150 protein-coding genes, 4 tRNA genes and 22 pseudogenes (2 of these 176 only partly in view) are annotated in these 108,832 nt (G+C 45.6%); 99 read left to right on the forward strand and 77 right to left on the reverse strand.

Annotated elements, in window-relative coordinates:
- Positions 1–103, reverse strand: partial view of a hypothetical protein gene (locus JCM11216_RS15460; protein WP_243674915.1) — the 5' portion only. Its footprint begins 47 nt before the window's first position; 103 of the gene's 150 nt are visible here — the first part of the coding sequence; the start codon lies at positions 101–103; the stop codon falls past the left edge of the window.
- A gap of 81 nt (positions 104–184) precedes the next feature.
- Between JCM11216_RS15460 and JCM11216_RS15465 the strand changes: the two genes are divergently transcribed.
- The gene (locus JCM11216_RS15465; RefSeq protein WP_243674916.1) at positions 185–745 is read left to right on the forward strand and encodes a hypothetical protein; all 561 of its coding nucleotides are present in this window, start codon (positions 185–187) and stop codon (positions 743–745) included.
- A complete protein-coding gene (locus tag JCM11216_RS15470) occupies positions 742–1,536 on the forward strand; it encodes a hypothetical protein (protein WP_243674917.1) in 795 nt (264 codons plus the stop codon). Before JCM11216_RS15465 ends, JCM11216_RS15470 begins: the two co-directional genes overlap by 4 nt.
- Before the next feature lie 2 nt (positions 1,537–1,538).
- Here JCM11216_RS15470 and JCM11216_RS02480 read toward each other — a convergent pair whose 3' ends face one another.
- Positions 1,539–1,829: a hypothetical protein gene (locus JCM11216_RS02480; RefSeq protein WP_054853282.1), complete on the reverse strand. Its 291-nt coding sequence runs from the start codon at positions 1,827–1,829 to the stop codon at positions 1,539–1,541.
- A gap of 124 nt (positions 1,830–1,953) precedes the next feature.
- Here JCM11216_RS02480 and JCM11216_RS02485 point away from each other — a divergent pair.
- The 7 genes and pseudogenes from JCM11216_RS02485 (at position 1,954) to JCM11216_RS15485 (ending at position 5,669) form a co-directional block, all read left to right on the forward strand.
- Positions 1,954–3,203, forward strand: a pseudogene (locus tag JCM11216_RS02485) (Nre family DNA repair protein).
- 1 nt (position 3,204) lies between these two features.
- A pseudogene (locus JCM11216_RS02490) lies at positions 3,205–4,027 on the forward strand (radical SAM protein).
- A gap of 74 nt (positions 4,028–4,101) precedes the next feature.
- Positions 4,102–4,344: a VapB-type antitoxin gene (locus JCM11216_RS02495; protein ID WP_243674918.1), complete on the forward strand. Its 243-nt coding sequence runs from the start codon at positions 4,102–4,104 to the stop codon at positions 4,342–4,344.
- The gene (locus tag JCM11216_RS02500; RefSeq protein ID WP_054853200.1) at positions 4,334–4,753 is read left to right on the forward strand and encodes a type II toxin-antitoxin system VapC family toxin; all 420 of its coding nucleotides are present in this window, start codon (positions 4,334–4,336) and stop codon (positions 4,751–4,753) included. Before JCM11216_RS02495 ends, JCM11216_RS02500 begins: the two co-directional genes overlap by 11 nt.
- 58 nt (positions 4,754–4,811) lie before the next feature.
- Complete coding sequence (locus JCM11216_RS15475) at positions 4,812–4,952, forward strand: hypothetical protein (protein ID WP_243674919.1); 141 nt, start codon at positions 4,812–4,814, stop codon at positions 4,950–4,952.
- Positions 4,921–5,331: a hypothetical protein gene (locus JCM11216_RS15480; RefSeq protein ID WP_243674920.1), complete on the forward strand. Its 411-nt coding sequence runs from the start codon at positions 4,921–4,923 to the stop codon at positions 5,329–5,331. The genes JCM11216_RS15475 and JCM11216_RS15480 overlap by 32 nt, the downstream gene beginning before the upstream one ends.
- Positions 5,307–5,669, forward strand: a complete 363-nt coding sequence (locus JCM11216_RS15485; RefSeq protein WP_243674921.1) for a hypothetical protein — start codon at positions 5,307–5,309, stop codon at positions 5,667–5,669. Before JCM11216_RS15480 ends, JCM11216_RS15485 begins: the two co-directional genes overlap by 25 nt.
- 17 nt (positions 5,670–5,686) lie before the next feature.
- Here the strand turns inward: JCM11216_RS15485 and JCM11216_RS15490 are convergent, their stop codons facing one another.
- Positions 5,687–6,010, reverse strand: coding sequence for a hypothetical protein (locus JCM11216_RS15490; protein ID WP_243675017.1), 324 nt, complete (start codon positions 6,008–6,010; stop codon positions 5,687–5,689).
- Between the two features lie 18 nt (positions 6,011–6,028).
- Positions 6,029–6,485: pseudogene (locus JCM11216_RS15495) on the reverse strand (molybdopterin-binding protein); the annotation flags it as partial.
- Between the two features lie 98 nt (positions 6,486–6,583).
- On the opposite strand from JCM11216_RS15495, the gene JCM11216_RS02515 reads away from it, so the two are divergent.
- Complete coding sequence (locus tag JCM11216_RS02515; protein ID WP_054853201.1) at positions 6,584–6,832, forward strand: hypothetical protein; 249 nt, start codon at positions 6,584–6,586, stop codon at positions 6,830–6,832.
- Between the two features lie 13 nt (positions 6,833–6,845).
- Here the strand turns inward: JCM11216_RS02515 and JCM11216_RS02520 are convergent.
- Positions 6,846–7,609, reverse strand: a pseudogene (locus JCM11216_RS02520) (recombinase family protein).
- Positions 7,610–7,736: 127 nt separating this feature from the next.
- Here JCM11216_RS02520 and JCM11216_RS15500 point away from each other — a divergent pair.
- The 3 genes from JCM11216_RS15500 (at position 7,737) to JCM11216_RS02530 (ending at position 9,116) form a co-directional block, all read left to right on the forward strand.
- Positions 7,737–8,012 carry a hypothetical protein gene (locus JCM11216_RS15500; RefSeq protein WP_243674922.1) on the forward strand — a complete coding sequence of 92 codons (276 nt, stop codon included), beginning with the start codon at positions 7,737–7,739 and terminating at the stop codon, positions 8,010–8,012.
- A gap of 48 nt (positions 8,013–8,060) precedes the next feature.
- Positions 8,061–8,672 carry an NAD(P)-dependent oxidoreductase gene (locus JCM11216_RS02525; RefSeq protein ID WP_243674923.1) on the forward strand — a complete coding sequence of 204 codons (612 nt, stop codon included), beginning with the start codon at positions 8,061–8,063 and terminating at the stop codon, positions 8,670–8,672.
- 159 nt (positions 8,673–8,831) lie between these two features.
- Complete coding sequence (locus JCM11216_RS02530; protein ID WP_054853283.1) at positions 8,832–9,116, forward strand: hypothetical protein; 285 nt, start codon at positions 8,832–8,834, stop codon at positions 9,114–9,116.
- Here JCM11216_RS02530 and JCM11216_RS02535 read toward each other — a convergent pair.
- A complete protein-coding gene (locus JCM11216_RS02535; RefSeq protein WP_054853202.1) occupies positions 9,111–9,443 on the reverse strand; it encodes a DsrE family protein in 333 nt (110 codons plus the stop codon). The two genes, JCM11216_RS02530 and JCM11216_RS02535, sit on opposite strands and share 6 nt — an antisense overlap.
- Positions 9,444–9,496: 53 nt before the next feature.
- Between JCM11216_RS02535 and JCM11216_RS02540 the strand changes: the two genes are divergently transcribed.
- Positions 9,497–10,249, forward strand: coding sequence for a substrate-binding domain-containing protein (locus JCM11216_RS02540; protein WP_243674924.1), 753 nt, complete (start codon positions 9,497–9,499; stop codon positions 10,247–10,249).
- On the opposite strand, the gene JCM11216_RS15505 is transcribed toward JCM11216_RS02540, so the two are convergent.
- The 5 genes and pseudogenes from JCM11216_RS15505 to JCM11216_RS02560 form a co-directional block, all read right to left on the reverse strand.
- Positions 10,246–10,683, reverse strand: coding sequence for a type II toxin-antitoxin system VapC family toxin (locus JCM11216_RS15505; RefSeq protein WP_243674925.1), 438 nt, complete (start codon positions 10,681–10,683; stop codon positions 10,246–10,248). The two genes, JCM11216_RS02540 and JCM11216_RS15505, sit on opposite strands and share 4 nt — an antisense overlap.
- The gene (locus tag JCM11216_RS02545; protein ID WP_054853203.1) at positions 10,667–10,906 is read right to left on the reverse strand and encodes a type II toxin-antitoxin system CcdA family antitoxin; all 240 of its coding nucleotides are present in this window, start codon (positions 10,904–10,906) and stop codon (positions 10,667–10,669) included. Before JCM11216_RS02545 ends, JCM11216_RS15505 begins: the two co-directional genes overlap by 17 nt.
- Before the next feature lie 90 nt (positions 10,907–10,996).
- Positions 10,997–11,853: pseudogene (locus tag JCM11216_RS02550) on the reverse strand (TIM barrel protein).
- 71 nt (positions 11,854–11,924) lie between these two features.
- On the reverse strand, positions 11,925–12,293 hold the full coding sequence (locus JCM11216_RS02555; protein WP_054853204.1) for a nucleotidyltransferase domain-containing protein: 369 nt from the start codon (positions 12,291–12,293) through the stop codon (positions 11,925–11,927).
- A complete protein-coding gene (locus JCM11216_RS02560) occupies positions 12,260–12,469 on the reverse strand; it encodes a HEPN domain-containing protein (protein WP_243674926.1) in 210 nt (69 codons plus the stop codon). The genes JCM11216_RS02555 and JCM11216_RS02560 overlap by 34 nt, the downstream gene beginning before the upstream one ends.
- 149 nt (positions 12,470–12,618) lie before the next feature.
- Here JCM11216_RS02560 and amrS point away from each other — a divergent pair.
- A pseudogene (gene amrS / locus JCM11216_RS02565) lies at positions 12,619–13,730 on the forward strand (AmmeMemoRadiSam system radical SAM enzyme).
- A 187-nt stretch (positions 13,731–13,917) separates the two neighbouring features.
- On the opposite strand, the gene JCM11216_RS02570 reads toward amrS, so the two are convergent.
- Positions 13,918–14,295 (reverse strand): hypothetical protein, encoded by a 378-nt coding sequence (locus tag JCM11216_RS02570; protein WP_054853206.1) that lies wholly within the window; start codon positions 14,293–14,295, stop codon positions 13,918–13,920.
- 400 nt (positions 14,296–14,695) lie between these two features.
- Between JCM11216_RS02570 and JCM11216_RS02575 the strand changes: the two genes are divergently transcribed.
- Together JCM11216_RS02575 and JCM11216_RS02580 are read left to right on the forward strand one after the other, a co-directional pair.
- Positions 14,696–15,214, forward strand: coding sequence for a hypothetical protein (locus JCM11216_RS02575; protein ID WP_054853207.1), 519 nt, complete (start codon positions 14,696–14,698; stop codon positions 15,212–15,214).
- A gap of 157 nt (positions 15,215–15,371) precedes the next feature.
- Complete coding sequence (locus JCM11216_RS02580) at positions 15,372–17,789, forward strand: thermopsin family protease (protein ID WP_054853208.1); 2,418 nt, start codon at positions 15,372–15,374, stop codon at positions 17,787–17,789.
- Between the two features lie 3 nt (positions 17,790–17,792).
- On the opposite strand, the gene JCM11216_RS02585 is transcribed toward JCM11216_RS02580, so the two are convergent.
- Both JCM11216_RS02585 and JCM11216_RS15510 read right to left on the reverse strand, forming a co-directional pair.
- Positions 17,793–18,515, reverse strand: a complete 723-nt coding sequence (locus JCM11216_RS02585; protein WP_243674927.1) for a hypothetical protein — start codon at positions 18,513–18,515, stop codon at positions 17,793–17,795.
- Positions 18,472–18,633: a hypothetical protein gene (locus JCM11216_RS15510; RefSeq protein ID WP_243674928.1), complete on the reverse strand. Its 162-nt coding sequence runs from the start codon at positions 18,631–18,633 to the stop codon at positions 18,472–18,474. Before JCM11216_RS15510 ends, JCM11216_RS02585 begins: the two co-directional genes overlap by 44 nt.
- A 95-nt stretch (positions 18,634–18,728) precedes the next feature.
- On the opposite strand from JCM11216_RS15510, the gene JCM11216_RS02590 reads away from it, so the two are divergent.
- From JCM11216_RS02590 to JCM11216_RS02605, 5 genes are all read left to right on the forward strand, one after another.
- On the forward strand, positions 18,729–19,673 hold the full coding sequence (locus JCM11216_RS02590) for a ParA family protein (protein WP_054853209.1): 945 nt from the start codon (positions 18,729–18,731) through the stop codon (positions 19,671–19,673).
- 24 nt (positions 19,674–19,697) lie between these two features.
- Positions 19,698–20,051, forward strand: a complete 354-nt coding sequence (locus JCM11216_RS02595) for a hypothetical protein (RefSeq protein WP_054853210.1) — start codon at positions 19,698–19,700, stop codon at positions 20,049–20,051.
- Between the two features lie 411 nt (positions 20,052–20,462).
- Positions 20,463–20,687: a hypothetical protein gene (locus tag JCM11216_RS15515; protein ID WP_243674929.1), complete on the forward strand. Its 225-nt coding sequence runs from the start codon at positions 20,463–20,465 to the stop codon at positions 20,685–20,687.
- Positions 20,627–20,980, forward strand: coding sequence for an alpha/beta fold hydrolase (locus JCM11216_RS02600; protein WP_243674930.1), 354 nt, complete (start codon positions 20,627–20,629; stop codon positions 20,978–20,980). Before JCM11216_RS15515 ends, JCM11216_RS02600 begins: the two co-directional genes overlap by 61 nt.
- A 59-nt stretch (positions 20,981–21,039) precedes the next feature.
- Positions 21,040–21,243: an alpha/beta hydrolase gene (locus JCM11216_RS02605; RefSeq protein ID WP_054853212.1), complete on the forward strand. Its 204-nt coding sequence runs from the start codon at positions 21,040–21,042 to the stop codon at positions 21,241–21,243.
- Between the two features lie 23 nt (positions 21,244–21,266).
- Here JCM11216_RS02605 and twy1 read toward each other — a convergent pair whose 3' ends face one another.
- Entirely contained in the window at positions 21,267–22,364 is a 1,098-nt protein-coding gene (gene twy1 / locus JCM11216_RS02610; RefSeq protein ID WP_054853284.1) for a 4-demethylwyosine synthase TYW1, read from the reverse strand.
- A gap of 61 nt (positions 22,365–22,425) precedes the next feature.
- Positions 22,426–22,932: pseudogene (gene tsaA, locus JCM11216_RS02615) on the reverse strand (tRNA (N6-threonylcarbamoyladenosine(37)-N6)-methyltransferase TrmO).
- 252 nt (positions 22,933–23,184) lie between these two features.
- Between tsaA and JCM11216_RS02620 the strand changes: the two are divergent.
- The 5 genes from JCM11216_RS02620 (at position 23,185) to JCM11216_RS02635 (ending at position 25,308) form a co-directional block, all read left to right on the forward strand.
- On the forward strand, positions 23,185–23,958 hold the full coding sequence (locus JCM11216_RS02620; protein ID WP_054853213.1) for a glucose 1-dehydrogenase: 774 nt from the start codon (positions 23,185–23,187) through the stop codon (positions 23,956–23,958).
- Positions 23,955–24,533 (forward strand): class I SAM-dependent methyltransferase, encoded by a 579-nt coding sequence (locus tag JCM11216_RS02625; protein ID WP_243674931.1) that lies wholly within the window; start codon positions 23,955–23,957, stop codon positions 24,531–24,533. The genes JCM11216_RS02620 and JCM11216_RS02625 overlap by 4 nt, the downstream gene beginning before the upstream one ends.
- A gap of 28 nt (positions 24,534–24,561) precedes the next feature.
- Complete coding sequence (locus JCM11216_RS15520) at positions 24,562–24,741, forward strand: HEPN domain-containing protein (RefSeq protein WP_243674932.1); 180 nt, start codon at positions 24,562–24,564, stop codon at positions 24,739–24,741.
- A complete protein-coding gene (locus JCM11216_RS15525) occupies positions 24,707–24,937 on the forward strand; it encodes a hypothetical protein (RefSeq protein ID WP_243674933.1) in 231 nt (76 codons plus the stop codon). Before JCM11216_RS15520 ends, JCM11216_RS15525 begins: the two co-directional genes overlap by 35 nt.
- Positions 24,938–25,005: 68 nt before the next feature.
- Positions 25,006–25,308 carry a hypothetical protein gene (locus JCM11216_RS02635; RefSeq protein ID WP_243674934.1) on the forward strand — a complete coding sequence of 101 codons (303 nt, stop codon included), beginning with the start codon at positions 25,006–25,008 and terminating at the stop codon, positions 25,306–25,308.
- Here the strand turns inward: JCM11216_RS02635 and JCM11216_RS02640 are convergent.
- Positions 25,305–25,538 carry a hypothetical protein gene (locus JCM11216_RS02640; RefSeq protein WP_054853214.1) on the reverse strand — a complete coding sequence of 78 codons (234 nt, stop codon included), beginning with the start codon at positions 25,536–25,538 and terminating at the stop codon, positions 25,305–25,307. The genes JCM11216_RS02635 and JCM11216_RS02640 overlap by 4 nt on opposite strands.
- An 87-nt stretch (positions 25,539–25,625) precedes the next feature.
- On the opposite strand from JCM11216_RS02640, the gene JCM11216_RS02645 reads away from it, so the two are divergent.
- Positions 25,626–26,972, forward strand: a complete 1,347-nt coding sequence (locus JCM11216_RS02645; RefSeq protein ID WP_054853215.1) for a TldD/PmbA family protein — start codon at positions 25,626–25,628, stop codon at positions 26,970–26,972.
- Here the strand turns inward: JCM11216_RS02645 and JCM11216_RS02650 are convergent.
- The 3 genes and pseudogenes from JCM11216_RS02650 to JCM11216_RS02655 form a co-directional block, all read right to left on the reverse strand.
- Positions 26,969–28,241 (reverse strand): annotated as a pseudogene (locus JCM11216_RS02650) (TldD/PmbA family protein). The gene JCM11216_RS02645 and the pseudogene JCM11216_RS02650 sit on opposite strands and share 4 nt — an antisense overlap.
- Positions 28,171–28,419: a DNA gyrase modulator gene (locus JCM11216_RS15530; RefSeq protein ID WP_243674935.1), complete on the reverse strand. Its 249-nt coding sequence runs from the start codon at positions 28,417–28,419 to the stop codon at positions 28,171–28,173. Before JCM11216_RS15530 ends, JCM11216_RS02650 begins: the two are co-directional and overlap by 71 nt.
- A 32-nt stretch (positions 28,420–28,451) precedes the next feature.
- Positions 28,452–28,874 (reverse strand): PH domain-containing protein, encoded by a 423-nt coding sequence (locus JCM11216_RS02655; RefSeq protein ID WP_054853216.1) that lies wholly within the window; start codon positions 28,872–28,874, stop codon positions 28,452–28,454.
- Positions 28,875–28,936: 62 nt separating this feature from the next.
- On the opposite strand from JCM11216_RS02655, the pseudogene JCM11216_RS02660 reads away from it, so the two are divergent.
- The 11 genes and pseudogenes from JCM11216_RS02660 to JCM11216_RS02685 form a co-directional block, all read left to right on the forward strand.
- Positions 28,937–29,784 (forward strand): annotated as a pseudogene (locus JCM11216_RS02660) (ABC transporter ATP-binding protein); the annotation flags it as partial.
- Entirely contained in the window at positions 29,761–29,913 is a 153-nt protein-coding gene (locus JCM11216_RS15535) for a hypothetical protein (RefSeq protein WP_243675014.1), read from the forward strand. The pseudogene JCM11216_RS02660 and the gene JCM11216_RS15535, both read left to right, overlap by 24 nt.
- Positions 29,903–30,889 (forward strand): ABC transporter ATP-binding protein, encoded by a 987-nt coding sequence (locus tag JCM11216_RS02665; RefSeq protein ID WP_054853217.1) that lies wholly within the window; start codon positions 29,903–29,905, stop codon positions 30,887–30,889. Before JCM11216_RS15535 ends, JCM11216_RS02665 begins: the two co-directional genes overlap by 11 nt.
- A gap of 125 nt (positions 30,890–31,014) precedes the next feature.
- Entirely contained in the window at positions 31,015–31,341 is a 327-nt protein-coding gene (locus tag JCM11216_RS15540) for a hypothetical protein (protein ID WP_243674936.1), read from the forward strand.
- The gene (locus JCM11216_RS02670) at positions 31,301–32,809 is read left to right on the forward strand and encodes an ABC transporter substrate-binding protein (RefSeq protein ID WP_243674937.1); all 1,509 of its coding nucleotides are present in this window, start codon (positions 31,301–31,303) and stop codon (positions 32,807–32,809) included. Before JCM11216_RS15540 ends, JCM11216_RS02670 begins: the two co-directional genes overlap by 41 nt.
- A 17-nt stretch (positions 32,810–32,826) precedes the next feature.
- Positions 32,827–33,036: a hypothetical protein gene (locus tag JCM11216_RS15545; protein WP_243674938.1), complete on the forward strand. Its 210-nt coding sequence runs from the start codon at positions 32,827–32,829 to the stop codon at positions 33,034–33,036.
- Between the two features lie 133 nt (positions 33,037–33,169).
- A pseudogene (locus JCM11216_RS02675) lies at positions 33,170–34,119 on the forward strand (ABC transporter permease).
- 15 nt (positions 34,120–34,134) lie between these two features.
- On the forward strand, positions 34,135–34,461 hold the full coding sequence (locus JCM11216_RS15550; protein WP_243674939.1) for a hypothetical protein: 327 nt from the start codon (positions 34,135–34,137) through the stop codon (positions 34,459–34,461).
- A gap of 50 nt (positions 34,462–34,511) precedes the next feature.
- Positions 34,512–34,712, forward strand: a complete 201-nt coding sequence (locus JCM11216_RS15555) for a hypothetical protein (protein WP_243674940.1) — start codon at positions 34,512–34,514, stop codon at positions 34,710–34,712.
- Positions 34,652–35,062 (forward strand): ABC transporter permease, encoded by a 411-nt coding sequence (locus JCM11216_RS15560; RefSeq protein WP_243675015.1) that lies wholly within the window; start codon positions 34,652–34,654, stop codon positions 35,060–35,062. Before JCM11216_RS15555 ends, JCM11216_RS15560 begins: the two co-directional genes overlap by 61 nt.
- A 771-nt stretch (positions 35,063–35,833) precedes the next feature.
- On the forward strand, positions 35,834–36,121 hold the full coding sequence (locus JCM11216_RS02685; protein ID WP_243674941.1) for a hypothetical protein: 288 nt from the start codon (positions 35,834–35,836) through the stop codon (positions 36,119–36,121).
- An 86-nt stretch (positions 36,122–36,207) separates the two neighbouring features.
- Here JCM11216_RS02685 and JCM11216_RS02690 read toward each other — a convergent pair whose 3' ends face one another.
- From JCM11216_RS02690 to JCM11216_RS02700, 3 genes are all read right to left on the reverse strand, one after another.
- Positions 36,208–36,582 carry a hypothetical protein gene (locus JCM11216_RS02690; protein WP_054853219.1) on the reverse strand — a complete coding sequence of 125 codons (375 nt, stop codon included), beginning with the start codon at positions 36,580–36,582 and terminating at the stop codon, positions 36,208–36,210.
- 64 nt (positions 36,583–36,646) lie between these two features.
- On the reverse strand, positions 36,647–36,910 hold the full coding sequence (locus tag JCM11216_RS02695) for a hypothetical protein (protein WP_054853220.1): 264 nt from the start codon (positions 36,908–36,910) through the stop codon (positions 36,647–36,649).
- A gap of 55 nt (positions 36,911–36,965) precedes the next feature.
- Positions 36,966–37,727, reverse strand: coding sequence for a hypothetical protein (locus JCM11216_RS02700; RefSeq protein WP_054853221.1), 762 nt, complete (start codon positions 37,725–37,727; stop codon positions 36,966–36,968).
- A gap of 217 nt (positions 37,728–37,944) precedes the next feature.
- Here JCM11216_RS02700 and JCM11216_RS02705 point away from each other — a divergent pair, with 217 nt between their 5' ends.
- Both JCM11216_RS02705 and JCM11216_RS15565 read left to right on the forward strand, forming a co-directional pair.
- Positions 37,945–38,274, forward strand: a complete 330-nt coding sequence (locus JCM11216_RS02705) for a hypothetical protein (protein WP_054853222.1) — start codon at positions 37,945–37,947, stop codon at positions 38,272–38,274.
- Positions 38,275–38,307: 33 nt separating this feature from the next.
- A complete protein-coding gene (locus JCM11216_RS15565) occupies positions 38,308–38,601 on the forward strand; it encodes a PRC-barrel domain-containing protein (RefSeq protein WP_243674942.1) in 294 nt (97 codons plus the stop codon).
- Here the strand turns inward: JCM11216_RS15565 and JCM11216_RS02710 are convergent.
- Positions 38,514–38,825 (reverse strand): hypothetical protein, encoded by a 312-nt coding sequence (locus tag JCM11216_RS02710; RefSeq protein ID WP_054853223.1) that lies wholly within the window; start codon positions 38,823–38,825, stop codon positions 38,514–38,516. The two genes, JCM11216_RS15565 and JCM11216_RS02710, sit on opposite strands and share 88 nt — an antisense overlap.
- A 319-nt stretch (positions 38,826–39,144) precedes the next feature.
- On the opposite strand from JCM11216_RS02710, the gene JCM11216_RS02715 reads away from it, so the two are divergent.
- From JCM11216_RS02715 to JCM11216_RS15580, 5 genes are all read left to right on the forward strand, one after another.
- Positions 39,145–39,462, forward strand: coding sequence for a hypothetical protein (locus JCM11216_RS02715; protein WP_054853224.1), 318 nt, complete (start codon positions 39,145–39,147; stop codon positions 39,460–39,462).
- A 32-nt stretch (positions 39,463–39,494) separates the two neighbouring features.
- Positions 39,495–39,680, forward strand: coding sequence for a hypothetical protein (locus JCM11216_RS02720; RefSeq protein WP_054853225.1), 186 nt, complete (start codon positions 39,495–39,497; stop codon positions 39,678–39,680).
- A gap of 167 nt (positions 39,681–39,847) precedes the next feature.
- A complete protein-coding gene (locus JCM11216_RS15570; protein WP_243674943.1) occupies positions 39,848–40,054 on the forward strand; it encodes a hypothetical protein in 207 nt (68 codons plus the stop codon).
- Between the two features lie 20 nt (positions 40,055–40,074).
- The gene (locus JCM11216_RS15575; RefSeq protein ID WP_243674944.1) at positions 40,075–40,218 is read left to right on the forward strand and encodes a hypothetical protein; all 144 of its coding nucleotides are present in this window, start codon (positions 40,075–40,077) and stop codon (positions 40,216–40,218) included.
- Positions 40,179–40,664, forward strand: a complete 486-nt coding sequence (locus tag JCM11216_RS15580; RefSeq protein WP_243674945.1) for a hypothetical protein — start codon at positions 40,179–40,181, stop codon at positions 40,662–40,664. Before JCM11216_RS15575 ends, JCM11216_RS15580 begins: the two co-directional genes overlap by 40 nt.
- Before the next feature lie 32 nt (positions 40,665–40,696).
- Here the strand turns inward: JCM11216_RS15580 and JCM11216_RS02730 are convergent, their stop codons facing one another.
- Positions 40,697–41,389: an endonuclease NucS gene (locus tag JCM11216_RS02730; RefSeq protein ID WP_054853226.1), complete on the reverse strand. Its 693-nt coding sequence runs from the start codon at positions 41,387–41,389 to the stop codon at positions 40,697–40,699.
- Between the two features lie 262 nt (positions 41,390–41,651).
- On the opposite strand from JCM11216_RS02730, the gene JCM11216_RS02735 reads away from it, so the two are divergent.
- The 3 genes from JCM11216_RS02735 (at position 41,652) to JCM11216_RS15585 (ending at position 43,351) form a co-directional block, all read left to right on the forward strand.
- Complete coding sequence (locus tag JCM11216_RS02735) at positions 41,652–41,939, forward strand: hypothetical protein (RefSeq protein ID WP_243674946.1); 288 nt, start codon at positions 41,652–41,654, stop codon at positions 41,937–41,939.
- Between the two features lie 45 nt (positions 41,940–41,984).
- Positions 41,985–42,908 carry a hypothetical protein gene (locus JCM11216_RS02740; protein WP_054853228.1) on the forward strand — a complete coding sequence of 308 codons (924 nt, stop codon included), beginning with the start codon at positions 41,985–41,987 and terminating at the stop codon, positions 42,906–42,908.
- Between the two features lie 296 nt (positions 42,909–43,204).
- Positions 43,205–43,351: a hypothetical protein gene (locus JCM11216_RS15585; protein ID WP_243674947.1), complete on the forward strand. Its 147-nt coding sequence runs from the start codon at positions 43,205–43,207 to the stop codon at positions 43,349–43,351.
- A gap of 154 nt (positions 43,352–43,505) precedes the next feature.
- Here the strand turns inward: JCM11216_RS15585 and JCM11216_RS02745 are convergent, their stop codons facing one another.
- Positions 43,506–43,736 (reverse strand): hypothetical protein, encoded by a 231-nt coding sequence (locus tag JCM11216_RS02745; RefSeq protein ID WP_243674948.1) that lies wholly within the window; start codon positions 43,734–43,736, stop codon positions 43,506–43,508.
- A gap of 36 nt (positions 43,737–43,772) precedes the next feature.
- Between JCM11216_RS02745 and JCM11216_RS02750 the strand changes: the two genes are divergently transcribed.
- A complete protein-coding gene (locus JCM11216_RS02750) occupies positions 43,773–44,156 on the forward strand; it encodes a hypothetical protein (RefSeq protein ID WP_054853230.1) in 384 nt (127 codons plus the stop codon).
- Here the strand turns inward: JCM11216_RS02750 and JCM11216_RS02755 are convergent.
- From JCM11216_RS02755 to JCM11216_RS02775, 5 genes are all read right to left on the reverse strand, one after another.
- Positions 44,109–44,579, reverse strand: coding sequence for a hypothetical protein (locus JCM11216_RS02755; protein WP_054853231.1), 471 nt, complete (start codon positions 44,577–44,579; stop codon positions 44,109–44,111). The two genes, JCM11216_RS02750 and JCM11216_RS02755, sit on opposite strands and share 48 nt — an antisense overlap.
- 105 nt (positions 44,580–44,684) lie before the next feature.
- Positions 44,685–44,763, reverse strand: a tRNA-Trp gene (locus JCM11216_RS02760).
- A 114-nt stretch (positions 44,764–44,877) separates the two neighbouring features.
- A complete protein-coding gene (locus JCM11216_RS02765) occupies positions 44,878–45,759 on the reverse strand; it encodes an alpha/beta hydrolase (protein ID WP_243674949.1) in 882 nt (293 codons plus the stop codon).
- A 72-nt stretch (positions 45,760–45,831) separates the two neighbouring features.
- Complete coding sequence (locus JCM11216_RS02770) at positions 45,832–46,116, reverse strand: ferrous iron transport protein A (protein WP_054853286.1); 285 nt, start codon at positions 46,114–46,116, stop codon at positions 45,832–45,834.
- Between the two features lie 5 nt (positions 46,117–46,121).
- Positions 46,122–48,119 carry a ferrous iron transporter B gene (locus JCM11216_RS02775; RefSeq protein WP_243674950.1) on the reverse strand — a complete coding sequence of 666 codons (1,998 nt, stop codon included), beginning with the start codon at positions 48,117–48,119 and terminating at the stop codon, positions 46,122–46,124.
- A gap of 111 nt (positions 48,120–48,230) precedes the next feature.
- Here JCM11216_RS02775 and JCM11216_RS02780 point away from each other — a divergent pair, with 111 nt between their 5' ends.
- From JCM11216_RS02780 to JCM11216_RS02800, 6 genes and pseudogenes are all read left to right on the forward strand, one after another.
- Positions 48,231–49,010, forward strand: a complete 780-nt coding sequence (locus tag JCM11216_RS02780; protein WP_054853232.1) for a hypothetical protein — start codon at positions 48,231–48,233, stop codon at positions 49,008–49,010.
- Positions 49,011–49,052: 42 nt separating this feature from the next.
- Positions 49,053–50,105 (forward strand): porphobilinogen synthase, encoded by a 1,053-nt coding sequence (gene hemB, locus JCM11216_RS02785; RefSeq protein ID WP_243674951.1) that lies wholly within the window; start codon positions 49,053–49,055, stop codon positions 50,103–50,105.
- Between the two features lie 94 nt (positions 50,106–50,199).
- Positions 50,200–51,416 (forward strand): annotated as a pseudogene (locus JCM11216_RS02790) (PLP-dependent aminotransferase family protein).
- A gap of 98 nt (positions 51,417–51,514) precedes the next feature.
- Positions 51,515–52,843 (forward strand): DUF87 domain-containing protein, encoded by a 1,329-nt coding sequence (locus JCM11216_RS02795; protein WP_243674952.1) that lies wholly within the window; start codon positions 51,515–51,517, stop codon positions 52,841–52,843.
- Positions 52,813–53,064 (forward strand): hypothetical protein, encoded by a 252-nt coding sequence (locus tag JCM11216_RS15590; RefSeq protein WP_243674953.1) that lies wholly within the window; start codon positions 52,813–52,815, stop codon positions 53,062–53,064. Before JCM11216_RS02795 ends, JCM11216_RS15590 begins: the two co-directional genes overlap by 31 nt.
- A gap of 33 nt (positions 53,065–53,097) precedes the next feature.
- Entirely contained in the window at positions 53,098–53,841 is a 744-nt protein-coding gene (locus tag JCM11216_RS02800) for a hypothetical protein (protein ID WP_054853233.1), read from the forward strand.
- On the opposite strand, the gene JCM11216_RS02805 is transcribed toward JCM11216_RS02800, so the two are convergent.
- From JCM11216_RS02805 to JCM11216_RS02815, 3 genes and pseudogenes are all read right to left on the reverse strand, one after another.
- Positions 53,836–54,801 carry an Mrp/NBP35 family ATP-binding protein gene (locus tag JCM11216_RS02805; RefSeq protein WP_054853234.1) on the reverse strand — a complete coding sequence of 322 codons (966 nt, stop codon included), beginning with the start codon at positions 54,799–54,801 and terminating at the stop codon, positions 53,836–53,838. The two genes, JCM11216_RS02800 and JCM11216_RS02805, sit on opposite strands and share 6 nt — an antisense overlap.
- A 55-nt stretch (positions 54,802–54,856) precedes the next feature.
- Positions 54,857–57,097, reverse strand: a pseudogene (locus tag JCM11216_RS02810) (elongation factor EF-2).
- Positions 57,098–57,280: 183 nt separating this feature from the next.
- A complete protein-coding gene (locus tag JCM11216_RS02815; RefSeq protein ID WP_243674954.1) occupies positions 57,281–57,802 on the reverse strand; it encodes a hypothetical protein in 522 nt (173 codons plus the stop codon).
- Between the two features lie 157 nt (positions 57,803–57,959).
- Here JCM11216_RS02815 and JCM11216_RS15595 point away from each other — a divergent pair, with 157 nt between their 5' ends.
- The 10 genes from JCM11216_RS15595 to JCM11216_RS15605 all read left to right on the forward strand — a co-directional run bounded on the left by JCM11216_RS15595 (position 57,960) and on the right by JCM11216_RS15605 (position 62,442).
- On the forward strand, positions 57,960–58,247 hold the full coding sequence (locus tag JCM11216_RS15595; RefSeq protein ID WP_243674955.1) for an MBL fold metallo-hydrolase: 288 nt from the start codon (positions 57,960–57,962) through the stop codon (positions 58,245–58,247).
- Positions 58,198–58,650 carry a hypothetical protein gene (locus tag JCM11216_RS02820; RefSeq protein WP_243674956.1) on the forward strand — a complete coding sequence of 151 codons (453 nt, stop codon included), beginning with the start codon at positions 58,198–58,200 and terminating at the stop codon, positions 58,648–58,650. Before JCM11216_RS15595 ends, JCM11216_RS02820 begins: the two co-directional genes overlap by 50 nt.
- A gap of 46 nt (positions 58,651–58,696) precedes the next feature.
- On the forward strand, positions 58,697–58,984 hold the full coding sequence (locus tag JCM11216_RS02825; protein ID WP_054853235.1) for a hypothetical protein: 288 nt from the start codon (positions 58,697–58,699) through the stop codon (positions 58,982–58,984).
- A 43-nt stretch (positions 58,985–59,027) separates the two neighbouring features.
- A complete protein-coding gene (locus JCM11216_RS02830) occupies positions 59,028–59,615 on the forward strand; it encodes a hypothetical protein (protein WP_054853236.1) in 588 nt (195 codons plus the stop codon).
- Between the two features lie 57 nt (positions 59,616–59,672).
- The gene (locus JCM11216_RS02835) at positions 59,673–60,149 is read left to right on the forward strand and encodes a MaoC/PaaZ C-terminal domain-containing protein (RefSeq protein ID WP_054853237.1); all 477 of its coding nucleotides are present in this window, start codon (positions 59,673–59,675) and stop codon (positions 60,147–60,149) included.
- A gap of 54 nt (positions 60,150–60,203) precedes the next feature.
- Positions 60,204–60,279, forward strand: a tRNA-Gln gene (locus JCM11216_RS02840).
- 429 nt (positions 60,280–60,708) lie between these two features.
- The gene (locus tag JCM11216_RS02845) at positions 60,709–61,215 is read left to right on the forward strand and encodes a hypothetical protein (RefSeq protein WP_243674957.1); all 507 of its coding nucleotides are present in this window, start codon (positions 60,709–60,711) and stop codon (positions 61,213–61,215) included.
- Entirely contained in the window at positions 61,212–61,799 is a 588-nt protein-coding gene (locus tag JCM11216_RS02850; protein ID WP_054853239.1) for a hypothetical protein, read from the forward strand. The genes JCM11216_RS02845 and JCM11216_RS02850 overlap by 4 nt, the downstream gene beginning before the upstream one ends.
- A 287-nt stretch (positions 61,800–62,086) precedes the next feature.
- Positions 62,087–62,245 carry a hypothetical protein gene (locus JCM11216_RS15600; protein WP_243674958.1) on the forward strand — a complete coding sequence of 53 codons (159 nt, stop codon included), beginning with the start codon at positions 62,087–62,089 and terminating at the stop codon, positions 62,243–62,245.
- A 23-nt stretch (positions 62,246–62,268) separates the two neighbouring features.
- Positions 62,269–62,442, forward strand: coding sequence for a hypothetical protein (locus tag JCM11216_RS15605; protein ID WP_243674959.1), 174 nt, complete (start codon positions 62,269–62,271; stop codon positions 62,440–62,442).
- A gap of 405 nt (positions 62,443–62,847) precedes the next feature.
- Here the strand turns inward: JCM11216_RS15605 and JCM11216_RS15610 are convergent, their stop codons facing one another.
- From JCM11216_RS15610 to JCM11216_RS02900, 13 genes are all read right to left on the reverse strand, one after another.
- Positions 62,848–63,072 carry a hypothetical protein gene (locus JCM11216_RS15610; protein WP_243674960.1) on the reverse strand — a complete coding sequence of 75 codons (225 nt, stop codon included), beginning with the start codon at positions 63,070–63,072 and terminating at the stop codon, positions 62,848–62,850.
- 970 nt (positions 63,073–64,042) lie between these two features.
- Positions 64,043–64,285, reverse strand: a complete 243-nt coding sequence (locus JCM11216_RS02855; protein WP_054853240.1) for a hypothetical protein — start codon at positions 64,283–64,285, stop codon at positions 64,043–64,045.
- 239 nt (positions 64,286–64,524) lie between these two features.
- Positions 64,525–65,664 (reverse strand): MFS transporter, encoded by a 1,140-nt coding sequence (locus JCM11216_RS02860; RefSeq protein ID WP_243674961.1) that lies wholly within the window; start codon positions 65,662–65,664, stop codon positions 64,525–64,527.
- A gap of 89 nt (positions 65,665–65,753) precedes the next feature.
- The gene (locus JCM11216_RS02865; protein WP_054853241.1) at positions 65,754–66,032 is read right to left on the reverse strand and encodes a hypothetical protein; all 279 of its coding nucleotides are present in this window, start codon (positions 66,030–66,032) and stop codon (positions 65,754–65,756) included.
- 94 nt (positions 66,033–66,126) lie between these two features.
- Positions 66,127–66,510, reverse strand: coding sequence for a hypothetical protein (locus tag JCM11216_RS02870; RefSeq protein WP_054853242.1), 384 nt, complete (start codon positions 66,508–66,510; stop codon positions 66,127–66,129).
- A 79-nt stretch (positions 66,511–66,589) separates the two neighbouring features.
- Positions 66,590–66,784 (reverse strand): hypothetical protein, encoded by a 195-nt coding sequence (locus tag JCM11216_RS02875; protein ID WP_054853243.1) that lies wholly within the window; start codon positions 66,782–66,784, stop codon positions 66,590–66,592.
- On the reverse strand, positions 66,765–66,905 hold the full coding sequence (locus tag JCM11216_RS15615; protein ID WP_243674962.1) for a hypothetical protein: 141 nt from the start codon (positions 66,903–66,905) through the stop codon (positions 66,765–66,767). Before JCM11216_RS15615 ends, JCM11216_RS02875 begins: the two co-directional genes overlap by 20 nt.
- Complete coding sequence (locus JCM11216_RS15620; RefSeq protein ID WP_243674963.1) at positions 66,884–67,096, reverse strand: helix-turn-helix domain-containing protein; 213 nt, start codon at positions 67,094–67,096, stop codon at positions 66,884–66,886. Before JCM11216_RS15620 ends, JCM11216_RS15615 begins: the two co-directional genes overlap by 22 nt.
- A gap of 240 nt (positions 67,097–67,336) precedes the next feature.
- Positions 67,337–67,819 carry a radical SAM protein gene (locus JCM11216_RS15625; RefSeq protein WP_243674964.1) on the reverse strand — a complete coding sequence of 161 codons (483 nt, stop codon included), beginning with the start codon at positions 67,817–67,819 and terminating at the stop codon, positions 67,337–67,339.
- Complete coding sequence (locus JCM11216_RS15630) at positions 67,816–68,094, reverse strand: hypothetical protein (protein ID WP_243674965.1); 279 nt, start codon at positions 68,092–68,094, stop codon at positions 67,816–67,818. The genes JCM11216_RS15625 and JCM11216_RS15630 overlap by 4 nt, the downstream gene beginning before the upstream one ends.
- Before the next feature lie 173 nt (positions 68,095–68,267).
- Entirely contained in the window at positions 68,268–69,062 is a 795-nt protein-coding gene (locus JCM11216_RS02890; protein WP_243674966.1) for a heme-binding protein, read from the reverse strand.
- Positions 69,059–70,270, reverse strand: coding sequence for an FAD-dependent oxidoreductase (locus tag JCM11216_RS02895; protein WP_243674967.1), 1,212 nt, complete (start codon positions 70,268–70,270; stop codon positions 69,059–69,061). Before JCM11216_RS02895 ends, JCM11216_RS02890 begins: the two co-directional genes overlap by 4 nt.
- A gap of 260 nt (positions 70,271–70,530) precedes the next feature.
- Positions 70,531–71,301 carry a radical SAM protein gene (locus tag JCM11216_RS02900; RefSeq protein WP_243674968.1) on the reverse strand — a complete coding sequence of 257 codons (771 nt, stop codon included), beginning with the start codon at positions 71,299–71,301 and terminating at the stop codon, positions 70,531–70,533.
- Positions 71,302–71,745: 444 nt separating this feature from the next.
- On the opposite strand from JCM11216_RS02900, the gene JCM11216_RS02905 reads away from it, so the two are divergent.
- Entirely contained in the window at positions 71,746–72,204 is a 459-nt protein-coding gene (locus JCM11216_RS02905; RefSeq protein ID WP_054853244.1) for a hypothetical protein, read from the forward strand.
- A 34-nt stretch (positions 72,205–72,238) separates the two neighbouring features.
- Here the strand turns inward: JCM11216_RS02905 and JCM11216_RS15635 are convergent, their stop codons facing one another.
- From JCM11216_RS15635 to JCM11216_RS15645, 7 genes are all read right to left on the reverse strand, one after another.
- Entirely contained in the window at positions 72,239–72,421 is a 183-nt protein-coding gene (locus JCM11216_RS15635; protein WP_243674969.1) for a hypothetical protein, read from the reverse strand.
- 225 nt (positions 72,422–72,646) lie between these two features.
- Positions 72,647–74,338 (reverse strand): ABC transporter permease subunit, encoded by a 1,692-nt coding sequence (locus tag JCM11216_RS02915; protein ID WP_054853245.1) that lies wholly within the window; start codon positions 74,336–74,338, stop codon positions 72,647–72,649.
- A 66-nt stretch (positions 74,339–74,404) separates the two neighbouring features.
- The gene (locus JCM11216_RS02920; protein WP_243674970.1) at positions 74,405–75,832 is read right to left on the reverse strand and encodes an extracellular solute-binding protein; all 1,428 of its coding nucleotides are present in this window, start codon (positions 75,830–75,832) and stop codon (positions 74,405–74,407) included.
- A gap of 110 nt (positions 75,833–75,942) precedes the next feature.
- On the reverse strand, positions 75,943–76,695 hold the full coding sequence (locus JCM11216_RS02925) for an MBL fold metallo-hydrolase (protein ID WP_054853289.1): 753 nt from the start codon (positions 76,693–76,695) through the stop codon (positions 75,943–75,945).
- A 48-nt stretch (positions 76,696–76,743) separates the two neighbouring features.
- Positions 76,744–77,064, reverse strand: a complete 321-nt coding sequence (locus JCM11216_RS02930) for a hypothetical protein (RefSeq protein ID WP_054853247.1) — start codon at positions 77,062–77,064, stop codon at positions 76,744–76,746.
- 70 nt (positions 77,065–77,134) lie between these two features.
- The gene (locus tag JCM11216_RS15640; RefSeq protein ID WP_243674971.1) at positions 77,135–77,701 is read right to left on the reverse strand and encodes an NAD-dependent epimerase/dehydratase family protein; all 567 of its coding nucleotides are present in this window, start codon (positions 77,699–77,701) and stop codon (positions 77,135–77,137) included.
- Positions 77,676–77,936 (reverse strand): hypothetical protein, encoded by a 261-nt coding sequence (locus JCM11216_RS15645; RefSeq protein ID WP_243674972.1) that lies wholly within the window; start codon positions 77,934–77,936, stop codon positions 77,676–77,678. The genes JCM11216_RS15640 and JCM11216_RS15645 overlap by 26 nt, the downstream gene beginning before the upstream one ends.
- Positions 77,937–78,171: 235 nt before the next feature.
- On the opposite strand from JCM11216_RS15645, the gene JCM11216_RS15650 reads away from it, so the two are divergent.
- From JCM11216_RS15650 to JCM11216_RS15665, 4 genes are read left to right on the forward strand one after another with little or no spacing between them, the layout of a single operon-like run.
- Entirely contained in the window at positions 78,172–78,498 is a 327-nt protein-coding gene (locus tag JCM11216_RS15650) for a hypothetical protein (protein WP_243674973.1), read from the forward strand.
- On the forward strand, positions 78,444–79,190 hold the full coding sequence (locus JCM11216_RS15655; protein ID WP_243674974.1) for an MFS transporter: 747 nt from the start codon (positions 78,444–78,446) through the stop codon (positions 79,188–79,190). Before JCM11216_RS15650 ends, JCM11216_RS15655 begins: the two co-directional genes overlap by 55 nt.
- A complete protein-coding gene (locus tag JCM11216_RS15660; RefSeq protein WP_243674975.1) occupies positions 79,172–79,846 on the forward strand; it encodes an MFS transporter in 675 nt (224 codons plus the stop codon). The genes JCM11216_RS15655 and JCM11216_RS15660 overlap by 19 nt, the downstream gene beginning before the upstream one ends.
- 39 nt (positions 79,847–79,885) lie before the next feature.
- Positions 79,886–80,275, forward strand: coding sequence for a hypothetical protein (locus tag JCM11216_RS15665; RefSeq protein ID WP_243674976.1), 390 nt, complete (start codon positions 79,886–79,888; stop codon positions 80,273–80,275).
- A gap of 64 nt (positions 80,276–80,339) precedes the next feature.
- Here the strand turns inward: JCM11216_RS15665 and JCM11216_RS15670 are convergent, their stop codons facing one another.
- Positions 80,340–80,483 (reverse strand): hypothetical protein, encoded by a 144-nt coding sequence (locus JCM11216_RS15670; protein WP_243674977.1) that lies wholly within the window; start codon positions 80,481–80,483, stop codon positions 80,340–80,342.
- A 154-nt stretch (positions 80,484–80,637) separates the two neighbouring features.
- Between JCM11216_RS15670 and fni the strand changes: the two are divergent.
- Both fni and JCM11216_RS02950 read left to right on the forward strand, forming a co-directional pair.
- Positions 80,638–81,716: pseudogene (gene fni, locus JCM11216_RS02945) on the forward strand (type 2 isopentenyl-diphosphate Delta-isomerase).
- A gap of 70 nt (positions 81,717–81,786) precedes the next feature.
- A complete protein-coding gene (locus tag JCM11216_RS02950) occupies positions 81,787–82,209 on the forward strand; it encodes a hypothetical protein (protein ID WP_054853248.1) in 423 nt (140 codons plus the stop codon).
- 2 nt (positions 82,210–82,211) lie between these two features.
- Here JCM11216_RS02950 and JCM11216_RS02955 read toward each other — a convergent pair.
- A pseudogene (locus JCM11216_RS02955) lies at positions 82,212–83,034 on the reverse strand (50S ribosomal protein L2).
- 65 nt (positions 83,035–83,099) lie between these two features.
- On the opposite strand from JCM11216_RS02955, the gene JCM11216_RS15675 reads away from it, so the two are divergent.
- The 3 genes from JCM11216_RS15675 to JCM11216_RS02965 are packed head-to-tail and all read left to right on the forward strand — an operon-like array spanning position 83,100 to position 83,951.
- A complete protein-coding gene (locus tag JCM11216_RS15675; RefSeq protein ID WP_243674978.1) occupies positions 83,100–83,444 on the forward strand; it encodes a hypothetical protein in 345 nt (114 codons plus the stop codon).
- A 12-nt stretch (positions 83,445–83,456) separates the two neighbouring features.
- Positions 83,457–83,645: a hypothetical protein gene (locus JCM11216_RS15680; RefSeq protein ID WP_243674979.1), complete on the forward strand. Its 189-nt coding sequence runs from the start codon at positions 83,457–83,459 to the stop codon at positions 83,643–83,645.
- A 3-nt stretch (positions 83,646–83,648) separates the two neighbouring features.
- Positions 83,649–83,951 carry a hypothetical protein gene (locus JCM11216_RS02965; protein WP_054853249.1) on the forward strand — a complete coding sequence of 101 codons (303 nt, stop codon included), beginning with the start codon at positions 83,649–83,651 and terminating at the stop codon, positions 83,949–83,951.
- Here the strand turns inward: JCM11216_RS02965 and JCM11216_RS02970 are convergent.
- The gene (locus tag JCM11216_RS02970; RefSeq protein WP_054853250.1) at positions 83,948–84,865 is read right to left on the reverse strand and encodes a radical SAM protein; all 918 of its coding nucleotides are present in this window, start codon (positions 84,863–84,865) and stop codon (positions 83,948–83,950) included. The genes JCM11216_RS02965 and JCM11216_RS02970 overlap by 4 nt on opposite strands.
- 167 nt (positions 84,866–85,032) lie before the next feature.
- On the opposite strand from JCM11216_RS02970, the gene JCM11216_RS02975 reads away from it, so the two are divergent.
- The 4 genes and pseudogenes from JCM11216_RS02975 to JCM11216_RS02995 all read left to right on the forward strand — a co-directional run bounded on the left by JCM11216_RS02975 (position 85,033) and on the right by JCM11216_RS02995 (position 88,854).
- Positions 85,033–85,533, forward strand: a complete 501-nt coding sequence (locus JCM11216_RS02975) for a DUF996 domain-containing protein (protein WP_243674980.1) — start codon at positions 85,033–85,035, stop codon at positions 85,531–85,533.
- A 254-nt stretch (positions 85,534–85,787) separates the two neighbouring features.
- Positions 85,788–86,176, forward strand: a pseudogene (locus JCM11216_RS02980) (rhomboid family intramembrane serine protease).
- 177 nt (positions 86,177–86,353) lie between these two features.
- Positions 86,354–88,044: pseudogene (locus JCM11216_RS02990) on the forward strand (hypothetical protein).
- A gap of 138 nt (positions 88,045–88,182) precedes the next feature.
- Complete coding sequence (locus JCM11216_RS02995; RefSeq protein WP_243674981.1) at positions 88,183–88,854, forward strand: hypothetical protein; 672 nt, start codon at positions 88,183–88,185, stop codon at positions 88,852–88,854.
- 95 nt (positions 88,855–88,949) lie between these two features.
- On the opposite strand, the gene JCM11216_RS15685 is transcribed toward JCM11216_RS02995, so the two are convergent.
- A complete protein-coding gene (locus tag JCM11216_RS15685) occupies positions 88,950–89,087 on the reverse strand; it encodes a hypothetical protein (protein WP_243674982.1) in 138 nt (45 codons plus the stop codon).
- Between the two features lie 323 nt (positions 89,088–89,410).
- Here JCM11216_RS15685 and JCM11216_RS03000 point away from each other — a divergent pair.
- Positions 89,411–90,121, forward strand: a pseudogene (locus JCM11216_RS03000) (DUF72 domain-containing protein).
- A 42-nt stretch (positions 90,122–90,163) separates the two neighbouring features.
- On the opposite strand, the gene JCM11216_RS15690 reads toward JCM11216_RS03000, so the two are convergent.
- The 6 genes from JCM11216_RS15690 to JCM11216_RS15715 all read right to left on the reverse strand — a co-directional run bounded on the left by JCM11216_RS15690 (position 90,164) and on the right by JCM11216_RS15715 (position 92,341).
- Complete coding sequence (locus JCM11216_RS15690) at positions 90,164–90,709, reverse strand: hypothetical protein (RefSeq protein ID WP_243674983.1); 546 nt, start codon at positions 90,707–90,709, stop codon at positions 90,164–90,166.
- Complete coding sequence (locus tag JCM11216_RS15695) at positions 90,688–90,912, reverse strand: hypothetical protein (protein WP_243674984.1); 225 nt, start codon at positions 90,910–90,912, stop codon at positions 90,688–90,690. Before JCM11216_RS15695 ends, JCM11216_RS15690 begins: the two co-directional genes overlap by 22 nt.
- Complete coding sequence (locus JCM11216_RS15700; RefSeq protein WP_243674985.1) at positions 90,864–91,040, reverse strand: hypothetical protein; 177 nt, start codon at positions 91,038–91,040, stop codon at positions 90,864–90,866. Before JCM11216_RS15700 ends, JCM11216_RS15695 begins: the two co-directional genes overlap by 49 nt.
- A gap of 11 nt (positions 91,041–91,051) precedes the next feature.
- A complete protein-coding gene (locus JCM11216_RS15705; RefSeq protein ID WP_243674986.1) occupies positions 91,052–91,339 on the reverse strand; it encodes an MFS transporter in 288 nt (95 codons plus the stop codon).
- A 114-nt stretch (positions 91,340–91,453) separates the two neighbouring features.
- A complete protein-coding gene (locus JCM11216_RS15710; RefSeq protein ID WP_243674987.1) occupies positions 91,454–91,900 on the reverse strand; it encodes a hypothetical protein in 447 nt (148 codons plus the stop codon).
- 72 nt (positions 91,901–91,972) lie between these two features.
- A complete protein-coding gene (locus tag JCM11216_RS15715) occupies positions 91,973–92,341 on the reverse strand; it encodes a hypothetical protein (protein ID WP_243674988.1) in 369 nt (122 codons plus the stop codon).
- Positions 92,342–92,360: 19 nt separating this feature from the next.
- On the opposite strand from JCM11216_RS15715, the gene JCM11216_RS15720 reads away from it, so the two are divergent.
- The 5 genes and pseudogenes from JCM11216_RS15720 to JCM11216_RS15735 all read left to right on the forward strand — a co-directional run bounded on the left by JCM11216_RS15720 (position 92,361) and on the right by JCM11216_RS15735 (position 94,720).
- On the forward strand, positions 92,361–92,582 hold the full coding sequence (locus JCM11216_RS15720) for a hypothetical protein (RefSeq protein WP_243674989.1): 222 nt from the start codon (positions 92,361–92,363) through the stop codon (positions 92,580–92,582).
- 10 nt (positions 92,583–92,592) lie between these two features.
- Positions 92,593–93,856: pseudogene (locus tag JCM11216_RS03015) on the forward strand (UbiD family decarboxylase).
- 67 nt (positions 93,857–93,923) lie between these two features.
- Positions 93,924–94,276: pseudogene (locus JCM11216_RS15725) on the forward strand (NAD(P)-binding domain-containing protein).
- Positions 94,264–94,470: a hypothetical protein gene (locus JCM11216_RS15730; RefSeq protein WP_243674990.1), complete on the forward strand. Its 207-nt coding sequence runs from the start codon at positions 94,264–94,266 to the stop codon at positions 94,468–94,470. The pseudogene JCM11216_RS15725 and the gene JCM11216_RS15730 overlap by 13 nt, the downstream one beginning before the upstream one ends.
- 10 nt (positions 94,471–94,480) lie before the next feature.
- The gene (locus tag JCM11216_RS15735; protein WP_243674991.1) at positions 94,481–94,720 is read left to right on the forward strand and encodes a hypothetical protein; all 240 of its coding nucleotides are present in this window, start codon (positions 94,481–94,483) and stop codon (positions 94,718–94,720) included.
- Between the two features lie 45 nt (positions 94,721–94,765).
- Here the strand turns inward: JCM11216_RS15735 and JCM11216_RS03025 are convergent, their stop codons facing one another.
- From JCM11216_RS03025 to JCM11216_RS15755, 9 genes are all read right to left on the reverse strand, one after another.
- Positions 94,766–95,488 carry a hypothetical protein gene (locus tag JCM11216_RS03025; protein WP_243674992.1) on the reverse strand — a complete coding sequence of 241 codons (723 nt, stop codon included), beginning with the start codon at positions 95,486–95,488 and terminating at the stop codon, positions 94,766–94,768.
- On the reverse strand, positions 95,385–96,332 hold the full coding sequence (locus tag JCM11216_RS03030) for a hypothetical protein (protein WP_243674993.1): 948 nt from the start codon (positions 96,330–96,332) through the stop codon (positions 95,385–95,387). The genes JCM11216_RS03025 and JCM11216_RS03030 overlap by 104 nt, the downstream gene beginning before the upstream one ends.
- 72 nt (positions 96,333–96,404) lie before the next feature.
- Positions 96,405–96,513 (reverse strand) — tRNA-Ser (locus tag JCM11216_RS03035).
- Positions 96,514–96,557: 44 nt separating this feature from the next.
- Positions 96,558–97,088, reverse strand: a complete 531-nt coding sequence (locus tag JCM11216_RS03040; protein WP_054853256.1) for a CopG family transcriptional regulator — start codon at positions 97,086–97,088, stop codon at positions 96,558–96,560.
- 93 nt (positions 97,089–97,181) lie between these two features.
- Positions 97,182–97,337, reverse strand: coding sequence for a hypothetical protein (locus JCM11216_RS15740; RefSeq protein ID WP_243674994.1), 156 nt, complete (start codon positions 97,335–97,337; stop codon positions 97,182–97,184).
- 5 nt (positions 97,338–97,342) lie between these two features.
- Complete coding sequence (locus JCM11216_RS03045) at positions 97,343–98,071, reverse strand: polyprenyl synthetase family protein (protein WP_054853257.1); 729 nt, start codon at positions 98,069–98,071, stop codon at positions 97,343–97,345.
- A gap of 52 nt (positions 98,072–98,123) precedes the next feature.
- Positions 98,124–98,579 carry an FAD-dependent monooxygenase gene (locus JCM11216_RS15745; RefSeq protein ID WP_243674995.1) on the reverse strand — a complete coding sequence of 152 codons (456 nt, stop codon included), beginning with the start codon at positions 98,577–98,579 and terminating at the stop codon, positions 98,124–98,126.
- Between the two features lie 142 nt (positions 98,580–98,721).
- Positions 98,722–99,069 carry a hypothetical protein gene (locus tag JCM11216_RS15750; RefSeq protein WP_243674996.1) on the reverse strand — a complete coding sequence of 116 codons (348 nt, stop codon included), beginning with the start codon at positions 99,067–99,069 and terminating at the stop codon, positions 98,722–98,724.
- Between the two features lie 5 nt (positions 99,070–99,074).
- Positions 99,075–99,341: an FAD-dependent monooxygenase gene (locus JCM11216_RS15755; RefSeq protein ID WP_243674997.1), complete on the reverse strand. Its 267-nt coding sequence runs from the start codon at positions 99,339–99,341 to the stop codon at positions 99,075–99,077.
- 79 nt (positions 99,342–99,420) lie between these two features.
- Here JCM11216_RS15755 and JCM11216_RS03055 point away from each other — a divergent pair, with 79 nt between their 5' ends.
- From JCM11216_RS03055 to JCM11216_RS15770, 6 genes and pseudogenes are all read left to right on the forward strand, one after another.
- Positions 99,421–99,624, forward strand: coding sequence for a 50S ribosomal protein L38e (locus JCM11216_RS03055; protein ID WP_054853258.1), 204 nt, complete (start codon positions 99,421–99,423; stop codon positions 99,622–99,624).
- Between the two features lie 118 nt (positions 99,625–99,742).
- Positions 99,743–99,901: a hypothetical protein gene (locus tag JCM11216_RS15760; RefSeq protein WP_243674998.1), complete on the forward strand. Its 159-nt coding sequence runs from the start codon at positions 99,743–99,745 to the stop codon at positions 99,899–99,901.
- A gap of 143 nt (positions 99,902–100,044) precedes the next feature.
- Positions 100,045–100,346: pseudogene (locus tag JCM11216_RS03065) on the forward strand (hypothetical protein).
- 168 nt (positions 100,347–100,514) lie between these two features.
- On the forward strand, positions 100,515–100,964 hold the full coding sequence (locus JCM11216_RS03070) for an SRPBCC family protein (protein WP_054853259.1): 450 nt from the start codon (positions 100,515–100,517) through the stop codon (positions 100,962–100,964).
- Positions 100,965–100,990: 26 nt separating this feature from the next.
- Positions 100,991–101,425 carry an MFS transporter gene (locus JCM11216_RS15765; protein WP_243674999.1) on the forward strand — a complete coding sequence of 145 codons (435 nt, stop codon included), beginning with the start codon at positions 100,991–100,993 and terminating at the stop codon, positions 101,423–101,425.
- The gene (locus JCM11216_RS15770) at positions 101,422–102,111 is read left to right on the forward strand and encodes a hypothetical protein (protein ID WP_243675000.1); all 690 of its coding nucleotides are present in this window, start codon (positions 101,422–101,424) and stop codon (positions 102,109–102,111) included. The genes JCM11216_RS15765 and JCM11216_RS15770 overlap by 4 nt, the downstream gene beginning before the upstream one ends.
- On the opposite strand, the gene JCM11216_RS03080 is transcribed toward JCM11216_RS15770, so the two are convergent.
- Entirely contained in the window at positions 102,108–102,791 is a 684-nt protein-coding gene (locus tag JCM11216_RS03080) for a DUF169 domain-containing protein (protein WP_054853260.1), read from the reverse strand. The two genes, JCM11216_RS15770 and JCM11216_RS03080, sit on opposite strands and share 4 nt — an antisense overlap.
- A 233-nt stretch (positions 102,792–103,024) precedes the next feature.
- Complete coding sequence (locus tag JCM11216_RS03085) at positions 103,025–103,246, reverse strand: hypothetical protein (RefSeq protein ID WP_243675001.1); 222 nt, start codon at positions 103,244–103,246, stop codon at positions 103,025–103,027.
- Between the two features lie 95 nt (positions 103,247–103,341).
- On the opposite strand from JCM11216_RS03085, the gene JCM11216_RS03090 reads away from it, so the two are divergent.
- From JCM11216_RS03090 to JCM11216_RS15775, 7 genes are all read left to right on the forward strand, one after another.
- Positions 103,342–103,650, forward strand: a complete 309-nt coding sequence (locus JCM11216_RS03090; protein WP_054853262.1) for a hypothetical protein — start codon at positions 103,342–103,344, stop codon at positions 103,648–103,650.
- A 34-nt stretch (positions 103,651–103,684) separates the two neighbouring features.
- Positions 103,685–104,521, forward strand: a complete 837-nt coding sequence (locus JCM11216_RS03095) for a DNA double-strand break repair nuclease NurA (protein WP_054853263.1) — start codon at positions 103,685–103,687, stop codon at positions 104,519–104,521.
- Positions 104,499–105,719, forward strand: a complete 1,221-nt coding sequence (locus JCM11216_RS03100; protein WP_054853264.1) for a DUF87 domain-containing protein — start codon at positions 104,499–104,501, stop codon at positions 105,717–105,719. The genes JCM11216_RS03095 and JCM11216_RS03100 overlap by 23 nt, the downstream gene beginning before the upstream one ends.
- Positions 105,720–105,738: 19 nt before the next feature.
- Positions 105,739–106,479 carry an ATP-binding protein gene (locus JCM11216_RS03105; protein ID WP_054853265.1) on the forward strand — a complete coding sequence of 247 codons (741 nt, stop codon included), beginning with the start codon at positions 105,739–105,741 and terminating at the stop codon, positions 106,477–106,479.
- Between the two features lie 73 nt (positions 106,480–106,552).
- Positions 106,553–106,641, forward strand: a tRNA-Arg gene (locus JCM11216_RS03110).
- A 162-nt stretch (positions 106,642–106,803) separates the two neighbouring features.
- A complete protein-coding gene (locus tag JCM11216_RS03115; protein ID WP_243675002.1) occupies positions 106,804–107,184 on the forward strand; it encodes a ribonuclease HI in 381 nt (126 codons plus the stop codon).
- Entirely contained in the window at positions 107,174–107,371 is a 198-nt protein-coding gene (locus JCM11216_RS15775; protein WP_243675003.1) for a hypothetical protein, read from the forward strand. Before JCM11216_RS03115 ends, JCM11216_RS15775 begins: the two co-directional genes overlap by 11 nt.
- A 637-nt stretch (positions 107,372–108,008) precedes the next feature.
- Here JCM11216_RS15775 and JCM11216_RS03130 read toward each other — a convergent pair.
- Together JCM11216_RS03130 and rtcA are read right to left on the reverse strand one after the other, a co-directional pair.
- A pseudogene (locus tag JCM11216_RS03130) lies at positions 108,009–108,483 on the reverse strand (8-oxo-dGTP diphosphatase).
- 63 nt (positions 108,484–108,546) lie between these two features.
- A pseudogene (rtcA, locus tag JCM11216_RS03135) lies at positions 108,547–108,832 on the reverse strand (RNA 3'-terminal phosphate cyclase) (it continues 775 nt past the right edge of the window).

The raw sequence follows: 108,832 nt of genomic DNA on the forward strand, positions 1-108,832 counted from the left end.
CGGGACTCATTAGGGAAATTGGTCCTTGGACAGCCCTACTAATGAATACTGCATTCATAGCCTTCCAATCAGGGTTTATACTGTTGGTATCCAGTATGTTCAATTTCCCAAGGGGGGGAACCCATTAATTGCCATAGCCATTAGCGCATTATTATTTCTACCACTAACGATACTACTCAATAAGGTGGGCATTACATATTACAGGACAGCCAGCGACTACATCTTCATAACGAGGAATCTACACCCATCAATAGGCTTCGCAACCATGTTCATGTTTGCAGTAGATCAGATGTTCTTCAATGCCGTATTAATAAGCCTTGGATTAATCACGGGGGGGTTAGCACCTGCAATACTGGCAATAGGCATCTCGGATAACGTACCAAGTCTCATATCCCTTGGCAACTCATTAATGAGTAGTCCATTAATGATATTCTTAATGGGCTCCGTGATATTCGCAATCCTCGTATTAATTAATATCGTTTCATCAAGGGCAGGTACATACTTAGCATCCGCAATCTCGTTATTTGGCATAGCAACATTCGTGTTGACAATAATACTGCTCAGTGTTTATGCGCCGCAAATAATTAATGCCATAAAGACCACGGCACCCAATATACTTAGCCAGGCAATTTCTGTATCAGGGGAATTACCGAGTAATGGCATGATTATGGACACGATATACTTAATACCGTACCTAGCCTACGTATTCCCCCTTCGTAAACTTCATACTATCGGTTGGTGGTGAGGTCAGGAGGGGGCAGCGCAATGCCCATAGCGATATTTGGAACCTATGCATTGAGCGTAATATTTTTGATTCTCGGTGTCTGGACTACGATAGCGTCAATAGGCATTGATAGGTTAAATGGATTATTCGCCATATACTACGGCGTCGCCAGTGGTGTTTCCTGGCCAAGTTCATTACCACCTCCATATCCACAGGCCCTGCTCATAATGGCATTGAGGAATCCATTGCTTCAGTGGTTGATAGCCATTGGATCATTCACCTGGTACATAAATGTCGTCTCAGTCCTAATAATACAGATAGCCAGGTACCTACTGGCCCTATCCTTCGATAGGGTGCTGCCTTCAATCCTCGCTTACGTAAGCCCAAGGACCCACACACCCATCACAGCCCATATAACCGACCTAGTAATAACCCTCGTGATAATGTACCTCTACAATTTCAGCATTGTTCCGTTGCTATCGGCAACCATGGACGCGAGCACCCTGGTCACAATACTCATGTACTTCATGATAATAACCATAACAGCCATAGTACTTGGTGTAAGGACAAAGTCGAAAGGAACGGCCGTGCTTGGCATTTACATGACCGCGTTATTCGCGTGGATAGCCTATGAGGAGGTAATGAATCCAATGGCGTACTTATTCGTACCGTCAATAAACACCTACATAATAGGGTTCTTTGCGGCATTATTTGTGATTGGCATTACGATTTACTACGCAGTTAGGCTTTACAGGCTTAGGAGGGAGGGCATTGACGTAAATATGCTATTTAAGGAGATACCGCCCGAATGAGCTTAATTAACCTCCATCGTTAACGCATCAATTATTTTACCACCCCTAATCCTAATGACCGTTTCAAGTGACTTATCTCTAACGATCACCGTTATTACACCATTCTCATAATCAATGAACGAAGCCCTCCAATCATAATTAAGTTCCACCAACTCGCCATCTCTCCAAACACCAACCACCCTAGGATCAACATGAACTATGGACATACCACCACCAACAATACATCTCCTCTTAATCAACTTAACGAAATAACCAAATCCACTAGCCACCAATACCTCCCTGCCACACCTCATCAACTCACCCAAGCCCTACTCATAGGTTTGACGTAAAGATCCACGAAGCGCCTTTTAAGGGTTCCCACTCACGAGTAGAATAATCGAAACACCTATATACTGCTTTAAGGCTAGATTATCTGAGGTGCGGATAAACCCAGCACTATGCATTAGATGTAGAGGAGAATACAACCTATGCGGGCTATCCTACTGTCCAGTCCTGGCGGAGCTACGTGCTAGGTACACACTTAGAAATGCCGTTAATAAGGAACGCATTGACGGATCCTCACCACCAAGCATATTCATTGGGCGTATTGGTTACCCAAGGGTTAATGTATACCCAGCGGCACCACCCATCCATGGCGATACCAGCAATCTCGAGAACCCAAAGACCTGGCTAAGCATGAGGCTTGAGGACTTCATATCAAGTAGACTATCGCTAATTAGGGGGGGATCTATCAGGGCTAGGGTTGAGGATGCTAGGAACCCTCCCAGGGCTTTACACGATATACAGGTCATGACGTTACCGAACAAGCCAGTGGATTCCGAGCTAATACTTGAGAAACCTGTGGGTGCCAGGTACGTGTTTGATGAGCATTCACCACCCTTTGGGCCGTCGGCGCCATTGCAGGAATTAAGGATCAGTTCGTTACCACCACCGCCAAGGATAGTTGATAAGGTTTACAGCGACACAGACTTGAACGCTACGGAGGCTATATGGACGTTGTATAGCCACGGCATTGATGTGCACCACATATCAAGGCTACTAAGCGTGGGTACCCTTGGTGTTGGTAAGAGGAGGAGACTCGTGCCAACTAGGTGGTCAATAACTGCCGTTGATAAACAGGTCTCCGATAAACTGCTCAGTGAGGTTCGTGACTACCCGCTCATAAGTGAGTATAGGGTATACGTGAGGAGCTTCAAGGATAATACCTTCATAGGGATCCTGGCACCACATACCTGGCTTTATGAGTGGCTGAGGCCTGGTGGCCTGGCTCCACATGGAATGTATGGGGGGGTGGTGATGTGGCTCTTGAGCTTGACTATGAGGGTTACTGGGGGGGGCGTGATGACTACCCATCAATAGGTGGTTGTTACTACGCAGCTAGGATAGCCGTACTTGAGGCATTACGTTCAATGCGTAGACAAGCGGCTGTCATACTATGGCGTGAGATTTACCCAGGCTTTAACCTGCCAATTGGTGTTTGGTGGGTTAGGGAGAACATTAGGGCGATGCTTAATGGACCGTACGAAAGGTTTTACGAACTAAACGACGCCCTGAGGTACGTGGCGGGTTTCCTAAAACTACCGATAAGTACCTGGGTATCTCGGTCTTACGTAATTAGGGTCCTCACAAGGCAATCAAGCCTAGTCAATTGGTTGGGCGGTAAGTAGGATGAACGGTATAACTAAGTTAGGCAATATAATCGTGAAGGAGATAAGGGTTAAGTCAGCACTATCCAGGTCTGGGCTACCTGAGTATGACTATGCATTAAACCCATACCTAGGCTGCCAACATGGCTGCATTTACTGCTATGCCATGGACTTCACGAGGGGCGAACCTGGCGTTAAATGGGGGGGTGAGGTGGTCTATGTCAAGGTAAATCTAGTACAGGCGTTGCTAAGGGATATCAGGAGACTTAGGCCCGGCATAGTCGGCATATCCACAATAACGGATCCGTACCAACCCGTGGAGTCCAGGTACAAACTAACCAGGAGGTCAATCGAGGTATTGTGCAATGCGGACTATCACGTTAGTATTCAAACGAAGTCGGCATTAATCATCAGGGACATAGACGTAATTAGCAAGTGCGGTAGGGCTGTGGATGTGGGCTTCACAATAACCACGATGAGGGATACGTACAGGGTGATAGAGCCCATGGCGGCACACCCCCATGGCAAGGGCATCAGCACTTAGGAAGATAGCCAGCCTAGGCATTGAGACCTGGATATTCCTAGGCCCGGTGATACCTAGCATAAACGATAGGGTGGAGGACTACGAGCCGGTAATACGCCTAGCCAAGGAAACAAATTCCCAAGTAATAATTGACAGGTTCAGGCCAAGGCCTATCATAATCAAGTTCATGAACAGGAAGTTGAACCCCATATACCCCGTGACCAGGAATTGGTGGAGTGAGACCTTGAAATCTATAATGAGGCTATGCAGGGACTATGGCGTTAACTGCATCACGGCAGAGGATGAGTGGAAAATGAGGTAAAGGGGGGGAAATAATAGGTTAATGTGGGAAGATTTAAATAAAAGAAGATTAATTAATGATATATGGGGGGGAGCGTGGTTAAAATCGATAATAGAGGTAGAATAAGACTACCAGGAAGACTTGCTAAGTATGGTTCAGTAATTATAATTGATGTCGGTGAATACTTCATAGGTATCCCAATACCTAAGGACCCATTAATGGCAACATCCGGCATTATAAGCAGCGAAAAAAGCGTTGATGAGTTAAGGAGAGAGGCTGAGGATGAGGCGGCCAGGGATGCATTGATGAGGGCTAAGAGGATGGGCCATGCTGATTGATACTGATGTATTAATTGCTCATCTAAAGGATAAGGATTGGCTTAAAGGGGTGGCTGATAAGTTACTGTCGCGAATTGTAAATGGAGATTTCGGTGTGGTATTAGTAAGTAGGGAGGTTATTCATGAGATATATTATGTACTAAGTCGAATAGGATTTAATAAACGTGAAATATTGAATAGAATTGGGGCATTAACAAATATACCAAATCTTAAATGGATACCGACCACGGTTGATACTGACTTACTGGCCTTAGCACTAATGGATCAATACGGCCTTACATCAATTTTCGACGCGTATAATGCCGCAACGTGCCTGCTTTATGATAGGGATAGAAAAATAATATCAACGGACAATGCATACGATAGGGTTGTAGGGTTATCTAGAATTGATCCTAGGAGTCTCGTTTAGTGTTGCGTACTTAGAAACCTTTATTAATTGGGTCGTTGATTCACACTCGGCGAATTTAGTGGCTCAGGTTGGGAATGAGGAACAAATAATTAAGGAGATAATGAATGCGTTATCAGGTTCTGCGCGTTATATGTCTGATGAGATTAGGAGCACGTTTTCTAAGTACGTTGATATTTACAGGGGGTATTTCGGGCTTTGAGTCGCAGCAGATTAGTCTTGGTACGGTGGAGAATAAGAGGGTTTTTCTCGTTCAATCATCAATCACCGAGCCTAATTATGACCCCCCCAATAACTACCTCGTGAACGCCTTCAAGGGATTCTTCAACATCGATGAGAATTTCTTCCCAACGTACCTAATGGGTGGTATTGAGTGCTATATGCAGTCAGCGCCGAGTGAGTCTACGGGTGTTAAGGTTAGTGGTTCTATGGTGTCCATCTACAATGGTGTTGAGAGCGTTGAGGATAAGGACCTGGGTCAAGTGGTTTGCGCGAAGAAGGCCAGTATTAAGTTCTCGGACAATGTGACTAGTGAGGTGAGCGCTAGCCTGGTGACTTGTTTAAGGCTGCCTTTGATGTGATTAATAGCGTTAGGGGTAGGTTTGGTAACCTTCGCGATGACTTCATTAATACGTATGGTTTTGAGCCTGGGGACATAACGTTGACGGGTAATGAGGTTATGCTCAGCACATTGTTTGACTTAAGTATGTCGAGTACAATGAAGGATTACATACAGAGGGTCTTCTCGAGCATTGTTCCAGGGCAGGTACCGGAGTTGATGGGCTTGGGTTTACTCTGCGGTGCACAGCCTGACCTGGTCTTCTCGTACGATGACATGGAGAGAATACTCGTGCTTGGGCATCCACATAAGGTTAGTTCTGGTGACTGCCTTAAGTACTCAATAATTAAGTACGCATGATTTTACCGCGATTAATTTCACCCAGTTAAAACTTCACCTCCCTTCTCCTTTATCGCTGATGTTAAGAAATTAAGGACCTTGTTAATCTCATCCTCGGCACTTTTAACGTCCTCGGAACTAACATACACGTGAATCTCCACCAATGGTGCCTTGATTTCATGGCCCTTGGGGGGGTGGCTCTTGATGTAGATTCTATTACTCATCTTCATACCCCTCTCTATTATCGGCGCCAGGTCAGCCTCGGGAACGCCCTTAACCGTTATTGACCTCTCAACAAAGTGCAGTTTAGGCCCTATCTCACGTAGTTTAGGTTCCACGTAGTTCTCGAAAATAGCCATCATCTCCGCTGGCACGCCGGGTAGCGCGATAATTATTGTGTTGCCCTCCTCAACCCAAATACCCGGTGCAGTACCGACAGGGTTAGGTAACGGCTTTGCCCCCCTCGGGCATTTTTGCCTGCTTAAGCCTGGGCTCGGTTAGCTCTAGACCCTTTGACTTAAATGTCTCAACCACGAGTCTCAGTGCATCGTCATTAATCACGTACTTCCTATTCAAGGCCTTGGCGAGGTACTCACTTGTCTTATCGTCGAAGGTTGGCCCTAGACCACCTGTTGAGATAACAACCCTAACGCCCCTTTTAATGGCGTCCCTAAATACCTCAACCTCATCCTCCTCATTGTCAGGCACGGTTATTATCCTCCTAACGTCATAACCAAGGAGTGTTAGCTTCCTTGCGAGCCAGGTGGCGTTTGTGTTTACGGTTTTTCCAATGAGTAGTTCATTGCCTATTGATATGATCCATGCTGTGTAACTCATCATGATTGGTGCCTAAAGGGCTTGTTTAAATTGTCTTTGTACTTGGTTAACAAGGACATGTTAATAAATGGGTTTGCAATTTATGTACTTGATTTGGTATGAGGAGATTCGCAATAGTGATCCTGGACTTGGATGATGTCCATCCTGAGGAGGATGATAAGGTTCGCCTAATCAGGATGATTGAGGAATCCCTGCAGTGGTGGCATGGTTACCTGGGGGGGCAGAGCGATAGGTTGGGTCTTGATAAGTGGAAGGTCTACTACGTTGAGTGGGGTGATGAGCTCATGGTCGCCAGGGTACTCAACGCCCTTGGCAAGTTCAGGGAGTACATAAAGGGTGAGTTATGACGTTGAGTTAAAATTACTCAATCCTAGTCTCCTCATAACCACAATTGGGGCAGTGAAGCACGTACTTAATGCCGTACCTACCATCAACCTGTATCAACGCCTTATCGGCAATAACCATCCTATGCAGGCAGCGCGGGCACGTGTAATTACCCCCCCTATAACCATGCCTACTCAATATTCTCCTCACGGCATAAAGACTAATGCCTAGTTTAGTCGATATAGCCTCTGACTCAAACCCTCACTATACAGTCTCAAGACCTCCCTAACCACGTCACTTGGCATTAAGTCGACCTTAGAAACAATCTTACCCTCAGCCCTAAGCCTCTCCATGGCTGCCTTAGTCCTCTGCCTAATGAACTCCCTCTCCATGGAGGCCACGAAGGCCAATACGGTCCTTAAGAACTGCCTATAGGCACCATCTAGGTTTTGGAGCACGGCCTCCTTCTCACTGGTGCTAACTATGAGCAGGCCAAGCCTATTCTCAACAATGTCCAACAACCTAAAGAGCTCCTGGAAATTCCTAACGAGCCTCGATGTTTCATAGACCAGGAGAACCATCGGCCTCGGACTAAATATGTTACTCTCAATATCCTCAACCAACTCCTTAAAGGCTGGCCTATCCATTATTGGCGATGCGCCGCTGATGGCCTCATCAATGTAAAACTTCAGTATCTGGAATCCCCCCCTGGACTCACTCCACCGCCTCAGGTAATCAACCTGGTTAGCTGGGTCCTGCATCTCGGTGGATACCCTGACATAGGCTATGGCTGGGATCACAACAACGGTGTTATTGCGAACACTTATTAAATGATGCGTCTGAATATTACTGGTTTCATTACGTATTCTTAATTTATAAATAATATAAATAATAATGCTTAAAAACCATAACCTATTTAGGCATTATATGGTTAGGGCGTTGATAACGGATCCGGTAGATGAGTACATAGTCAATGAATTAAGTAGGCATGGCGTTATAGTTGATTATAAACCAGGAATTAGTAAGGACGATTTATTAAGAGTTGTTGGTGATTACGAAATACTAGTGGTTAGGAGTAGAACGAAGGTCACTAGGGAGGTCATCGATGCCGCGGGTAAGTTAAAGGTCATCGCGAGGGCCGGCGTTGGCCTTGACAATATTGACGTGAATTACGCCAGGTCAAGGGGGCATCGAGGTAATTAACGCGCCGGAGGTTCAACGCAGTCAGTTGCTGAGTTAGCTATTGGTCTAATGATCACTGCGGCGAGGCTCGTGGCTCTTCAGGACAGGCTTGTTAAGGGTGGTGATTGGCCTAAGGGTAAGTTCATGGGTACTGAATTGTTTGGTAAGGTTCTTGGTATTATTGGGTTTGGTAGGATTGGGCAGAGGGTTGCTGAGTTGGCTAGGGCTATTGGCATGAAGGTTCAGGCATATGATATAGTCGACATGAGGGATAGGGCCGTTAAGCTTGGCGTTGACTTCGTGGATTTCGACACATTGATTAGGAGTAGTGATTTCATAACAATACACGTATCCCTAACACCAAATGCAAAACGCATGATTGGCGAGAGGGAGTTTCAAATGATGAAGGATGGCGTGATAATAATTAATACATCCAGGGGTGAGGTAATAGACACGAGGGCGTTGCTCAAGGCGCTCAATGACGGCAAGGTGGCTGCCGCGGCACTTGACGTGCTTGAAAACGAACCACCCAGGGAACCCTGGGAAATAGAGCTTGTTAAGCACCCAAGGGTTATAATAACGCCACACATTGGCGCAGAGACTAGGGAGGCTCAAAGAAGGATTGCGGAGATACTCGTTAATAAGGTGGTGAACTACATAACTAGTAATAACATTAAGTAGTGAGGTGAGGATTATGTTTGACAGGGGGACCTGACGACACGCATCATCGTGGGCTTTCAAGCCCTCTCAGCGGTCGCACTTAATGAATTATGGGAGGTTTATTTCCGTTTCTCCGTATCACTGTAAAAGTTTTATACCATGCTAACATATTACGTATTAATGGCTGACGTAAATAGTATTGTGAATAAGGTACTGAGTATTGCGAGGGAGTTAGGCGTTGCAGCATCGGTTGAGGAGTATGGGCGTGAGAGAGTTGTAATACTGGAGTTGGGTGAGGGCTTTGGTGTTTACGTTTCCGTGGTATGCGATGATGAGTGCGATATTGAGTATGCCGTTGGTGATGAGAATTTCACGTTTAAGCCAGGTAATGTTGAGCAATTAAGAAGGGCTGTTGAGATTATTGAGAAGTTGAATAGGGAACTCATTGGCAAACAACCATCATAACTTTAGGTACGCCCAGCCCTCCGCCTGTTTTCTAACAATCTCCGCAACGCCAGCATTGACTATTTTCACACCATCTATTAATTGGTCCTCGAATATATTTCTACTCCTCATAGAATTTCTACAGGCAACCACGATAACCCCCCCACGCTTCATTAAATCCCTTATCCTACCCTCAACACTACTACCCTTAACCACAGCGCTTATTGCCGATTGATGAAAAACAACCTCAACTACCACATCAGGTATTTCATTTATTAGGTTGTTGCATGAGGTCAGTGCCTGATCAATATTGTTAATATCCGAAACCTGCGCCACAACCCTAAGCATCAGAAGCCCATTGAGAAACCAACTTAAAGAGCTTCCTCGATTGACCGCGATTGATGAGTGGGGCCAACATAACATTGCCTGGCTTTAATGTAATCACCGATGTGAGGGGGGGTTCATTAAGTGGCGTTAAGATGAGCCTTGCCGATAATCAATGGTTTGTAGTTGATGAATTAATGATGTTTTTGAGGTCGAGAGGGTTTACCGTGTATGTCGAAACCATACCGCCAGGTCTCGTGCTAAGGAGGGCATTGGGTGAGCCGTTGATTATTGGCGATTTAACAATCGATGCTAGGCCTGACATTGTGTCGTTGCCGTCTAACATGCTTAATGAACTGAATGTAAGAGATCACTTTGAGTATGTCGAGAACGACCTAGCGATTGTTTACGTTGGTGAACCCATAAATGATTGGTGCGATTTAAGGAGTAAGAGGGTTGCAATCCCTAACCCTGTCACGGAGGGTATTGGTGCATTATTTAGGGAGATATACACTGAGTACTGCGGTGATTACTCGGAGTTTGTTGGCAGGGACTCGGTGTACCTAACGAGGATACACCATAGGGAAATACCTGAATTGCTCCGTAATGGATTAATCGATGCGGGTGTGGTTTGGAGAACTGAGGCGATTTACTGGGGGGGCTTTAGGTACACGGTACCCAGTAGGAATAGGGTTGGTAGGCTTTCCTTCGCATTAATGCCGTGGCAGGTAATGAGGCTGTTAAGGTCTTTGAGTTATTACGTAGTGATTACGTTAAAGGATTATACGAGAAGTACGGGTTTAGGTTTGGATTGCGAGGTCATAAATTAGTCCATAAAATCCTTACTGGTTTTAATCGTTACTTCCCTACCAAATATTTCGCGGATTTCTCTCCTCTTATCATTAATTCTCTTAATTAGTACTTCATCATCCGTCACCAATACTAAGCCCTTCTCTGATGCGGTGACGACGTAGGATGCATCATAATACGTCAAATTAGCCCTCACAGCTAATTTCAGTATCGCCTCTGCATTACTTGGTTTAATAACATTCATTCGATTAAGAATCTCTAATATATCCCTATACGTAATTACTGCCTCATTCTCTGTTAAAATCCTAAATAGCGTTACATCTTTCCAAAGGGCATTACCGATTTCATACATCGTTAGATCAAGCACGTAATTTCCACGTAGAATACTTAATGCACCACGCTTCATGTGTTTAATTATATTCATGATTGATGAGGCATCAAATAGGTAACTCATCTCTCATCACGCTCATCCTAACAGCCCTAACTATTTCCTCATCCGGCACCTTACTAAGTATTTGACCGGCCTCATCAAGTAACTTAGCCAACTCCTCCTCCTCAGCCTTCCTAACCTCCTCCTCAAGCGCCCTCCTTATTACATCACTAATTGGTATGTTATACCTCCTCAATTTCTCCCATAACTCCCTCCTTACTTTTGCAGAGACGGTTACGTAACCCATATCTCCGTAATACCTTAGTCATGCATTATTATAAATCTTACTTACAGTAAAGGTAATACAAGGACACGCGGTTTTCTAGCACTGCCTACTTTATTGAAGACCAACGAGCGTATTATTATACCTAAGTAGCATTTCCTTCATCTTGAGTGCGTCCTTTTCTAGGAGTGGTGATTCGTTTATTATCGTTATCTCAATATCCTCATTAGCCAACTCCTTGGCCAGTGGCTCGAATGGTGGGTTATTCGTGTCTATGGGCTCGTGCTCATCAACCCACTCACCCTTCTTATACTTAACACATGTGAAGTGGGTGTGCATTGGCTGGTCACCGAAGTACTCATGCCATGTGTTTAAAACAGCCCTATAGTCTATTGAGCCTCCATTCCTGGCAAACACGTGACCCCAATCAATGACCGCAACAACCTGTGGATGGTTTATTTCCTTAACGAGCCTAAAGGTCTCCTCTAAATTGCCAAACTGGCTCTTCCTAGCCATGACCTCGAGACCCAACTTCACGTTCTTAATGCCATTCTCCCTCATCCAATCAACAACCCTAAGAACACCATCCCTAACAGCATTGTAGCATCCCTCCGGCCCGAGCTTACCGTAATAGGCAGGGTGGAATACAACGACCGTAGCGCCCATCGCCTCACCCTATCCAGGGACTCCTCAAGCCTCGCTATGCTCGCCTCAACCTTCTCCTTCTCCTCACTACACAGGTTTATGAAGTACGGCGCATGTACTGACAACCTAACACCGAGCTCTTTAGCAACCTCACCAGCCTCCTGCGCGGCCTCCCTGGCCATCCTAACGCCCTGTACAAACTCAACCTCCATGGCATTCAGACCAACCTCCCTAACATACCTAATACCATCTATCGTACCAGCACTCCTCTTCTTCTCCTTGGCACCTATTGGAATCCCAGCAGGCCCTAGGAATACCCTAGCCATCGAGACAAAGACCTGAAAACTAACTAAAGAGTTTTGCCTCAGTGACCAATAAATAAATCATGAGTAATACATCACCCCCCCAAGCACCTCCTGGCCTTACTCACTAACTCGCTTGAGATGCCTAGTTCATCCTTAAGGACGACACCAATAGCCAGGTCTAGTGCGAGGGGGTAGCACCGGTCAACGATCCTCATTATCTCATTGACGTTGAACGCAAGAACCTCGACATTAGGTGGAACATCCAGGTCAAGAAGCCTCCTATGCGGTGGCTCATTAAAGCTGCCTATGACAACAATATCGACATCACTATCCTCAGCAAAATCACCCCTGGCGTAAGAACCAACTAGGAACACCGTACCACGAACCCTATCAGCAACCTGCCTAGCCAACTCCAACGCCCTATTCCTCAACTCCTCACGCCACTTAATAATCCTCTCCATAAATCCTCAATAAACGTTATAATCCTCTCGGCAGCCTTAATAGCCATTTCTGCATCATTACGTGTAAAGTACTCATAGGGCACATCCTCACTCCAGGCATCAACGTACCTAGTCGGTACATAGAACTTATCGAGAAACTTACCCAAATCCATAATGTCAATAGGGACCTGAACCATCCTACCTAATTCACCGAGCAAATGAGTAATAGAGCGTTCTCTTAGCCATTAAAATTCATCTACTGAACTCCTCAACATCAGCACCAACACTCATTATCCCTGAAAGACTTGACTAAGACTAAGGTTAAAAGTGTATAAAGGTCCGAACCATGAGTATTACTGAAATGCCCATCTACTCATGGCCATTGAGAATTTATGAACCATCAAGCGAATTACTCAGACTACCCAACGTTAGGGAGAGCCCATTTAGTGTAAAGCTCGAGAATAACAAGGTCAAGTGCACCCTATGCCATAGGCATTGCACATTATCAAATGGGCAGGTCGGTCTCTGCGGCATGAGATTCAACGTAAACGGCAAACTCTACACAGCCGCATACGGCCTATTGACAGCGGCTGAATCAAGGCCGATGGAGATAAAGCCCCTATTCCATTACTACCCACGCACATCAGCTGACAATAAGTACGTGGGGGGGCTGTAACTTCCCCTGTGCATGGTGCCAAAATCATCATTTAAGCAAGTTCGCCAGTTTAGACGGTGTTTACGTACCACCTGAGAGGCTCATTGAATGGGCAATTGAAAATGGGGACTCCGGAATTAACGTAAGCTTTAATGAACCAACTATGCTAACTGAGTATGCGATTGATGCTTTTAGGCTTGCAAGGGCGAGGGGGCCTGCATGCCTCGATTAACACGAATGGTTACTTAACCCCCCCTGAGGCCTTGAAGGCGTTGTTTGATGTTGGCATGGATGGTATGAACTCGGACATTAAGGGTGGTCGTGAGACGTATAGGCAGTGGTTGGCTGCTGATTTTGATAAGTTAATGAGTACTCTTGAGTATGCCGTTAAGTTGGGCATTCACCTGGAGGTTACGTACTTAGTGATACCTGGTATTAACGATGATGAGGCTGATGAGGTAATTAATGCGGTGGCTAGGTTGGGCAGGGATGTACCGCTTCACATAACGGCTTACTACCCTGCTCATAAATTACGTAATCCACCAACGCCTGTTGAGTTAATTGAGGGTATTTGGAGGAGGGCCAGGAAGGAGCTTGACTATGTCTATGTTGGTAATGTACCTGGTCACCCAGGTCAGCACACGTATTGTCCAAGGTGTGGTGCTGTGTTGATTAAGAGGTTTGAGGATAGGGTCGTCGATGTTAAGCTGGTCGGTTATAAATGCCCTAGGTGCGGTTATGAGGTAAGGATTAGGGGGGGGTTCATTGGTAGGTATGGCAATCTATACAGGAGGTTCGTATAGTCAGTTCTGGGTCTTTTTCTTGGATCATCCCCCCCAAGCTTCGCCCTGGCCTAGCCAGGGTGATCTACCTTGGGGACTCATTACCACTTCATTGTTAATCCTCTCTAGGCTTGGTACGTGTATAATGCCTAGCTTAATAAGGGAGGCCATTATTATGGGCTATCAATACCCGCGTCTTACCTAGGTATTACTTAACATACTCATAGACTAGGTTACCCTTATCGTTAAGCCTCTTCCTAATCCTACCCTTACTACTTAGGCTCTCTATGGCCCTTAGAATATCAGCAACCCTAAGACCCCCCCTGGACTTGCCCCCCCAGGCCATTAACTCATCCTTGGTAATGACACCCCCCCTACTCATTATGTGGCTTAGTACGGCATCCTCGGTACTGGAAGAATGCTGCTGAACAGTATTCTCAGGCTGTCTCGACTCCGACGCCTCAATTGGTTTGATTACGGCCTTAGTTTCAGTCTTTGGTTTTTCCTCAGTGCCATAGAGGAATGATGTTATTGATGCTGTTCCCTGTTCCTTGTTTTCCTCCTTCTTCCTAGCCCTTCTGGACACAGTATATTGTCATTCCTAAATTTAATATTACTTACTACTGCCATTCATGGTATAATACTAAATAATTCAATACGTAATGGATTCATCAGGCATAAGTTACATTGTAGAGTGCCCTCATAGGTTATGGTCTTTAATGTTGCGTTGAAACTTTGACTTTTTGTATTGGCTAGGTTATATAATTCAATTACGATACTTTAGAGATCTTTTTATTTTTGTCTTCAGGTTTTATATAACATAGTCTTTTATTTTATTAATACTTTTTATTTTATTTAAATTAAGAATTGAATATTAGAATAAAAGAATAGAAATAAACGGCCTGTTCTTAGAAAATTGAAGAAAAACTTAAATAGGGGGTAGCTTGACTTTCATTTAATGTATTACAAAATAAATAGGGGGCGCTATGGAGATTTCACATATACTCGTAATAATCACTTTGTTCACTTTGGCAATAGCTATACTGGCGCCATTCCACTTTAATGTAGGTAGGCTTGGGCAAACAATATACTCACTGATTAGCGGATCAAGTGCCTATAGTGGTAGTAACCCAAGTTACATAGAGACGAGCGCCACCATGAGCAGCTCAGATAATATAGTCACAATAGCAATAACCATAAGAAACAACGGCAACAGCTCAATAATACTGAGTGGCACCACACTAATTGGATCTGCCAAATGCAACCTGAGTCCCTTAATAATTATTCCACCACAGAGCACAGGTGAGTTAACGCTGTCCATATACACAATGGATAATACAATGTCAGATCCAGTAACCGTAAACGTCGGCGGTGATGCATACTCAACAGGTACGCCTCAAATATTTTGTTACGGAACCTACCTAAGTTTGGCGGATAATAACGGCTTCACCATAGTGTTTAGTACGGTTAATGGTGGTAATATTTACGTAAACGTTAATCAATGAACAGCATAATTTCCAGCGCATTTTATTTATCATTTCTATGAATTGAGGACCAAGACCTGCTGAGCCTTCTTTCAATTGATGATTATTGGTAGGGAGTATGAAAATTAGGTGTTCTATCCCTAAATAAAAGATAAAAAGGTCTAGCCAAGTAAATGGGATGCTGAGTATGGACGTTAATTTTTCCATAGATTATAATGTAAAGTTGGCAATAGGCATAGCATTAGCGATGATGGTAATTGCATTATTAATAATTGCGGGTCAGGCGATGGCTCAATCAATACTTGGTTATGAAGTCACTGAACCACAACCAAACATGTTCAGCTACATAAACCCAACCACCATGGGACTCACGAAATACCCAGCTCAGTCTGGGGGGGTTAATGATACGACAACTGGAATGGTCATACTACTACCTAGTTATTATTTACCATCTCAGTACAATGTATCAACTGGCCAATACATAAACATATATGTTTGGTCTAATCAGTCGGTAACGGTTTACTTAATGAACAATGAAGAGTACTCGGCCTTCTCGTCGGGTGAATCGTATAACTACATTGGTGAGGCCAGCGGAGACGTTATTGAGAAGGCGTTCTATATAGGTAATGGTGGTACTTACTATATAGTCATTGATAATAATAATAATCAAGGTACTGCGTTCGTGCTTTATGAAATAACAGAATCGCCAAACCCAGAGGGGCCTGTTTTTCCAGTGGGAATTGCCGATTATGGACTAGCCATGCTTCAGGGCAATTTAGTTGCATATGAATATTCCACGAATATGTTCGTTGGGGAGGTCACAATCTACAATGCAAGTACGATGGAGCCTAATTACTGTCCATCGCTGGAGAATGAACCAGGTAATAATTGGTTTAGTGTTCAATTAAATGTGGTGATGCTTGTTCAAACAGTCAATGGTGTTAATCAATATTATTGGTTACAGAATGTGTTGGAGTTTAATTCTCAGGGTGATCAGTTTCAGGTTCTTGATAATGTTTGGAATGATTCGGGTAGTACTAGTGTGATTAATTCGGCGTTAATTAGTGGTAATGGTGGAGTGACTTCCTCAGGTGGTAGTGTGCTTTATTATGATTGGGGGGGTGTGGAACAGCCGGAGTCGGTAACCCTGCCATTCACCATTTACCTAGTCATAAAGACAGGACTAAGTAGCAACGGCTATCCATGGGCAGCCTTCGGATACTCACTAAACGGACAAACAACCACATGGTACGACAACATAACAATAAAGATACCATCAAGTTATGTGGACATCGTTGTAACACCGCCTAATCCCCCCCTATCAAGTAAGTACGTACCATTTAATGATGCTGAGTTGGTGGTTGCAGGCCCATGGAGTAGCGAGTGTACTGTAGCCAATACCCTAGGCGTAGAGTTGGGTCTTTACTTTAAGTATGGTAGTTACCTGGTTCCAATACCGTACATGTGGAATTTCGGCATGCACACGGCTGAATCAATATTTAATGCATCATCAATATCCGTAGGCCCGGGCATGGTTTTTGTGAGGAACGGTTATGAAGAACCAGCATACTTAACGAGTTACTTCGCCTTACTTACAATTCATAATGACCTTAACGGCATATCGAATACGTCAATATTGGCCCCCCCAGGCACATTAATCAAGGTCAATGAACCAAGCATTATTATATTCAATAATGGGACTAGGTATGTATTTTACGGCTATGTGATCAATGGCTCCGAGCTTGTGAGTAATGCAAGCCTTAATGTCGTCATTAATGGATCAACAAACATAGACATCGAGTGGATTAAGCAATACCTAATCAATGTAACAAGCCCAGTACCTATATTAGTAAATGGCAGCGTGGTAAGCACATACAACGGCTGGGTAAATGCCTACTCAACCCTCGCATTAGACGCACCCGCATACTACGTACTAAGCAATAAAACAAGGCTGGCCTTCCAATACTTCTACGTCATTAATTACGAGCCATACTACACAATTAATTACCCATACAACATATCATTCACGATAAATTCACCAATGTCATTCACAGCAATATACGCGAGGCAATACCTAGTGAGCATAGTATCCACGGTGCCCATTTACATAAACAACACAGCATATACGAACTACACGGACTGGGTCAACGAGGGGGGGTCAACACTGACGGTTTCAATACCAAGGTACTACCAATTCAATAACCAAACACGCTGTTTATTCAACGGAAATACCACAACAATAATACTCACAGTAAACAGCCCTGAGGAATTAACCATAAACCAATGGACAAGGCAATACCTAGTCAACATAACAAGCCAATACCCACTGACCATAAATGGAACAACAACGATGCGATACATCAACTGGCTGAGCCAGGGAACGACAGTGACAGTAAGGCCAAGCATCACATTCATAGACGGCCTCCTACTCCAGGAACCAGGTTACACAATTACGGTTAATGAACCCATTAACATGAACATCAAATGGACAGCGAACTGGGCGCTCACAGCCATGCTCTATTCGGCCATTGTAATCGCCATAGCATTAACAGCATTATTAGTAAGGAGGTCACGAAACAAACCAAGACTTAACTAGGCCTTAAATTTTCCAAGCATCAACCATGCGCACATCCCCATCGGCCGATACGCGGTACTTATGGTACTCACCATTACCAAGTGCGCGGCAATTACCAACGAAACCCGGCCTGTAGAAGTCAATCACGGTTGATGATGCGTAAAGCACACCACCAGGAACCTCACACTGATAAAGCCTATAATACGCCTCCCTAGCCTCTCTCTTATCATCATCAAGAACCTTATAATAACTACCAACAATCAGCGTGATGTAACCATCCCCCCCAACCAACGCAATGCCAAGGTTCGCGCCTGTCCTCACGAACTTAAGCAGCCAAGCTAGGTCGTCCTTGGCTATGTCACCCTTAATACGATTTGCAAGGGCCAAATTGGCGATGTAAGTATCATTAAACCTAGCCGCGTAATCCTTGTCAATACCAACCTCCCTGGCAATATCATCCCTATAGAAGGAACCATTATGGATCATGTAAAGCTCAAGGCCGTCCCTAGTCACGGCCCTAACAGGGTGCGTAGAGAATATGTTTTTAGGCGTGCCGGTGCTCGCGGCTCTGGCGTGCATCATCATTAGCACGGCGTCATCATTATTTACATTACTTAGAAAGCCCCTAATGACATTAATGGGGGGGTTATCCATGAATATGGCCCTCACGCTCCTATGATGAACCGCAAATGAGGAAGCAACATTAACGAACAGAACCCCCCCAACCATCCTCATGCCTCTCCTCATTAAGGAATCTCTTACCGTGTGGGTCCATGGATGCCGCCTGCACAAGGCTATTGCCGATGCCAACCAGGGTATCACCCGCATTATTGAACCTACCAAGGGCAACAACAAGCCTACACATATCCGTTGGGCTATGTGATGGGAATTTAATAAATGTTTTGCGTTTTACAATTGAACATAAAACTTATTAGGAGGTACGCCCAATAAACAATTATAATGTTTACAATAGCATTCATATCAGCAAGCGGCGGTGCGGGAAAAACAACCCTGGCTGTGAATACGGCGGCGTCCCTAGCCATCGATGGACGCAAGGTGTTATTCATAGACTTTGACCCATCGGCAATGGCAACCCGAGTACTACTGGGTAGGACATTCGACGAATGCAACCTAAAGACCTTAATGAAGAGGCTCGTTGAATACCGTAGAGGTTACTTAAAAAGTATGCCCGTGATCAATGAATGTCTTCGTCAACATGTGATTCCAGGAAATAACGCGGCCTTTTACGTACTACCTGGGGGAAATTTAGATGAAATTAGCAGTGAAATAAAGAACGTACCTGACTGGGGATTACTTCTCAGGTCACTTACTGATAAGTTAATGGAGGAAATAGGGTATGATTTTGATGTAATAATTTTGGACTCACCAAATTGGGTTTATCAATTCTTCGAAATGACATTTCCACTTGCCCCCCCACTTTATGTGGCTATTACGAGGCCCGGTCTTCAGGAAATTAATAAGTTTGTGGACTTCCTTAGAAGGGTCGTGAATATGTTATATAACCAGAAAATCTTTGTTCCAAGAAATAAGAATTATGAAAGCTTAGTATCATACGTAGTTAACCAGTATAGATCTAACATGAAAGCACAAGATATCATGAAGGCTTGGCATGAGGTAAATGAAATCATAAGCAGAGAATTCCCAAATACACGTCCACTAGTAACTAATAACATGCTTGATAAGTATTATGGTGATGAGGATACCGAATTCGTAGGATTCAGGTACTTAGATGAAATGTCCTTAGACTCATATGTAGAAAGCGGCCCATTATACGTAAGGAAACGTACTACGAAGAGCACAAGACCCATTAAGCAGTTTGAAGCATATTATAAGTTACTGAAGCAGTTCATTTCAGAGATGACACCAGTGGAGGTAGATCACTAAGTAATTAAACGCAGGTGCTGAAGAGTGGCGAGGCAATGTAGGGAAAACGAGTACATGGCAATAATAGCACGCCGCCTAAATTGTAACGAACAATACTCAATAAATCTCGGCTTTATTAACGTAAAACCCGACCTGTCATGCAATGGCATTGCATACGAAGTTGAGTGCGAGGACAAGGTACATTATGGCGTTGGGCAGGCCATAGCTTATCAATACGGTGGGTTAAAGGCAGGACTCATAGTAATAACGACGGATGAGGACAACAATAAATTAAGTCAATTAATGAACTTCCTAAGGTGGGCACGTAATAAGCTGGGCATTGAAACCTATATCTTCAGGTGTATCCAGTATGACTGCGATTTATTAAAAATTGAGTAAGCAATTAAAATAATACAAACAACTAGGTTGCATAAGGCATAGTACACGAATTCCTAGGCATATGATAAATAATATAATATGGCAATACTAATATTAATAATGAACTATGAATTACCTATGGCGTGTGTGAGGTGGTTCGGGCGCGCGCATAATTTTCGTAATCATTCTATTCCTAATTAATGTTCAATTACTAATGAAGTAAACTATATAGATTTGTTGATAATGAATATAGTATTATATATTATGGATGCATTATTGCGTTATCTTTATGGATTATGTAAATTATATATAGTAAGTAATGTAAATACTTAATTGCCTTGCGGATTATTATTTCAATATGCCATACGCGATATCTGGTGATGGTACTAAGATTTACTATGAGGTAATTGGTAGGGGGGTGAGCCATTGGTTTTGGTTCAGGGCTTTAGTTGGGACTTGACTGCCTGGCACTTCCAGTGGGAGTTGGGCTATAGGTTTAGGCTTGTCCTCATTGATAATAGGGGGGGTGTGGGTCTTTCCGACAAGCCGAGGGGGGGCCGTATTCCCTGGATTCCATGGCCGATGACGTGTATGCTGTGGTTAGTGAGCTTGGGTTTAGGTCTATTCACTTGCTTGGTTTCTCTATGGGTGGTATGATTGCCCAGGACTTCGTGCTTAGACACGGTGATGTGGTTAAGTCCCTAATCCTCGTCTCCACGATGCCCCCCCACCTGGAAATAACCCCCCCAGAGCTTAGGCAGTTCACGGAAATGGCCCTTAAGCTCTATGATGACTTCAACATGTTCACTGGCGCACTGCAGGTTGCCTTTAGTGAGGGTTGGATTAGTAGGAATGAGCAGGTCTTCCAGGAATTAACGAGGATGTTCTTCAATAGGAGGATGCCTAAGGAGCCTACGTGGCCCAGTTGGAGGCGATGGGTGCTGATTTGACGCCTAGGCTTGGTGATATTAGGGTGCCGACTACCATAATCCATGGGGGAGGCCGATAGTTGATACCCATTGAGAATGGGAGGAAGCTGTTCAGTGGTATACCGAATTCCAGGTTTGTGGTATTCCCCCCCGATGCTGGGCATGCCGTGTATATTGAGAGGCCCAGTGAGTTTAATGAGCAGGTTATTCGCCACGTGGAGCTTGTGAATTCCGGTAAGTTCAATGAGTATATTAAGCGTGAGGAGAGGGTAACCTATACGTGATTTTATCCCTGCCGTTAAATCAATCACTTAATCTTTGCCTGGTCCTCGGGCCTAACGATCCACCTATCGACATACCTACTCATGTTCTGAAGAACCACTATCCTACTCGGCTCATCCTCATCCATGTACCTGAAGTTACCACCAAGCCTATTAATCTCCTCGAGCAGCTTCAAGGCCCACTCCCTAACCTCCTCATGCCTAAGCATGTCACTCCTCTTCAGCCTAAACGTGGAGTGGCCCAGGTGCATGTAGGACTTAACCTCGATGAAGTGTGGGTTGCCGATTAGCATGAGCTTTGCGAATTCAGGTATGTACTTGAAGTCGTAGTTGAGACTCCTTATCAGGGTTATCCTAATGACCGTCCTCGTATTCAACCTACTGAGCAACTCAAGGCTCCTCAACCACCTCTCCCACGCATCCTCCCTATACATCACCGGCACATTAATCCTATAGAACAACTCCCTGTTTGGCGCGTTGCAGGATAGGTATAGCTGTGTTGGTAATGCATCCTCACGCTGCAGTCTCTCGAGCATTTCTGGGTGCTCTCCATTCGTGACTATGAACACGGACTTGGTGTTCGGCAGGTTCTTGAGGTACTTAACGAGTCGTGGTAGCTTTGGATAGAGAGTTGGCTCCCCCCCAGACAGTGATATTGACCAGTGTGTTGGCACCAAGGCCTCCTTAGCCCTGTCCTTGGACTTTGGGTTTCCGAAGTAGCCAGTCAATAGCCTATACCTCTCCCTAAGTATTCCCTGTACAATTTCCTCTGGATCATCAACCAAGTCCTCACTGGGTATGAAGGAGTCAAAGGACTCGGTCGGTCTCCAGCAGTAGACACACCTATTACTGCATATCATGCCCACTGGGCTAAACTCAGCACATCTGTGGGAACCACCTGCCGGTGCACCATAGAACTTAAACTTGTAACAGCTTTGTCCCTTAACCAGGGCGCTTTTCGTCCAGTGGCACAGCTCGACGGTTGAGTGGTTGTATATGCCGTAGCTGGCCTTTATTAATTTGGCCTTTGTCTCGTCAGTGATCCGTATCCTAATCCTGCCATTAACTTCACCAATTGTATGATACTTCAGTGATTCCTTAATTACCTGTTCGATCTTCTCCATTACTATCAAGTCACTATGTCCTAAATTTAGAAATATAAACTTTTATCTAGGCACTATTCAACTAAATAACGCCACCACCAATCCTCCTCCAAAGCGTGGAATACCACTCGGGTGCTTTTAGATCACTGGCGCTAATGGATCTATCAGGTGTATAGGGCTTTATGTCCAGTATTGGCGTTCCATCAAATAGGTCAAGCCCAGAAACCCTGAGGAACCTACCATCCTACCAACAAGCCTAACAATACTAAGGCCGATGGGGGGGTTCGGCCTATGTGGCGAGTCTGTAGCAAACACACCAACCTCAGGTAACTCCTCAGGGCTAATCCCAAACTTAACGAGCCTTCTTGGCCTGACCACGAGGACCCTGCGCTGCTCCCTATTGACCTTATTGAATAACGAGATTAGTATTAGGTGGGAGAAGCCGTCAATGCCCCCTTAATCCATCGGCAAATTCCTCAAAGACCTCGATAACGCCGTCAACGCCTTCATTGGATGCCCTTATCGCATCGTCACTAAGTCCATGCCTAACAATACCTATTGGCCTTAGGAATAGACCGTTCTCGTTCATTACGAAGTACTTTGATAATTCGTAAATGGCATCTTCATCCTTAAGTAACTCCGTTATTAATGAACTCAATAGACCCCCCCCTCCTTGGCCTTTCTTATTAATTCCCCGAGACTCACATTAATGAATTTTAGATACGCCGTTTTAAGCATCGCTAACCATTACCTCATAAGCAAAGTATTGCGCAGTCCCGCGTGATTACATATTCTATAATTAGTATGTACTTAAATACAGATATATGATTTAGTTAGCGGTATGGGTAAGTTGGATGGTAGGGTTTCGATAGTGACCGGGGCAGGGAGTGGTATTGGTAGGGCCATTGCGTTATTATTCGCCAGTGAGGGTTCTAGGGTGGTCGTCGTTGATGTGAATGATAGGGGTGGTGAGGAGACGGTAGGTATGATTAGGAATAATGGTGGCGATGCCTTCTTCATACATGCCGATGTGTCTAGGGAATCGGATTGTTCAAGTGCTGTTAAGGAAACGATCAATCATTATGGGCAGTTAGACATACTTGTGAACAATGCGGGAATTGACTTGCCAAGGGCGAAACCCAGTGCTGACTTCACGATTGAGGAGTTTGACAGAGTTATTAACGTGAACCTTAAGGGTGCGTGGTTAATGAGTAAGTACGCAATACCTGAAATGCTTAGGCAGGGTAGGGGCGTGATCATTAATGTCGCGTCTGTGGCCGGGTTGAAGCCGCTGCCGTATGCAATGCCCTACTCGGTTTCGAAGGCTGGCTTGATAATGCTCACGGAGGTTATGGCTGTGGAGTATGGCAGCAGGGGCATTAGGGTTAACGCTGTGGCGCCTGGGTGGGTTAGTACGCCGATGGCCGTTAGGGCCGCGTCTGCCTATGGAACAACGTATGAAGACTTCACAAAACTATTCCTACAGAGGATTACACTTGGTAGGTTTGCCGACCCGATGGAGATAGCCAGGGTAGTGCTTTTCCTGGCGTCTGATGACTCGTCGTACATGAATGGTTCCGTAGTCGTTGTTGATGGGTCAATAACACTAACGTGAGTTTGGCAATAATGGGTGATGGCATGTACGAGGAGCTCAGGCACTTTAATGAAAAAGTGGCGAGAGCCTATAGATTGGAAGAGTTACCACTGTGTTGGGTGTACATAGTAACAGCCAGGGTACTTAGGAGTATTGTTAGGCCGCCTGCGAGGATTCTCGAGATTGGCCCGGGCACTGGCAGGTTGGCCAACATGTTGGCTGGGTATGGCTATTACGTGGTTGGCGTAGACATTAGCCTACCAATGCTCAGGCAGGCCAGGAGGTTTAACAGGCCTGACTTCATTAATGGCACTAGTTGGCAGATGCCCATTGTTAATGGCAGGTTTGATGCCGTGGTGGCCACACTCACGCTTCATCATTGGAGCAAGCGGGAGGAGTCTATTAGGATCATATATGAGTTATTAAGGCCTGGTTCTGCCTTAATCATTGTCGAGGCTGATAAGGATAGGGTTAGGTTTGTTGGTAGTCATGGATGTACCGAGAGGTGCTTTACTGAGTTGTTATCGCCATACTTTAGCATCAGTATTAGGAAGATGTTCCCGCTAATAATAGCCATTGGTAAGAAGTTAAAGTAATTAAATTACGGCATGGGCTTAGCAATGCATGAGCGGTTTGTATGTTAATAAATTAAAGAGGAGAGCCCTGAACGCACTCCGTATTGCTGAAAATACTGATGATTTTGATTTAGCTATGTTCCTCATAGATCAAGCTCTTCAACTTTACATAAAGGCTGTTTATTTCGAGTTGTTTGGGTCTAAAGTTAGGGGGGGGTCACGGCATTAGGGAATTGATTGGCATGTTAACTAAGGAACTTGAATTTCAGGGCTTTAATGAGTTAGTGCGTGAGTTAAGGGATTTTGTGGTTTCTAATAGGGATGTTCTAATAATGCTTGAGGAGGCGTACACTGAGGGAGGTATGGCGAAATTAGTTATGATATTGATGATGTATCTAAAGCATTTGATGTGGCTAAGGAATTAATAAGATTGTTAGATAAGGTTGTTAGTAATGTCAAGTTGGGTTAGGTATCACTTCGAGCATTTAAGGAGGTGGAGGGAGTATGCGGTGGCGGTTATGAGGCTGCCAAGGACTTGGTACCAAGCGTTAGGGTTTTGTCATTGGTGGGGGTTGCCGAGGGTAGGACTACGGTACTTAGTGACATAGACATACTAATAATCATACCGGGAGGAATCACTGTGAATAAGGGTAGGCTTTATAGGGACATTCTCATTAGGGCTATGGATGTCTACGGTCTTCCCTGGGACGCACCGGTAGAGTTACACATAGTCTACGATGATGAGAGTAAGTATTACCTCGAATCATCAAGTAAAGTCATTGAAATTAGGGCTTAAGCGAAGCAGCCGTTTCTTAGGTAATTCCATACGATGCCTATTGATGAACCCTCAATTATTACTACTGAGGATGCAATCGCTATGTTTATTAATGATGGTGGGTCAATAACCATTGTAAATAAGGAAAGTAGAAATGCCAGACCTAATTGCGTTGCCGCAAGTACCTTAAGCAGTCCCTTATTCATGGTGCTGCACTTAACGTTTTTCCTTGATTGAATTACCTTCTCCATAGGTACTTAGAAAAATGGTTTTGCTAGATATTTAAGTATTGATGCTGTTAAGAAATGCATTAAATACCTTAACTATTAACATTATGCGTGGCTTCATTAAACGAATTAGGACGTATCATTAGGGATGTTAGGGACTTGGTTGATGATGCCATAATTATGTATAGGAGGGTTAGGTGGTCGATGATTAGGTTTGCCAATAATGAACCCACGATAGCCAATAACTGGGTAACTCATGAAACAACGATATACATCGCCAAGTCAAGGAGGTACTTAACTGCGTCGCTCTCTACGTCAGATATAAACGCCATTAAGAATAAGATTCAGGAGTTGCTCAGGGAATTAAATAACATACCTGAGGATGAGCTTTACGTACCGTTAACTCATGGTGGGAAGCCAAGCCAATTAGTTGGTAAGTATGATAGTAGGATTGAAGGCAATGTTGATAAGCTAATTGATGGATTAAATGACGCAATCCAGGTATCGCTCAATGAGGGTTCACAGAGAAATGCGGGTGCAATGACCTTCGGCGTTGAGGAGCGTTACTACGTTGATAGTGCTGGGCTTGAGCTTGATGATAAGGCTTCCTTCGTGGCCTTCACGATTAGGGCATTCATCGATGATTTAACAGCCACGTCGGTGTCTATATCCAACACTCTCGATGGATTTAAACCAAAGGATGCAGGTGCCGAGGCAGGTCACTTGGTGAGATTAGCTAAGGATTTACCAGAGGAGAGTATGAGTAGTGGCAGGTACAATGTGGTTCTTGGTCCGTTGGTATCTGCCCATTTATACGGCGTGATGACCGCCATGTGGTTTAACGCCTACTCAGTAATAACAGAGATGTCGGGCATTTCTAAGAATGACATTGGTAATACTATAGCTAGCGAGGGATTATCAATAATGGATTTATCAAGCGACCCCCCCAGCGCCTTTGGTTCGGAGTCCTTTGACTACGAGGGCAATAAGACAATGAATATGGAGGTAATAAGGAGGGGAGTACTCACTGGGCTATTACATAATAATAGGACGGCCGCTAAATTCAATACAACCAGTACAGGTCATGCAGTTGGTAATTGGTTACGGCCGAGACCGAGACATGCGGCAATAGGCACAGGACAATTACCCAGTGATATTGAGGCAATAGCGACTGAGCTTGGGAATGGCATTATCGTAACGAATAATTGGTATACAAGGTTTCAGAATGTTAAGGAGGGCATATTCTCAACGGTCATTAGGGATGTGGCGTTTTTAGTGAAGAACGGTAAGTTAAGTGCCAGGGTTCGTGGATTGAGGATTGCGGATTCCTTCAAGACATTGCTTAGGAACTTCGTCGACTCAAGCAGGGAGGCTAGGCAGGTTTATTGGTGGGACTCGCCACTACCTGGCACGGCGCCGTACGTGTTAATTAGGGATTTAAACATATCAAAGGGTTAACGCGGTGCTTTCAAAACCCTGACGTTAGCCGCCCTAAAAGTAGGTCCACCTAAGTAGACAGGGACTCCCTGCTCCGGGTTACCCTTGCCGCAGGTTCCTGGGTAGAACCTGAGGTCATTGGCCACGGCATCCACGCTGCTCCACAACGTCTTTGTGTCGACCTCAATGAATGGTTCCCTAACCATGTACTTCAGTTCCCCATTCTCTATGTAGTAGGCCTCGAAACCCCCCCATAACGCCCAAACCAGCGTTTATCGTCAATGTTCCACTCAGTATATGAGGCGATGTACAGCCCCCCCTCCTAGTCTCCCTGATTATCTCCTCAGGTTTCCAATTACCCGGTGCTAGGTACGTGTTTGCCATTCTCGGTATCGGCTCCTTATCAAACTCACTGGCTCTAGCGGCGGCATTACTTGATAACCCAATGTATGATGCGTACTCCCTATTCATTAAGAACTCATTAATCACGCCATTCCTAACCAGGAACCTTGGCCTGGCAGTGACGCCCTCCTCATCGACTAGGTAGAAGCCGTAGCTATTGGGTATTGTTGGGTCATCAATTATCGTGACCAATCCACTACCAATCCTGTAACTACCCAGGTAGTCCGGCCTGGCGTATGACTCACCGGCCTCGGCACCCTCCCTACCCATGATCCTATCCAACTCCAGCGGGTGGCCTATACTCTCGTGAACCATTATACCCGCCAACTCGGGGGGGCTTAGCACTACATCCATTACCTCGTCATGGGGGGGAAGCGGCCTAGCCTTATCAAGCACGTCCCTAATGGCGCTGACCTCCCTATCAACCTCACCATCAACGCCACTTAAAATCTCAAAGCCACCTGAACCACCGAACTCAATATTCCTCTGGGCGCTGCCTTTCTGCGGGTCATAGGCTATTAATGAACCGAATAGATAGACCCTGGGCACCCTACTCCTAACGTGGGCCCCCCCATCACTGGTTATGATTAACTTCTCAGTAATGGTGGTGCTCAGGAATAGGTTTCTAACCCTAATCCTGGGTTCAACCCTAGCATGAACATCAAGCTCGCTTAAGTACTTAATTAAGTACTCATTTGATAAATCCTCAACCCTAACCCTCTGACTAACATCATACGTAATCCTAGCCAGCCTCTCCCTACTAATGCTCACCTTCCTCCTCCTAAGCCTAGCCACAGACCTAGCCAACGACACGGCCCTACCCACAGCATCCCCTAACCGACTCCCAATCAGTATTACTCGTAGCGGCGAAACCCCCCCACATGCCATCAACCAAGACCCTAACTGAAACACCGCCATAGGAGTAGCTGCTCAATGACTGAAGTGCACCATTCCTAACATTAACAAACCTAACAGTATCAACCTGATATCTAACCTCGGCATAGGAAGAACCACTGCCCAGGGCGAGGTCAAGAGCCTTAGTCATTACATCCTCAGGCAAGCTCATTAAGTAGGCGCCAAATAACGGCTTTATAGATATTACGTGTTTAATTCACCTATGTCCCTACATAGTGCCTCATAATAAGTACTTGGTTGCGGTATATCTTTGATGATTATCACCTTCCTGTTCCGTAGTACCAAGTATATTGAACCGCAATTGAAATGCTTAGCTAGTACTCCCTGAGATATGAAGCAGTCAATTACCTGCCCTAGGTCCACGGTCTTAATCCCCCCCATAAAACTCCTTATGGTTATTGACTTATCCTCTATGCAGTACTCATGCATTTGTTTCCATAGGGCATATGTACCTAGCATTGCGTACCATAGTGCCACAAAGATTATGTAGTTTATAATCTTTGACGGCGTTATTTCAAGAAATAATGAGAATATCGCCAGTACTATTGTGCCCTTAATAATAGTCTTTTCAATCACAGGCTTAATGCATCTATGAGTATTATTCATTTAGATGAGGTATCAAGTTAAGACTTTAAAATAATTAAAGCCATTACTTAATTAAAATAAATATGGCCCTTTTAGAGGTTAGGGAACTAAGTGTGGTTTACAGAACTCCCTTTGGTATTGTTAACGCGCTTAATGACGTGACCTTTAACATCGACAGGGGCGAGTCACTTGCTGTTGTTGGTGAGTCGGGTAGTGGAAAGTCGACATTGGCCTTAGCCGTGTCCAGATTATTACCACCCAATGCTAGGTATGTAAGTGGATCTATAATGTTTGATGGAATTAATATACTGAGGTTGAGTAGTAGTGAAATTAGGAGGATTAGGGGGGGTACGGGAATATTCATGGTGTTTCAGGAACCAGCCACAAGCCTAAACCCCGTGTTTAAGGTTAAGGATCAGTTAATGGAGGCCGTGAGGATTAGGTATGAGAGGGAGGGCAACACATTCGATGAGAGTAAGGCAATTACTGAGATAATGAGTGTACTTAGGGATGTTAGGATACCTGACCCTGAATTAATAATTGAAAGGTATCCACACCAATTATCTGGCGGCCAAATACAGAGGATTATGATAGCCATGGGCCTATTAATGAGACCTAAGTTGTACATTGCCGATGAACCCACGTCGGCACTAGACGTAACAGTACAGGCCCAGATACTTAAGCTGCTCAGGGATTTGAAGAGGGAGTACGGCATATCAATACTCTTCATAACCCATGACATAGCGGTAGCCTCAATAATCGGTGATTCAATAATGGTACTATACGCAGGCCAATTAATGGAACTAGGCCCAACAAAAAGCGTCATTTATGAACCAAGGCACCCATACACACAGGCGCTGTTGAGTAGTATACCGAAGATTAGTAAGGCTGAGGCAAGTTGCCAGCAATAGGTGGTACTGTACCGAACTTACTAAATCCGCCAACAGGTTGTAGGTTCCACCCAAGATGCCCGTATAAAATGGATATATGTGGCAAGGTTGTTCCAAGCCTTGTTAAGGTTGATAATACATATGTGAGGTGCCATCTATATGGGCAGTGATGTAATAATTAGAACCGAGCACTTGGTTAAAGTGTTCCTTGCAAAGAACTACGGTATAATAAACAAAATCCTAGGTGAGAAACCCCTCTTTGTTAGGGCTGTTGATGATGTTAACATTGAAATAATCAACGGAAAAACAACCGCCCTAGTTGGTGAGTCGGGAAGCGGAAAAACAACCCTGGGTAGATTATTAGTAACCCTTGAGCGTCCCACGTCGGGTAGGATATACTTCCATAATATCGATATAACGAATATCAAGGGGGGGAAAGACTTACGAAACATTAGGGCCAAGCTCCAAATGGTATTTCAGGATCCATACTCAAGCCTAAATCCAATGATGAGAATCAAAGACATAATAGGAGAACCACTAAGAAACAGAGGCGTTAGGGATAGGGAATTAAACGAGGCCGTGGCCAAGATAATGAGTGAGGTCGGGCTTGATTATTCATCATTAGCCACGAGAAGGCCTAATGAATTATCTGGTGGTCAGAGGCAGAGGGTTGCCATTGCGAGGGCGTTAATTACTAATCCTGAATTCATAGTTCTTGATGAACCAACCTCAGCACTGGATGCATCAACACAAGCCCAGGTACTTAACCTTCTCATTGATTTACAAAGTAGGCACAATCTAACGTATTTACTCATTACACATAACATAGCAGTTGCCAAGTATATGAGCGATCTAATGATGATAATGTACATGGGTAAAATCGTAGAAATAGGAAACACCAGCATAATTCTAAAGGAACCATTACACCCATACACCCAAGCACTTATTGAATCAGTACCTGATATTAACAAACCTGAGTTAAAACCACCAAGTGGCGAGGTCGGTAGCCTTGTTAATCCACCAAAGGGTTGTAGGTTCTACCCAAGATGCCCATTTAGAATGGATATATGCCGTGAAAAGGAGCCACCCGTTATAGAAACAAAAAATGGTATTAGGGTTGCATGTTGGCTATATGTAAAGAAATAATCTTGTAAAATACCTTGTATAATATTGATAAAAGAAACCTATATCCTGAGATATTTAATAATGATTATTTATGAAAAATTGAAAATAATAATAATACTTAAAAATTAATTACATTGTTAATATTTATGCCGGGGAAGGGATTATCAAGAAGTACGGCGATAATAATTGCCGTTATAATAGTCGTAATAGTAGTCGGTGTTATAGCCTATCTGCTATATAAACCACCAACTAAAGTATCAAAACCTACTACCCCTACGTCTAATGTTACCACGGTTACGGTAACACCGACATCAAATAACACACTCGTCGTGGCAGAAACAACACCACCAGATAGCCTAGACCCAGCAATAGCGGCATATACGCAGGACATGGAGATACTGTACTCATGCTATCAGACCCTGGTGATATTCAATGGCACCGACCATCATCCTTCCTACCAGCCTAGCATATAACTGGACAGTCTCAAATAACTACCTCAACTGGACCTTCTACATAAGGCAGGGAGCGTATTTCCAGAATGGGGGGGACCAAATAAATGCGACAACGGTCTGGTTCAGTATTTATAGGTCAATAGTCATGAATCAATTCGGCGCATTCAACTTCCTTGACCTACTATACAACGGTACAGTAGCTAGCACGACTGGTTACGCGACTCCCTGGGGGGGTGTTTGCCGTGCCATGGAGCAGATCTTTGGTCTTCAATTCCCGAACCCACAGACCAACCTGACTGGCTATGAGGAGGAGTGCGCCAACGCCCTAGCCAACGTACTAAGCAACTTCAACGTACATAATCAATCCATAGTTGAACTAATGGAATACCCAGACCAGGCAGTAGTGGTTAAGGGACCATACGAGGTTCAATTCAACTTATTGGCGCCGTATTATGACTTCCTCGGTGTAATGGCTGGTTCATGGGCCATGATCGTAGACCCCACGTTTGTGGACCAAAATGGCGGTGTACAGCCTGACCAATCCACATCCTACCTAAGTACTCACATGCTATGCAGTGGACCATACACACTGTCCCAGTACATACCCGGTGAAGAGATAGTACTAACGGCTAATCCAAACTATTGGGCTGCAAAGAACCCACCAAACTTCATGCTCGCCCCTGCCCACATACAGAACATAGTCATTAAGTACTACACAAGCTTTGACGAGGAAATACTTGCGTTCAAAACAGGCTCAGCACAGGCAATTGACCCAAGCCCGCACGAATCACCACCACCAATATATCTCTCAGCCATACTATCAATACCCAACATAGTCATGTACGGGCCAGTATGGTCAGGCGGTGATGTATTCCTCGTATTCGATACCCAGAGGTATCCGTATAACTTAACCGTGGTGAGGGAGGCCTTTGCATATGCGATAAATACCACGGAAATAATAGACACTGTACTAAAGGGGTTCGGTGCGCCATACCTAGGTCCAATACCGCCATATCCGCCTAATCCATACTATAACCCAGGTAATTTACCGCCATACCCATATGATCCAAACAAAGCAATTGAGCTATTGGCAAGTGCTGGGTTCCAGCTAACGCTACCTAACGGTACAGTAATTAATCCAAGCGGTAAACCATTAACTGTGCATTTATGGTACATAAGCACTGACCTAACATTCACGCAGGAGGCGCAGATGATACAGCAGATGCTCAGTAACATCGGTGTTAACGTAATACTTGAGGGTGTCCCCCCCGTGAGCTACCTTGTCTCTGCTATGGAGAATCCACCAACATCACCACAGTACCCAGGTTTCTTCCTACTTGACTGGTACCCAGATTGGTGGGACCCGGTGGCTCAGGAGGCTTGGTTCATACTTAATGTTGACTTTGGAGGTATTTCCGGTAATGAGGCTTGGTACAATAACTCACTAGTTAATACATTAACCACAGAGCCGTATTCACGACAAACATAACACAGAGAGTCGAATTAATGAACCAGGTATATGCCCAGGTATATAAGGATGTACCATACATATGGCTATACGAACCCGCGTTCTACGGGTTCACCTATAAGTACGTATGTGGCGTTTTAATTAATCCGCTGATAACAGGCTTCTACTACCCAACAATGTACTTCTACAACGGTACAGGCGCGTGCATAAACTATTCGCCGATATACACAACAACGGGTAGTTCATAGTTAATATTATTTATTTAAGCGAGTTAAATTTAAAAATCATTAACAATTCTTTGTAATAATGGGGGGGCTTGCCTCATTTCTAATTAGAAGAGGCATAAACATGGTAATAACGGTGCTTGGAGTGATCTTCATAATGTTCATAATAACACACGTAATAACACCAAACCCAGCGGTTGCATGGGCAGGTCCACACCCTGTACCATCAATAGTTGAGGCAATAACTAAGGAGTACCACCTAAATGACCCCCCCGTATATGTTCAATTCTACTACTTCTTAATAGCCGTATTTCAGGGCAATTGGGGTGAGGACCCAATGTATCATCAACCAATAATACAATTAATTGACGCCTATTTCCCAAGGACACTTGAATTAACAATAGCCGCCATGATAGTAATAATAATTCTGGGGATTTTAACGGGCGCCATTGCAGCAGTACGTAAGAATACTCCAACCGATTACACGATTAGGGCGTTTTACCTAGTGACTTGGTCAATGCCGCCATTTCTGGTTGCCATGCTTCTTCAATTAGCCATAGCCTATGGATTAAGGTTATTACCAGCCACAGGCCTCGCCAATCCATTATTACCCCCCCACCAAAGCCAATAACTGGAATGCCAACGATTGATGCCTTGATAGAGGGCGACTGGCCATACTTCTGGTCAAGCCTTAGGCACTTAATACTACCAGCAACCGCATTGGCGCTTGTGGCCTTTGGCATAATTTCAAGGTTGATTAGGAATAGCATGATTGATATTGCCTCAAAGCCATTCATAAGAACCGCAATAATGAAGGGGGGGCTTAGGGATAGGGATGTGGTATTTAAGCACATGCTTAGGAATGCATTAATACCCGCAATAACCGTATTGGCACTAACCTTTGCCTCGTTACTCGCCGGCGCGGTGGTTATCGAGGATGTGTTCTCATGGACGGGAATGGGATGGCTACTAACACAGGCATTATATCAACAGGATTACCCATTAGTAATGGCTGGTACCTTCATCGTTGCGGTTGGTGTCGTAATCGCGAATTTGGTGGCCGATATACTTTATGCGGTTGTAGATCCTAGAATTAAACTCGAGTAGGTGGGTGATATAGCCATGCAAATAACCGTAACAACTGAACGCAGAGTTTCATCATTAAGGCTCTTCATGACCTACATGATTCATAACCCACCAACACTCGTTGGCTTCATAATAACGGTGGCATTCTACGGCTGGGCAATAATCGAGGGTGTACTACAGCTACTGAGTATGATACTTCATAACTCGGCAATTGGATACGCATTACTACCGTACAATCCATTCGCGACAAACTATGCCGCTGCCTTTCAACCCCCCCATCAATTAAGCATGTATTTGGAACGGATAACCTGGGCAGGGACTTATTTAGTGAAATACTATATGGAACACCAACCGAGGCCCTAATTTCAATACTTGTTGTAGGATCCGCAATAATAATTGGAGGATTCATAGGCATGGTATCTGGGTACTTTGGTAAGTACGTTGATGAAGCTGGTATGAGGATCACCGACATGTTCCTGGCATTCCCAGCAATAATACTAGCGCTGGCAGTAGAGGCCATAATAGGTAGGGGCGTTATCAATGCGGCTATAGCCTGGTTGTTGTTTGGTGGCCAACATACGCAAGACTCTTTAGAGCCGAAACACTTAGGGTAAAGACGCAGTACTTCATCGACGCAGCAAAACTCTCTGGGACGAGCACGATAGGCATAATATTTAGGCACATATTCCCAAACGTATTAACACCAATTATTTCCTACGCAACCATTGATCTAGGAAACGTCGTGCTAACCTACTCAATAATAAGCTTCCTAGGCTTTGGAATACCACCACCATACCCGGAATGGGGGGGTAGGCTCGTGTCCGAGGGCTTTCAATACTTCCCAGCACCTGCCTGGTGGTACGCAATAATACCTGGCGTGGTAATAACAATAGTCGTAATCGGGCTTGCACTCCTTGGTGATGGAATATCGGAATACATAACGAGCGGAGGCATAACGGCGTAAGTATTGTATCAATGAAAACAATCAGTAAGGATGTCCCTCATCAAATCTCAGGGTCTAGGGACTCATCATAAACATGACCAATAAGTTTACACATGAATATATTGATTTCTTAACTAAACGAAAGCTAAACACTACGTATACTAGTATGGGTCAGACTTGCCAGGTGATCAGCATCGAGTCAGCCAACCCTCTCTCGTCACCGCAAACGCTCATTACCCACGCACTTAAAGCCTTTACTCCAGGGAAATAAAAATCAGCAGTGGTCTTTCACTTCACAGATCCGATACTGGGCCCTCATCACGAAATATTCATATTCACATCACAATTTATGCCCTTCTGTTTAACTCCGCAGAGCTCATCATGTTTAGTCGGAAGCGTAATCACGAACTGCCTACTGAACCTGGCAATAATCATGCCTTAATTACAAAGCCTTATTTGAGGCTCTCCAAGGAGTAAGTTTAACTCCAGCTCATCCATCAGTATGGGTACTAGTATAGGGCTTAACTAGGTTGTATAGTATGCGTAATTATTGGCTTATATGCACGATGCATTGCGCCTATATGCATGGCTCGGAGGGGGGGTTGAACAAGGATTTGGTGGGCCCGGTGGGATTTGAACCCACGACCTACGGGTTAAGAGGCCACAAAAACGAGAAGGCAACAATCAACACCTCGGGAATGGAGCCCACGATTGATAAGTAGTTGAATTTCAATTACCCAACCAATTGTAAGCCGACCACGCTCATTCCAGCCCCACGGGAAGCTAATTAACTTGCCCAGGCGTGGCTTTACAGCCATGATGAGCCAGGTGATGGAAAGGGCTAGGGAGTTAATACGCGAGGTTGGTGGCTCACTCATAATCCTTAAGCCCGTGAGGAATGGGAACCAGTACGTGGCTAAGCCCATTGATGAGACTGGCGAGGCACTACTCGAGATGGCCCGTGGCATGTACCTGAATGTGTTAATCATAACTGAGGATGGGCAAATAGGCTTCATCGCCAAGGCATCCGCATTCCATGGGAAGCCTGCGATATACCTGCCAGGAGGTTGGGTAAGTTAATCGAGAGGTACTGGCTTGAGGACAAGTCATTATTATGCGTGATAAGCATATTAAAGAGCCCCGGCTGAGCCGGGGGGGCTTGCGTATTAAAATATATGTAGTAGACTATGTCCAGCTAGCTCGTTTAGGACATCCCTTAAGGTGGCTATGTCGTATACCACAATGAGTGTATTGAGCTCATCATTATCAAGCCTATAAAGCGCGTAGCCATCCTTTACCTTATTAGGAGCCTTATTCGTGAATACCTTAAACACTTTACTCACTATATTAAACCTCCAGGAGAGGAGCGCGTCGTTCAGCTTATCGAGGAAGTCTGCCGCCGCCTTCACAGAGCCTTTATTAAGTGGTACTACCACCATGTCGAGGGTCTTCACATCATTATCCCCCCCAATTACCTCCTTAAGGTCAAGTAGGTGCTCATCAACCTCCTCAAGGGGCTTCCCCTCATTTATTAAGTCCATGAATACCTCCTCCTGTATACTCCTTACACTATAGCCGATAATCCATGACGACTCACCCTACCGGCTAATACGATACTATCAAACGGCCCGAAATACCCAAGCCCTTAGCCACGTCATCCCTCACCTCCTTAATCCTCTCCATATTAATCTCTAACCCAATGGCCCTTAACAACCCCCCCAGCACCTCATCTGTGGATATATCCTTCGCCGTCACTATGTACTCAATGATTACCTTCACGGGCTTACCACCAAGTCTCTTCACCACCCTCTCAATTTCATCCCACTCCAAAAGAACCTTCAATGCGGTCTCCACTATTACTGACTCCATACCCAAATAATTCTATTCACACTAGATTTAATATATTACTATCCTTTACAAATCGTTAAACCCTCCTCAATAAGTTACTCTTTTTGAGGTTGAGAATTATATCCTTAACTTCCCCCCCCGCGAATTGTGCTGGATTCACGTCCTGCGGCGTGTATATAACGCCCCCCCTTCCACTAATGAGGATTTGCATGTCCTTCTTAACATTCTTCAACGTTATTGCACTGATAACCCCACCGCGTTTTATCAAGTCTTTAGTGACCTCGGAACCCTCAAGCTCCTCACCCCACATAATACTACCCTTAAGCCTAACGTCTGGTAAATCCCTAATCACAATCCAATTTAACTTACCAAGCCTCTGTATTTCCTCAATAAATTCGTGTGGATTCTTGAAGCTAATTGTGACTTTAGGGAGACTTGAAACTCTAAGTCTCTTTAAAACGCCCTCGAATTTCGGTAATGCCTCTGACTTATCAGAAATCGCTAGTAGCACATCATTTAATTCTTGATTATTATAGGGATATAGGTACACCGTATATTTTTCCTTAACAGGCCATTCACCATTGATTATCGGCACGGAATTTATCGCCTCAAAATTCACGATTAGGTACTCCTGCCCCCCCTGCATCAATGCTTGAGACTTAACCTCAATATAGAGGGGGGGTACGGAAATGGGGGGGTTCCTAATCCCATCAACATCAGGAATCCTCACCATCTGTTTATGATACTCGTACTTCTCGGTAATACTCCTCAACTTATTAATAAAGTCATCCCTATCGCTTAAGTCCCTGAAGAATAGTATCCATGCAATTGTCGGCATTATTAAACAAGAAGTTCTAAGGATTATTAAAGCTATTTTTAATAATAGACCAACTCGGCAGTACCAAGACCCTACTTCCCGAAAACTCCAGCCCGCTGACTAGGCTTGGCTTAAGCCATATTATAACCGAAAGCCTCGCCCTTCAGGGCGGGGGGGAGGAGATAAGTTATTTTATCCATAGTACCTTATAACCCCCCCACAGTTAATATTAACTCCAGTGGTTCTATGCCTCATCACGACTCAGAACCCCCCCAAGGCCCAGCACCAAGTAATCCGGGGGGAGGCTGGTATTAAAGCCTCATCAGTTGGCTTAAGTGATAATACACAAGCAAATACGGCGAGGCTAATTAAAGCCCAGGCCGGGCTTGGCGTTAGCATGGAGGTGGTACTCGAGTGGATGGATATAGAGTGCCCCCCCAATGGCGTGGTTAGAGTCCTCGGGAACAGGAAGGCAAATGCCTACTTCATTGAGGAGGGCTTCATACTCGTTGTTGGGGAGAACGCATTGGAGAGGGTTAGGGAGATTGTGTGTAGGGAGCCAAGCTAATTAGCAAGCCATGCCTCAAAAGCACGAGGAATTATGAAGGTGACGGACATCAAGATCGCAAGGGTCTACACGAACAAGGCGATTAGGATTGGGAGGAGGGAGTACAGGCCAGGCGAGGAGGTCACTGTCATGATAGCCACGAAAAGTGGCTCAATTGTCAGGTTCAAAGCCAAGGTCGTCCAGTGGTCTGGCGGTCAGTACGTATACATACCACGAGCCATAATGAGAGCTTACAATATTCAGGTCGGCGACGAGGTTATAATCCTCTCGACCTCAGCGAGTAATGAGGCTACCCTACGACCCCCCCTTGGGGTTAATACCAGGTAAGTCCTAGTCCTCCCAGTCTCCTCAACCCTCCTCTCCACGACCTCCACAAGCCCGTACTTCTGAAACACTACAAGTATCCTAAACCAACCAGCCCCCCCACCGAGGTGGATACTCCTCTTTAGGTAGGTGAAGTCTGCCTCCCCCCCACCAGCCTCGTGGAGAGCCACGAGGGCTTTAACCCCCCCCGTGACGCTTAGTTCCTCCCAGAATTCCAGGAGCACCATTCACACCCACCAGTTCACACTGGGAATCCTAGTTTAATGTGTAACTGCACAAGGCACGCCCGTAGGCACGAACATACCCTTTGTGTAGTTGAACAAAAAGCTTATAAAACCCAAGTGCAAAGTGCAAACTTGAAAATTTTATGGCACTAGACCAGACCCAAGGAGTTGAGAATAAATGTCTCGATGAATTACCAAACTTCCTCAACAAATTCATCTACAACATCAGGGGGGGTACCAGTTTTATCATTTTAAACTACCCCAAGTGAGGAACCTCTAGCCCCGCTTCGCCGGGGGGGCTTTACTATGGGGGGGTGGCTCCATGGGTAGGGAGGCGTTGGTAGTGCTCCTTAGGAGCCTTGTTGTGGAGTACCTTGGGAGGAGCCCGTGGGTTGTTATTACTTCCAGGCGTATTACTAGGTTTCTTGTCAAGTATGGGTTTAGGCATGGTCGTTGGGAGTACATTATTATTGAGGGTGCCTTGAGGTGCCTTGCTGGTAGGGTTGGTGGTGTTGATTATACCCGCAGGAGTGCTGGTAGGGTAGGTTCGTTATTGCCCTGCCAGCTAGTGTTATTGGTATGGATGGCTTGTTCCTCGAGTGTGTTGATTACGCCCTCTCGAGGGTGCCCGAGGGCGTGAGGGCTAATTACCTAGGGCCCTCCTAGGGCCTTGTGGAGGGCTTGTACAGGCTTGTCAATGAGTTCGTGAGGTACGTCATTAACGAGCCTAGGTTTAGGGTTAATATTAAGCGTGGGGGGGACTCGATGATTAAGTTCAGCACTAGGGACTTCCTTGAGTGGCTTGGGTCTAGGGGGGCTTTATCATTGGTAATAATGATGTTCATAGTATTACACTGAGGTTCAGTAAGTACCTTCCCGAGTCCTCGAGGTCAATGGGTACAGGCTAGCCCATAAGAGGCGGTACTGGAATGGCCACAATTCATACACCTGGTACTACATAATGCGGGATACTAATTAACCCCCCCAAATCCCCAACCAATCGTGCCCCCTTATAATCCACTTTGATGGGGGCCTGCGAGCCCAAAAACCCAGGTGGCGTTGGGACCTACGGCTTCCTAATCCTTGACGAGAAGGGCAATACGATACATGAGGGTTATGGGATTGCCTGCGAGCCAGGCCCAGGCTGTACGAATAATATTGCCGAGTACACGGGCCTAGTCAAGGCCCTGGAGTGGCTTGTGGGTAATGGCTACAGTGCTCTAGGATTATAATACGCGGTGACTCCCAACTCGTGATTAGGCAATTACTGGGCGAGTACGGTGTTTACTCTAGCCGATTAAAGCTCCTCTACGAGAGGGCTCTTGAGCTATTAGGCAATTTCAATGCTGAACTCGAGTGGGTTCCAAGGGAGGAGAATGCGAGGCTGATGAGTTGAGTAAGAGGGCTTACATTGAGTACCTTGACAGGCACCCCCCCGAGCTCGTTAATGCCCTCAAGCCCTACCTAGCCACAGAGAGGCAGGTTAGGCTTCTTAAAAGGCTTGGGGTTGAGCCTCGTAGGTACTTGAGTAAGGCGGAGGCTAGTAGGTTGATTAGTAGGTTGTTGGGGGAGTCGTTAGGTGCCCCCCCGCCCCCCCTGGCGGGGCATTGGTTAGGTGATACTAATGTTAAAGGCATTGAGTTCCCTAAGGAGCTTGATTGCCTCACCTGCATTACCGAATTCCGTAATCACCTCGATTATCGAGCCCTTGGTAAGCACCACGAGGCCTCTCTCGGGCATGTATATGATGGATTCATCCTCATCAAGGTACACGTCATGATTGTTATTAATCAACGCCTTGAGAGGCTCAGGGCTTACTACCTCTGCCTTAATCCTCAATAGTGGCATGAATCGGCTTGGCAAGAGGCTCCTAATTAGCTCGGGGGGGGAGCCTCCTCAACAAGCTTGAAGCCGTATTTTCGAGCAAGCTCCCTGGCTCCAGAGGTAAAACAGGGAGCCACTAGCAAGCCCTTGGCCTTTAGGGCTTCTGTATACCTCTTCAATTGGCTTATAGCCTGTAGGTCAGCACACTGGCGCTTGACCTCAATAACCCACTTGGCACCATCTGGGGGGGTTGTGGCTATAATATCGGCAATCCCAAAGCCCGGCACCTCGTACTCAATGCCGATGACCCTACCACCTGGCAGGTACTTTCCAATATTATTGGCGATATAGAGCTTCAAGTCATCATGAGTACCCCTCAACTCGAACCTGCCCTCGCTTGGTAATCCCCCCCAGCAAGCCCACTCAACCTCGTAAATCCTAATCCTAACCATTTCCCTTGGCCTCCTCCTGATTGCCACGAGCTCAAGCCCCCCCTGCTGGCTTTGCAGGATTGTTACCCTGGAGCCAGGTGGTTGCCAATTGAGCGGTTGGTAGCCCTCGCTCGTGTGTATTAGTAATGAGCCATCGGGCTTGATTATTATTAATCGCCAAGCCCTATTAGCCCTTGATGATGCCCTACCATCATAGTAAACCTCACAGTCAGCGTATAGGACGATGACTGCCCTATTTAATTGGCTTTGCCAATCAGCACCACAGGGCATGCCCCCCCTGGCTGGCTCCACGCCTAATTAGGGCGTTAGCTGTGGGATTCGTCGCGACCCATTGTTCCTTTTACCCCCCCCTCTTGGGGGCTTCCATAGTGTCATGCCCCCCCGAGCTAGTTATAAGTCCTTTCATTACTAATTTCCAGTAGTACACCGTAATTATAATGCCCAGGGTCTTGATTACCGGAAGCTTGAAAGAGAGGACTGAAAGTCCATAAAAAGGAAATACATGATACATTTTTATACCCCCCCGCTTTATTATATAAAAAGAAAGATGGATATGGCTGAAACCAAGATAAAGCCCATTAAGCTTCCGAGGGGAGTTATTGCGTATACTTATGGCTCCGCGGTTGCCAGGATGTACGAATTCTTGAAGTACGCGCTCTTGAATAATAGGAGGAAAGAAGTCGAGGAATGCGTGAGGATTATCGAGTCTTGGAAGAATAGTGATAATCCAGAGGAGAGGAAGGCCTACGGATTGTTCATGTGGGGGGGTCCATATAAAGAACTCTATAAGAAAGCTAAGAAATACCTAGAGGAATCCTCTGGACTTGAGCTAAGTGTATAAAGTAGCATGGTTAAATAATTATACACATACATATAAGGTGATGTTATGGCCTCTAGGCTTGGGAGTTGCATACCCATTGTTGAACGCATTCAACGCTTTATTAGGGTTAGAACCCGTGAATTCCTTGAGGAACTCATTCTAACGTTCACATGCGATAAAGTCGCTAATTACGTATGCTTCGAGAGAGTACGTAATAATGCAGGCACTTACCTTGCTAAGTTAAACGGCGACTACGTATTGATTGAGAGGGTTATAGGTCCAAGTAATGAGATCCTAAGCGTACTACCCAGTGATTTCGTCCAGAATGTACTAGGGCTCAGCCCAGGCAGTAATTATATATGCATAGCCATGCATGTTGATGCAAATGAGTATTATACGGTTAGGTTTCATTTACGTAGACCCATTGAGCCCATACCCATGCATGCGTTTACCCAAGCATTAAGGAGGATGGTAGCTTCATTACGGCCGCATCTTGCTTACATGATTATTGATACGATAACCACGCTCAACGCACCGTCAAATGCGCAGAAGCAGTACGTGTGGGTGTTGCTTGATGAGGAACACATGGATTTTAGGAAAGAGGACATGGAGATGGAATTGAATGGAATGAAAATGTTTAGTAGTTCTGTAATAAGTAAACTTGAAATCTTGGATTTTTCGCCAAAGAGCCTTGCATTCTCATTTGAAATAAACCCTAATACTGGGCCCATAACCTATAGCTACTATATTATACTTAGTTCATTTCATAGGCCATTCTCTTGGGCTTATTACATCACCGGTATTGGCGTCACTGCATTGGCACTATTCCTAGTAATCATGGGCCTCCTAAAGCCGATGGAGGCATACATGAATTACCTAATCGCAACCGCACCAATACTAACAACGCTCATATTGCTAATACTCAGTAGTTACCTAATCCTGCCTAAGGATGTACCTTCAACACCAAGCTCATTGCGTTTCTGGTCCTAACCGACACGTTATTAATAATTGTATTGACATTACTCGTTATAGTTAAGATACTATACCCTACCATTATTAAATTGGCGTGGCATTTTATAAATATTCTTCTTGGCGCTGAGGGCAATAAATAATGTGATGCAAAGGATGGATTAAAACCGATAAAAAGCGAAACCGCTAGAATCCTGCCTAAGTCCCTAATTACCGTTTTCGTGTCTACCTTAGAATTCAATGGGTATGTATCGAAGAAGCCCCCTTAACTTCAAGGGCTTTACAGGCCTGGTGTGGTTAGGTTCCTAGCCTAATTAGTGAGGCTTGTAATGGGGGGGCTTGTGATTTGGCTCTGGTACTTTGACCCGCATCCAGAGGACTTAGAGCTAATGACTAGGTTACTTGTGTACCTACTTGGTACTGTGGATACCCTAGTCATTGCCAGGCACGGCTCCCAAGCCTAATCACCTACAGGGCTAGGGCATTCGGGGGGGACTTGGTCTTCATCCACAAAGCCCCCCAGTGGATGGGATTAGCGAATTCATTAGGGACTTGAGGAGCAAGGGCTTGAGATTCGGTAGGATTGTACTCGTGAAAGCCCCCCCGGCATTGCCGGGGCTAAACGGCTAGTGCAATTACTACAGTCATTATTAATAGTACAGTCGCTAGAGTGATGTGTCTCCCAGTCATGAGGCTTATCAACCACACGGCTAGCATTATCACTGTAAGTGTGGTTAGTATTATTGAGAAGCCCGGAGCCATTGAGGATGCAATGGCAGTTGTGATTAGTAGGGCTATGTAGGATAGTACCAAGCCCCCCCAATTCGGCACGGGCTTTTTAATCGGCAAGGCCCTAATTAGATTGGCTTAACCCCCCCCGTAATCGTGAGCATTGGAGTCAAGTACCTAGAGCCCGAGGATGGCTTCCTAGTCATAATGAGGAACACTGTAGACATCCACAATGAGGATGACGTGATTAATATGAGGATTGAACAATTAAACTGCCCCTATGGCTTGCTAAGTGATTCCGAGACAGTAGTCAATGAGCTGGTGGACATTGTGAATGCCGAGGGCATTATTATAGCCTACCGCCTCAGGAAGCCAGCCATAGACCCACTCAAGCTGGGCTTGAGCCACAGGGATTATGAAGCTCACTTCACGAGACCAGTCCTGGTCTGGGTTGGGCACGAGGGCGATAAGCCAATAAGGCTTGGCAAGCTACTAAGGGGCTTCCTGGGCTTTAGGAAGCACGCCTGTTTTCTCGCTTAAGCCCTTCAAACGCTTTGCCTTTATGAACTCGTTTATTTCCTCTTTACTGACTCCATACATGCCCTGCATTGCCATTAGGTAGTCACTCAGGTACTCCTTGACAAGGCTTAGTAGGAACTCCCTAAGTGCTGGGTCTACCCTGGCAGTGGCGACTACACGCACAACGTCATCGAATGATGCCCTCCTCTCTGGGACTATACCCTTAAGCAGTAGTGCCAGCTCCTGGTCATCGAGGAACCTAAGGGCTTGACAAAGCAAGCCATCACCAACCCTAACCTCACTCCTCCTGACCTTCCCAATGTACGAAGAATCAACGCCGAGGTCACGGGGCTTAACACTCTTATTATTAATTAGGTATAGGATTATTTCCCTTCGTTGCTTGGGATTGACCTGGTCAATGTCGGTGAGCTGACAATCAACCATTGACTAGTCAGTGAGTGGCAGGCACGTATTTAAGCCTTCCGCGAATGAATTACATGAAGATCGGGAATGATTCGGTTACGAAGTATTTAGGGTTGAACAAGGAATTGGTGGGCCCGGTGGGATTTGAACCCACGACCTACGGGTCTGGAGCCCGCCGCTCTGGGCCTTGCTGAGCTACGGGCCCGGTTAGTATATTCATTGTTTGTTTTTAAGTTTTTTGCGGTGTTTGCCCATGGGGTATGGGCTGTTTAATACTTGTTGTAGAATGCCTGTTTCAGTGTTGATCCTATTAGTCCGATTACTGCCCTGGCGTGTGGTATTGGGAATCCATAAATCCGTGGGTTACTCCGTTGAATCTCACGGTTACTGTCGGCACACCTGCCTCGGCGAGTTTCGCCGCGTATGTTTCTGCGGAGTCTCTCAGTGGGTCGTACTCAGAGGTTATTACTAGGGCTGGTGGTAGGTTGCTTAGGTTGTCCACGAGTATTGGTGAGAACCTTGGGTCGAATGCATCGGCGGGGGGGCTCCTTAGGTAGGCCCTGTTGAAGAATGCCATGGCCTCGCGCTCGAGGAATAAGCCTGCGGAGTATTCTCTAATTGTGTATGATGCCAGGTCAACCCCTACGAATGGGTTTATTAGGACTTGGTACTTTAGGGTTGGTCTTAGTCCCTGGTCCCTAGCCATTATTGCCACTACGGCGGCTAGGTTACCACCGGCACTATCGCCGCCAATCGCCACCTTCTCAGGGTCTCCATTGATTTCCCTGGCGTGCTCAAGGGCCCACTTGGTTGAGTCGAAGGCGTCAATTACGGCTGCGGGGAATTTATGCTCAGGAGCTAATCTGTAATCCACGGAAACTACTACGCAGTCACAGGCAACGGCCAACTCCCTGCATAGTGGGTCGTAGGTCTCCACGTCACCTATCACGAAGCCGCCACCATGGAAGTAAACAAGTACGCCGAAGTCGCTGCCCTCCCTAGGCACGTAGACCCTGGCGGGTATCTTCGTCTCACTACCTGGTATTGTTACGTCATAGGCCCTGTAAATGGGTCTCCTTGGTTGTGATGTGAAGAATGCCCTGAACATCTTCCTGAACTCGTCAAGTGGTATCTTCGTCATTTGCGGCATTACCTTGTTTAGTTCCTCGAGGATCTTCCTAACCGATGGGTCCAGAGGCATATTTGCTAGTTCAGGTTGAGGCTCTAAAGTATTTGCTCTATATAGATATTGAATTAGATATAAAAGCAAAAATCAAGGCCTCCAGCCTCGCCTCCACCTGTGTCTATGCCTAGCGGGTTCTGGCGCCGATATAATGGTTACAAACGTATTAGACGCTGTATCGGCATCAAGCACGATTACGGAACCATCCTCCCTCTGAACAAGAACTGGACCGCAGGGCATGCTTATTAGCACTTTAACGATTGAACCACTCATTAGGCCAAGGTCAATTAACCTATCACTGCCAGGCCTAACAATTCTCACCATTGAGTTGTTTGGTGCTTTATTTATTGGTATGCCTTCACTGCCAGCGTACATGTAAATCACCTTAACGTAATCATTAACGCAATATAGTACGTCACGTATGCTAATCCCAATGCTATTAGGAATTGAAGAATGGTATTAACCACCGTAAGTCTTAAGCCAACAACCTGCCTCTCCGTAATGAGTGTGGCAATGCATGGTGAGTAGAAGGTCGTGAAAACTATCAGGGCTATGGCTGATGGTAGCGAAATAAATGATTTTATGGCATATATCAGCCCACCCTCCTCAACACCGTAGAGTAGAGCCAACGTGCTTAACACAACCTCCTTAAATATATATCCGTAGACTAACGCTGCAGAGAATTGCCAGGGTATACCAATGGGGCTTAGTAATGGTGCCATGGCATTACCTATTACGCCAAGCCACGTCTGTTTAAGAAGTGCAGGGCTACCAAGGGCTTTGGGGCCTATTACGCCACTTGGTCCGCTTATTGATAGGAACCACATTATTACTACGAAAATCACTATTAACGTCCCAGCCCTAGATAAAAATTCATAGGTGTAATGCCAGACCTTCTTAATGAACGCTTTGTGCAATGGCAATATTAATGGAGGTAATGTGTAGGAGTACGGCACACTTCTACCTATGAATCTTAAACGTACCTTTGAGAAACTCGATATGATAATCACGCCAATCAGCGCTACGGCATAGGGTAATACCACAACGAGACCCATTAATTGCGGCATTACGGCAGCAGCTATTAATGATATTATCACAAACCTTGCCGTACATGGTATGTAGGGTATCATTAAGGCGGTGAGTACTCTATCCCTGGCGCTTGGCATTGCCTTTGTGGCGGTTATAGCCGGTACATTGCATCCAGAGCCAGCAATCAGGTAAATAAGCCTCTCGAGGGTATACCAATGCGTCTTAGCCACCTTTCTATTGGAAATGATATCCTCACAATCAACCCAGAATCCTCTATGAACGCTATTAGGAGGGCAACCCCCAAAGACGTAGGGTATAAAGTCTATTAATGTGGCAATTCCACTCCATATCCCATCTACGATTAATGATTTAATTAACTCATTAGTTACGTAACTCGCAACGATACTATCTATCGGTAATGAATCAAGGAACATTGATAGCAGGTCCACCAGAGGTTCTAGGGCTAGGAATATGGTCTCAGCCAATGCAAATAGTAATAGGATAGAGATAATAGGGCCGTATTTCGGGTTCAGGAATAATTCATCGTATTTGCTAATCAAGGGCTTTCTACCCTTTGAAACGAACTTATTAATTAAAGATCTCACAGCGTTCCATCGCATGGCCGCAACATAACTACTTACGTCTCCAACCTCTTTACGAGCATTCTCAATAATTTGCCTAACATAGTCGTTATTTAGTAGGTTACCCATTAGCTCTCTCGTAACTGGGTTATCACTAAGTGTCTCTATCGCGAATCCCCCCCGCGATACCCCCAAAGCATTGGCTAAATCCTCTATGTATTTCTCGAGCTTATCGTAATTAACCACACGTACATTACCCTGCCCTACATCGCGTATTTTGATAATCATATTCTTCAAAACATCTAATCCAGAGCCCCTGACGGCTATTGTAGGTAATACAGGTATTCCCAGGGCCTTACTTAACCCCTCAATATCATATCGAAAGCCACTCCTTGATGCTAAATCCATCATATTAAGGACAAGGATTACAGGCTTACCTAGCTCCATGACTTGAATAAGTAGGTAAAGGGTTTGCTCAGGATCAAGTGCCGACCCAACCACTACTATACCATCATAATCACCCCCCCGTAGTATCTCCCTAGCAGCCACGGCCTCATCAACCATGCCGGCCCTAAGGCTGTAGGTGCCTGGTAGGTCTATGATTGATACCTTAATACCATCAATGCTGTATTCCACTTTATTTATTGAGACCGTGGTGCCTGGGTAATTAGCCGTATTAATAGTGACACCACTAAGTTCACTAAATATGGTGGACTTACCACAATTTGGTACACCAGCAATGAGAACTTTAATGACGTCGTTTCGCATTTACTTATCGAGTACCCACAATGATAAACCACTTAAAAACTATTCTTTAGGCTGAATTAGGGTTACCCTAACAGAAAGGTTTATAGTTTCCATTAGGGCAGACCTAATGATATGCAGAGAACCATTTTCTCAAGTAAGTCATCGAAGATATGGCTTTTAGCAGGCATTATATCGGTGGCTATAATCATCGCTATAATGTCAATGCCTGAAATACTTGAACCCCCCCTTGCTAAGTACATAGTTAGGTCCATGGGGGGGCCCTACTGGCTACTTGCCGTGCTCATTGTTGGCGTGATACATGGCTTAAAGCCTGATGAGCATACCTGGCCTATCACCGTGTCTTACGGCCTAATGCAGAGGAATGTGAGGGGTGTTATCACCGCTGTTTCCGTGTTCGCCAGCGCCCTAACCCTGGTGTGGACCTTAATGAGCGCCTTGGTTGGCGAGTTAATGGGTTTACTTAATACCTCGGTTCTCGACCCGTATGTCGACATAATCGTTGGGTTAACCATGATTGGGGGGGTCGCCGCATACCTAGTGTTTGGGAAGCATGGGGGGGATCACCATGATGTTAAGACCGCGGATTACAGGCTCATATGGATCCACGGCTTAGCCGCGGCATTCGGCGGCGACTTCTTCATTGTTCTAATACTGACCATAGCCATTGTCCCCATGATTACGGCCGGGCTATCATTCCTCGTTGGCTTCATGTTTGGTTTCGGTTCCTGGCTTGCCCAGACCATCATAGTACTAGCTATTTACAAAGGCATTGTTAAGAGCGTTGGTGATTGGGGGGGCGTCGTGGCTGAGGCTGGTAGGATTGCCCTTGGCATATTGGGCTTATTCATGATCGGTCTTGGCGTTTACTCATTTTTCACTCCCAGCGGTTAGGGAAAGCACTATTTTTAAACTGGTACTTGGCGCCCCAATGCTGTGGTTGCTACTGAAAGTATTAGGTTGAGGAGTTACTTATTTAATTACCCCGTTAATAGGCCCAGGAGACTTAGGTCAAACGTCCTCATCAGGAATATGGTTGCTGAGACAATGCTTAGGCCTGATGACTTCATAATGCCCATATTCGTTAGGGAGGACATCAACGAACCAGAACCAATTAAGTCACTGCCTGGGCAGTACAGGTGGCCCCTCAATGATAAGTTAATTAACTTCGTTGATCAGTTAGTCAGTTCTGGCATTAGGTCTATTATTTTATTCGGCATACCTGAGCATAAGGACGAGTGGGGTAGTTCGGCGTACGATGAGCATGGCGTGATACAGAGGACCATTAGATTCCTTAAGGACTCCTTCGAGGATAAACTCGTCGTAATGGCCGACGTATGCCTCTGCGAGTACACGGACCATGGCCACTGCGGCATTGTTAAGAAGTTGCCAGATGGTAGGTACATAGTTGATAATGACTCAACAATAGAGCTCTACGCGAAGACCGCCGTGACATATGCGGAGTCTGGTGTCGATGTTGTTGCGCCGTCCGGCATGATGGATGGGCAGGTTAAGGCCATTAGGGAGGCCCTTGATAGGGCTGGCTTTAGTGACGTCGTCATAATGGCCTATAGCGCCAAGTACGCGAGCTCGTTCTACGGCCCATTCAGGGAGGCTGCAGCCAGTGCGCCTAAGTTCGGTGATAGGCGTAGTTACCAAATGGACCCGAGGAATGCGCATGAGGCCCTTAAGGAGGTCGCCATGGACATTAATGAGGGCGCTGACATAGTAATGGTTAAGCCAGCAACGCTTTACCTAGACGTTATTAGGCTCGTGAAGCAGAACTTCCCGGAGATACCGCTCGCCGCTTATCAGGTTAGTGGTGAGTATGCCATGCTTAAGGCAGCGATAATGAATGGTTGGCTTGATGAGAGGAAGGCCGTTCTTGAGTCATTAATCGCCATTAGGAGGGCTGGAGCAGATTTAATAATTACGTACTTTGCGAAGGACGCTGTTAATTATCTTGATGAAATTGAGAGACTCTTCTAATCAATGTCTTGGTCTAAAAATAAGTATTTATTCAATATACTTATTTTTATTCTAGAGAAAGCAATATAAATCCCTCTAACCACACCATGGCAGTATGAATATCAATGAATTTCTATCGGATAGGTCAAAGCTCATGAAGGCTTCTGAGATTAGGGAGTTACTGAAGTGGGTTACCGAGAATGTTATCTCCTTTGGTGGTGGGATGCCAGATCCATCTTCATTTCCGGCCAAGGAGATAATGGAAATCACGAAAGACGTACTCACTACAAAGGCCGAGAAGGCCCTTCAATACGGAACCACTGGCGGTGTTTTGGAATTGAAGGAGGAATTAACGAAGTTCATGGGTAAGGTGGGGATTAAGGTTAATGGCCCCCCCGAGAACATAATAATCACGGTCGGTAGTCAGGAGGCCCTTGACATAGTTGGCAGGTTATTCATTAACCCTGGTGATTACGTAATAACCGAGAGCCCCACATACCTAGCAGCCCTCCAGGCCTTTAGGATATACGGTCCAAGGATAATTGGTGTGCCAATGGATGAATACGGCATTAAGGTTGATGCCCTTGAAGGCACAATTAAGAAGGTAATTGAGGATGGCGGCAAACTTAAGTTCATATACGTGGTGCCCACGGGGGGGCAGAACCCAACGGGTATCACAATGAGTATGGAAAGGAGGAAGGCACTGCTCGAGATAGCCAGTAGGTATGACTTATTGATAATTGAGGATGACCCATACGGCTACATATACTTCGGTGATGAGGAGCCACCAGCTAGGCTTAAAGCCATGGATAGTGAGGGCAGGGTTATTTACCTATCCACATTCAGTAAGATAGCGGCACCTGGCTTAGGCTTGGTTGGGTTGCGGCTAGTGATGAGGTTATTAAGTGGTTTGAGCTTGCCAAGCAGTCCATTGACCTGCACACATCAACTCTCAACCAGTACATTGCCGCTGAGTTATTGAGGAGGGGCGTCATCGAGAGGAATATACCGAGGATTAAGGAAATCTATAGGTCAAAGAGGGACCTAATGCTTCAGGCGTTGAGTGAGTATATGCCTGAGGGCGTTACCTGGACCAAGCCATCGGCCGGCATGTTCATTTGGTTAACAACGCCCGAGAAAATAGACACGGGAGAGATGCTTGGCGCGGCTATTAAGAGGTATGGTGTTGCGTATGTACCTGGTAAGTCATTCTATCCAAATGAGGATAGGCACAACGACATGAGGCTTAACTTCACATATCCGACACCGCAGCAGATACTTGAGGGTATCAGGAGGCTGGCACTGGTCATTAGGGAGTATCTATCTCAATAGTTTCAGTTTTTCTTAGTATTTTCTTATCGGTTTCACGATAGGTCTATTGCAATTATGTTCATGAATCCTTATAAATTACTAAGTAGTTTACTAATGTAATGCAAAGAAGTGATAATAACTCAATTAATAGATCGGAAATTAATAAACTAGGCGATGTGATAGGAATCGTTGAAAAAAGCATTAATGAAAGCAATAAATTAATACTAACTGTTAGTTCAAGACTTAGTTATAACGACTTGGTTAATAAGTTCTTCATAGGTTCATACATCATAATAGTAAATCCTTCAACAAGTAACGAAATCCTCCTCAGGATTAATAAGGTTGAACCAATCATAAATCCACCACCATCAATAAGAGGCGCGAACCCGACATATATTAAGGTAATTGGTGACCCAGTAATCTCACGGATCAAGGAGGGTGGGACCTTCCGTTTTGTATCGCTGTCAGTAATACCTATTATTGGTAGCTTGGTTGTTTATCCTTACATTGATGCAATTAAGGAGTTCCTTGGATTGATGGGTAATCTATTATTTGGTAGGGCATTGATTAATGGGTATGAAGTACCAATAATGCTCAATGAGGAGGCGCTTAATAAGGGCTTATTAATAATGGGACAGCCAGGTTGTGGTAAGTCCCTCTTTATTAAGAAATTAATTAAGGAGCTGTACTCAGCAAGCCACTATGAAAATATTATAGTATTTGATAGAACAGGTGAGTACACAAAGGATCTAGTTGAGAAGGGAATTGATGCCTCAGTATTGATTCCACTGGATGTGATGAAATTGGGTAGGCCAATAGATATTGATGAGTTGAAGAATTACGTGGTTGATAAGTTACGCATGCTAGGTTTTCGTAAAAGGAGGGTTAAAATTTCAATAATCAAGTCAAGAAGTGACGGCATCATATTTAATGTTGCTTTTCAAGATGGAGGCGTTGGTAAGTTAAGTATTATACCATTATCAATTCGGTTTAGGTGGTTTATAGAAAGGGCAATTAATTATTTAGACCCGGAGGTTAGGTATGTTGTTGTAACGTTAATGATATCAAACGATAAGGCACTTAATACTGTACAGAGCTTCATTAGCGCCATTAAGGATCCTGAGCTAATTAATGCAATAGGAAGAGGCCCTATAAATAAGGCCATTGACCTTGCATACTCATTAAGGGATTCGGGATTCTTTGACGCCATTGTTAATGTTGGTAAGGAGGATGTGGAACTTTCTGTTTTTAGCCCAATGAGGGCCCTAAAGAGTAGGGTAGTGGTTATTGATCTTCACGAACTTCCCAGCTCGTTAATTGGCATATATGAAGTAATCCTCATAGAGGACATTATTAAGTGGTTCATGAGTTCAAGAGATAATAAGGTTGTCGTGGTTGTGGACAATGCCGAAGGCTTATGGGCAATAAGGACCTACTGGATGCGCTGATTAATAGTGTTAGGATTGGTAGATCCCACGGCATACACTTCATAGTGGCCACTAGGTTATTTTCACGGAAATTATATATGGAGTTTGGTAATCTCATGATAATGAGAATGAATAGCTCAATAAAACTTAGTTGTCCCGATAGCCTAAACCTCCTCAATAATGAGTTCGTTCTAGTATCTCCACTGCTGAATATTAATTGTATAAAGGGCTCAATAGCGTAATTCTTAATTAACGGTTATAGCCCTTTAAAATATATGGTAACTATAATAGCCGAGTTACCGCCATTAAGAAGAATTGACAACACAAGTAATTACTTAGGCATGATAAGTAGTGTTGCTGATTATGTAACGCATGTAGACATCCCTGATTCCACATTTGCAACCCCATCAGCGAATGCAGTACTCATAGGCGCATTGATCAGACATAGTTATGGTAATGTCGAAGTTATAGCTAACATTAGAGTAGCCGATCACAATAAGGTTGGGCTTACGGCATTAATAATGGGCGGTCTAGCGAATGGCGTTAGGAACTACCTATTGATGAGGGGCGATCTTGGGCCTGGCGTTACGGCAGTCCCTGATTTAACACCAATAAGTGCCATTAATTACCTAAGGAGTATTGAACAAGTCGGTGGTGCTAGGTTCGGCATCTCCATATCTAACTTTGATGAAAGTTACATAAGGGAAAGGTTGGGTGTAAAACCCGACTTTGCGATGTTACAGTACACATTATCAATGGATGATCTAATGAGGGCCCTTAAGGTGAGTAGGGAGTTCAATGTTGATGTTTACCCAGCATTACTAATAATAACAAGTAAATCAGCAAAGGTGATAGGCAGAATACTCAATACCGAAGTCCCGGTAAAGCCAGACCCAATAGGCGATGCCGCTAGGAGAGCCCGTGAATTACTGCAATACTTCCCTGGTGTTTATCTGTCAGCACCTGGTGATTTTGATGCAATAGTGGAAACAGCCAAGGCCCTAAGGCAGTATTTATGATTCATCCTGTTCCTCATTTTCCTCCTCGCCAGGTAACTTAAGTAATGACCTTACCTGCTTCTTAGCGGTGGTTTCGACCTTAGCCTCTAGCTTGTCCTTATACATGGCTATTATTGTATCCACGATACTCAGTATCGCCCTAGCCGTATCCGACGTGGAGTACTTCATTAGGAAGGGCTCGCCAAGGTCATTGGACTCCCCCCCAATCCTTGGGTCAAGAGGTATCATGCCGAGGTACGGCACACCGTACTTATCAGCCATCTCCTTACCAATCAGCTTCCCAAAGATGTAGTACGTCTTCCCGGACTCAGGGCAGTAGAAGCAGCACATGTTCTCAACGACGCCAGTTACTGGTATCTTAACCTTCCTCGAGAAATCAATGGCCTTCTGCACGATCCTCTTCGAAACATCGCTTGGCGCAGTCACTATTATGCTACCGGTCATCTCGTTAGCGAGGGCCTGGGCTATCGTTAATGGGGGGGCATCGCCGGTACCCGGCGGTAAATCAATGAACAAGGCATCCAACTCGCCCCAGCGCACATTACCTAGGAAGTCCTTAATCGCCCTGTCAACCAATGGGCCCCTCCAAATAACGGCCGTATCGTCAGTGGGCAGTAGGAAGTCCATGGAGACCACCTTTATGCCGAATGGGCCCTCGGCAGGTATTATCTTCTCATCCTCACTAAGGTAAAGATTAGCACCAACCAAGCCAAGCAACTTAGGTATTGTCGGGCCATACACATCAGCATCAAGTATACCAACCCTATAACCCCTCATTGCGAAGCCCAGCGCCAGGCTTGCCGTGACGAAACTCTTACCAACACCGCCCTTACCACTCATTATTGCGAATTTAGTCTTAATTGTCTTCATTGTCTGGGCTATCTCGCCTGTGTCTAATGGCCCTGCCTTCTGCACAGAGACCCTGATCTTACCCCCGCCTTGGCTACCTTGTGATGACATGCGTATTACAACTACACTTGATGTATTTAAAAATCAAACTCCTTAAGTTATTATTTTAGTACTGCGATATGAAGTCCTCAACCTTCGGAATCTCCTTAGGCAATCCCTTCCTCTCCCTTACCTTCATCACCATATCAACAAGCATGTTCTCAGGCACTGGCGACCACCTCGCGAACTGAAGGCTCCAGAACACCCTACCAGCAGTGGCGCTTCTAAGCTCGTCACTCAGGGTGAACGACTCCATAACAGGTATCTCACCCTTAATCGTCACCATGTACTCGGACTGAACCATATCAATGACCTTACCCCCCCTGTGCCTATTCAACACGCCAATCACCGAGCCAATGTTCTCCTGCGTCGTCTTAGCCTCTATCGACAGCATTGGCTCGAGCAGTGTCGGCTTGGCCGCCAGTATTCCAGCCATTATGGCATTCTTCGCGGCAGGCATTATCTGGGCCGGGCCCCCCCTGTGCGCTGGGTCCTCGTGAACCACCGCATCATGCAGTATCACCTTTATACCCCCCCTAACGCTCCTGGGCCAGTGGGCCTGCCTGTATTGACCACCTAAAGCCCTGCACTATGTAATCCCTGATCTCCCTTAGGTATTGGATACCCGTTGTCTTATCAACGAAGACGTTGATGTACTGCTCATCGACAGCCCATATGCCCTGGCCTCATCAGCATCCCAACCAGCCTTCTCCCTAAGTATCTTGGCCCTATCCCTCGGGTCCTGGTCGTCAGTGACCTCGCCAAACTGAATTAACCTAATGGTCTCCTCATCAAGCGGCTCAACACTTATGTAAAGCCTATTGTGCTTATTCGGCGACTTCCCCCCCTCGAACGTTGGTGACGCGGCCCTGACAGTCTCCCTAAACCTAACCAGCGGCTGAGATACCGTGAAGTCAAGTTTAGTCCTCTCCTTGAGTAACCACGTGGCTATCTCCAGGTGTAGCGTACCAACACCACTAAGCAGTACCTGGCCCGTCTCCTCATCAATCTTCAGGCTTAGTGTTGGGTCCTCAATAGTCAACTCCCTAAGGCCCTCAACGAGCTTCGCCAGGTCATTCGGGTTCTTGGGCTCTATGGCCACCGTGACCACGGGCTCACTTATGTACTTCATCCTCTCGAATGGAGCAGCCACGTCCTTAATCGAGGCGGCCACTATGGTCTCGCCAGCCCTCGCATCATCAACACCCAGCAAAGCAACTATGTTGCCGGCCGGCACCTCGGGTATTACGATCCTGTTCGGGCCCATGTATAGGTAAGTCTGTAGAACCCTCTTCGCTGTCTTGGCATTTATTAGGTAGACCTCGTCACCCTCCCTAATAGTGCCGCTAAACACCCTGCCGGTGGCTATTAAGCCAGCGTGTGGATCCTTGTTCATCTTACTGACGGCTATCACCGTTGGCCCATCTGGGTCAGCCTCAAGCAATGCCTTACCAAGTGGTGAGTTCAGGTCGCCCCCCCTCCAGATCTTCGGTATCCTATACTTCTGGGCTACGTTTGGTGGTGGTACGTGCTCAACAATCATGTTCAAGATAGCCCTATATAGTGGGAATTCCTGCGCCAGTTCATCGACGTAGTTCTTCTCGTAGGCATCAACGATATTACTGAACTTAAGACCCGCCTTAGCGGCCTGCGGTATCGTCACACCCCCCCACTTATGGAGCGCTGAGCCAAGCGCGACCTGCCCCCCCTTGGATGGGTCGACCTTCCACTTGTCCTTGAAGGCTGGGTCCGCGTACATGTCGATTAGGTTGTTGAAGTCCTTAACTATCTCAATGATCCTCTGCTGAATCTCATTTGGGTTAAGCCTTAGCTCCTTGATTAACCTATCAATCTTATTAATAAAGAGTACGGGCCTAACCATCTCCTCCATTGCCTGCCTGACCACAGTCTCTGTCTGCGTCATAACGCCCTCAACCGCATCAACAACGACTAACGCGCCATCCATAACCCTGAGGGACCTCGTAACATGGCCCGTGAAGTCCACGTGACCCGGCGTATCAACGAAATTAATTATGTACGGCTTACCCTCATACTCGAAGTACAGGCTTATGTTGGCGGCCTTAACAGTCATCTGCCTTAACTGCTCGATCTCGACATAGTCCATTGCCAATGCCTTACCAGCGACCTTGGGGGGGCTAAGTAAACCAGCGCCCATTAGTAGTGAGTCTGTGGTTGTTGTCTTGCCGTGATCAACATGAGCAAGAGTACCTGCGTTTCTAACCTGGGCGGGATTTCGCATCATTGATAGTATGTCCTCGATTTTCTTCTCAATGATCCTAACTGCCATCGATAATCACAACCCAGCGTTAAGTAGTCCTAATAAACCTTTCTGATGACGATATGGATAATGCCAAGTGAGGTTATTCATGATTCACCAAGTACCTACTACACGTGTTGATTAATGAATTCAATGAATCAGAACAATTGAGGTAATACTCGGCATTGATTGAGTAATTAGTAACTAACCTATTTAATTCATTAATAATAAGCTCCCTCGAAACCCCCCCGAGTATCCTCTCTTACATTCTATTCCCAATGAATAATCAATCAACAGGTAGTAAGTAGATGGTACGGCAATTTCCAGGGGCAAGGTCTCCAGTAGTAATTCCTTAGCCACACTAAGGTGAATGCTGCCATGCCTAAGGTAACGCCCACCACCAACACCGACCAAGTGGGCAATCTCGTGAGCAAGGACCTGCCAACCCCCCCAGTAGGCAGCGCAATCACCAAACTCACGCCTAATACGACTAACCCCCCCAATGTGGATGCTGACGGACCTAAACCTCCTAATATACATTACATAACCATAAACACGCCTATAACCTACATTACCATGAACATAAACACTACGTAAGTCCCCAGGAACACCAAAGTAATGAGCGTTATTAAACATGGAAATTACAAAGTCCACGATACGCTTAGCACCAGCGCCATAGGCACTGAGCAAACTAATGATGGAGTAACTAACATTATACCTAACACCATTGCTCAATACCTTAATCCACAGTGAGGAGGCAACGGCATTAATTTATAAGTAAAACCCATCAGTTCCAGGCTAATCTCCTCATTAATCGGCGGAGGTGCATATCATCATCATTAAGTAACTAATGTCTGACTATGCTTATAAAGTATTTAGCGCCATAAAGATAATGGTCAAGTGGGTTAAACTCACAGTAATTAATGACAACAAACCAAACCCACCACTACTAAATGACTGGGGATGGAGCGTACTTATCGAGACGGATAAGTGGACCCTGCTTTATGACGCAGATACGGAGTCGAGGGTTATGGAGAATAATGTAAGGGCCTTGGGCATAGACCTCAATAGGGTTGATGCCGCCTTCCTTAGTCATTACCATGCCGACCACTATGGTGGGTTTAAGTACGTTGGTGAGGTTAGGAGGGGGGTTAACGGTGTATGTTCCCGAGGTCGATAACGTATTACGCAGGTGGGGTCTTAACCCAGTTACTGTTGGGGATTCGAGGGAGGTACTTGAGGATGCCTTTACGACAGGCGTCATGAGCGGTATGGGTGTTTATGAGCATTCATTGATCATTAGGTTGAGTGGTTATGGTTCTATCGTTGTCGTTGGTTGTTCCCACCCGGGCATTGATAATATCGTGAGGAGGAGCCGTGAATTGCTCGGTGATGTTTACCTGGTAATTGGTGGTTTCCATGGACCATCTAGGCAACAGCTTGATGTTGTCGCTAAGTACTCAAGGTATGTATGCCCAGCTCATTGCTCTGGTGATGAGGCTAGGCGCTACGTGAGTGTGGCTTATAGGGATAAGTATTGTGATGTTAAGACCGGTACCGTGATTAACCTACCAATGGGTTGACTCAACTAGAATGGTTCTTAAATTAGTGTGGCACCGTTAGCTGGTAATGGCTAGTAAGGACGTGGTTTTCAATGAGGTTAGGAGGGTTAATGGGGGGGGAGTGGGGGTGATTAGGGGGGGTAGGGTTAGGAGTAGGTCTAGGCCAAGTACTTGGCACAGCGTTGAGGTTAGGATTAGGAGGTTGAGGAGTGGTGAGGTTGCCGTGGTTGGTAAGTGCGATTGTGAGGCGTTTACTAAGGGTCACATGGTTTGCTGGCATATACTTCATTTAGCCAACGTTTTCATTAGGAATAGGCGTAAATTAATTAATGGCCTTGGTGTGACAGTCAATTAGCAATAGAAAAAGCTTTAAGCAAAAAGACCACCAACTCAATGATATGCTTAGCCTACTGGCAATTGCAGTATTCATATACCTGACAGGGAATGGTTCGCAGGTCATGATAAATGTAACGACTCAGTCACCGGTAATGCTAGTGAACATAACGCTACCTGTACAACCCCTAGGCCCAATAACTGTTGCAAATAGTACCGGCCAGTTAATACCATTTTACGTAAGGGGGGGTAATCAGTTATACACCACAACGGTAGGCCCAGGCAACATAACAATAACATACACACCATACATAGATACCCTAAGCAATGGAACACTACAACTCCAGGTAAACACAGACTACGAAACCCAAATCTTCATGGCCAATAACGTACTACCAACATCAATACCAATAAACATACAGAACTTCCAAGCCACAGGCAATGGAGCAATCATAACATTGGCACCAGGAAACTACACAATAAACTTCATAATAACAGGCCAGGTAAACACCACGAAGGCATCAACCACACAGCAGCCCGTAAGGACAACCACAACGCAGCCGGTACCTTTCTCGACACTTGACTACGTAATAGTCATAGTAATAGTAGTACTGCTCCTATCAATACTACTAATCATTAGACGCAGGAGATGATTACAAGGAGAATAGAGACAAAACATTAATAATTAATAAAATCAATACTGAGTAACCATGAGCTTAAAAACACCACCATACACATTCGACGATTTCCAGGTAGGCATGAAAATGAAGTCCCAGGGATTAACCATAACGGAATCACACATCGTACAATTCGCAGAACTAACAGGCGATTACAACCCACTACACGTGGATGACGTATTCGCAAGGGAAACAATATTCGAGGGAAGGGTTGCACATGGACTACTCGTGCAGTCACTTGCCGTAGGCCTTTTCGCACCGCTTGTGGCAGGGACTACAATAGCCCTACTTGAGGTTAACTCAAGGTTCCTGAGACCCGTTAAGATTGGCGATACGATATACGTGGAGTCCGAGGTAATCGATAAGAAACCAAGCGAAAAATACAACGGCGGAATAATAACCTTCAAACACGAGGTCAAAAACCAAAGAGGAGAAACCGTAGCCACGATAGACGTAAAACTACTAATAGCAAGAGGACCAGCAACAAAGAAGAACGTACTCAAGACATAAGACCGTAAAACATGACAAGTAGCGCTTTTAAACCAGCCCTCTTCTACTATTAACAGCCGGGTCGTCTAGCGGCCAAGGATGGCGGGCTTTGGACCCGTTGACCCCGGTTCGAATCCGGGCCCGGCTACCAACACCGAGTCATTCCCGATCTTCGCATCAACTCCCCATACATTGGGAAGGTTAGGACGGATGAGGCGCACGTCAGTAACAGCTTGCTTTATGAAGCCCCCCCTAGGTTCCTCAATTATAGGAATTGACACCACCTCTCAAGGGCGTCGTGCTTGAAAGGAAGGCAACATTTAATGATAAGCCAAGGTGTTCCAGAGAGCATCGTGAATATACTCCGGGGCAGGGCTCCACCCATTGAGCACCGAGTCTTAGTCGAGTATTATTGGTCACTAAGACACGAGGAGCTAAGGCAATGGTACCTAAGGCACGTACCGTGCTACTGTGCTTGTGAAAAGTAATTGAGGTCGTGAATTAAAGTTTACAAGAACGATTCTGCGTAATCATGCAGGTTAGACTTATATACTTAGAGGGTTGTTTATTTAATAATAAGATGAGTAATAATAGATTGGCTTTGGCTAAGGACTTGGTGCTCTTCATATTGAGTAAGGCGGGCGGGCGACTTGAGGGCGCCACTAGGCTTCAGAAAATAGCCTTCCTAATAGTCATGGAGGCTGGGGTAAGGGGGGGTATAGGCTTTGAGCCGAGTGAGTATGGGCCGTACTCACGCGATATAGCGGATGCGGTTAAGGAACTCGAAGAGGAAGGCTTGATAGTAGTAAGGCGCGAGGCAGTCCCCGAGTCCGATAAGGGCTATAGGGAGGTTTACGAATTAGTAAGTAAGGACGCAGCGAAGCGCGCCGAGGAAAGCCTCTTTGGTTGGCATGTCTTAAGGAGGGGGGGTGTTGCCAGGGACGTTGTTTGGCTGTGGAAGGACGCACCATTAGTGGCGTTAATAGAGTACGTTTACCGCAGGTACCCCGAGTACGCAACAAAGAGCCTGATTAAGGATAAGGTCGAGGACATAGTTAAAGCCCTAAGCAGGAGATACTCATTATGAGTAGTGTTGAGTATCTATTTAATTGGTTAATACTATTATTTGATAAGACGCTTAGGGATACTCTAGATAATATTTACAATGTCTTTTTCCAATACCTGAATATTGGACTTCAATGGAGCAACTATATAAGTGCTAATCGACAGTCAATAATATTAGAGATTAATCAAATAGTGAATTTGTTATTACAGGCACGTAATAATGTGGAAATCCAATACCCATTAAGCATAATAAGAAAAACGATGTTCTACCGCTATGAAGCGCTTATGAGTCTCCTGCCGCGTTTCCTTGATTTAATAATTAATGCTCACACGAAAATAGGCAATATTCTGAGAAGACTTAGGTTAATTTCAATAGGTATAGTAACTATACTAATAATTATGGCATTACTTACTCCTACCGTCACTATATACGTACCACCATTTATGGAAATCCGTATGATCATGTACATCGCATATATAATGCTTATTTGCATATTAGCATTATTATTAATATACTCATTGGTTTACGTAGTACATACAGTAAATAATATCAGGAAACAGCTCAATGAATTAGTTAATGTTATGAATGAGGTTGGGCTACCGTAAACCACAAAGAGAAAATCAAAACCCATAATTACCTTATTAAAACAGAATATCTCACTTAGTGATACAAGCTATTTATCGAATTTAAAATGAAGTTCTAAATTCCGCGTGAAACTCAATATTAGGAAATTGATTCCTCGAAATGCCTATAACACTGTGAAGATTGAAGAAGCATGGGGGGGTTAAAAATAATTGGGGGGGAATTAATTGTCTCACGAACGTAACCATGAAACTGCAGAAAAGGACCCCTTTCTATAATCGTTTTCGTAATTGATTTTTTACGTTTGTGAATGTATTCCTTGATTCGTGAGGTAGTTTGGGATTACTTCATGCTGCGCATACCATTGGGTGTTGAGGAGAAATACATGTTTATTTTGAGGTTGTTTTTGCCCCCCCTATTTCATTATAATGTTGATGTTACATATATGAATGGTTCGTTACCCGCCTGAGCTTTAGGACCATTCAGGAGACATTGGCTAGCGTGGACTTGTATGAGAATTGCGTGGGTTATAGGGTGATTGGTAATGGCATGGACTTCAGGGTTAAGGTTGGCGTACCCAGGGGGGGCTTAATGCCCGAGTGCCCAATGAGGACTGTGAGACTCAAAGACTTGAGGATAGTTTTTAAATGCCCCCCCTTGTTCTAGTCATTACTATCAGCCAAGGGGTGACTTCCATGGCGGGCGGCCCTCATTTGCCGCCGCCGTGGAGTGGATGAACCCCCCATTCTCATATTTTAAATGTTTGACGCTAAGACCCTTTTGTAAATGATGAGCTGAACAAACAACGACAGTCCGCTACTTGTGGCATATTAGTAGTTGTGCAAAGTTATTAATGACCGCAATATATTGTATATTAGAGATTGAATGAGCCTCCAATTAGATGCTGGGTATCCTCGTATCATGACCACCATCACTTGGATTGAAGTTTATGAATCGCCTGTGAATAGAAACGCGTTGGCAACCAAACATGTTCACAATCTTTAGGGCCAAACTTAATGAAGCCCGTGAATCAGTTGGGGGGGTAACTGTTTCACGGGTTGTAATTCCCGCCTACGAATCGCCATAAAACAAAAGGCTCCTGGCACCAAGTGAGTATAATTGATTGAGAACTACTGGAGCCCGAGGCATGAGGAGCTTAGGGATTGGTACCTGAGGCATGCACCGTGCCTGCTTTGCCGGTGATTTTTGCGGTGGTTCTTGAGTTACCGCGTCCCCCCCCACCCTAACCCCCCCAACCACCCAACCAAACCATACAACACAAACACCACACACCACCCCCCCAATATTCTATTGAAATCTTCTCGAGAAACTTTACAATACGTTGTATTCTTACGCAATATCCTTTCAATATTCTATTGAAATCTTCGAGGTTTGGTATGGTGAGTACTGCCACTCACACATGTGTAGGGACATTCTTTCAATATTCTATTGAAATCCTCTTCGAGCAAAAACTCGTTAATGCACTTCAGAAGGGTGAGAAACTTTCAATATTCTATTGAAATCCTCAATTAGACCCATATGGTTGTGGTGAGAGGAACGGATATAATAATACTTTCAATATTCTATTGAAATCTTCTGTCAAAAACCACTGTTGGATTCCCATCCCTTACAGCCATGACCTTTCAATATTCTATTGAAATCTTCTACATATTGCAAGATGCTTATGAATTAGCAAAGAAGGCTGATAGTCTTTCAATATTCTATTGAAATCTTCCGTTTCGTTTGTTGATTTGCTTCTTTTTAAGTTTTTCCTTCTTGGTGTTTTGGTTTTCGTTGGTACATGTTTCTACTCTTAATTCTTTCGTTTCGTGCTTGTTCTCACGGTGTTCAAGCGGAATTGAATTGTTGTTCCCACGAAATTTCAACTCCTAAACACCGAGCCTGTTCCAACGATGCTTAGTGCTTTGTAAAACGTGGGGTGTGCATGAGGTCATGCAAACTCCACGGCTTTGTCTTAATGCTTCTCGGGAGGGGATTTTTCCCTGGTTGTGCATGGCATCGTGCCTGAGAAGCCTCTCACCATGCACCACATAAGTGCTTATTGATTCTTGGTTTGGGTTGTTGGGTGGGTTAGTAACGGTAACAAAGTCAGATTGTGCAAGCACCCAACCCCAACTAAGGGCCTACATGCTTAAATGAGACAAAATAGGAATGCAAGGTACTGCGGGAAGCGCCATAACCATGAATCAAATCCCCCAATTGATACTTAAAACGCGCCATGCCTTCTTTGTTGATTTTCCTCGTTTCAAGTGTTTTGTTCCCTCTTGAGTATTATTGCTGCTTCCTCGCTTATGCAGTATACCTTCCTGCCTAGGACGTATCTCGAGTTCAGTAGGCCAGACCTAACCCACCTCTCAAGCCTACTGTAAAGCCCCTTCTCAGTAATCAAGTCCCTGACGAGAGGGTAGAGCTCAGAAAACGTAGCGCATTTATTCCTAATCAAGTAGCCAATTACCGCCCTACCTACATCATCTAACGGGAGATTCATCAAGGAATCTCGACAATCAAGAAGCATTCACAATCTTTAGGGCCGAACTTAATGGAGCTCGGTTTAGAGTAACTGCATCACGCACCTGTAGTAAAGCTCTGAAGGTCCGTGAAACAATTGGTACATGGAACCGAGGGATTTGTTTCTCGTTTTTGGCTTCGTAGTCACGAGCCGTGGCCTTGTGATCTAGGCCCAATTAGGTGTATCTCTTTTTGGTAGGGTTTTAGTGGGGGGGTGTTTTACCTTGCTCTGACTTTTATGGTGCTTCTTGTCATTGGTAATACTGGGAGTAGTGCTAGTACGCCAATTAGTGCTAGGGTTGTGTTGAATAGCATTGCCCAGGTTGCACTGATGGTGTATATTAAAGCAAATACTAGGCTTCCTAGTATACCGCCGAGTGCCTTGCCTGTGTATAGTATCCCGCTATTTACCGTGGAGAATCTCGTACCGAAGACTTCACCGGCTACGTTGAAGTATAGTGTAATCATTGAGCCCCCCCCTGCAAAGCCTATTAACACCGTGGATGCCGCTACCTGGCCGACCCAGAGTAATACGGCTCCGATGGTTAGTAGAACGTTTAGGAGAAGTGTAGTTCTCAGTATACCCAACCTATCTGCGATAAATCCGAAGAACGGCCTCATGCCACCACTTAGTAGGGGGGGTAACACGGATATTAATGTAACGAGCTCCCACTGCGGCAGTTCTTTACCGACCACAGGTAATTCGGAGGATACCACGGCCAAGGGAACGACGGCCCCCACGAATGACGCATAAATCAACCAAAACCTGCTGGTTAGAATCACCTGGCCAGGCCTTTGCCCAGTTAGCTTTGTTGGGTACTCCGAAAACCACAGTAGTATGGGTAGTACGGCCACCTCAGTGAGCCCTATGGCCAACGTGACCACGCCGTAATTTGGGGCCATTGATATGAATGGGTTGGCTATTGCGGAGCCCAGGCCGAAGCCCATGGACACGATGCCCGTGGCGAACCCCCCCATCCTATCCCTAAACCACTTCATGGCCATGTTAGCGGCTATGCCATAGAGTATGCCCTCACCAACACTGCCCATGGACCAAAACACGTAGAAGTAATAAATACTGTGGGATGCGTAGGTTCCCAGGAAACCCAATGCGGATAGTACCGAGGCAACTATACCGACCTTCCTAGGCCCATCCCTATCTGCGAAATGGCCACCCACTGGTTGGAATAGTGACGAGAATATACTAAACAATGCAAAGCCTAGGGCCACCTGGACAATGCTGGCCTTAAATCCAGCCATCAAAAGCGGCTCCAGCGCGTTCCAGGAGTATTGGTAAAGCGAGTTGAAGCACATGATCACAAAACCTATGGCGAGGAACCTGCCTCTATCCACAGTCACCTCACCAACGAGGGGGGGGCAACCCAAACCCCAGGTTCTAATAAACTTTAACCACTAAGTTAATGGGAATCAGCCAAATTCCGCAATTCTTAACTTATTGAAATTGTACTCGACATAGATTGAAGAATAACGTGGGTTATGCACTTTGATTGCATAATGTATTTTGAGCCCGTGCCCTCTATTGCGCCTCCTGGGTATGTTACTGAGCTTGATATCGCGTTTATTTGTAGGCAGGTGTTGGGTGATGTGTCTATGGTTATTGATGAACCTGTCGCATTGATTCTGTAGTTTCCTGGCCCCTGTATTTTGATTATGCCTGTTGTTGCTGATATTTCCAGGGTTGCGTTGCCTATGCTTTCTAGGTCCATGTTTATAACCGAACTTGATAGGTTTAAGTCGGCATTACCTATGTTGTTGACTTGAATGTTTATGATCGATGCCGAGTCGTTGAAAAGAAGTTCCTTAACTCCTGGTGGTAGGTATACATTTGTGCTTACTATGCATGTGAATATGGGGGTAGAATTGTTCCCTTGGGCATGTGGTTGAGGATAACTGTATGTATAGTGCATTGCCTGCCTGTCTTGATGTGTAGTTTATGCTTGGTTTGGGTATTAGTGGGGTGTAGGTTATTACGTTGCTTACTTCAATTTGGGAGCCGTTGTATGTGCTTACATGTATGGAGCCGGGTATTTCTGAGTTTATTGCCACTGTAGGTTCTATACTGTAGTTCGTGTTGTACGTGACTCTGGGTAGTAATGCTGGTACTACGTATATTACTATGTACGCCACCACGGCAATCATCATTATTACAATGGCAGCCTTAATAGCGCGATCCATCCTAATCACTCCTCCATAGCCCTCTTAAGCTCATCCATCTTAGTGCTCAATTCACTGATCCTACTGCTTAACTCGGTTATCTGTCTCTCTAGGTCGCGCTGGGCCTATTTCTCTCCCTGATTACCCTTGCCCACACTGGTATGGCGATGATTAGTACCACGAAGGCGAATGGGATGCCATCAATGCCTGCATAAGCCACGATGAAGGCAATCGACACTGCTATGGCGGCCCACACAATGGCAGTCACAATTATCAACCCTCTCTCACTTAATCCGTTGCTCATCGCCACCACCCATTAACTTCACTATATAGTCTGGGTCCACGGTCAATTTGAAGTCCACCAACTGGTAATACCTCAGGGCCCTCGCCTCCCCCCCAGGTATTAACTCCACCCTTGATACCACCAAACCAGCCTCTGGAGCTTGTTTAGGTGAACCTTCGCCAATGCCCTGCTTATGCCAAGTCTCTTCGCTATGTCTGCCAGGTAAAGGGGGGGACCATTCATTTTCAGTAGGGCGATTATCCTCAGCCTTATTGGGTGGCCCAGGGCGTCCATTGCCCTTGCCAAGTCCTCCAGGGATTTTACCTCCGTCATACATATCGATCAGGTAATTAAAAAATTACTAGTTTTTAAACATTATCCAAGTATTCACAAAATAACTAACTAGATAGGGACAACGTGTGAGTCATCGATGATGGAAGCCACGCTTAATAATGTGCGTAAATCCCATTAAGGAGACGTGGGGGCTTTGCCTTGTTGTTTTAACGGTATTGTGTTAATTAGGTGAAAGGAGATAGATGCGGGGGGTTAAGCCATCTCACAATATTCTTATGGTTAAGGCCTTGGATGCAGAACAACCACCCTACTGGGTCTTCCCAATTTTTCATGGGTCATTACTTTAACATACTTGCCTGCCCTGCTCATTGCTTCATTTAATTCCTCCTGTGTTGGTCTTCTCCAGGGCGTGCCTGGTATTGGAATTAATGGGTCGATTATTAGGACTGGGTCCCTCGTAATGCCTGTCAGGTATTTCGCGATTCCCTCTATGTCCTTGGCATCGTTTAAGCCAGGTATTAACACCGTCTCAAAAACAGCCTTAATATCATTCTCTACTAATCGCTTTATATTCCTTAGGACGGGTTCGAGGGGCTTGCCCGTGTATTTAATGTGCCTGTTTGGGTCGAGGGTCTTAATCCCAATGACAACCTCGCAATCCCTGCATTGCCTTAGTTCATTAAGTAATTCATTGCTTATTTCGTAGGCATTGGTTAGTAGTCTTATTCTCAGCCTTCTATTATTCAATTCCCTAACTATCATAGGTAGGCTGGGTCAATTGTTGGTTCTTCGCCTCCGAGGACGGCCTCTTCCATGCCGTATTGATTAATGGCGTTATCAATTATTTCCAGAAACTCGTTGATGCCCAATAACCCCCCCTGGAACCTCAACCTAACTAATTCATCATTGCCTAAATGGTGGTCCCATGGTGTCAGCTTCCTTATGCACCATGGGCAGTTGAAGTTGCATCCTAGGAATTGCACATAGGCTGAGTGCAGGTCTATGTAATACGTTATGTGGCTGATTCTTGTGTTCACATGGTTGGTTAGAAATCCTATTTTTAAGCATGGTCATTATTAAAGTAAGGTTAATAATTCATTGCACAAGCCTTATTTTGATGCTGATGACTTGCCCAACTGATGAGTGATGTGGATTAGGGGCTGGGCTTAGGCAATAGGCTCTGCACCGGCGTTTTTCAGTGCTGAAATGGCTATTTCCTTATCATCCTGAGGCCTATTACCGGCAATACCCATTGCGAACATTGAGCCTGGAGCCTAAATGGTACTCCACCGGCCGTTACTGTAAGTCTCTCATTCCAGCCAACGCCGTAATTAATACCGACTTCATTAACCACGGCATCTGATGGAACCCTAAAGGCCGCCGCTGTCCAAGCCCTATCACGTGAAGCCTCAATATAGCCGTAGGGGCCCCCCCCATCCATCCTATAGATCAGTACTGGCCATCCCCCCCACTCATCAACTATTGTTATGGCTACTGGGCGTAGCTTCTTCTCAATGACGTGGCTAATCGCGGCATCGGCAATCCTCCTCAATGACCTAAGCATATCCTCGCCTGTAAAGTCAATGTGGTCCTCCCTATAGAATGCGCTCAACCCAGCCTGTGCTATTGCCTCGTCCTCCTCAGCGGAGCCGCCGCTATGCCCTATGCCGCCGATGACCTTATTACCTGAGACCACGGGTACTGAGCCAGGGATTATCGTGAGTCTACCGCCATACTTAACATTGAGTCTCCAACCCTGACCTCTAGTAATAACCTCGAGAACCCTGGCTGAGGTCTTCATAGTTGCCGCGGTCCAGGCCTTATCAATTGCTATGTCGAAGGTCGCGGGTAAGCCGTTGTCTCTACGCTCAGCCGCGATTACGTGGCCACCCTCATCAACCACGGCAAAACTGCCTGGTAATACCCTATTGTCTCTTGCATACCTAATCATTGCATCAATCATCTTCCTGGCGACGTCGAGGGTTATAGTCCTTGGCGCGCTCATGACTGCACACCCCCCCTCCTAGCCCTTGGGTCAAAGCCCCCCCTCTTAGGCTCGAGCCTGAGTCCTGACTGCATTAATAACTCAACAACCTTCTTACCAAGCATTGGCGAGGCGGATACGCCGGCTGGTCCAAGCACTATGTTGACCCAGTTTGGTACGTAGTCCGGTATGTCTACCACGAAGTCATGCCAGCCGGTGTCTGCGTTTGTGTATGCCATGAAGCCTATGAACGACTTAACAACATGCTTCTCAAAGGGTATTTCGGGGAATAACTCCTTGGCGACCTTGATATTGTGATTAACGGCCTCCTCACGGACAACCCTATCACTCCTATACGTGAGCTCGAGGTAAATGCCTGACCTGGCGAGACCGTAAATATTGGGTAGCACTGCCTTTACATGAGGCATGTCCTCTATCCTAGGCAGTACGTGAACCTCATGACTTATTAACCTACCAACCTCCTCATCAAAGTCTGTCAAGGTGCCCTTTAGCGGCACGATGGAGAAGTTTCTCGCGCCGACCATCTCGGCAATCCTATCAACCTCAATACCGGCCGCATTAACCACAAAGGTCGACTTAATGACTAAGCCCTGCCTAGTATAGATACTGTATGTTATTCCCTGCCTCTCAATCCTAACAACCTCCTGGTTGAGTAGGAACTCGACGCCATTAGCCCTGGCATTCTCGGCAAGGGCCTTGGCAACCTTAACGGGGTCGGTTATGCATAGGTTTGGGTCGTGTAAGGCTCCTAGAGCGCTTGGTGTAATGTATGGCTCCATATCCAATAATCGCTTCCTATCCACAAACTCAAGGGGGGGTTGAAAGCTACCCTCAGGTATGTAGTAAGGCGCGTTGGGCTCAAGTGATGATTTAAAGGCCCTTGAGTAAAGCCTTAGGTACCTCCTGAAGTCAGCCTTATCCCTAATCAACCAAAGACCACCAATTCTCCTCAATGGGAAACCAAGCTCATCAGCGAGCTTCGGCCAAAGCGGTATGCTCTTAACATTCAACTCGGCATGAAGAGTACCTGGCCTAAAGGTTAGGGAATCACCGCCTTGGCAGACCAGGTTGTGGTTCGTGGTCGTGCTCTCCAGGCCAACATCGTTATGCCTATCAATAACTGCAATACTAACGTTGTATTGAGATAATTCACGGGCAACAGATACCCCCAGCAATGCCACTGCCAATAATTGCGACGTCGAATACAAGTGACCCCAGCATAAATACTTATGCCTATCTTTTCTAATTTAAGCACCGCCTATATATTAATTATATATTTAACAACAATCACTCCCCCCCTGAATATACCAGGTATTTAATGCCATTAAACTCAACCTCCCTGGTCAAACTCCTTATCTTATCGAGAATCTCCATACCTAGGTTATTCCTCCTGATAACGTCCATCACCTGCTCAATAGTCATTGGCTGTATCTTGAGTATACTTAATAAGCTATTTACTGGGTCATTCCTATCTATATGAAACTCCCCCTCTCTCAATATAGTCTATTATGAAGATCCTATCACTATTCACATACCTCGAAAGCACCCTGGCAAGGTTCATTAGTACATCGGATGTTGGTGGCTTAACCCAGGGCTCAGCGGGTGGTCTTGTGGGCACCATCATGTAGACCCTATCCGGCCTGTACCTACTTAGGGCATCGCCAATACGTTCTATCTCATCCTCATTATCATTTACTCCATGAACAAGCATTACCTCAGTCCATATCTGCCCACTAAACACCTCACGGAATCTCTCAATACCCTCTATGAATTTGTCAAAGGTTATATCCCTATGGGGGGGCCTATTAATGAGCCTAAACGTTCTCTCACTTCCAGCATCAGTACTTACCTTAACTACATCCAGCTCGCTTAACCATGCCCTGACATTCTCATCGATTAGCTTGGCACCATTGGTCAGTATTGCCAAGGGCTTATCCTGATTATCCCTTGCCCACTGAATTAACTTGCCCAGGCCGGCATAAAGTGTTGGTTCTCCATCGCCGATAAATGTTAGGTAGTCATAATCCCTAGTCCTCACTGCGATCTCCAACTCCCTAATAATATCCTCGGGTGGGTAAAACATCCTTAGGTCATTTATTACGTGCTTGGTCCTGCCCAGTTGGCAGTATATGCAGTTGAAATTGCAGTACTTAAGCGGAACAACATTTACACCAAGCGACCTACCTAATCTACGTGAGGGCACTGGGCCAAAGACATTGTGAAACATAAAAATACCCAAACTGCTAGTAATAGGCTTAGGTTAAATATTTTTATTAAGTGTTGCATTTCTATCTCTAATTAATTAGCAATTGAAAGCATGAATAAAAGCAACTAAATGCATGCTCTTTCTACAGGTGTATATATGATAAAGCATTATACACTTTGGGAAATCATAATAATACATGAATAATATTCACTTATTAGAAAGTGAACCTTTTAATTAATGATTATTGCTTAAAGAGTTTTCGTAAGTTTTTATGAGGGTGCTCTATATTAACCTTGTGATAAATCAAGGAGTTGAATACTCAAGGAGGATTTACCAGGAGGCCATGTCACAATGCCTAAGGCCGTGGTACACTGATGACTGTCGTAAATGTAGGCTAGGATTCACTAGATGCTTAACCAGTTACTTATCGCTATTGAATTAAGGGAATGTTTAAAACATTGGTGTGAAAGGCATCATGTGAATTACATATTCCCAAGCAGGGAGTGGGTAAATGCCCTCTGTACAGGCCTTAACGGCGATAGGGACTTCCTTAATGCGATTAATGGTTGGAGAATAGACGTACTACTTGTCGGCAGGAACCTAAGCCCAGGCGTAATAAACCATCTACAGAGAACGTACGGCATTAATAAAATTGAAACGATAGGCGTGCTCTTTAGGTTTAATAATTCATGTAATGAAGCCTCCCTCATTATAAACCCGGACATTAACTCATACCAATACGTGGTCATTGCCGATTACGATGTATGGCTCAAGGTCCTCAGTGGATTAAGTGACCCGGTAACGACCATGCTCAGTGTATTTAGGAGGTTGGAGGTTAGGGGGGGTAGTATGGTGACGCTTGTGAGGTTGGCCGCCAATATCGTATCGCCAATGGCGAAGGTAATTATGAAAATACCAACGGAAATAATAAAGTAAAAACGTTTAATTTTTAATGAATTATGTTGTTATATTACCACCAATGCCACCAACGCCTTCCGCCATGCCACCCTCCGTAGAACCAACCCCAGCCTGGGCCCCACGGTGCGGGTGGGTATGGGTAGCTTGTGTACCAGCTCTTGAAGCTCTTGCCAAGGTCTGTCAATTCCACGTATTCCTCATTACCCTCCTTAACAACCCTTATCAAGCCAGCCATTTGCAGAGCGCTTATTGCGTAATCAAAGCTGCGCCGTATAGTGGTACCCTACTTCTTAAATCACTCATCTTTATCCTATCCGTTATTTGGTTTAGTATTATCCACGCACCCCCCCACCTCGTCATGCCGAACATTCCTTTCACCAATATCGCTTCTGATATCGGATTTAAAAACCTTTCTCATCATGTATTCATATGAATACTTAATTAAAATGAATACACTTGATTATCCCTTTATACCACCGATGTTGAAGCCCTCGAGCAACCTACCCATTATTACGTAACTAAGCACCATGACTGGTAACGCAACCACAAGGGCCGACGAAGCCAGTAATCCCCCCCAATCAACGGCCTTACTCCTTATTGCCTCTATTGCGAATATGGTTACTGTCTGTGCGCCCGTTGGTGGGAAGTTGAATAGCCATGGGGGGGTCTCCGTTAGTATTAATGGGTAGAATAGTAACTGCCAGCTTATTATGAAGGATAGTATCATTACCATGAACCAACTACTCCTGGTTATTGGGGGGGCTATGATCCTAAACAACGTATAAGTCGAGGAGGCCCCCTCAATCTCAGCCAACTCCTGATACTCATTCGGCAGGTCCCTGTATATATTGAAGAGGAGCCAGGCGGACAGTGTTACCGTGAATATGGGCTCGGCGAGTATCAATGCCCACCAGGTGTTTAGGAGTCCCGAGTTCATGAATAGGGTGTATATTGGGAATATGAAGCTTGTGGATGGTAATGAGTATAGATATATCGTGATTAGTAATAGCCAGTAAATGTTTTGCTTAGACATTATGTATGATGCTGTGCCTGCCAATATTGCGGAGATCAATGCAACGAATGCACTAACAATGAGGCTTGTGGAGATGTATGATGCAGAGTTCGTGATTGCGTTCACGAAGTAATTTATTGTAAAGGCGACTGGGTATAGTATTGGTGGTGATATGAAGTCGTAAATGTTCGGCCTAAAGGCGAGTACGACCATCCAGTAAACAGGAAATAGTAGGAATAGTAGTATTATTACTGTTAATATCCACAGTAATGAGTCATAGATCCTATCCGGAATCTTAATCGTAGGGAGCCTCACGTAAAGGCCGCCGCTACGCATGACGTATAACAGCGCCACAGCTGGTAATGTGGCTAAGGCCGCAAGTAACGCTGCAGCTGCCTCACCGCCGGAGAAGTCACCAATGAAGTATAGTAAATCGAATATGAGTAGGGGCAGTGTTGTTGATGAGTAACCAGGCCCTCCCTCGGTCAATACGTAGGGTATGTCGAAGTTACCCAATTGAAGCACGAATATCACTAGGAATGCCGTAAGCACAATCTTGAAAATATAGGGCAATGCAACACCGCTATAGTACTGTGAGAGGGAGGCACCATCTACCTGGGAGACCTCCTTAAGCTCCTTACTAATTGACTTAAGCCCACCAATGATCATTAGATAGGCAAAGGATGTGCTGCTCCATACGCCAACAATGATCACAGACCATATTGATAGACCGGGTATTGTGGTCATGTTTAGCATGGGTATATGAAATAATTTAAATAGGTAATAGAACGGCCCGTACATTGGGTCGAAGAGTGTGTACCAAATCATCGATGATGATATGAACGGTATTGTGTATGGTACAAGTATTATTAATGACATCGGTACCTGCCACTTCATGGGTAAGCTATCAACCCTGATGGCCAACACCAATGCAAGCATTGTTGATAATAATGCGGTCATTGTTGCGAAAAGCAATGTGTTATAGAGAGCCAAATTGAATGTACCTGGTGGAAAATCTACTATTAAACCCTTTATTGAAGTTGGGGGGGTAAAACCAACGAAGTAGAAGGTTAGGATTAATGGAATTAGTCCAAAGGCAAGTATGTATATTAAATACGGTATTAACCAAAACCTCCTCATATCGGCTCAATTACTCACCGTAAAAATTAATTTTTAATTTTTAACACAATTATGACTTAGGTAGTATTAGCCTGAACAGGAACCGTAGGTTTGAACAAGGGCGTTTACCCAAGACGCAGCGGCAGTATTCATTGCCTCCTGAGCACTCACTTGCCCAAGTAGATATTCGAATACCTCCTGGTTAAAGCTTGGTATTAACTCTGGGTATGTTGGTGGTATGTTTGGCGGGTTTGCCCAGGCGTACTGAGCAGCATTGTAAACGGCATTAAGTAATTCCTTATCATGCGGACTAAGCGTACTATTACTCAGTAGCATTTGGAATGCCTCCTTCGATATTGGGAACTTATGGAAGTACAGGTACTCATATACCTGGACCTGAGGCGATACCAGGAACGCAAGGAATTCAAGGGCCAACTGCTTATGCGTTGAGTACTTACTGACGGCAAGGAAGTTAGTGCCGGTCTCGGCGTAGCCACCCGGTAATGGTGCTAGGCATGTATCATTGTACACGCTTGATGGTAGGTATGATAATTGGCTAACGAACATTAACGCAGCAGGTGCGTACTCGGCATATAGCTCTGGTAGGTTATCATAAGTTACAGGCGTGACGTTTGGCGGTGGCTCATATGAAACAAGTTCCTTATAGACCTCGAGTGCCTCAATACCATCCGTGGTGTTGAAGTCGGGTAGTGGGTATGTACAGCCTGGCGCTGGTGCTCCGTAGAACATTATGTTGAAGTTGGGTAGACCACCAACCCTGCCATCGTTAAGGTTCGGATCCCTCATGTACCACCAACCAAATACTGCTGGGTAAGCATCTATTATACCGTGTGATACGTGGTCATCAATTAGGACGCCGTACTTAGTGATGCCATTCCCCCCCACTAGGAATTGGTCGACGTCGAGCACGGTTGTCCAGTTCTGCCAGGTTAATGGGTTAAACTCAACGCCATACTCACTATAGAACTCCTGGGCCAGTGTTTGGTTGTTGAATATCGAGCACTTATAAGCGAGCATGTAGGTTACCGTCTCATAGGCTATGCCGATATACTCGATTTGGCCTGTCGTAGTATTGTAGAACTCACCGCCAAAGGCCTCCTGAGGAGCCATTAAATCGCTCATGTTAAATAGGGTCCCCCCCATATACGGATTGAGTGGTAATACGTAAGGCACGAACCTAAGCGATGATGTCGATGTGAACTCTATAATGTCATACTCAGTTGAGTGGGCCTCGAGTGCCGTTAATTCGTTGGTGACGTACTGACTAAATGGGTATGTAATAACCTCAACATTTACATTGGGGTGTTCCTCGTGGAATAATTGGCCGGCGAATTGTATGAATTGGGCGGTGGTTCCTGAGTAGGCGACGACGACTATGGTTACTGTTTTTGGCGCAGTTACTGACTTAATATAGTAATAGGCGCCAATTGCGATTATAACCACTATTATAACGCCGATTATAACCCAGGTTGTGCGTGAGATGCCACTCCTCACATAGTATCTTATGATGCACAGGTTATAAGTATTTTCTAGGACCAGTGTCTTTATATTATTCCAATGAATACTTCAATATCATAAAATAAGTAAATCTTATACAAATTCAATCACTTTAATCTTTGGGTGTCAAGTGGAGTACATGGTAGTGGAATAACTATATTAACACCGTGTGCACCACTTAATATGGGTGATTCCACATAATAATGCACCGGCATTAGGTACTTAACACCGGCCTCCCTAGCTATTTGTAGTGCCTCACTTGTCGTTGAATGTCCATGTAAGTGGGATACCTCCTCGGTGCCTGGGTTTCCGGACGCCTCGTGGATAAGTAATGTACAGTCCCTGGCAAGGTTCACTATATTTGAAGTAGGCCTAGTGTCGCTACTGTATGTTACGCATGATCCATCAGACCCATCAATCCTATACGCCAGTGTCGGTATTGTATGATCCGCCAAAACCGCGGTTATCCTGTAATCATGGCCGATGATCACCGTTAATGGCTCTGGGCTTGGGTCAATTGGATGAAATTCTATTGCTGATAGGTATTGCGGTATACCCAATGCATCAAAGAGCTTCTGCAGATCCACGTCTCTAGGTCCATAAACCCTGAGCATTATTCCCTTGGCCTTGGCGAATAACGCCAGAGTCGATAGGCCCATCACGTGATCACCATGCCTATGTGTTATGAGTATGAGGTCCAGGTTATCCACGTCGAAACCACAAGTCCTTAAGGCCCTGTAAGTACCTTCACCGGCATCAATTAAAATCCTTGATTTACCGGTCTCCACCATCAGTGATACATTGCCTAGCAGTGGGTTTGAGACCCAACCACCAATCCCCCCCAGTGGAATTACTCTCACGGTATAGTAAAGCACTGAATATTATTTAAGGCGTTACCTCAGGGCTAATTAAATCAGGAGTGCGAGTTCGATGACGGCAAACACGGCGCCTACCAACGTCCACCAGGTAAAGACCAGGTTCAGGGCGGCAACCACAATGCCCAGTGTCCTAACCTCAGTGTCGCTCTGCCTAGTTATTAATAATATACCGGCGCCTATATTCATTATAGCCAGCGCAATGGTAATCAACGACAATGCCCAGAGTATGGTTACGCCTATGTTGGGTATTGGAATCACGATAATCGACATAAGGACCAGAAGCAGTGCTGGCACAAGTAGAAAGGCTCCGCTGATGAGCATCAATATACCAGCAACCCTGGGCTCACCCATCAAGATCACGCATTATTAAGCCATTAAATAATTACTATCCATAAACCTCCTCAACCAATCAACCATCTCCCTAACCCCCAACACCAATTGCGGGCTCAACATCACCCAACACCCTCCTCGTACTTCCACAATCATACTGCACATTGACGTACTTAAGCAATGAACGAGCACCACTGGGTAAGAATAAACTAACGATACCAGGCGGCAGCGGTATTCTAATTCCATTAATATTCAGATACTCAGCCATTAGCCTAGCAAATTCACCCAGACTATACATGCTACATTCAGTTGCATAAAGAAACGTGTTTCTATACTCCTCACTAACTGCTAGTCTCTCAAGTTCCTTCACTAGGTAACCCACATAAATGGCATTGACAAGGCCGCTAATTTGCGGTATCAATCCAATCCTCACAAGCCTATAAAGACTGAGGAATTCATTGTGGTCGTTATAATACCCATAGACAAGTGCCGGCCTAACAATTACGTAATTAAGTCCCTCATTGCCCAACTCCTTAATGGTCCTCTCACCATCGCACTTAGACCTCTCATAATCCGTCCTCGGACTTACATACGAGAAGTCACAATGCACAGGCTCCTCACTTATGAACCTACTATCCTCCTGTTGCTGCTGATGCACTTATATGAACTAGCTTTATTGACCTATCAACATTGAGTATCGCCCTAGCGATATTGCGGGGGGGAACCTCAACATGGGCATTCCACAATTCAGTCCATGAGCCATTCAATATACCGACCGTATTAAATACATAATTTGGCTTAATATTGCTGATGAGCTTTACGGTATCGTCGTAATTACCGGGGGGGTCCAATTTATGTGGCTTAACATTCAATTCCAATAGGTCCTTCATCATAAGGGCCTTGCTACCGCGAATCGATCTATAGGTTATATATACATCGAACCCCCCTATCAACTAGGTGCTTAGCTAAGTTCGTTGCAATGAATCCAAGTCCAATGATTAAAGCCTTCTCCACAATGTCTTATTTATGACAAAGTAATAATTAAGTCTTTCCCTAAATAGAGAAAATAGCCGATATCACTAACAAAGAAGGTTTTATAAATGCTTGGTACCCGAATGCCATAATCGTATGCAAAGGGAACTGTGGGCATCAATAAGTGAGGGTCAGAGAAGGGCCGTATTGATAAATGCGTTCCTTGGAGCACTGCTGGGGGGGTCTATGAATGTATCGTCAGTCGTGATTGCGCTGCCCGCGATACTCAGGGGGGGTATTGGGCTTAGTATTAATACGGCAATTGGCTTCATGATAATGGCTTGGATAATGTTCGCATACCCACTGGTGATGGCGATTACCGTAGCCTCATTGGCAGGTTATCCGACATGTATGGTAGGGGGGGTAGGGTGTTTACCATCGGTGATATCGTATTCACAACAGCATCATTACTGCTGGGTCTAACGCCAGGCTACGGCGCAGTTGCCGGTATTCAAATGGTGACCTACAGGTTCTTACAGGGGGGGCTGGGTGGCGCGATGATGTTTGGCAATAGCGCCGCATTAATAACCGATGTTTATCCGCCGGAGCGTAGGGGGGGCGTGGCGCAGGGTATCGTTGGCATATCGTTTAGTGCAGGTAGTATATTGGGCCTGGTGATTGGGGGTTTATTAGCCACGATTAACTGGAGGTGGGTATTCCTGTACAACGTACCGATAGGCATTATCAGCATTGTATGGGCGTACAGGAGTGTCTATGGATTACCTGCGGGCTTTGCAAAGGCTAAGATTGATTGGATTGGTGCGTCATTACTAACCGTATCATTAGTACTACTGCTCATGGGATTAATGCTATCTATGACACCATATGGAAATTCATCACTAGGCTGGGGTAATCCAATGGTCTGGATACTGCTTGGTATTGGTGGTGCCCTATTTAGCTCATTATTCTTCATTGAGTCCAAGATCCCAGAGCCAATGCTCAGGGTTAGGCTGTTTAGGATTAGGCAGTTTACCTACGGTGTAGTGAGCAGCCTCTTCCTATTCCTCGCCCAGGGTGCCAATGTATTCGTCCTTTCGCTGCTTCTACAGGCGATTTACCTACCGCTTCATGGTGTCCCATACGCCGACACACCACTTTGGCTGGTATATACCTAATACCAAGTAGCATAACCAACGCCATCTTCGCACCAATAGGCGGTAAGTTACTGAATAGGTTTGGTGCCAGGGTTGTATCCACATTAGGCGCAATACTCCTTGCAACTAGCTTTGAATTACTGACGCTACTGCCAATAGCGAACTTCAACTACGTATGGTTCGCAGCAATACTACTACTAATGGGTGCTGGCTCGGGCCTATTCCAATCACCGAATCTAGTATCAATACTCAGCGCAGTACCGCCGACGGAGAGGTCAGCCGCCTCTGGACTAAGGTCAGCAATGCAAAACATAGGCCTATTGATGAGTTTCGCGATATTCCTAACCTTAATCCTGACTGGGGGGGCCTCAACGACACTATCGCAATCAATATATAATGCATTATTGAACGCGGGGGGGGTTCCTGCAAACGATGCCAACAGGCTAGTGTCGATTCCACCAGTCTACGCATTATTCGCGGCGTTTCTCGGTTATGACCCAATAAGGACCCTAATTGAGCAGGCAGGTATATCATTACCAGCCAGTGTATTCAGTAATATCGATAAATTAACCTTCTTCCCAAGCGCAATAGCCCCCCCTGCAATGGCCGTGGCTTCTACTACGCATACCATACAGCAGCCATACTTGCCGTGCTGGCCGCTGTATTCTCATACCTAAGGGGGTAAGGAGACATTCCATCATCAATCACTTGAGACCATGCAAGTAAGCGCGAAAAATGCAGTAAAGGCAATTGAACAAGTAAATACGCAGGATCCAGTAAGTGACAATAAGTCAGTCAATGCCAATAATAGCAATAACGCTGACATTAAATCAGACCCAATACTACGAAAAACCTATGCCGCCTACCTATTAATGAACACTGAATTAGGCGAAACCGTATTAAACAATATAACAAGCAGGGAGCTCATCTACGCCATAGCCACCACATCAGGGCTTCCCAATTGGTTCATTAATTTCGTAAATAGTATTAATAATTGCCAATTTAATGAAGCAATGGTGGAATCATTAATGAAGCACGTAAATGTGCCGGATTGGCTAGGTGAAGTCGTTAATAATTGGTTAAAAACGAAGTCTCTAAATAAATGATAAAATTATTTATTAATGTATATACACTTTACTAATACATTATTTTCAATTTCTAAGCAATACTTCATAGATATAGTATGTACGCCTTACTACCGCTCCATAAAACCGCCCTGCCATCACTCAAATACTCAATAGCAGTGTATCCTCTATATATCCTTCTTTCCGTATTTACCTGGTTTTTACGTGATTTATCTCTATCCATGAACATTTTCTTATCACCGAACGAAGACTAGGCTTTTCTGTTAATAAATTTATATTGTGAACCGGGTTTAATCAATATATTAGCTCTTAATAACTATATAAGTTATAAATCACGCAGAATCTAGGATAAGTTTTTATTTCGTTGGCTAATCCATGCTTGAATGATTGAGAGTAGGAAAGATGACCATATTAGGATTGCGTCAGAACAGAATGTTGAAGAAGGCAATAACCTATTTAACGAGGTGTATTTAATTCACATGGCACTGCCTGAGATTGATCTTGATGATGTAGATACGGCCATAAACATATTCAACAAGAGACTATCATTCCCATTCATAATTGGCGCAATGACTGGCGGTACGGAGACTGCCGAGAAAATAAACGCCACACTTGCTAAGTGCGCTGAGGAGTTTGGTATTGGCATGTACGTTGGCTCCCAGAGGGTCGCCATTGTTAAGCCTGAGACGGCTAGGAGCTTTAGGGTCGTTGCTGAGAATGCTCCGACAGCCTCAAGATAGCCAACCTGGGTGCTCCACAGGTCTCTAGGCTTGATGAGAAGGTGCTCGGTGATTGGGTCTCGCAGGCGATAGACATGATTAATGCTGACGCAATAGCCATCCACCTGAACCCTGCCCAGGAGGTTTTTCAACCTGAGGGTGAGCCCTGGTTTAGAGGCGTCATTGATAAGCTTAGGTTCATTAAGAAGGTGGCTAATAGGCCGCTAATCGTTAAGGAGGTTGGTAATGGAATATCCATGGAGGTTGCTAGGATGCTTGCATCTAAGGTTGGTCCAGATGCGATTGATGTTGCAGGTACTGGAGGTACGTCATTCATAAGGATTGAGAGCATAAGGGCGGGTACGATGAGCGAGGCTGATGTATTCAATGGCTGGGGGGGAATACCGACGGCAATATCTATTTGCGAGGTTAGGAGCGTTTATGATGGCGTGGTAATTGCGTCGGGTGGTGTTAGGAGTGGACTTGATGGCGCCAAGGCGATAGCCATCGGGGCGAACGCCTTCTCAATGTCGAGGCCGCTCCTCCTGGCTGCGCTTAAGGGGTATGATGAAACCAAGAGGTTCATTGGTAGGTTACTTAAGGAGTTTAGGATTGCCATGTTTCTCACGGGTTCAAAAAACATTAATGACCTTAGTAAGGCACCCATTGTTTTTGGCCCGGCAATAATCTCCTGGCTCAGTCAAAGGGGCATACAGTGCAGGCACATCAGGCATGGTAAGTAATATAATTGTCATAATTCCTAAGAGTTAGCATAAGCATTTTATAGATAAGACATTGACTCATAGGTAGGTTATGTCTATTCAGGGTATTTCATGCCCAAGGTGTGGCTCGAGAAGGATAGCCATCGTCGTCTCAGACGCATTAACATTCAAGTGCCTGGACTGCGGTTATACCTGGTCACCAAACCTACCTGCCCAGGGCCTTGTTCACACTAGGTCCGGTGATGTTCACTGGACTGAGGTTAAGAAGATCATGGAGGATGCCATAAACTACGTCATAGGTCTGCTGAGTGGTGGCTTGATCAACTGCAATGACGTTATTAATAAGGTTCAGGAGAAGTATGGGAATTACCTGTCATCACGTGAAATCCTTAGAGTCATAATTAATGGGGCTAAGAAATATCTTGAGGAGATTAGGTATAAGGACGCTAATAAATACTCGGTATTAGCCACGGAATTAAGTAAATGCAAGGAATTAATAAGCAAGAGGGAGTAACCTTATTCTGACGGCATTGCACTCGTCCTCTTGTTCTTAAGTCTCGTCTTCTTCGAATAACCAGACGCCCAAACCCTCTTACTCCTTGGCACAATCTGTGGACACCTCCTACCAGTACACCTAGACGCTATGAAGCCGACCTTCTGGCCAGGCGGCGCAGTCCTAGGCACCGGAGTACCACCCTTCTGGTGACTACCGCCACCATGTGGGTGAGCATATGCATTCATTGCCTTACCCCTAACCAATGGGTACTTCCAGGACTTAGCCAGCGACCTGTAGTACTTAGCGCCTGCCTTAAGCATCGGCTTCTCGATCCTACCGCCACCAGCCACTATACCCACCGTTGCCCTGGCCCTCGAGTCTACCTCCATAACCTTACCACTGGGTAATTGAACAACTGTGGTACTGTCCTTATGGATGAGGACGACAGCGTAGGTGCCGCCTGACCTGACGAATTTGCCACCATCATTAATCCTCTTCTCAATGTTATAGATCATGGAGCCCTCGGGAATCTTGCCGAGCGGCAGTATGTTGCCTGGCATTGGCTTGGCCGCCGCGCCGATCTCAATAATCTGCCCAACATACATGCCCTCAGCCGCGTAATTTAGGAATTCCCTACCATCCTCAAGCGCTATCCTAGCCACAGGGGGCATTGAGCCCCCCCGGTACATGCATCAACTCCTTGACAACGCCCCCCCTAATTACGCCATTAAGCTCGGCATCACTCATTGGTAAATACCTAACAGGACCCTCCCTAATCCAGCTTGGGCTTCTGAACTGCGAACCACCTCTCCCTCGTCTTTGCACCAGTATTTTCTTGCCCACGGTTAATCCCGTTAATGGTGATGGGTAGTGGGTTTTTAAATATTTACATTGATGGGTAATGCGGAATGAAGGATTCGAAGAATCAGGAGAAGACAATAATCGTTAGGAAGACGGGTACTGATGAGTATAGCCTCATCAAGATTAATAATGGTGATGTTCATGAATTTGAGGAGAAGGGTATTGGCGATGTGAGGGATGGGACAATGATCCTAAGGCCCATAGAGCTCGTGTACCTGTCCATAATTGGGTACAGGGTGATGATTGATGGCAATGAGGCTGGCGTGAATGAGTTGATAAGGGAGGTTAAGAATCCACACGCCTTAACGGTGTACCTGGACATGAGGAAGAGGGGGGGTTACTTCATAAAGCCCGTGGTTAATGGCCCCCGTGGACTTCCTGGTGTGGGATAAGGGTAAGAGCCTGTGAATTCGAGCCCGAGGTACATGATTAAGATAGTCACTGAGGGGTTGGGCATACAGGTAATGGAATTACTAAATGTGCTGAAGTACAGCGAGGGTATGGGTGCGCAGTTGGTCCTTGCGCTCGTGAGCTCTGAGGGGGTTATCACTTATTATAAGGCATTCACATTTAAGCCTGCTAAGGGTGGTTGATTCATGGTCACGATTAAGGACATAGAGCAGGTATTAACTATGGTTAGGAACAAGGGGGGGCTTAAAGTCATCATTAGGCTGAGGAAGTCGAGGAACATGATCGCCCTTGAGAGGGAGATTAGGGCCCTGAGCCCTGAGGGTAATTACGTGGCCTGGGCTTCGGCATTCCCAGCACCGCCTCATCAGATCATTGATGCGTATGGGATAGCCTCGATAGAGATTTACTGCAGAGGTGAATTGATTAAGCAGTTGAGTGATTGGAGGGAACTAGTCAAGGAGCTTCAGTCACTGAATGAGTGCCATTAACCACTCTCTACATCGTACTCCTTACCGCCAATCCTCAACTTAATGACAACGCCACCCTCGCTCTTACTCTCCACGGTACCGTCATCAAGCACAACCTCATTCCCGTCACTAACCCTCATATTAATCCTAAACAGCCTAGCACCGATTTGGGCCAGGTCCTTATAGCGGGATGTGCATACGTTAACGTTTATCCAGGGCCACCTCCTCCTAATCTCACTGGCTATTTTAATGCCGGCATCAATACTGCCCATGACACTACCGTCGGGCCCCGGTTTATAGCCCATGCTTATCAAATTATTTATGTTTGCGGGGGGGCTTACGTCAAGTTCGTTCAAGTTCACAAAGCTTATCAAGCCATTATTAATGAGTAGTTCAGCAACCTTAACAATATCATCCTCGAACCTGGGCAGGGCAGGCACCTCAAGGCCAAGCTCAATACCCGCGTCCTTAAGTACCTTAAGTAGGCCTAGTTTACCGTTTAATTGCGTTGGGTTTGTTGCGTGTATCCTGACCTCATCAATGCCACTACTCGCCAGTTTCCTAATGGCAATCTCACTGGCGTTCAAGACATGCGTATACATATGTATGTGAAAGCCCCCCCGTCCATAAACGTCCTTGAGCAGTTTCACCAACGTAACCACCCTATCAACAACCATTATTGGATCACCACCCGTGATCGCCAACCCATTTGACCCAGCCCTATCCAACTCATCAATTATGTCACCTGGGAACTTATTGACTGGCCTATCGTTAATGAACATGACGTCCCTGCCAAACCTATCCCTATTGACTGGGCAGTAGAAGCAATTCAGTGGGCATAGGCCCGTTATGAAGAGCACACTCTTAATGCCCAGTTGGCACTGCCTACATCCCCCCCTTGCCAATTCACCAAAAACTATGTTAAGCCTATTCATGTATCGAGGGATCAATTAATCCTCCCTAATTAATCTTACATTTTTATTCCCCCCCTAACTTAATCATATTATTAAGTTTTGCATAATGTTTTAGTACTATGTTCTTTTTATGCTTTTTAGAGGTATTGATGGGTAAAGTTTATAAAAAATATTTAAAAATAAATCCCGTGAGTAAACAAGAAGAGGTAAGGTCTGCTGGTACACTTGGTTTCATAGGCGGCATATTAACCTTCATACCATATGCCGATGTCGTGGGCTTTATACTCGTGCTAATAGCTTTGCATCAATTATCAAAGGCCTACAATAACAATGAAATCTGGAGAAATGCAATAGTGGCGGTGATTATCTCAATAGTCGGTGCCGTTATTGCCATATTTTCATTCATAGGCGTAATAGCTTTTTTGTCGTCCATAAACGCTGGAACGTATGCTAGCGTTGGAACTATAATTGCGTGGGTTCTTGGCCTATATGCAATTGCGGTAATAAGTGGATACTTCTGGAGAAATGCCTATGCAGCTCTTGCATCCTCAAGCAATGTGAGTGAGTTCGCCAGCGCCTCGAGGTGGTATTGGTGGGGCTCGCTGTTGACCATAGTGATTGTTGGTGCCATACTATTGATAGTTGCTGATATATACGCGATACTTGGTTATTATAGGCTATCACGATGATGTGTTTAGCAAAGGTTAGGTATTTTAAATTAATCAATACGTAGGTACTGATGTACAGGTTTAAAAGTACGTTAATTGCCTTCCTATTATCAACAGTGTTCACCATACCCATATTCATAGCCATGAGTATTAACCAGGTAACCTATGAAGTAATGGTAGCGCTGTTGGGTAGTACGTGGCCGCCAATAACCCCCCCCTGGGGCTTCATAACAGCCATATTCGCACACCCAACATTTGAGGACTACCTATTCGACATGCTCACCCTATGGATGATTGGGCCGTACTTCGAGACGGTGTTCGGAACCAGGAACTTCTGGTTAACCTTCATGCTCAGTGGCGTAGCTCGTCGCTCTCGCCAATACTTTACTACGTAATGGGGACGCCCGTCCTCGTTGGTGGTTCGTCAGGCGCGTTATTTGGCCTGATTGGCTTCATAATAGCTACGCCGCATAGGGGCGTGATACTGGCGAACCCAATAAACATAATAGCGATAATATTCCTACTATCACCACTGGCCTTCGCCTTCGGCATAGCATATCTAGGTCACTTGCTCGGCTTTATCGTGGGCATATTAATTGGTTACCTATACGTGAAGAGAGAACAACGCTTTAATTATGTAAAGTATTTCAGCTTTACTAATTAATGAAGCTACTTGGAATAGAAACAATAATACTTAATAATATATTTAAAGTATTTAAAGTAGTGTATTGATATGCTAGGTATAGGCCTTAAATACGTAATACTCGCATCAATAACAATCCTGCTGGCCATAACAATAACAGCCAACGCAAGTCAGGTGGAACACCCATGGATCTACAACATGACGACACCCCTCGGTAAGGACCCATTCATTACGTACAACGGCTTCTACTCCTTCGAAGCATACCAACCACTACCACCAAGTACTAAGCCCAAAGTAATTCATGTATTTACAAATGCCGTATTCCCATATCAACTAAATAATGCCTACGCGGTTGTACCACAGAACAGCAGTGTGTGCATACCCTCAGGCACATATAGTCTCATTGTACTGAATGTGACAATAACGGAGACCGGTGGTACCCAATATGACAGGCCATTGTATATATTCGTCAATGGAGTACCCGTGTTCTGGGGTTCAACGCAGGAGATCTTGAACTCAACGGCTTGGTCGGACCTGACGATATTTGAGAACATGCTCGCAGGTTCATGCGTTACCTTCAAGGCGTTACTACCCAATTGGATTGTGCCTAGCATAGGCGTTACGGGTTACTACGTAGTCAACGTGACGCTGTATCTATACCCAGGGCCTGAGCCCAGCGGCTTGCCCAATTACTTCATACCAATTGCGCCCAATTCCTATGGAGTATCCCTGATAGGCTTAACCCATTACATGACGAGGTGACGTTCATAACAAACATACCCAGTGGGACGTATAGGGCCGCGCTGCTCATGTACATGGAGGGCGGTGAACTAGATGAGTTCTGGTACACCAACGAACCAGCTACTCGCGAGCTCCTTATTTACTACAATAATTACTTGGCCGCGGTCTTCAACCCATTTGAGACCATATACACCGGAGGCATTGACCCATTCATGTGGAAGCCCATGCCATCAATAAACACGTTGTCATTCCATAACCCATACATGGCTGACATAACTCCGTTACTCGCCACGGGCATAAGCAACGTTAACATCACGTTGACAATGACGAACCTATACGAGGCATACGAATTGACTGAGTCGCCTTACTTCACCTGGACCGTATCGGGAGTACTCATGCTATGGGTTAATGAATCAAACCCAATGGTTGGCGGTCAATTGATAACTGCGTACTCAAGATTTTACGACTCAGGGCCCATATTCTCGACGACACCCACGGGTTTGACGGAGTACATGGAGTATGGTAATTACACGTTGAATTACGTATCGAAATTGGTCTTTGAACATGGCGTTGAGGTGGCGTCATCAGAGCAGTCGGGCGTGTTTAATGCCTATCAATTATTCAATGCCATAATGGAGTACGGCACATTAAGTGAAAACTTCACCGAATCATCGACGGAGAACATAAATGGTATCGACCAATTCACAATGAGCCTCGCCTATAAGTACCCAATTGTATTTAACGTAACCGCCTACATAACACCACTGGCACCGCCAACCTCATACCCATACCCAGCCGCGTATACTCAATATGCCACAGTTAACCTGGGAATGGATGCGCATGAGCACTACTCATTGCCGGGTATGGACTACGAGACAGATGCACTCGAATCCCTCAACTCCTACGGCTTCATGAACCTGACACTACAAATAATTAATCCATACGGCGGCGCAGTGGTCACAGGAATATCCGGAAACTACGCTAGGACTAGTAAGGACTTAACGGCGGTTCACACCTACTCATACCCAACTGGTATACCCGGCTACCTGGAGAAGTTCAGTGCATTGGCAATATCGCCAAACGCCACAGACCTAATTGGTTATTACCAATACGTAATGCTGAGACTAATGAGGCTAGGCAGCGATTGACAAATTAGTTAGGGTTAGAATCTTAAAATCATCATGAATCAAAAATAATCCTAATTCGAAACCTGGTTAATTAACACATATAAAGACATTGCTGCATGAGTATAATAGGATATGAGTAAGGCGTTGGTCATTATAATAATGTCAGTTGCAATATTGGCGGTAATGCTGGTCATGTTTATGCTCATCTACGGCATACCCGTAAAAACCCTAAAATTACTCTTTATGGCCTTATTACCAGAAATAGAACGAATGTACGCACCCACAGCATGTCCTTATTATAATGGTTATTGGTTCACGAACAATTATAACATCGCCATGATATTGAGATCAGGAAACAACTCAATAACCGTTGGTAAGAACTCGATCACATACATAGGTATTGATTACTCCTCTAAAGATACGTACATCTTCATAATAAATAAGCCAAGAGGGGTATTAATATTCACGTACTTTCCAGGGATACCCTCACCAATCGTAATGCCCAATGCCAGTGGCACTATGAAAATTATGATCGTAAACTCAACCCTATACCTCGCAGTAAATTCAAGCAAGCCACTGAAACTCAACCCCCCCTACCCGCCATACTCATTGGGTAATTACGTAAATATGCACATAGACTCCCTAGCATGCGTACCGGCGCATAATGTGTATGATGGGTATGTGTATGTCTACGTATTCTTCATAGAGCAAACATTAGGTTGGAATCCAACATTGGGTATATACCTCATGTCGAACTGCACGCTTTACGACCTAAGTAATTGCAATTATCACAGCGAGACTGTCTACATATACTTCAGGGAGAGCAGTTAAGGTCATTCGTGACCCCCCCATCATCACCAGGTCAGTGGCGGCACAACCCAATCACTAAAGTAAACCAACGCACTGGGTACTTAATCCTTAAGTCGTTACTCACTCATCATTAGCTCTCTAATTAGATTCTCGATCTTGTTGATGGCGTAACTAGCCTCGTCTAGTTCATAAACGCCTTCGTAAAATGCCTCATCATGAAGCGTCCTCATTAAATCACTATAAAGGGCCCTCAAGTCCTCGCTACCAATCTCTCTGAGAATTCTCCTGCGTTCGCCGTGGTTCTTAGGGATTACTCCGGTCTTCCCGTAAATGAATGCGTTAATTGCTATTATTAATGCCTTATCCGCCCTCCTCCTTGGCGTAGTCCAGGATCTCCAGTGCGCTCATGAACATGGCACTTAAGGCGTTACTTGGCATCCTAAGGCGAGTTACTCGTTGTGGCTTAAATAATTATCAGCCCTCCAGGTGGTCATCACCGATCTGGTGTCCCGACAGCCATCATCACTCATTAATTCAGTGCGTGGTAGTTTTATAAGGTGTTAGTGATGGTTACTCCGTGGTTAAGGTCTTTGTTGGCACGTCGGGTTGGCTCTATGATTGGAACCTGGACTCAACCTTTGATTGGTACGTAAGGAACTCCGGACTTAATGCCGTTGAACTCAACGCATCCTTCTATAGGTTCCCATTTAGGAACCAGGTGGTTTCTTGGGCTAGGAAGGGCTCTGGCCTTAGGTGGGCTGTTAAGGTTCATAGTACATAACCCACGTTAAGAGGCTCAGAGGATGCCTTGAGCGCTTGGCGTAGGTTTAGGGAGTTGTTTCAACCGCTCGATCCATACATAGACTTTTACCTATTTCAAATGCCTCCATCCTTCGCATATGGTGATGAGAGTATGGAGAGAATAAGGACGTTCACCAGGGAGACAGGGCTTGGCCCTAGGCTTGCCATTGAGTTTCGCCACGAGAGCTGGTTTAATAGTAAAGATGCCATTAATGAATTGAGGGATTTAGGCATCACCGTAGTGTCTGTTGACGAGCCTGGGGTTACGTGGGTCAGGAGCACAAGTGGCGCTGTTTATTTGAGGCTTCACGGTAGGACTGATTGGTACATGTATGACTATGGTGAGGATGAGCTTAGGGACCTAGCGATTAAGGCTGTTTCCCTTAATCCCATTGCTATCTACGTGTTCTTCAATAATGACCACTGGATGCTTGAAAATGCCAGGAAGATGCTGGAAATACTAAGGAGCTTAATAGGGGGGGAGTGATTTACCTACCAGTCCTTGACAGCATTAATAGCCCAGTGATTGCTAAGCAACGCCGACAGCCATCATAATCACCATGCCTAAGCCCATGGGGGGGCTTATCAAACCAACAATCATCGGCGCCCAACCACCAATCAACAAGCCCCCCCAATTATAGGAGACCCCCCCAAGCCCACTCGCCCTGTATTGAACATCGAATTTGTCGATTAGTACGTATGGCACGAGTCCCATTGCGAAGTTCTCAATGAATGCCAACACCACTAGGTTTGTGAAGTTTGGGTACAGCAATAGGGCGATTGGCGCGTAAGCCAGTGACACTACTAACGTGCCTATTATGAACCACCTATAATTAATTGCCAGGGCTAATGGACCAGCGAGGAGAACAGCCACAACTGCTGCTATTGTCGAGATGAGCATGACGCTAGGTATTATATTTGCCATGCCAATTGCCTTTAGGAAGTCTGAATAAATTAGGTATGTGGAGTAGTAAATGGTTAATAACCCACCCGTAAATAATACGCCAAACCCAAGCCAAACACCACCATACCTAAACAATAGTGTTAATGGGTTCACCCTGGGCCTTGACCACATCGGCGACTCAATGAGCTACTCCTTATTATGAAGGCTAGAACCGCCACTATGGCTCCCGTGCCCATGTATATCCTCCAACCATAGGCATTGAATGCGGTTTGGCCCATGTAAGTTAGGAATAGAGCGTTAACGATAGTCGCTACGACAACCCCCCCTATTGGTAACCACTCTGTATGAACGCCGAGGTTACCTCCTTCCTCCATTTACTCCACTCCATGATCATTGCCGTACCAGGACCCCCCCACTCACCGCCCAGGAATATTCCCTGCAGAAACCTTAGCGCCAGTAGGGTTATTGGCGCGAGTAAGCCAATGACTGTGTACGTCGGCAACAGCGCTATTATTAGGCTGATAAGCTGTAACCGAGGACTGTTGTTAACAGCCCAATCCTCCTACCAAACCTGTCGCCTATGTAGCCCATGATTACGGAGCCAAGCGGCCTACCGACAAGTGTAGCCACCAGCGTTGATAAGCCACCAAGTAGGGAGTATGGACCAGGAAAGAATAATTCACCGAGTAATGGCATTATTGGCGTGACCAGGAGCGCGTCATAACCATCCATGACCCAGCCAAGGTAGGCACTAATGATGGCCCTACGCCTAATGGACTCAAGGCTCCCCTGAATACTCACACGCTGACTAGTAAATGCTAATTATTTAAGTTATTTCGTACATGTATCATATTGAGAGGGGGGGTGGGTATATTCGGGCAATTATCATTGAGGCTATGAAGATCATTAGGAGTATCAACCTGACACTGAAGGGACCAGCCATAAGTTCCTAAGCTCCCTCCACCTACCCCCCCTGACCACATTCTCATCACCACTGAGCAACGGACCAGCCAACCTCAATGTGCGTGGAATGAGTAATAACGACACCAGTGAAATATAGGGTAAGTAATGCAGGGCTGCGGAGACAACGATTGACAGGTACATGATGGCTATTGATGCATAAACCACGTACTTCGTATTCTTAATACCCACGAGCAGTACTAGCGTTATCTTACCCACCGCCCTGCACGCATCAATCTCCAGGGCGCCTGAGCCAATGAGTATTAGTAGTGTGAATAATCCGTTTGGTATGCCAACGATTAATGGCGCGGGGGGTTTGTGTAAATGCCCGTTTGGACGATGTATGAGCCCCCCCATGTAACGAGGGGGGGCCCATGGCGAGCGCCGCAAGTACCTCACCATAGCCCCTATAGTGGAATTTCAATGGCGGTATGCTATAGCCAACGCCAATTATCAAGCCTGCCATGGCCAGTATTAGTACAGTCCAACCAACCAGGGTGAATAGGTAAACCCCCCCGCCATGAAGGCTATCGCCAGGAATACGTAACCTACGGTAATCACATCCCTAGGACTTAACTTAAGGTCTATTATTGGGTGTGGCCTATGGGAGAAGCCACTGGCCCTATACAGTATGTCCACGCCACTTAGGTAATCGTAGTAGTCATGCACTAGGTTAACCCCCCCTGCCTGAGCTAGTAATAGGGCTGCCAGCGTTATTGCGTAGATTATCGGATTGAACTTATTACTTAAGTACCAAGCCAACGCTGTGCCTAGGGTAACGGATGAGAAGGCGCTCGTCAATGTTGTCGGACTGAATGAAATCAACCAGTTCCTAATGCTCATTATGTCATGATAACCACGAGTGTGTTTTAAGGATTTCCATGGAGGAAACCGTTATTTGCCTGATCCGCATTGGTTCCCCCCCGTGGTTATTAAAGACCTTAGGTCATTCGTTAAGGCTCTGGAGGATAGGAGAGACCTTATCAGGATAAATGAACCACTCAGTGTTGACCTTGAGGTCGCCGCATTACTGAGGGAGTTAATGTATAGGGGGTGGGCCTGCCGTAATAATCGAGAGGACTAGGGAAGGCACATTGCCGATAATTGGTAATCTATTTGGCAAGTGGGATAGGGTTATGCTGGCCATGGAGGGTAACGACCCGGAGACCATGGCCTCCAAATTAACGGATCTAGTAAGTCTGAGGATTCCCCCCCAGGGACTGTTTGATGCCCTGAAATCCCTGAATGAGCTGAGAAGGTTTTCACAATACTTCCCAAGGAGTGTTAATGATGGACCGGTTAGGGAGGTTGAGTGGAGTACCACTGATTTAACGAAGATACCGGCCATTAGGCAGTGGCTCATGAACCTGGTAGGTTCGTCACCTTTGGGATAACGTTTGTTAAGCATGGCAACTACAGGAACTTCGGCTTCTATAGGCTGCAGGTGATTGGTAGGGATAGGTTCGTGATGCATTGGCAGCCCTGGCGCAGGAGTGCGATGTACGGGGAGCTCAGTGGGAAGGCTGAGGTGGCTGTTGTCTTCGGTCCTGACCCAGTGACTATGCTCATGGCCGGAGTCTCAATACCGCACCCACTGGATAAGCTTCTGGTCACTGGTGTGCTTAGGGGGCGAGGGTGTTGAGTTGGTGAGGGGTTCGACCGTGGATGTTGAGTATCCGGCAAATGCGGAGTTGGTTATTGAGGGTGAGTTGACCAGTGAGTACGTTAGGGAGGGTCCATTTGGTGATCACGTGGGTGTTTATTCAATAGCTAAGGAGTACCCAGTGGTTAGGGTTAAGGCCATTTACTCAAGGAGGGACCCACTGATACCGGTGACTGTGACTGGGAGGCCTGTGCTCGAGGATGGGAACATAATTAGGTTTGGAACGAGGGTTGTGAAGCCCCCTCCTAAAGCTAATACTCCCTGAGCTAGTGGATCTCGAAATACCGCCTGAGGGCTTGGGCTACGTAATCATCGCATCCATTAGGAAGAGGTACCCTGGGCATGCCAGGAGGGTTATGACGGCGTTGTGGGGCTTGGTACCCGTCCTGGGTAAGGTGGTGATTGTGGTGGATCACGACGTGGATGTCAGGGATTGGGGCCAGGTAATGTATGCGGTGGCTGCTCACGTTAATCCGTCGAGGGACGTGCTCATAATTGATAATTACCCTGTGGAGGAACTTGACCCATCAACGCCGATTCCAAACCTTGGCAGTAAGGTTGGCATTGATGCCACTAGGAAGCTTCCTGAGGAGTACGGCGGTAGGGAGTACCCGATGGATGTTACGGTGCCCAACGACGTAATTGATAGGGTTAGGAGAATCGTGGATTCCATTATGGGCAGGTCAAGGAATTGACGATATGCATATTAGGGCCTAGGTCATTAATTGGGTAATGAGGGTGTGCATAGTTGGTTTGGGTAGGATGGGTAAGGGCGTGGCCGTAAATCTCGTTAATAGGGGCCACGTGGTCCATGGGTATGACGTTAATAAATCCATATACGCGGCATTAAATAATGTTGGTGTAAAGACGGTGGATAATGTGGGGCAATGCGGTGATGCTGATTATGTGGTGCTTGCATTGCCACGGGCAGGGAGTCAGCCCAGGTACTAAGTGAGTTAAGTACTAACGCCGTGGTGATAGACACAACTACGATGAGCATTGCGGAGCTTGAGCAGGTACTCTCCATAGTCCGCAGTAAGGGGCTTAAGTACATAACCGCTAGACTTGAGGGTGGGCCAAAGCAGGCCGAGGCGGATCCCTCGTGTTATTCGTAGGCGGTGATGAGCAGTTATATAGGCAGGCCGAGGAATTCCTGAGGCAGTTAGGCACGCTAATCTACATAGGCACTCACGAGCAGGCCACACTGCTTAAGTTAATCAGTACGTCAATAATCATAGCCAATACCATGATACTGGCTGAACTATCGCCATTAATGAGGGAGCTTGGTCTAGACGTAAATACTGGTTAAGGCGCTCAGCATGAGCGGTGCCGACTCAGCACAATTGAGGACTAGGCTATCCTGGATACTGAGTGGTAACTACTCAGAGTCCTTCTCGATAGACCTGGCTAAGTACGTGATTGATGAAACAATTAAGCACTCAATGAGCGAGGGCAAGCCATTACCGGTAATGTCTATAATCGGGAAATTACTCGAGATCGCAAGAAACGAAGGCAAGGGAAAGAGAGACTTCTCCGAGACCGCTGAGATTCTGAAATAATGTAAGAGGAAAATGCGCCGCAAATAACCATTGACGATTCATGTATTACCCACACTGAGCTTCTATGTAAAATCCATTACTGGTATAATTTCCAGAACTTAAAATACCATGACTATAGTAAATTGGTAATCGCCCGGGCCTACCAAAGAGACTAGTTACATTAATCCAAACAAGCCAATCAAGATAATAAGAGACATACACATGCCTTGTGAATAAATCAAAAAGGCCACAATGACCGGCGCTTAACTTAGCGAAGACGCTGATGGGCACGGTATAAGCGGTTGGCCTTGGGACATACGCAGTACCTACGGGTGTAAAGCCACCACCCTCTACCGCCAACGTGGCTTCCGTAACATTAGCCAGGTATGGTTTGTAATACCACGTTGCATTAATTACGCCAAACCCATCAGACGCCGCACCTCCCATTGAGAAAAGCGATATCATGGCTTTTGAACAAACGTATGACTGGGACGCAATAGGCACATTAAAGCCTAAGTGATAAAAAATATTCATGCTGACCACGTATGTCATGCTTTTCGTGCATATTAATGAGCCTGGACTAAAATCGACGACATCTGTCCAATACCCAGGTTCATAACCATTGCCACTACCTGCTACAAATAACGTATCGCCCGGTAAACTAATATTTCGTCCCTTCTCCCACTCATAAGTGATGTACGATGCGTAGGCATCCTGGAAGGACCCCCAGGTAATTAATCGTAACTGCAGGACTTGATATGTACCTGATATAGTCATAAAACTGGGCATAACCGACCACATGCCCATTATAGTCCTGATCAATAATGGGCATCCATGACATGCAAAAATCAACGCTGGCGGTACCAAATGGACCATTATAATTCTGCTCACCATAAATGATTGCATAGGCCATGTACTGAATTACTGATTGATTGGCCATTAAGGATTCATACTCCTGAACTAACTCAGTACATAAATCATCAGTGAGATTCACCACCTGTCCCTTCATTATTATTGGTAGCCATAGGTTGTTTGCGATTTCTAGGGCTGATGTTAGTGTGTGCGGTCCTATTACGAGGACTCTGTCGTTTCCGAATGCTACCACGTAGTTCAGGTTGCTTAGGTATTTTGGTATTGGCATTGCTATTATGCTCGTGTTAAATGCCCTGGACCAGGCAAGGGCTAGTGCGTACTCAATGATTGGAATATCACTGGAGTTTCCATGAATTATCACGAAATCACCACGTCTAACCAACCCCTCAACAAACTTGAAAACCATCGAATCAACATTAACGGAAACAATGCCATCCTCATTAACCAATAGTCCAGGCTTAATGAAGGACCAATCAATGATAACGAGACTATCACCCGGTAAATAAGGCAACTCACTAAGCGACACAGGCCTAATCAGCGATTGATTAACACCAACGCCGATTAACTCCTGAACAAGCGATTGAGGACCAACAACGTAGATCGGTGCATTAATACTGATTAATGCTGATTCATTAATGAGAAAGCTAACACTATTCCTTAATTTAATTGGCCTGTGAAGGATCGCATTAAGGCTTAGGACCATAACTACGGCGATGATGACCACAGATGCAACCACAAACAAAAGCTTAGTCAAACCCATTACTCACCTTAGCACGTGGATGTTTTTATTCATTTCTCATAGGAATGGATGATGGAAGTGATGATCATTACCTGGTGCCGGGGCCGGGATTTGAACCCGGGCCCCCCCCTTGCGGGGACGGACTTTAAGGTTCCCTGCGGAATCTCCAGGCCCGCGCCTTGGACCTGGCTCGGCCACCCCCCCGGCGGGTCAATAAGCCATTAACTGCGATTTAAAGTTTTCTTATTACTCTTCCTCGAGTAGTGTTGTTAGTGTTACCTGGATTGTCTTTAACTTCTCGTACTCCTCCTCCATCCCGTACTTAAGGGCCTTTACCATGTACTTAACGGCCTTATTCCTTAGTCTCCTTATGTACTCGTTGCCCCTTGGGTTTATTACGCCCTTCTTTACCTTGCTTATTACGTCCATGGACTCCTTTATTAATTCATCAATCTCCATCTTCAAGCCTATCTGGGCCATGTCCGTGTGTTCCTCAATCGCCTTTTTGTTTATGTTTACATTTAGGAATATGGGCTGTGTAATTACTTTGGGCTCTGGCTTGATTAATTTGTACTTACCCATTATATAGCCAGCCACGAGATACCTAAGCAATTCTGAAACGCCATCAAGCCCCCCCTCCTTCTCGGCCAATTTCGTTAGTAACTCCTTAACTGATTTATGGACCCTGACCGAGACCACTGCGCCGTCCTTTTCCGGCGCCCTGAATAGGTCCTCGTACCTCACCGGTACATCATCAATTATGAAGACCTCGCTCATCAATTGATTGTAATCTGCGATTTAAATTTAGGGATGACTTATTTTGCGACATATTATATGGCTTATTACAGCCCTTTCTTAACTAATCAATTCTTAAATCCTCAGCAGGTTTATGTAATTGATAAGGATCTCATCATTGACAACCTCCCTAATTGCCTTAATGGCGTTATCCAACATCTCATTTAGTAAATCCCTGGCCCTATCAACTGCGCCCTTAATATCTTCATTGCCTCTACTTATTATCCTCACAATATTTATCTCATTAAGGTCAACACCTGGTTCTTACTATCCATATTTAGGTAATCAATTACGTCATCCCTAACCTGAAAGGCGGTGCCAACGAACCTACCAATGTCCCTAATCCTACTTATTACCTCACTATCCTTAACATTAACCGAGTAGGCACCAACAACCATCGAGGACTCTATGAGCGATGCCGTCTTATAATAAATAAGCCTTAGGTAATCATCAATCGTGACATCAACCTTACCACTTAACTCCGACTCAAAGCTTTGCCCAATTGCCAACTTAATGGATGAGTTCAGTAGTTCGAAAACGATGTCATTATCACCACTCCTTATTGCATACTCCACGGCCTTAGCGATTATCAGATCGCTGGCGAGCATCGCAGTGTGCGGGCCGTAGATGCTGTACGGAGTCTCCACACCCCTCCTAATCCTCTGCCTATCCATTATGTCATCCTGAAGCAATGACGCTGTGTGTATCAACTCAACGGACGCGGCTGGTAGTACCGCCTTTTCTAAGCCACTGCCATTACCTAAGGCGTAAGCCATTAGTAGGACTAGGGTTGGCCTAATGAGCTTTCCCCTATTCCTTATGTAGTGGTATGTGGCGTTTAGTAGGTTATTGGGCATCCAAAGTCCGGTGAAGGACTCCTCGAGTACCTGAATGACCTTATTAATGGCTGACCTAACCTCGGTTGGTAGTAATTCCATGTACTTGCTCGGGTTCAATACGGCCATTTACTTCATAATCCCCCCCTAAACTTATGCCTTAATAAATACTACATGCACGTTAAGCCAGGCTTGAGATTAACCTAATGAGTAGGTTACCAATTAGGAACTTGAGAAATGTGCTGGTCCTCATTGAGGACAGTGTGGCCTCATAGATGGAACCAGCCATGTAGCCCCTTGAGACCCTTAGTGCCAACTCCATGGCATCCCTACTCATCAATAGTGGATCACCAATCCTCCTAAACATGACCATTCTATCCATTAGGGGGGGCCTAAACACCTTATCCATAAGCACTGAGTAATCACCGCCATGTACCAGGGATTTACCGAGTAGGTGCGCCGTTATCATGGCTGGGTTTATGCCGGCGCCATTCGTTGGTATCACGGAGCCAACAGCATCACCGATTAAGTAGGCATTGCCAATGCCATATCTATTCAATAAACCACCAACCGGCAGCGTCTTCATAAGCACTGATCTCTGAATACCCTCGAGACCGTACTTACCGATAAAGAGCATGTGATAATTAAGCGGATTACCACCCCCCCTCCACGCTATGTTATTCCTAACCCCCCCAACACCAATGTTGTGCGTACCATCACCCCCCCTCGGGAATACCCAGGCAAAGCTCCCGGTGCTACCCCCCCCGGATCCATCACGATTACCGCCTCATCATCCACGTACTTCCCCCCCTAGCCCTTGCGCTCGTCGCTATTATTAAGTCCTCAGCCTTGAAGCCCTTAGTTACGCCTAAGCTTAAGTCAACAATCGATGGGTAGGCATCAGCGCCAATTAATGCCCTGGCATTAATCACGTACTCACCGCCATCCCTATCATGAACGAGGCACTCATAACCATCACCCTTAACTGCGCACTTAATGGCCGTAACGCCAAAACGAACCTTGGCGCCCCCATTAATCGCATCCTCAATAATATTTCTAATCATCGCCGCCTTATCAATTACGTAGGTCCTAAAGGGCATCCTGCCCACATCATGGCCATTAATCATGAGCCTCAACCACCTGATCTCATTAACAATGAATTCCCTGCGCAGGTTTCCCGGAGTGTCGTGAGTAGGACTTCGTATAAATCCCTATTAATCCAGGGTTTGAGGAGGCCCTCGCTGGGTAATAATTCACCGCATATTATTGGTGCGTATATCACGGACTTCTTGTCAATGAGCATCACATCGCCGTTGAAGCCATTCCTTACTAGGTAACGGGCTAGGTAGGAGCCGGCCGGTCCACCGCCGATTATTAATACGTCGGTCTTAACAACCACGTTAAATCAGGTGAATAGGGATTAATTATTTTTCTTCTATAGAAATCCTTAAAAAATCCCCCCCTGCACCCGCAATGACGTGCCTAGGGAAGTATTCCTTGTGGAGTTATGGCGGAGGTACGCAGACGCTGCGGAGGAGATTAGGGTTAAGAGGTACCCTGATTATGTGAAGTTGAAGGCAAGGCTCAAGCACTACCTATACACAATTAGGGTTCCTCCTGACGTTGCTGATCAATTAATTAGGGAGTATAAGTCGAAGAATAAGACCATTAATGAGTATTAATTCGGGCTCACCACTCATCAACGCTCAGTGCTCCAGACCCTAATCATTGGCTCATACGATTACTCAATGCCATTACTAACTAATAAATCTTATTAAGGGGTTTGGGTTCGCTGTCTCGATGTCGACTGAGGAATTAACCAAGAGGGCTAAGGAATTAGTGATTAAGTTGAGGACTGCGGAGGAATTAATAAGGAGTGGGAAGCTTGATGATGGCGTTAAATTATTCAAGGAGGCCACGAAGGAGGCTAAGGAGCTAAGCTCTTTGATAATTACATAGCCATTATTAGGAAGGTCAGGAGACTAATTAATGAGGAGAGGGCAAGGCAGGCTAGGAAGTCGGTCCGCGAAGCCAAGGCTGAGGAGGGCAAGGCATAATTTTTAAATTAACCCGCAATAACGCACTACGGCTTGGTGGTAATAATGGCAATAACCTGCTCAAGGTGGGAGAAACTAATTGAGAAGGCGGAGAGGAGGGTAATAAGGAGAAGGCTCTGGAGTTTAGGGAGAGGCTGGTGGAGTGCGTGGTTTACACGGCCCAGGAGTTAATTGCGAGGGGTAGGTCTAGGGACTTAGACGAGGCCGAGGAGTTGCTTAAATACGGTGAGGACGTTGGTAATAAGCTTGGCATTAATGAGCTTTTATTCCACGTAAACCTACTCAGGAAGAGGATTGAGGAGAAGCGTGAGAGGAGGAGACCGAAGGAGACCGAGGCGAGGCAGTAATTTATAATCATGTCAGTTTTGGTTTCTCATTATTTATAGGGAATGCCATCTCCATGCTGCTGTTCATAGTGGGTGGTGTTTGGTTTATTTAGAATTGAAACTAAGTAGTTCCCTTAAAATAAATTAACTGAAGACCCTTTTATTGAGTGTGATAACCCTGTTAATTGCATGTCAATACTAGATATAGAATTCACAGTGAGTAGGAAAGTAAACCCAGGCGATCTGGAGAGGGTATGGCAGGTATTGAGCGATGTTAGGAACATGCCAAGGTATTGGAGGGGCCATAGGGAGGTGGAGGTACTGAGGAGGGATGGCAATACGTACTTCGTTAACATTAAGTTCGCATTTCAGGGACCGAATAATAGGGGGGGTGTTGCCAAGATTGAGGTGAATGATGATGGGAGGTTCGTAGTTATAAACTATGTTAGGGGTCCGATAAGGGGCTATGTGAAGAATTACATTGATGGGGGGGATACCGTGGTTAGTCAATGGAAGGTTAAGATAACGCCACTCTTCCTGGTCTTCAAGCCCTGGATAAGGAGGCACTTCATGAATGGTGCCAGTAATGCATTGGCGCGGATAGTCAACAATGAGACCAATGAACTGAGGCTATCTTAATAAATGGTTTATTCACGAGTGATTAAGTGGATAGGGGCTTCGTTATTGCTTGGAGCGTGTCTTTCCTGCAGTTGGCTGTGAGGCTTGGTTGGGGAGTTGTTAGTGTGGCTGTGGCCGAGTTCCTGGGGGGGCTTAACTCCGTGCAGATTGGGCTCGTCCTAACCCTGTTCTACATTGGTTATGTGGCTTCCTCAATACCCTGGGGGGGAGTACTCATTGATAGGGTTGGGCCGAGTAAGTCAATACTTATATCGGGAACGCTCTCTAGCGTTGTGATACTAATGCTGTTTATGGTGAGTAGTTACGTTCAAATCCTCATACTCTACCTAGCGGCCGGCATACTAACTGCGGGCCTGTTTCCGTCAGCCATGAAGATAGCCAGTTATTCAGGGCGGGAGAGAGTTCACGGAAGAGTAGCGCTGCTGGAGAGCGCGGCCCCCCCATTGTCCTCATTACATTGAGCGCCGCATCGCCATTAATAATAACCCATTGGAGGATCTTTTACCTGGTAATATTCATGGCACTACTTACGTCATCACTACTCGCCGTTACCATCAACATGGGCGGCAGTAAGGATGCTAGGCCTAGGAGTGTTTTGATGAACCTTAGGGTTGCCAAGGCCGTGGTACTAAGGGCTGGGGGGGAGTTGTGGGGGGGCACGTGGGGGGGTACATCAAGCTGGCTCCTGCCGTTCCTGGTACTCTATGATGACATTAGGGGAGTATTACCTGAATTGCTCTTCTTCACCTACTCCCTGGGCCAGTTAATCTCCATATTCCTGGCATCGGTATTGCCCAGGTCAATGGGTGAGAGGAGGGTCATTGAGGCGTCATTGATCGCCTTCATAATCTGCGACATACTAACTACAATACTTATCAAGAACACCCTACTGCTCTTCCCAATATTCCTAGCCTTCGGTGTGAGTTCATTCCTATACAGGCCACCGACGGATGTATTGATAATAAAGATTGTCGGTAATGAAAACGCGGGTACATCAATAGGCTATGCAAATGCTGTGTCCCAAGTGGGCTCCATGATAGCCCCCCCACTCATGGTGGGCTTGGCAATAGGCATAAGTCCAATACTCGGTGTTTTAAGCCTGGCGCTCGGTCCCTTGGCATCATTAATCGTTCTCTACACGATTTAATACGCAGTACCGACAGCAATCCTAGGGCTGCTGGCCCCCCTCCTCCTTCTCCACTCCTCGTAATCCCTGTAGGTCAATGTATATCCCCCCCTGGGCGCTATTGGTTCGTAGAACCAGAACCTCGGCGGTGGGTACGGGTATATACCCTTAACACCCTCTAATCCGCTTAGTACCTTATCAATGTGCTCCAGTGGTATTACAATGCTTATTTCATCCTCCCCCCCAGTCCTACCCCACGCAATCTCACCCGAACCTGGTATCTTTATCTGGGGGGGTTTCTTCGTTTTATAGGCCCTGGTGACCATGGAGCACGATATCAAACCAAGTACATCAACCTCTGGGAATATTCCATGCCATATGAGGGCCTTGGCTATTGAATTTACCTGCGTGGGTGTGCCGTATACGTCGACAACGTCCGGCACGAAATTAATACCCTCCAGCGGCGCCACCAAGACCGCCTTGACGCTGCCCTCCGGCAAGGCATTCTCAAAATACCTCGAGTTAATGCGTTTCTTAGCCTCATCACTTATTGTATGCCTACTAATCGGTGCCTGAAGGAAATCAGGGTACTCCGGCACCAACCCAAATAGGTATGCACCGGCAATGCAGAACATGTCCTCCAGGGTAAACGCCATAGCCCTCCCATGCCTAGCCGTATTTATGACCTGGCAAACAGTCATGTGCACCCCGAAATCCCTAGGTCTCCTAAAGCCGGTTAAGTCACAGTCATCATGCAGAACTTAATGCCCACCGGGTATGTACGCAACCCCAACTCTGCCCTTAACTCCCTGCCAACCCTCCTCAACTCCTCAATGGACTGCATATTACTGGTCGACACATTATTGTTAATAAGTATATGTGGTAATTATTTTCAATATATTATTTAGGTTGTCGGAACATCCATGATAAGCATTTATTCTAAGTATAGCAATTCAATTTCATCCCTAATTATGGGCAGTATCAATACCCAGCCAGTGCCAGGTTCATAGTTAATAACGGCATCCCTAACCTCGTAGTATTCCCTGGGGGGGCCTGCCCTGATTATTATCGTCGATAGTTTCAACGGGTTATTCGGCTTCTCCGGAAGTAGGTAGTATCCGTGGGCCTCGTCTGCACGTACCAACTTAAGTCTCATTGGGCGCATTGTTGTTAAATCGATTAATAAGCACACCTTCTTTATAATAAGGGATTACTCAATGCTTATTAAGGAGTTGTATGAGAACTAATTAAATGATTGATATTAATGGAGTGTTTATTAAATTCCTGGATATTGCCGCAAAATCCAGGGACGCATTACCTCCGCATAAGTATGGCATTACATCTGAACCCGATAATGAATTGGTGGTAACACCACTAAGAAATGCTCAACTTACTCGAGATAGGATAAGTGGGTTAAGGGTTGATGTTGGTCACGACTTCTTGGTTATTGATGGATCAAGTAGGGGCTTTGGTACACATAATTTCAAGCTTTTCATAACCGGCGTTGCAGCATATGGCGCCAGGAACCCGGTAATTACGTACGGAAACCACATTTGGTAAACCAATTCATGTTGACTGGGGGGGATTTGCGGGATTGAAGGCACCAATGAATGTGCTTAGGGCTGTTGAGGAGAATAAAGCGCTTAGTGGTTATATTAGGGTTAGGAGTCTTGAGGGTGATTACTTCATTGAGTATGATGATGGGGGGGTTGTGGTTGATGAGGTTAGGATGGGCCTCGAGACCATGTTCATAGTCTCCCTAATGAACAATAAACTCCTTGGCAATAATCTCCTCATCATTGATGGACCCATATACCTGGCAATGAAGGAGAGGAAGAAGCTGGCCGATATGAGAATTGGCATAATAAGTAGACTTAGTAGTGCTGGAATACCGACAGTCGGCGTTGTTAAGAGGGTTGAGGGCTCCGGAAAGCTGTGTAGAAACTCCGTGGTGGAGTTCGTAAATGGTTACGTAAAGGATTTCGGCATTGACATTAATAATTGTAATGATGCTGCGTTCATGTACAGATTGGGGCAGGCCATGGAGATAGGCATTGGTGAAGCATTAGTCCTAGGTCCATTAAGGATTAGTGCCGTTAGTGGTAGGTTAAGTGATTACTTTAGTGAGGATAGGGTGTTCTGGTACGTATACACCGGTCTTGGACCGGGTGTCTTTAGGATTGAGACTATCGAGTCCATATATAGGGATCACCCTGAACTGATTGGGAAGCTTGTACTTTGGTTGATTAGTAATATTGATAGTGCGGGTATGCCTTACGTAATAGACGTTGCTGATTACTACGCGAAGGCTGTAACGAGAACTTTATACCTAAGGTTCTACCAGCTTAGCCTAGTTAGAGGCCTTAAACCAACCTATGACACACTGCAGGAGTTAAGTAGGGCCTTGGGTGAGGAGGGTGCTAAGCCCTGACGAGGTAGGTAATACGGCGGCTAGGTTCGGTGAGGTGATTGGCCATGTAACCATATCAGAAACTATAAGGGTTGGTTCGGAGGATTACGAGATACTCATTGAGATACCCCCCCATGAGAATTACGTTAAATCACCAATCAGGGTTGGGGGGGACTTCATAGGCATAGTCACATTAACGGGGGGGTACGTAGTGCTTGGCAGGATCACGGAGATTAGGAGAAGCCACGCGGCGGGTGTCAGTGGTAGGACGCCCATATTCAACGTGCCAATGGATTACACGGGCCTTGAAACCCCAGCCGTAGTTCTCATAGAACCACTGACGGAATGCCCAATTAAGGATTACGAAGCGGATAATTGCGACCCATCGCCCGTGCACTCACCCATAGACCCATTAAGTGTCGCGTTTAGGCCGAGTGGTGATACCATAGCCAGGTTACTGGCGTTGCCAAGTGATGGAATCATAGTCGGTCAGTTATACTCAGGTGGGAGGGCTATGGATGTTGATGTTAAGGTACCGGTACATACCCTGTACGAGCATGTACTAATAGTTGGAACAACAGGGAGTGGAAAAACAACGTTGCTCAAGAACCTAGCCCTGGCGTTGATTAACCAGGTAAGGGAATCCGCGGTGATAGCCCTGGACCTACAGGGTGATTACCTACACCTGGTGTTGCCGCCTGATAGGGATGTAAAACCGCGGTTATTTAATCCACTCAGTGAGATAACAATCGTAGTGCCAATAACCAGGGCATACCTAGAGGAGTACAATGGTAGAATAAGGAGCTTCGCTGATGAGTATGTAAGGGTAAGAACTGGTGATGATGAAGCCACGTTAATGGACGTTAACGACCCAACCCTATTCGGCGAGGCAGTGGCATACGCATTACTTAGAGAATTCGTTGAGAGGAGTTATGGCGATGCTAGGGTCAGTGACGTGAAGCCTTGTTTCGAGGTTGATGGCAATAATGTACGCATAAGGAGTATCAATGCGGTAATCAGTGTCGATAATACATCATTCAAACTAAATCTAGTGCCCTGGGCCCTGTCCTTCATTAACGTCTATAGGGAATTGCCGAGGTTATTCCCAATATTTAGTTATAGGGTTAGCATGATATTTGGCAAGGTCATAAGCCTGGCTATGGACCTGGTAAATAGAAAGAACATAAACTGCGGCGATAGACTGAGTAGGAGGGGGTAATGAGGAAAGGTGCGCGGGCGTGGTTGATGTGCAGGGGGTTGAGCGGACCGACATAACCGGCAATGAACGTAATACCCAGCAACCAGACTTTGATGCTTTAATGAGTAACACGGACTGTATTGAGTTGGCCGCGACCTGCATGAGGATGGCGTGGCAACAGAGGGAGAACATAATCAGGGGATTGAACATGATAGGCGGCGTGGGCATAATGGACGTTAAGTGGCCACAGGGCCTTAAATTCAGGGCTGTATTTGACGAACCCAGTTACCAGGAAATACTCAGGGGTTTCGTAGGCCTTGACCTAAGGCTATTCAGGGAAAACCCATTCGCGGCCTCGGTAATAGTGTATAGGGTACTAGATGGAGTGTTTACCGTTAGGGACCTAGAGCTAAAGAAAGGCCTAGAGCCCAGGCCAACGTTCATACTTATCGACGAGGCCCACAACTACTTCCCGCAGGGAGACACTGAGGATGTGAATAGAGACACGGTGGAGGCCATGATAAATAGACTAACGAGGCTTGGCAGGATCAGGAGGATTGGTGTAATTTTCGCAACCCACACGCCAGACGATCTAAACCCACTAATACTTCAGTTAACAAACACGAAGATAGCCCTGAGAAGCGAGGAATCAGTACTGGAGAGGGTGGGATTGAAGGAATACGCCGGTGAAATAACCTATGCGCAGGACGGAGTCGCCGTAATGAAAAGCTATGCGCTGAGGACACATACAATAACAATAAGGCACTACCACCACAGGTAAAACACAGGAGCCATAAATAAACCACAAAACCACGGGCAAAAACTTAAAAACCATGAGCAAAACAAAAACAACGGCCCCCGTAGCTCAGCCAGGATAGAGCGGCGGCCTCCTATCGCGAGGGAGCGAGCCGTAGGTCTGGGTTCGAATCCCACCGGGGGGGCCGCTAACGTAAATAAATCCTCCCACTTATCATAATAATATCTCCGGTTAAAGCCCAACCGTAAGTCAATAGCCATAAACAACAAATAATGATAAAAAGCAAATACGTGATAAGGCAGAATCACCGCATTCTACTTATTAAGGAACCCACTATGACCTAGGGATGTGCCAGTAGCCTACTTTGATGGTGCCTGCGAACCAAGGAACCCAGGTGGCGTTGGGACCTACGGCTTTGTGATCTACGGTAACGAAGACGACGTAGTTCATGAGGATTACGGCATTGCCTGCGAACCAAGCCCAAAATGTACGAACAATGTTGCCGAGTACACGGGCTTAATCAAAGCCCTGGAGTGGCTGGTGGGTAATGGCTACAGTGGCTCGAGGGTCATCATACGCGGTGACTCCCAACTCGTGATTAGGCAGTTAATGGGTGTGTATAGCGTACGGGCTGAACACCTAAGGCCCCTGTACGATAGGGCCCTTGAACTACTAAAAAACTTCAGCGCCAAGCTCGAGTGGGTCCCTAGGGAGAGGAATGCAAGCTGATGAGTTAAGCAAGAGGGCGTATATTGAGTACCTCGATAAGCACCCCCCCGAGCTCGTTGATGCCTTCAGCCGGTACTTCGCCACTGAGAAGCAGTTGGCTTTATTGAGAGAGCTCGGTATCGAGCCTTACAAGTACATGAGTAGGATGGAAGCTAACAGGCTCATTAGGAAATTACTCAAGTCGTAAAACTAACATTGAGTCAAGCTTTGCAAGTTATGCAAAAGTTTCTCTGGAATATGGCCTTAATCAGCAGGAAAAAAGCCTAGATTATTTCATGAAAAAGTACAAGAAACTCTATGAGAAGGCAAGGGGGGGCATTTTTAACTGAAGCATCAATAGATAATTCTCTCTCCATCTAGTGAATATACTATGCAAATACGGCAAAGTTTATGCGCATTACCAATAGTTGACCGTATACAACGATTTATAAGGATTGCAAATATTTACGAAGTAATCGAAGACATCAATATAACATTTAAGTTACCATCATACGCTAGTATAATATGCTTCGAGAGGTGTGTGAATAATTGTAGAATTGGTACGTACTTAGCATTACAACCTGGCGAATACGCACTCATTGAAGAGGCCGTAATCGACTAGTATTATTTGTTTTCAATGCATAAAGCCTTGGTTTTTATTCTTCAATTCCTCCTTAAAATCATGATCAACCTGGGTATTTTGTGCTCAGTGGTCGGTTTTCTCGTCACCCGATCCGTCCTGGAAGGAGTCAGCACCAAGGGGGGGTTATTAAGCCCGGTCCCTATTAAGTGTTTAGTGATGATTAGTGACACGACCGAGCAGTGAGGAGCGAGGGCGTGACTGATCACGAACTCCTGACAAGCTCGAAGACCTGCCCACCAATGAGCCTCCAGTGGTCGAAGTCGAACCTGGCATAGACCTTTTTACCGCTCAGGACCTTTGGCAACCACATCACGTCATCACTCCACATGTTATCATAAGGAACCTCATTAACACTAAACCAAATGGGCTCAGCCTCATCAGACTCCCTAGGCGCCCCCATCAAAGTCTCTGGCTAGGAAAACATGTACAAAGTGCACAGACTCAGCCCTACCATCCTCATAATTCCAAAACTCAAGTAACCCCATCCACTCCAGATTTTTCGGCGTGATACCGACCTCCTCCCTACACTCCCTAACCGCAGCCGAGACCACGTCCTCACCCTCCTCCACCTTACCGCCAATGCCATTGTAATAACCAGCGCCAAGACCACGCTTCTTCCTTATCAGAAGAACCTTGTCATCCTTAACCACGTAAACCAGGGTCTCAATGAAGAGCATTGAGCAATAGTATATGAATAAAATTAAAGGGTATTCCTAATACGTAGCGTCATGGCATCGCCATCAACTATGCAAAACCTTAATAATGCCAGGCCCGCCCTCCCTACCGTTGACCTCAAACCTCACGCCGAGCACCTTCTCGACTATGTATATATTCGTTAGTGCGTGCAGGGTTATTTTAGAAACGCCAACCACACCACCGCCAGCGAGGGCCATGTACGGTATCACCATGTCACCCATGTGCTCATCAAGCGCCATACCACTCTCCAAATTCTCTAGTAAATTCCTAGCCGCCTCCTCACCCACGGCCTCCGCAGGCTTACCCCCCCTCTCACCAAGCGCATCCGCA

The sequence above is a fragment of the Vulcanisaeta distributa JCM 11216 genome, assembly GCF_001315985.1.
Classification (GTDB): Archaea; Thermoproteota; Thermoprotei; order Thermoproteales; family Thermocladiaceae; genus Vulcanisaeta; species Vulcanisaeta distributa_E.

Coding starts and splice junctions, on each gene's coding strand:
- JCM11216_RS02480 (WP_054853282.1), bottom strand. CDS start 1,829: ATGAGGTGTGGCAGGGAGGTATTGGTGGCTAGTGGATTTGGTTATTTC.
- JCM11216_RS02500 (WP_054853200.1), top strand. CDS start 4,334: ATGCTGATTGATACTGATGTATTAATTGCTCATCTAAAGGATAAGGAT.
- JCM11216_RS15490 (WP_243675017.1), bottom strand. CDS start 6,010: ATGATGGCTATTTTCGAGAACTACGTGGAACCTAAACTACGTGAGATA.
- JCM11216_RS02515 (WP_054853201.1), top strand. CDS start 6,584: ATGAGGAGATTCGCAATAGTGATCCTGGACTTGGATGATGTCCATCCT.
- JCM11216_RS15500 (WP_243674922.1), top strand. CDS start 7,737: ATGGTTAGGGCGTTGATAACGGATCCGGTAGATGAGTACATAGTCAAT.
- JCM11216_RS02525 (WP_243674923.1), top strand. CDS start 8,061: ATGATCACTGCGGCGAGGCTCGTGGCTCTTCAGGACAGGCTTGTTAAG.
- JCM11216_RS02530 (WP_054853283.1), top strand. CDS start 8,832: ATGGCTGACGTAAATAGTATTGTGAATAAGGTACTGAGTATTGCGAGG.
- JCM11216_RS02535 (WP_054853202.1), bottom strand. CDS start 9,443: ATGCTTAGGGTTGTGGCGCAGGTTTCGGATATTAACAATATTGATCAG.
- JCM11216_RS02540 (WP_243674924.1), top strand. CDS start 9,497: ATGAGTGGGGCCAACATAACATTGCCTGGCTTTAATGTAATCACCGAT.
- JCM11216_RS15505 (WP_243674925.1), bottom strand. CDS start 10,683: ATGAGTTACCTATTTGATGCCTCATCAATCATGAATATAATTAAACAC.
- JCM11216_RS02545 (WP_054853203.1), bottom strand. CDS start 10,906: ATGGGTTACGTAACCGTCTCTGCAAAAGTAAGGAGGGAGTTATGGGAG.
- JCM11216_RS02555 (WP_054853204.1), bottom strand. CDS start 12,293: ATGGAGAGGATTATTAAGTGGCGTGAGGAGTTGAGGAATAGGGCGTTG.
- JCM11216_RS02560 (WP_243674926.1), bottom strand. CDS start 12,469: ATGGTTCAGGTCCCTATTGACATTATGGATTTGGGTAAGTTTCTCGAT.
- JCM11216_RS02575 (WP_054853207.1), top strand. CDS start 14,696: ATGGAGATTTCACATATACTCGTAATAATCACTTTGTTCACTTTGGCA.
- JCM11216_RS02580 (WP_054853208.1), top strand. CDS start 15,372: ATGCTGAGTATGGACGTTAATTTTTCCATAGATTATAATGTAAAGTTG.
- JCM11216_RS02585 (WP_243674927.1), bottom strand. CDS start 18,515: ATGAGGAGAGGCATGAGGATGGTTGGGGGGGTTCTGTTCGTTAATGTT.
- JCM11216_RS15510 (WP_243674928.1), bottom strand. CDS start 18,633: ATGTGTAGGCTTGTTGTTGCCCTTGGTAGGTTCAATAATGCGGGTGAT.
- JCM11216_RS02590 (WP_054853209.1), top strand. CDS start 18,729: ATGTTTACAATAGCATTCATATCAGCAAGCGGCGGTGCGGGAAAAACA.
- twy1 (WP_054853284.1), bottom strand. CDS start 22,364: ATGGAGAAGATCGAACAGGTAATTAAGGAATCACTGAAGTATCATACA.
- JCM11216_RS02620 (WP_054853213.1), top strand. CDS start 23,185: ATGGGTAAGTTGGATGGTAGGGTTTCGATAGTGACCGGGGCAGGGAGT.
- JCM11216_RS15520 (WP_243674932.1), top strand. CDS start 24,562: ATGAGCGGTTTGTATGTTAATAAATTAAAGAGGAGAGCCCTGAACGCA.
- JCM11216_RS02640 (WP_054853214.1), bottom strand. CDS start 25,538: ATGGAGAAGGTAATTCAATCAAGGAAAAACGTTAAGTGCAGCACCATG.
- JCM11216_RS15530 (WP_243674935.1), bottom strand. CDS start 28,419: ATGAGCTTGCCTGAGGATGTAATGACTAAGGCTCTTGACCTCGCCCTG.
- JCM11216_RS02655 (WP_054853216.1), bottom strand. CDS start 28,874: ATGAATAATACTCATAGATGCATTAAGCCTGTGATTGAAAAGACTATT.
- JCM11216_RS02665 (WP_054853217.1), top strand. CDS start 29,903: ATGGGCAGTGATGTAATAATTAGAACCGAGCACTTGGTTAAAGTGTTC.
- JCM11216_RS15540 (WP_243674936.1), top strand. CDS start 31,015: ATGCCGGGGAAGGGATTATCAAGAAGTACGGCGATAATAATTGCCGTT.
- JCM11216_RS02670 (WP_243674937.1), top strand. CDS start 31,301: ATGGCACCGACCATCATCCTTCCTACCAGCCTAGCATATAACTGGACA.
- JCM11216_RS15545 (WP_243674938.1), top strand. CDS start 32,827: ATGAACCAGGTATATGCCCAGGTATATAAGGATGTACCATACATATGG.
- JCM11216_RS15550 (WP_243674939.1), top strand. CDS start 34,135: ATGCAAATAACCGTAACAACTGAACGCAGAGTTTCATCATTAAGGCTC.
- JCM11216_RS15555 (WP_243674940.1), top strand. CDS start 34,512: ATGGTATCTGGGTACTTTGGTAAGTACGTTGATGAAGCTGGTATGAGG.
- JCM11216_RS02690 (WP_054853219.1), bottom strand. CDS start 36,582: ATGGACTTAATAAATGAGGGGAAGCCCCTTGAGGAGGTTGATGAGCAC.
- JCM11216_RS02695 (WP_054853220.1), bottom strand. CDS start 36,910: ATGGAGTCAGTAATAGTGGAGACCGCATTGAAGGTTCTTTTGGAGTGG.
- JCM11216_RS02700 (WP_054853221.1), bottom strand. CDS start 37,727: ATGCCGACAATTGCATGGATACTATTCTTCAGGGACTTAAGCGATAGG.
- JCM11216_RS15565 (WP_243674942.1), top strand. CDS start 38,308: ATGAAGGTGACGGACATCAAGATCGCAAGGGTCTACACGAACAAGGCG.
- JCM11216_RS02710 (WP_054853223.1), bottom strand. CDS start 38,825: ATGGTGCTCCTGGAATTCTGGGAGGAACTAAGCGTCACGGGGGGGGTT.
- JCM11216_RS02715 (WP_054853224.1), top strand. CDS start 39,145: ATGGGTAGGGAGGCGTTGGTAGTGCTCCTTAGGAGCCTTGTTGTGGAG.
- JCM11216_RS15570 (WP_243674943.1), top strand. CDS start 39,848: ATGGGGGCCTGCGAGCCCAAAAACCCAGGTGGCGTTGGGACCTACGGC.
- JCM11216_RS02735 (WP_243674946.1), top strand. CDS start 41,652: ATGGCTGAAACCAAGATAAAGCCCATTAAGCTTCCGAGGGGAGTTATT.
- JCM11216_RS02740 (WP_054853228.1), top strand. CDS start 41,985: ATGGCCTCTAGGCTTGGGAGTTGCATACCCATTGTTGAACGCATTCAA.
- JCM11216_RS02755 (WP_054853231.1), bottom strand. CDS start 44,579: ATGGTTGATTGTCAGCTCACCGACATTGACCAGGTCAATCCCAAGCAA.
- JCM11216_RS02765 (WP_243674949.1), bottom strand. CDS start 45,759: ATGCCTCTGGACCCATCGGTTAGGAAGATCCTCGAGGAACTAAACAAG.
- JCM11216_RS02770 (WP_054853286.1), bottom strand. CDS start 46,116: ATGTACGCTGGCAGTGAAGGCATACCAATAAATAAAGCACCAAACAAC.
- JCM11216_RS02775 (WP_243674950.1), bottom strand. CDS start 48,119: ATGCGAAACGACGTCATTAAAGTTCTCATTGCTGGTGTACCAAATTGT.
- JCM11216_RS02780 (WP_054853232.1), top strand. CDS start 48,231: ATGCAGAGAACCATTTTCTCAAGTAAGTCATCGAAGATATGGCTTTTA.
- JCM11216_RS02795 (WP_243674952.1), top strand. CDS start 51,515: ATGCAAAGAAGTGATAATAACTCAATTAATAGATCGGAAATTAATAAA.
- JCM11216_RS15590 (WP_243674953.1), top strand. CDS start 52,813: ATGGGCAATAAGGACCTACTGGATGCGCTGATTAATAGTGTTAGGATT.
- JCM11216_RS02800 (WP_054853233.1), top strand. CDS start 53,098: ATGGTAACTATAATAGCCGAGTTACCGCCATTAAGAAGAATTGACAAC.
- JCM11216_RS02805 (WP_054853234.1), bottom strand. CDS start 54,801: ATGTCATCACAAGGTAGCCAAGGCGGGGGTAAGATCAGGGTCTCTGTG.
- JCM11216_RS15595 (WP_243674955.1), top strand. CDS start 57,960: ATGGTCAAGTGGGTTAAACTCACAGTAATTAATGACAACAAACCAAAC.
- JCM11216_RS02825 (WP_054853235.1), top strand. CDS start 58,697: ATGGCTAGTAAGGACGTGGTTTTCAATGAGGTTAGGAGGGTTAATGGG.
- JCM11216_RS02830 (WP_054853236.1), top strand. CDS start 59,028: ATGCTTAGCCTACTGGCAATTGCAGTATTCATATACCTGACAGGGAAT.
- JCM11216_RS02835 (WP_054853237.1), top strand. CDS start 59,673: ATGAGCTTAAAAACACCACCATACACATTCGACGATTTCCAGGTAGGC.
- JCM11216_RS02845 (WP_243674957.1), top strand. CDS start 60,709: ATGAGTAATAATAGATTGGCTTTGGCTAAGGACTTGGTGCTCTTCATA.
- JCM11216_RS02850 (WP_054853239.1), top strand. CDS start 61,212: ATGAGTAGTGTTGAGTATCTATTTAATTGGTTAATACTATTATTTGAT.
- JCM11216_RS15600 (WP_243674958.1), top strand. CDS start 62,087: ATGTATTCCTTGATTCGTGAGGTAGTTTGGGATTACTTCATGCTGCGC.
- JCM11216_RS02855 (WP_054853240.1), bottom strand. CDS start 64,285: ATGAATCTCCCGTTAGATGATGTAGGTAGGGCGGTAATTGGCTACTTG.
- JCM11216_RS02865 (WP_054853241.1), bottom strand. CDS start 66,032: ATGGACCTAGAAAGCATAGGCAACGCAACCCTGGAAATATCAGCAACA.
- JCM11216_RS02875 (WP_054853243.1), bottom strand. CDS start 66,784: ATGAGCAACGGATTAAGTGAGAGAGGGTTGATAATTGTGACTGCCATT.
- JCM11216_RS15620 (WP_243674963.1), bottom strand. CDS start 67,096: ATGACGGAGGTAAAATCCCTGGAGGACTTGGCAAGGGCAATGGACGCC.
- JCM11216_RS15625 (WP_243674964.1), bottom strand. CDS start 67,819: ATGATAGTTAGGGAATTGAATAATAGAAGGCTGAGAATAAGACTACTA.
- JCM11216_RS02890 (WP_243674966.1), bottom strand. CDS start 69,062: ATGAGCGCGCCAAGGACTATAACCCTCGACGTCGCCAGGAAGATGATT.
- JCM11216_RS15635 (WP_243674969.1), bottom strand. CDS start 72,421: ATGGCTGGCTTGATAAGGGTTGTTAAGGAGGGTAATGAGGAATACGTG.
- JCM11216_RS02915 (WP_054853245.1), bottom strand. CDS start 74,338: ATGAGGAGGTTTTGGTTAATACCGTATTTAATATACATACTTGCCTTT.
- JCM11216_RS02930 (WP_054853247.1), bottom strand. CDS start 77,064: ATGGGTGAGCCCAGGGTTGCTGGTATATTGATGCTCATCAGCGGAGCC.
- JCM11216_RS15645 (WP_243674972.1), bottom strand. CDS start 77,936: ATGATGAAGGACCTATTGGAATTGAATGTTAAGCCACATAAATTGGAC.
- JCM11216_RS15650 (WP_243674973.1), top strand. CDS start 78,172: ATGCAAAGGGAACTGTGGGCATCAATAAGTGAGGGTCAGAGAAGGGCC.
- JCM11216_RS15665 (WP_243674976.1), top strand. CDS start 79,886: ATGCAAGTAAGCGCGAAAAATGCAGTAAAGGCAATTGAACAAGTAAAT.
- JCM11216_RS15670 (WP_243674977.1), bottom strand. CDS start 80,483: ATGTTCATGGATAGAGATAAATCACGTAAAAACCAGGTAAATACGGAA.
- JCM11216_RS02950 (WP_054853248.1), top strand. CDS start 81,787: ATGTCTATTCAGGGTATTTCATGCCCAAGGTGTGGCTCGAGAAGGATA.
- JCM11216_RS15675 (WP_243674978.1), top strand. CDS start 83,100: ATGAAGGATTCGAAGAATCAGGAGAAGACAATAATCGTTAGGAAGACG.
- JCM11216_RS02965 (WP_054853249.1), top strand. CDS start 83,649: ATGGTCACGATTAAGGACATAGAGCAGGTATTAACTATGGTTAGGAAC.
- JCM11216_RS02970 (WP_054853250.1), bottom strand. CDS start 84,865: ATGAATAGGCTTAACATAGTTTTTGGTGAATTGGCAAGGGGGGGATGT.
- JCM11216_RS02995 (WP_243674981.1), top strand. CDS start 88,183: ATGTCAGTTGCAATATTGGCGGTAATGCTGGTCATGTTTATGCTCATC.
- JCM11216_RS15690 (WP_243674983.1), bottom strand. CDS start 90,709: ATGTGGTCAAGGCCCAGGGTGAACCCATTAACACTATTGTTTAGGTAT.
- JCM11216_RS15695 (WP_243674984.1), bottom strand. CDS start 90,912: ATGGAGGAAGGAGGTAACCTCGGCGTTCATACAGAGTGGTTACCAATA.
- JCM11216_RS15710 (WP_243674987.1), bottom strand. CDS start 91,900: ATGGTGAGGTACTTGCGGCGCTCGCCATGGGCCCCCCCTCGTTACATG.
- JCM11216_RS15715 (WP_243674988.1), bottom strand. CDS start 92,341: ATGAGCATTAGGAACTGGTTGATTTCATTCAGTCCGACAACATTGACG.
- JCM11216_RS15735 (WP_243674991.1), top strand. CDS start 94,481: ATGAGCGGTGCCGACTCAGCACAATTGAGGACTAGGCTATCCTGGATA.
- JCM11216_RS03025 (WP_243674992.1), bottom strand. CDS start 95,488: ATGCCCAGTTTTATGACTATATCAGGTACATATCAAGTCCTGCAGTTA.
- JCM11216_RS03030 (WP_243674993.1), bottom strand. CDS start 96,332: ATGGGTTTGACTAAGCTTTTGTTTGTGGTTGCATCTGTGGTCATCATC.
- JCM11216_RS03040 (WP_054853256.1), bottom strand. CDS start 97,088: ATGAGCGAGGTCTTCATAATTGATGATGTACCGGTGAGGTACGAGGAC.
- JCM11216_RS03045 (WP_054853257.1), bottom strand. CDS start 98,071: ATGGCCGTATTGAACCCGAGCAAGTACATGGAATTACTACCAACCGAG.
- JCM11216_RS15745 (WP_243674995.1), bottom strand. CDS start 98,579: ATGCTCTTTATCGGTAAGTACGGTCTCGAGGGTATTCAGAGATCAGTG.
- JCM11216_RS15750 (WP_243674996.1), bottom strand. CDS start 99,069: ATGATTAATGGCCATGATGTGGGCAGGATGCCCTTTAGGACCTACGTA.
- JCM11216_RS15760 (WP_243674998.1), top strand. CDS start 99,743: ATGTCGACTGAGGAATTAACCAAGAGGGCTAAGGAATTAGTGATTAAG.
- JCM11216_RS03070 (WP_054853259.1), top strand. CDS start 100,515: ATGTCAATACTAGATATAGAATTCACAGTGAGTAGGAAAGTAAACCCA.
- JCM11216_RS03080 (WP_054853260.1), bottom strand. CDS start 102,791: ATGACTGTTTGCCAGGTCATAAATACGGCTAGGCATGGGAGGGCTATG.
- JCM11216_RS03085 (WP_243675001.1), bottom strand. CDS start 103,246: ATGAGACTTAAGTTGGTACGTGCAGACGAGGCCCACGGATACTACCTA.
- JCM11216_RS03090 (WP_054853262.1), top strand. CDS start 103,342: ATGATTGATATTAATGGAGTGTTTATTAAATTCCTGGATATTGCCGCA.
- JCM11216_RS15775 (WP_243675003.1), top strand. CDS start 107,174: ATGCAAGCTGATGAGTTAAGCAAGAGGGCGTATATTGAGTACCTCGAT.